This is a genomic window from Pseudomonas sp. Larv2_ips (assembly GCF_963879675.1).
GTDB lineage: Bacteria > Pseudomonadota > Gammaproteobacteria > Pseudomonadales > Pseudomonadaceae > Aquipseudomonas.
Genome location: NZ_CAWOAW010000027.1, coordinates 1,602,778 through 1,716,892 on the forward strand (window position 1 = coordinate 1,602,778; position 114,115 = coordinate 1,716,892).

The following is a 114,115-nucleotide window of genomic DNA, read 5'->3' on the forward strand; positions in this document are numbered from 1 at the left end:
TTTGCGATTGCCTGGCGCGCGCGCACCCATGCGTTCAAGCCTGGCGCGCGCGGGGCGGGCAAGCCCGCCGTGGCGGGGCATTGACTGGTTGCTGAGTGACGCTCATTAATCTTGCTGAGTAACGGGGTAAACTCCGGCCAGTCGTCACTACCGCCCAGGACCCCGCCATGCAGATCAGCCGCGCCAACCTTGCCGACTTCGTGCTCTTCCTGGCCATTGCCCGGCACCAGAGCTTCAGCCGCGCGGGCCTGGAGGTGGGCATCAGTGCGTCGGCGCTGAGCCATGCCATCAAAGGTCTGGAAACCCGCCTCGGCGTGCGCCTGTTGAACCGCACCACCCGCAGCGTCACGTTGACCGCTGCGGGCGAGGAGTTGCACAGCGTCATCAGTCAGCCCATGGATGACATCAGCCAGGCGGTCGAAGCGCTCAATCGTTTTCGTGACGAGCCCACCGGGCGCATCCGCCTGAACCTGCTCAGCGATGCCGCCGACCTGCTGCTGGGCCCGGTGTTGCCATTGTTCAACGCGCGCTATCCGGACATCCAGATCGACCTGGCCGTGACCAATCAGCTCGTCGACGTCATTGGCGCCGGGCATGATGCGGGCATCCGCTACGGCGGGACGGTGCCGGAAGACATGATCGCTCAGCGGTTGTCCGCGGATATCCGTTGGGTGGTGGCCGGTTCGGCGGATTATCTGCAGCAGTTTGGCGTGCCTCGCCATCCCCATGACTTGCTCGACCATCGCTGCCTGCGCATCCGTCTGGGCAACGGTTGCCTGTACGACTGGGAGTTCGAAAAAGACGGCGAGCACCTGGCGATTGCAGTGCCAGGCGCCATCACCCTGGATGAAACGCGCGTCGGCCTGTCGTTGATGCGCCAGGGCGCTGGCCTGATGTATGCGCCGGAACCGGCCATGGCCCCTTTGGTGGCGCGCGGGGAGGCGGTGCGGGTGCTCGACGACTGGGCCAGCATGGGCCCCGGGTTTCATATGTATTACGCCAGCCATCGGCAATTGCCGATGGGGCTGAGACTTTTGATCGACCTGATCCGGGAAGTGCAGCCGCTCGGTGATTGCTGAGCAGCGCTCATCAGTACATCCCGATTTCACCCGGTATTCATCCTCTGCTGCGTCACTTAGCGTGACGCTACGTTTGAGCGAGGAGATACCCATGAGTTTTTCATTCCAGCATCAGGTTGCGCTGGTCACCGGCGCGGCGTCCGGCATTGGTCTGGCCACCGCCAACGCATTCGCGCACGCCGGTGCAGCCGTGGCGATTGTCGACGTCAACGCGCAGGCTGCACGCGCGGCCGCCGAGGCGTTGGTGGCCGCCGGTTATCAAGCGATTGGTCTTGGCTGCGACGTCTGCGACATTGACCAGGTACAGGCCATGGTCAAGGAAACCGTCGCGACGTTTGGCCGACTTGATGCGGCATTCAATAACGCCGGCATCCAGAACGTACTGGCAGAAACCGCCGATGCGAGCGTTGAGGATTACGACCGGGTCATGTCGGTCAACCTGCGCGGCGTCTGGAGCTGCATGAAGTTCGAGCTTGAGCACATGCGTCGCCAGGGCAGCGGCACCATCGTCAACTGTTCCTCTCTGGGCGGTCTGGTCGGCGGGGCGCAGCGCGCCAATTACCACGCGGCCAAGCATGGCGTGATCGGGCTGACCAAAAGCGCGGCGCTTGAATACGCCACCCGAAACATCCGCATCAACGCGGTATGCCCCGGATTGATCTGGACGCCAATGGCTGACCAGATGGTTGCCGCCGGCCAGGGCGACGCGCTGGCGGGCATGGTCAAAAGCATACCGATGGGGCGTCACGGTCGACCGGAAGAAATCGCCGACGCCGTGCTCTGGCTCAGCAGCTCGACCTCCAGCTATGTCACAGGCCAGTCCATTTCGGTGGACGGGGGTTTTGTCATGCGCTAGCACCGGCGTCACGCCACGCAAGCCGCGCCCGACATTACCCACAAGGAGTACCGAACCGATGCCGCCATCAGCCTCTTCCAAAACAGCCGCGCTCATGCTCATCGGGCTCGGCCTCATGCTCGCGCTGGCAGGTGCGTGCCTGTTGGGCGGTGGCGGCTATCTGATCGCCCTCGGGGGTTCCTGGTACTTCGCGCTCGCGGGCCTTGGCCTGTCTGCCAGCGGGGTGTTGTTGATGCGCCGCCGCCTGCAAGGCGTGGTGATTTACCTGGGCGTATCAGCCGCCACCGTCGCGTGGTCATTGTGGGAGGTCGGCCTGGATTTCTGGCCGCTGTTTTCCCGCTTGATGGCGTTTGGGGCGCTGGCGGTGCCGGTGCTGCTTGCCACTGCGCAGCTGTGCGCCAAGGCTCGGCCGGCCGCCTACGCAGGGGCTGCGCTCGTGAGCCTCTGCCTGGCGGCCACGCTCTACCTGGCCCTGCAGCCACAGCCTATTCAAACGGCTTTGGGCGCGCCTGCGCCGGTAGCCGGTAAGGCCGTCGGCAACGTGGAGCCGGCGACCGACTGGCGCTACTTCGGCCAAAGCCCCTCGGGGACCCGACATGCGCAGCTCGAAGCAATCACCCCGCAAAATGTTGCCGGGCTGCAAGTGGCCTGGACCTACCGCACCGGCGAAATTCCCCGCGGCAGCCAGGGGCATGTGGTCACGCCGCTGCATGTGGACGGCGTGCTGTATGGCTGCACACAGTCCAGCCAATTGTTCGCGCTGGATGCCGACACCGGTCAGGAAATCTGGCACCACGACCCACACGTGCAGGCGAACAATGTCTACCCGCGCTGCCGAGGCGTGGGGTATTACGCCGCGCCTGAGGCTTCAACCTCAACGGGCCAAGCGTGCACGCGGCGGATCATTGCAACCACCGTGGACGCGCGTTTGATTGCCGTGGACGCGCACACGGGACAAGCGTGCGCAGGGTTCGGCGACGCGGGCAGCGTCAGCTTGCGCAGCGGCATGGGCAGCGCCGATCAGATGCTTTATTTTCCCACCGCCGCGCCCACCGTGGTGCGTGATCTTGTCGTCGTCGGCGGGCTGGTCTGGGACAACCAGAAGACCGGCGAGCCCTCCGGTGTGGTGCGCGCCTTCAATGTGCGTACGGGCGCACTGGTGTGGGCCTGGGACTTGGGCAACCCGGCGATTACCCGTGAGCCACCCGAGGGCCACACCTACACGGCGGGCACGCCGAACGTGTGGTCGACGCCTGCGTTCGATGAGGCACTGGGCTTGATTTATCTTCCCACGGGCAACGCCACGCCAGACTTTTGGGGCGGCCATCGCACCGACGCCGACGATCGCTATTCCTCCTCTATCGTTGCCCTCGACATTGCCACCGGCCGCGAACGCTGGCGTTTCCAGACGGTGCACCACGACGTGTGGGATTACGACGTCCCGTCGCAGCCCGCGCTGTACGACGTGCCGGATGGCAACGGCGGAACGCTCCCGGCGTTGATCCAGACCACTAAGCGCGGGCAGATCTTCATGCTTGACCGACGCACGGGTCGCCCGATTGCGCAGGTGCAGGAACAACCCGTCCCGCAAGGTGGTGTGGCTGATGACCGGACGTCGCCGACCCAGCCGTACTCGGTCGGCATGCCTTCCATTGGCACGCAGCCGTTGAGCGAAAAACGCATGTGGGGGCTCACGCCGTTGGATCAGTTGATGTGCCGCATTCAATTTCGCCGGGCGCGTTACGAGGGTGAGTTCACACCGCCCAGCGAGCGCCTGACCCTGCAATACCCGAGTTGGCTGGGCGGCATGAACTGGGGCTCTGTGTCGATTGCCGAAAACCTCGGCTACCTGATCGTCAACGACACGCGCGTGGCGACCTGGAGCCGGATGATCCCGCGTGCCGTCTACGATGAAAAAGCGCTCAGCGGCGGCGGGCACGAAGGCAATGCACCCCAGGCGGGTACGCCGTGGGGCATTGAGCAAGGACGCTTTCTGTCACCGCTGGGCATCCCATGCCAGGCGCCGCCTTACGGAACCCTCAGCGCGGTCGACCTGGCCACGCGCAAAGTGCTCTGGTCAATGCCCCTGGGCACCACCGAGCAAACCGGGCCGCTGGGGCTCGCCACCCATCTGCCCATGCCCATCGGCATGCCAACGCGCGGCGGCCCGGTGACGACCGCCACTGGCCTGGTCTTCATGGCCGGCACCCAGGACTTCTACCTGCGCGCCTTTGATGTACGCACCGGCCATGAACTGTGGAAAGGTCGTTTGCCGGTGGGCGCAGAAGCAACACCCATGACGTATAGTTCGCCGAAGACCGGCCGCCAGTTCCTGGTCATCAGCGCCGGTGGCAACTCGGCCACCACGCTCAAAGGCGACTACGTGGTGGCCTTCGCATTACCTGCACCGATGATTCAACATTGATGCGATAAAGCGCGTGAAGCGGCCGCACTAAAATGCCTTTCGAGGGTCAATAAACCCCGCAAGATCATCCACTTGGCTCCGCCAGCGGAGCCTGCCGCCTTACTCCCTTTCAAAGAAGTCATGCATGCACCTGCGCAAAATTGCAGTCGGGCTGTCAGCCCTTGTTTTGCTTTCCACCGGGGCAGATGCCCGTGGTTTGCTCGACCTTATCAAGCCACCCGCCCAGGAACACACCTCACGCGCAGGCTCGACCAGCCAGCGCGCGGCCCTCGACCTTTATTCCAGCAAGCAACAGCAGCCCTCGTTCGCCAGCTGCGCCGATCTGTTCCCTGGTGCCACACCGATCAACACCGCCACCGTGCCCAGCACCATGAAACCCATGGCGTTGTGTTCCGATAGCTTTGCGGTGCTCTACTCGCAAACGAGCAAGACGCCGCTGGTGGTGGTCGAGCGCTTGAACGCCGCCCAGCTCAAGGACGCCAAAGGCGAGGAACGCACCAACCAGTTCTACGCAGACCCGCGCATCCCCAAAGGCGCTCGCGCCGAGTTGAGCGACTACCGCAGCCAGCACCCGGCCGTGGACCGTGGTCATCAGTCTCCGGCGGCCGACGCGCCGAGCGCGAATGCCATGGCGCAATCCTTCGCGCTGTCGAATATGGTGCCGCAAGACCCCACCAACAACCGCAAGATCTGGAGCAAGGTCGAGGCGGATGTGCGCAAGTTTGCCGTGCGTGCCGGCGGCGATGTGTTTGTGTTCACCGGCCCGTTGTTCGACGCGGGCTACAGCACCATCGGCGACAACAAGGTCTGGGTGCCGACGCGCCTGTTCAAGTTGGTGTACGACGCCTCGTCGAAACGCGCCTGGGCCTATGTGCTGCCCAACGCTGAAACGCGCATCCAGAAGCCGATGGACTACGAAACGTTTGTGAAGAGTACCGGGCTGAAGCTGCTGGGCAATCTGCCGGTCACGGGGTCGGTGGGCCGGACGTGATCACCTGCGGCCGGTCCAGCTGGCGCTTGATTGTGTAGAGCGCCACGCCCACCGCCAGGATGCCTGACACCGCGCCGACCACCAGCGCCCAGCGCGGGCCCAAGTGGTCGGCGACCCAACCGACGATGGGCGCGCCAATTGGCGTGCCGCCCAAGGCAACGGCGACGCGCAGGGCGATCACCCGGCCGCGCATCGCGGGTTCGGTGGTGAGTTGCATCAAGCTGTTGGTGGTGTTGCTGAAGGTCATGGCGCCCACGCCGATGACCACCAGCGCAATCGCAAACGTCCAGTAATTGGGCGCCAGGGCTGCCAGCACGCAGCCAAATCCAAACACTGCCGCACCGGTCAGCAAAGATTTGAACCGGGGGCGTTCGCTGCCCGCGGCAATCAGCGCACCGGCGATGGTGCCGATGGCCAGGGTCGAGGTCAGCAGCCCGTAGCCGCGCGCGTCGGCGTGGAACACAGTGACGGCCATGGTCGAGATGAAAATCGGGAAGTTCATGCCGAAGGTGCCGATCAGAAACAGCATCAGCAGGATGGCTTTCAAGTCCGGCCGCGCCCACACGTAACGCATGCCTTCGGTAAGGCTGCCTTTGGTACGCAGCGCGCGCACCTTGGTGTGTTGACTTGAGACGCGCAGGAAAAACAGCGACGCCAGCACCGCAAAAAAGCTCGAGCCATTGAGCAGGAACGCCCAGCCGGTGCCCACCGACGCGATGGTCACGCCGGCCACGGCCGGGCCGATCATGCGCGCCATGTTGAACGAGGTGGAGTTGAGCGCGATGGCATTCGACAAGTCCTTCTCGCCCACCAGTTCTGCGACGAAAATCTGCCGCACCGGCGCATCGAATGCCGAGGCGCAGCCGGATAAAAACGCGAACACGTACACATGCCACAGCTGCACGAAGCCTGTGATGGTGAACACGCCCAGCGTCAGCGCCAGCAAGCCCATCACCGCCTGAGTGAAGATCAACAGCTTGCGCTGGTCGTAGTGATCGGCAGCAAACCCGGTCCACGGCAGCAACAACAACTGCGGCCCGAACTGCAGCGCCATCACGATACCCACCGCGGCGGCATTGTGCGGCTTGAGCTGAGTCAGCACCAGCCAGTCCTGGGCGGTGCGTTGCATCCAGGTGCCGACGTTGGACACCAGCGCGCCGGCGGCCCAGATGCGGTAGTTGGGGCTGCGCAGGGAACGGAACGTGCCGAGGAAACTCATGACGGCTTCAGTTCCCCCGGTTGTCGAGCAACTCGATGATGGCTTGCGCCGTGCCCGATTCGCCCAGCTTGGGGAACACGTGCTGCAGGCTGTAGGCATGGGCCTCGGGGCTGACGTCGGTCATGGCATCGATGGCCAGGGTCACGTTGAAGCCGAATTCGTACGCCTGCCGCGCGGTGGCTTCGACGCCGGTGCCGGTGACGACACCCGTGATCACCACTTGCGTGACATTGAGCGCCTTCAACTGCGCCTCAAGGTCCGTGTTGGCGAAGGCGCCCCAGCTGCGTTTGGTCACCAGAATGTCGCTGGGCTGGTGGCCGAGTTGGGCAATCAGATCAGCCCAATCGGGTGGCAGGTCAGCGCTGCGACGCGGCCGTTCGGTGCGTCCCGGCGCAAAGCCGCTGACATTCACCAGCACCACCGGCAGCCCGCGTTCGCGAAAGGCGTCGAGCAGTGCACGCGACCGCTCTATCACCTCGCCAATGGGATGGATAAAAGGGTAGCCAACGATGCCGTGTTGCAGGTCCACGATGATCAGGGCGGTTGTTGCATCCAGCGAGGTGACAGCCATGCTATTTCCTCAATCGGGTGATTCAAAAGTCGGCGAGGCGCTCCAGCAGTTTCACCGCAGCGGCGAGTTCGTGTTGTTCCTGGGGCGACAGTTGTTCCTGCAGCGCGTGCAGCAGCCAATCGTCTTTGGCGGCGCGGCTTTGGGTCAGGTGTTTGCGCAGGGCGGGCGTCAGTTCGATCAGCGTCTGCCGGCCATCGGATGGGTCCGGCTTGCCGCTGACAGCTTGCATTGCCTCAAGCCCGGCCACGGTGATGCGCATCGACTGCGGCCGCACGCTTTCAGCGCGGGCGAGGGCGGACACGGTCGTCGGGCCATCGCGGTCCAGGCGCAGCAACACCGACTTTTGCGCGGTGGTGAAATCATCGGGGTGAGTCTGTTCGCGCAGGCGGCGGATCAGCTTGCCCAGTGAGATGCGCAGTTCGGCGGCCAGGGTGGCGGCGGATGGAGTGTCGGCAGTCGGGGAGGGCTCGGTCATGCCTTAACCGTAGCGCCCTGCAGTCAAACTGTACAGTTTGGCTGTATTAATTTTTTTTCATAAATCGCGCATGGCATGCCTATGTGCACCCGTGGAGGCGACTGCTAATAACCCCGTGGCGAGCGGGCTTGCCCCGCGTTGGGCCGCGAAGCGGCCGTCAAAACCCGCAGCGCATTTCAACTAATACGTCGCACCCACCGCACTGGCCCACTTCTCAGCCCTACGCGAGGCAGACCCGCTCGCGACAGCAAACCTGCACGACTCAACCCCTCACAGATCATTTACACGACGATCCACCGACCCCCTCGGTTTATACTCACCGCACCTTGCACACCCTCAAACCGAGATACCCCATGAGCACCTCTGTTTCCCTGACGCCTGCGCGCAAGCCTATCGCGCCGCTGGTGGCTTTTATCATCCTGTTGGCGGGCGCCGTGTTTCTGCAAAGCAGTGTCGGCTCACGCCAGGTGCTGTTGCTGGTGGTCGGCGCGGCACTGGGTTTGACCCTGTATCACGCCGCCTTTGGCTTTACCTCCGCCTGGCGCGTGTTCATCAATGATCGGCGTGGCGCCGGCTTGCGAGCGCAGATGGTGATGCTGGCGGTGGCGGTCGTGCTGTTTTTCCCGGCGCTGGGGGCAGGCACGCTGTTGGGTCAGCCGGTGGTCGGGCTGGTGGCGCCGGCCGGCGTGTCGGTGGTGTTTGGCGCGTTCATCTTCGGCATCGGCATGCAGCTGGGCGGCGGTTGTGCCTCGGGCACGTTGTTCACTGTGGGCGGCGGCAATGCGCGCATGTTGGTGACGTTGTTCTTCTTCATTTGCGGTTCGTTGATCGCCACCCACCATGTCGATTGGTGGTTTGCACTGCCGGCGTTCCCGGCGGTGTCCATCGTCAAAAGCTTCGGCGTCGTACCGGCGCTGCTCTTGAGCCTGGCGGTGTTCGCGATCATTGCAGCCGTCACCGTGCGCCTGGAGAAGGGCCGTCATGGCCAACTGGAAGAGGGCGTGACCAGCGAACACACCGGCCTGCGCCGTTTCCTGCGCGGGCCGTGGCCCTTGGTATGGGGCGCGATAGGCCTGGCGCTGCTCAATTACGCCACCCTGGCGCTGGCTGGGCGGCCGTGGGGCATTACCTCGGCGTTCGCGCTATGGGGCGCCAAGGTCGCCAGCGGTTTGGGTGTGGACGTGGCCAGCTGGGCATTCTGGCAGGTGCCGGGCAATGCCAAGGCCCTGGCCGCACCGGTGTGGGAAGACATCACCAGCGTGATGGACATCGGTATTGTTCTCGGCGCTTTGTTGGCGGCCGGCCTGGCCGGGCGTTTTGCGCCCAGCCTGAAAATCCCCGCGCGCTCGCTGGTGGCGGCGGTGATCGGTGGCTTGCTGCTGGGTTACGGTTCGCGTCTGGCGTACGGTTGCAATATCGGCGCGTACTTCAGCGGCATCGCCTCGGGCAGCCTGCATGGCTGGGTATGGTTGGTGGCGGCGTTTATCGGTAACAGCGTGGGCGTGCGGTTGCGTCCCTTCTTCTTTGCGGGCGAGCGGCCGCAGGTGGCGTTAAGCGGCTGCTGAGCGAACCAGTGAGGTATGCGGCATGATTCGAGAACTGAGGACTTTCGTCAGCGCCGCGCGGCGCGGCACTTTTGCCGCTGCCGGTCAGCAGGTGGGGCTGACGCAATCGGCCGTGAGCGCGCAGATCAAGCACCTTGAAGACGCGCTGGGGGTGAAACTGTTCGACCGCACCGGCCGCTCGGCCACCCTCAACTCGGCCGGGCAGCGCGCGGTGCCGCTGGCGGAGGAAATCCTCGATATTTTCTCGCGCATGGGCACCCCCGACAGGGCCAACAACTTCCACGGTTCGTTGCGCATCGGCGCCATCGGCAGTGTGCAGACCGGCATCCTGCCCAAGGCGCTGGTGGCCCTCAAACAGCGGGCGCCGTTTATTGAAGTCAACCTGGTGCCCGGAGTTTCGCTGAACCTGCTCAGCCAGGTCGATGCCGGTGAACTGGACCTGGCGATCATGATTCACCCGCCGTTCAACCTGCCAAAGGACCTGAATGTCGAGGTCATCGCCCGCGAGCCTTTTGTGCTGATCACCGCCAAGGACGTGCCGGGCGATGACCCGCTGCAGATCCTGCGCGAGCAGCCGTTTGTGCGATACGACCGGGGCTCGTTCGGTGGCCGCCAGGTCACGCAGTTTCTCAAGGAACAAAAGATCCAGACGCAGCAGGCGCTTGAGCTTGATGAGTTGGACGCCATCGTCAAGATGGTCCGCAGCGGCCTCGGCGTGTCCCTGGTGCCACTGGCCGGCTTGTGGCTGGAACACGAAAGCGACGTGCGGGTTTTGCGATTGGACGGCCTGACCTTCCATCGCGAAATCGTCTTGCTCACCAAGTACACCCAGCGCCAACTGCCGCTCTTCGCGTTATTCAGGGCGTGCATCATGGAAGTGCTCGGTGCGCCGAAGTAGGGCGCGAGCATCGAAAAAATTGAGGCTCAGGACGAAAGATATGCGCTTTATCGCACGGTCTTTCTGGTGAAGAATCGAGTTCTGAATAACAGAACCCGCAGGTAGCCACCGTGAGCCTTTCGCCCTTTCATCTTGCTATTCCCGTCTACGACCTCGCCGCCGCCCGCCACTTCTACGGCGACGTGTTTGGCCTTCGCGAAGGTCGCTCCAGCGCGCAATGGGTCGATTTCGACTTTTACGGGCACCAGTTGGTCATCCACGAACACCCCAAGACTGAATCCCAGGCATCGGTGCACTCCAACCCTGTCGATGGTCATGACGTACCGGTCCCGCATTTCGGCATCATCCTGCACTGGGACCAATGGGAAGCCCTGGCCGATCGGCTCAGAGCGCGTGAAACCCGGTTTGTGATCGAACCCTACATCCGCTTTCAGGGCCAGGTCGGCGAGCAAGCCACCATGTTCCTGTTTGACCCGTGCGGCAACGCGCTGGAGTTCAAGGCGTTCAAGGACATGAGCCAGTTGTTCGCCAAGTAGTTGCCATCCGCGCGACCGTCGCCACCCGAGCGACGGCGTTAATAAGACGTGAAGCTGCACGCCTGCCGCATGAGAGAAGTGACGTGATGTCTGACGTTGACTGTGATTTTCGGCCTGTGCGTGCCGAACAGCGCTGGCAGTTCGAGCCGTGTGGCGACAGCTGCATCGTGGTGGTGTTTGCAACGCTGTTCAGCGCGCAGGCCAACCGCCGTGCCGTGGCGTTCAGTGCCACGCTGCATGACCTGTTGGCGCGTGGGCTGCTTGGCGGCGTGACCGATGTGATCCCGGCGATGGTGTCCGTGGGCGTGCATTATGCCCCGCCTATCATCGCCAGGCTGTACCCCGAATTGTTGCCCTACGACGCTATTGCCCAGGTGTTGGAAAACGCCCTGACTCAACAGCACAACCTGGCACGCGTCACACCCAAACGCCTGGAAATCCCGGTGTGCTACGAGGGCGACTACGCGCCGGATCTGCTGGACATCGCCAACGCCTGCGCCATCACGCCCAACGAAGTCATCGCCGCACACAGCGGGCAGTGGGTCGATGTACTGATGGTCGGTTTCGCACCGGGCCATCCCTATATCGGCATGCACGAGCCTGCGTTGAAACTGACGCGCCGCGCCGTACCGCGCACGCTGGTCACGCGCGGCAGCGTCGGCCTGGCCAATTGTCAGAGCGTGATTTACCCCACTGATTTGCCAGGTGGCTGGAACATCGTAGGCCGCACACCGTTGTCGATGTTTTCGCCGGCCAATCAGCCGCCATGCCTGTTGAGCGGTGGCGATCAGGTGCGCTTCGTGCCCATCACCGCCCGTGAATTTGAACAACTGGCCGGAGCGCAGCGATGACCATCAAAGTGATCAGGCCCGGTCTGTTTTCCACCTTTCAAGACACCGGTCGCGTGGGCTTCCAGCATTGGGGCGTGCCGGTCAACGGCGCCATGGACCAGGACGCGCATGCGCTGGCCAACCTGTTGGTGGGCAACCCGACCACCGCTGCGACCCTGGAAATCACCCTTCAAGGCCCGGTCTTGTGCTTTCAGGCACAGGCGCTGATCGCCCTGGCCGGGGCTGACCTGGGCGCGCGCCTGGACGGTGTTGCGCTGCAACCCGGGCACGCCGTGCGCATCAAACCGGGCGCGATGCTTCGCTTCGAGACGCGTGAGTACGGCGCGCGGGCCTATCTGGCCGTGGCCGGCGGTTATCTGCTCACGCCGGTGATGAACAGCGCCAGCACGTATAGCCGGGGAGGGTTTGGCGGGCTGTCGGGGCGCGCACTGCAAGCCGGCGATGTGATCCCCATTTGCTCATCGTTCGCAAACCCCGTGCGGTTGAATATTCCTGCGGGCTGGCGGCTAGGCGCGCCGACACGGCCAGCGTCCATTCGGGTGCTGCCGGGGCGCGAATGGGCCGACTTCACCGAAACGGCTCGCCATGACTTCCTGCATGAGCCCTATCAGCTGACCGCTGCCTCGGATCGCATGGGGTATCGATTGGACGGCGCCGCGCTGGACCTGACGCAGCCCCGCCAACTGCTGTCCGAAAGCGTGGCCTTCGGCACCGTGCAAGTGCCCGCCGGCGGTCAGCCGATTGTGCTGATGGCCGACCGGCAAACCACCGGTGGCTACCCGCGCATCGCCCAGGTGGCCAGTGTGGATTTACCCAGGCTGGCGCAACTGTTGCCCGGCGATGAGATTCGATTTTCGCTGATTGATTTACCCACGGCTCAAGCGTTGTTCGTGGCGCGTGCACACGCGCTGGAACGACTGGAGGCCGCCCACTGAGCAATAGCCGTCGCTACCGATAATAAAAACAGGAGCGCTAGATGATTAAGCCCACGTTCACATTTCTTACTGTCGAGCATTAAAACCCCTCGCAACCTGACGGGTTTACTTCTGGGTGGAACTGTCCACCTCAATAACTCAAATGACCAACGGTCAGAGTGGAAGGTGTTTATGTCTCGCGTGATCGCTACTCCCATCCCATCGCCGCGTTTGGGCGAATTCGACAAGACCGCTGACAGCAGCGCCACCAGGATCGCCAAGCGGGCAGCCATCGCTGCCGCGACGGGCACTGCAGTGGAGTATTACGAATTCGGTGTGTACGGCTTTATGGCGACGATTATCGCGCCGTTGTTTTTTCCCAGTGATAACGCCGCCGCCGCATTGCTGGCCACGTTGGCGGTGTTTGGCAGCGCATTCTTGATCCGGCCGTTGGGCGGCATTCTGCTCGGGCGGCTGGCGGACCGCATCGGTCGGCGCAAAGTATTGCTGAGCACCGTCATCGGAATGGGCATCGCGACCGCGATGATCGGGCTGTTGCCGACGGCCGCCCACGTGGGGATTGCCGCGCCGATCCTGCTGGTGCTGATCCGGCTGGCGCAGGGCTTTTTCGCCGGCGGCGAGGTGATTGGGGCTGCGGCTTTTCTGGCCGAGTCTTCACCCAAGGGCCGCCGTGGCTTCTACGGTGCGTTCACGCCGGTGGGTGTTGCGATTGGCGGGTCGATGGCAGCGATCATCTGCGGCATCACCACCGGCCTGGTCGATGCGCAGCAGCTGCAAGCCTGGGCCTGGCGTATCCCGTTTTTCCTGGCGATTCCGTTGGTGATCTTTTCGTGCATCATGCGCCACAACGTCGAGGAGACGCCTGAGTTCAAAGCCTTTCTTGCCGTGGAAAAGCCGCCCACCGCGCCGGTCAAGGAGGTGCTCACGCAGAACCTGCCGGCGGTGCTGCGCGTGGTGGTGTTCGCCTTTGCACAGAACGCCGGCTACTACATCGGCCTGGTGTTCATGAACATCTACTTGACCACCTACCTGCATTTCGAGAAATCCAAGATCTATTGGGTTATCGCCGGCGTCAGCCTGTGCATGGCCGCGCTGATGCCGTTCTGGGGCGGGCTGTCGGATCGCATCGGGCGCAAGAAAGCTCTGGCCATCGGCTTTGTCGGTTATGCGGTACTGGTCATTCCAATGATGGTGTTGATGCACAACAGCAGCCTGTTCATCGCGGTCCTGGCGTTTTTTGTGGCGACGCTGCCGATGCCGGTGATCCAGTCGGTGGGCTACCCGACCTATGCCGAGCAGTTTCCTACTCGGGTTCGTTACACCGGCATGGCCATCAGCATCAATCTGGGCGCCATCCTGGGCGGCGGGATCACGCCTTACATCGTCACATCACTGATCGGCTCGACCGGCAATTTACTGATCCCGGGGTTTTTCATGGCCGGCGCGGCGGTCTGTGCGTTGATTGCCTTGACCACCTTGCGTGAAACCTCCCAAGGCGCTTTGCGTCGCTGAGAATGAATGTCCGAATACGTCCGCATGTGGTCCGTCATGTGCCTGTTGCTCGCGTGCCGCACTGCCTAGTATGGCTTGCATCACTCACTGAACTGCACGCCAACAGGACACCTCATGAGCCGCAAAGCCCTTATCGTTATCGATGCCCAGCATTCGTTCCGCCATTCAAGCTACTGGTCCGAAAATGACCTGCCGGGTTACCTGGAAAAGCAACAGGCCCTTATTGATGGCTGTGTTCAACAGGGCATCCCGGTGATACAAGTCTTCCATGTGGAAGACCAGGGGCATTTTTCGCTGGCCTCGGGCAATGTTCGGGCATTGAGCGAGTTGTCGATCAACCCTGACCGGGTCATTCACAAGCGCTTTCACAGCGCGTTCGCCGGCACGCCCTTGGCGGCGCGGCTCACGGAAATGGGAGTGACCACAGTGATCATCAGCGGCATCCGCACCGAACAGTGCTGTGAAACCACCACGCGGCAGGCGTCGGACAGTGGCCTCAGTGTGGAGTTTGTCAGCGAAGCGACGTTGACCTTCCCGATGACCCACGCGCGCAGCGGCCGGGTCTATACCGCAGCCGAAATACGCGAGCGTACGGAGCTGGTGCTGGAAGGCCGCTTTGCGCGCATCGTCACGGTCGCCCAGGCATTGGAGGATTGACCCCGTGAACGTGCCGGTGCTGTTTGTACTGCTGCCCAACGTGCTGATGCTGGACCTGGCCGGTCCCGCCGAAGTGCTGCGCCTGGCCACTCAGGTCGAGGACTCGACGGCCGTTGAGTTCGACTTGCAATACGTCAGCCCGGTTGAAACGCTGCCAACGTCCATCGGCTTGCCCCTGACGGGGTTGGCGGCGCTTCCGCCCACCCTGGCGCCGGGCACGCTGGTGGTATTGGTGGGCTCCACATCGAAGGTCAGCAGGGCGGGGCAGCAGGCATTTGAAGCGGCCAGCAGCGTGCTGACCCAGTGGCTGCAGGCGGTGTTCGCGCCGTCTGGCGAGAAGCTGGTTTGCGTCTGTGCGGGCGCCTTGAGCGCTGCCCGCGCCGGGCTGCTGGACGGACGCCAATGCACCACGCACCACGCGCTGTGCGCCGCTTTGCAAACCCTGGCGCCCAAGGCTCGAGTACTGGAAAACCGCTTGTACGTCACCGATGGCAACATCAGTTGCAGCGCCGGCGTCACTGCCGGCATCGACCTAATGCTGCATTGGGTGGCCGAGCTGGCCGGGCCGCGACTGGCCTGCGCGGTTGCACGGGACATGGTGGTGTACATGCGCCGCAGCGGCGCCGATCCACAGCTGTCGGCCTGGATCGCCGGGCGCAACCACCTGCATCCGGCCGTGCATCGGGTGCAGGACGCCGTTGCCGCAGCCCCCTGTGAGCCGTGGACCGTCGCGCGTATGGCCAGCCTGGCCTGCACCAGCACCCGGCACCTGGCGCGACTGTTTCACGAACACGTCGGCATCAGTCCGCTGGATTATCTGCACACCCTGCGTTTAACCGTGGCGCGTGAATTACTGGTTGAATCGGCCCTGGACATTGAAACCGTCGCCGAGCGCGCGGGCTTTGGTTCGGCGCGGCATCTGCGGCGTATCTGGGGCAAATATGAAGCGGGGACGCCGTCAGCTGGGCGTGTCGGTGGTGGTTAACGCTTGATCGTCCTGGGCTTCGAGTTTGGCGCGGTCGGCTTTGCTGATGTATTTATCTTTGCTCTTGGGAGCCAATTTGGCGCTGGCTTTTTTCGCTTTGGCCTTGAAGAGCTGCTGCAGTTTTTTCTGGCGGTTCATGGTGTGCTACTCAGCGGGTAAGTGTTCGCATGATATCAGCTTGAGGCAGTGCGTCAGGCCTCGGCCTTGTGGAGTCAACCTATGCTCAGGTTCATCGTTGGGGTTGCCAGTCTGGTGGTGTTAGCGGTGCTACCGGCTGCGCACGCCGGCGACGCTTTCTACGTCAATCCTGAATCGACCGCTGCTCAGTGGTTAAAACACAACCCGCAGGCGCCCGATGCGGCAATCATCCGTGTGGCCATTGCGCAGGTGCCGAGTGCCCTGTGGCTGACCGGCAGCAGCCAGGGCAGCGATCAGCTTGAGGCGCGTGTGGAGCGCTACGTATCCGCCGCCGCCACGGCCCGCGCCACACCGATTCTGGTCGCCTACAACCTGCCGCACCGTGACTGCAGCGGCGGCGCCTCTGCAGGCGGCGCGGCCGATGCGACAGCGTATCGCGCCTGGATTGACCAGCTGATCAACGGCGTTGGCCGCAAACCGGCGATCATCATCCTGGAGCCCGATGCCTTGCCGGACATGCAGTGCCTCAGCCCGTCTCAGCGAGACGAGCGCCTGGCGCTGTTCAACTACACAGTCTCAGCTTTCAAGCAACGCGCGCCCCGGGCCGACGTGTACCTGGACGCCGGTAACGCGCACTGGAAACCCGCCGTGCAGATGGCCGATACTCTGCATGCGGCCGGGATAAAAAACGCACACGGTTTTGCGCTGAACGTCTCCAATTTCTACACGCTCGATCAATCCCGTGACTACGCCGACCGGATCAACGCCAGGCTCTTTGCTGATCACGCCTACACAAAGGCGGTGGTCGTCGACACCAGCCGCAACGGCAACGGCGCCGTCCCTGGCGACTGGTGCAACCCGCCTGCACGCAAGCTGGGCATGCTGCCGCGCGCCGTCACGCCCAACCTGCTGGCGCTGTGGATCAAGCTGCCGGGCAACTCGGACGGCGCCTCTTCGCCCATCGCCGACTGCCATGGTGGGCCGGCGGCCGGCACGTTCAGCGCGCCGTTGGCGCTGCGGTTGATCGAGGGCAAATAAACCTCTCTGTGTGACCCCGGTGCTGTTGGCGAACGCGCAACGGCCCTCGCCACAACGGAACGTCTTGGCATCTGGGTTGCTTTTCAGCGCCGATCTGTGCATTGAATCACCGGCTGTTTTGCCAATAATCAGGCCGGGTATTCAGCGCAAACGGAAGGCATTTGATGAGCACGCATACCCGCACCCAACGCATCACCGTCCCGCAACTGGTCGCGATGAAAGGCCAGCAGAAAATCGTCTCCCTGACGGCGTATTCCAGCGCCATCGCCACGCTGATCGACCCGTTGGTCGACTTCATTCTGGTGGGTGATTCCACGGCCATGGTCGGCTATGGCCGGCCTTCAACCTTGAGCATGCAGCTCGAAGAAATCATCGGCCACACTCGCGCAGTGGTCGACAGCACGCGCCTGGCCTGTGTCATCGCCGACATGCCGTTTGGCAGCTACCAGGAATCCCACGAGCAGGCGTTTCGCAATTGCGCCCAGGTGTTGGCGCGCACCGGGTGCGACGCCGTCAAGCTGGAAGCCAACCAGGCCTTGGCCAGCACGGTTGAGTTTCTGGTGGCGCGCGGCATTCCGGTGATGGCCCATGTGGGGCTGATGCCGCAGTTTGTGAATGTAATGGGCGGTTTCAAGGCGCAGGGCCTCACGATTCAAACCGCTGCGGTGATCGCTGAAGATGCGCGTGCCAACCTGGAGGCGGGCGCTTTCAGCCTGCTGCTGGAAGGCGTGGCCGAAGGTGTGGCCCGGCAGATTACCCAGGACGCGAAAATGCCGACGATCGGCATCGGCGCCTCGCCCGCCTGCGATGGCCAGGTGTTGGTCACCGAAGACGTGCTGGGCCTGAGCGGTGAGCACCTGCCACGTTTCGTCAAACAGTACGCCGATGTCGGCGCGGTGATTCGCGATGCCTGCGAGCGCTTTGCCGATGACGTACGCCACGGGCGTTTCCCCGAGGCGCGGCATTGCTACGGGCTTTGACGCATCGCCTGGGCCAGCAGGTTTACGGCCTGGGCGATATCCTTGCCCCAGTCGAGGGTGTAGCTCAGGCGTAGGTGATGGCGCCAGGCGCCTTGCTGACTGAACAGCTCGCCGGGCGCAATGACGATGCGCTCGGCCCGCAGACGCTCGAATACCTTGCGCATGTCGACGGCGGGCGAAGCCTCAAGCCAGAAACTCGCGCCGCCGTGGGGGCGGTGTACCTGCCACTGATCGTGTTCGCTCAGCAGCGCGTCGAGTTGGGTCATGCGTTTCAGCAACAGTGCCCGCAGCGCTTTCAAATGTGGGTCGATACGCTTGGACGTGAACAGTTTGGCGATCGCCTTCTGACGGATAGGCGACAGGCGGAACCCGCGCTTGAGAAACTCGCGCTGCAACTGCGAGCCTTGCCGGCGACTCAGTACGTACCCATAAGGCGCTTCCGCGCCGATGACTTTGTCGAAGGTCGAAAACACCAACAGCTTCTGCGGGTCGGCAAAGTCGCGATAGCGCGCAGGTCGCGGCTCGAAATACAACTCGCCGTAGGTGTCGTTTTCGAACAGCCAGATATCCCGCTCTGCCAGCCAGCGGCAAATCCGCTGTTTATCCTGCGCGGGCATCACGCCACCCTGGGGGATATTCACCGTCGACGACAGCACCGCCAATCGAATCGGCGCCCGCTTCAGTACTCCTTCCAGCGCGGCCAGGTCGAACCGCCCGTGCGCATTCAGGTGCAACTCGATCACCCGGATATTCGCTGCCTGCAGCTGACGCAGGATCGCCCACGAACACGGCGACTCCACCAACGCCACCGTGCCGGCGAGGTCCAGCGCGTTGAGCGCTGCGTCCAACACCGCGTGCAAGTCCGAGCCGATAAACACATGGTCGGCCTGCCAGTAATGGTCGGTGGATTGGGTGTAGCGCTCGGCCAATGCGGTGCGCAACTCGGGCTCGCCGAACGGCAGGTACAGCGGCGCCAGCGAGCGCGGGTGTTGGCGGGTGAGTTCGCGTTCGAGCATCAGCAGCGGGTGTTCCAGCGACAGCAGCATCGCCGGGGCATCGCTGCTCAGCGCCAGCATCCCGGGCTGGCGGGCCGTGGCAAACACCTGGTCGAGCAGGCTTGATGTGCCTTCAGTCCATAACGGCGCCGGTAGCGATCGGGTGAAGTAGCCGAACTTGGCTTTGGCGTAGATCCGCCCTTGATCTTCAAGCAGCGCGTAGGCGTACTTGGTGGTCGACACCGACACACCCAGGCGCTCGGCCAGTTGGCGCAGAGATGGCAATTTGCGTTCGCCGTCTGGCGGGCCGGCGTCGATCAACTCGACCAGGTAGCGGTACACCGCCTGATAGGCGAACGCGCTGTGTTTAGTTCTATCCATGACTATTCGCGCTACTCGACCAGGTTACACAGGGAGTACATCGGAGTTGGGGCCGGGCCAGTATTACTCAAGGCGATGTGATACGGAACTCAACGGCAGCCCTCCATCATCAAGCCGTACACCCTTAACATTCCTGACGAGCGCGCGTGCCGCTGTGCTTATCGGATTGGCAGATTTGAGCCGAAGCAGGAAATCATGGATGCTGCTGTCGATTCGTTCACGGGCCGTACGATGCGTTGGGGCCTGATACTTTCATGTCGAACAGGAAAACCACACCATGCAAACCTCGCCGCCCGATGGATTACCTGTTTACCGGCTACTGACGGGCAAGGATGACGCCGCGTTTTGTCACCGCGTCTCGGAAGCCCTTGCACTGGGTTATCAGTTATATGGCTCCCCAGCGGCCACCTTCAACGGCGAGTACGTCGTGGTGGTTCAGGCCATTGTTTGGGGGCCTGGTAAGTAGGCCCGTTTGCCTTGTCAGGTCAGCCCCTCGGCGACGTCCTTGGCCAGCGCCAAAAACGCTCGCGCCGCCGCAGGCTGATAACCCCCTTTGCGCTGCATCAACACGGCGGTGCGCTGTAACCGCTGCGGCCCCAGCTCAATGGCCACCAACTCTGGATGCGCCCGCGCAATCGCGGCGGGCAGCAGCGTCGACAGCGTAGTTCGGCGCACCACCTCAATCAGCGCGCCAATCACATTGGCCTCCATCACCACGCGTGGGCGAATGCCGTGCGTGCTGCAGTAGCGGTCAATCTGCTCGCGGGTGGCGAATTCCTTGCCCAGCAAAATCAGTGATTCACCGTCCAACGCCTCCAGCCCAATAACCCGCTCCTCAGCCCGCGGGTGCTGCTTGCCGACTACCAGTGCAAGGGTTTCGACCAGCAGGGGCGTGGCGTCGATGTCGGGCGCGTGCACCTCATCGAACGCAATCCCCACGTCCAGTTCGTCCGCCAGCAGGAGGTTTTCCATCTGTTCCTGGGCAACCTCACGCACGTTCAGCGTGATGTTTGGATAGCGGCCGTGAAAGGCCTCCACCAGCGGCCCCACCAGGTAGGTGGTGAACGTCGGCGTGACGGCAATCCGCAGCGTGCCCCGGCTCAGGTCGCCCACGTCATGAATCGCGCGCTTGCCTTGCTGCAGCTCCTGCGCCGCCCGCAGCGCATAACGCAGGTACACCTCACCGGCATCGGTCAGGCGCGTTTGGCGACCGGATCGATCAAACAACTGGGCACCGAGGCTCTCCTCCAACTGCCGCACTTGCTGGGACAGTGCCGGCTGCGAGACATGCAGGGCCGCCGCCGCTTTGGTAAAGCCTTGGTGTTCTGCAACGGCCAGGAAGTAGTGGATATGGCGTGCCAGCATGTTTGTACTCATAAGATTATCTAATGTGCTGGATCATATATGAGACTTTTACCTTATTGCACGGGCTCCGTAACCTTTGCTCCATCGCATCGCGATTCAAAGGAGTTACCCATGCAAGACATCATCGACGGTTTCCTGAAATTCCAGCGCAGTGCCTTCCCTGAGCGCGCCGGCTTGTTCAAAGACCTGGCCAACCAGCAGAGCCCACGGGCGCTGTTCATCTCCTGCTCCGACAGCCGTCTGGTGCCCGAGCTGGTCACGCAGCGTGAGCCGGGCGACCTGTTCGTCATCCGCAACGCCGGCAATATCGTGCCCTCTTACGGCCCGGAGCCGGGCGGCGTGTCGGCGTCAGTGGAATACGCCGTTGCGGCCTTGCAGGTTCGCGACATCGTGATCTGCGGGCATTCCGACTGCGGCGCCATGACCGCCATCGCCACCTGCAAATGCCTGGACCACATGCCCGCCGTGGCCAGCTGGCTGCGCTACGCCGACTCCGGCCGGGTGGTCAACGAGGCTCGCCAGCATGTCGACCAGCACGCCAAAGTCGCCTCCATGGTCCGCGAAAATGTGATCGCGCAATTGGCCAATATCCAGACGCACCCCTCGGTACGCCTGGCACTCGAAGAGAAGCGCGTGACCCTGCATGGCTGGGTCTACGACATCGAAAGCGGCTGTATCCAGGCCTTCGATAGCCGCACCGGCACCTTCGTGCCACTGGCCGATTACCCTGCCTGATGCACCGCGGTGTCTGCATCGCAGCGGTGCGGCGATCCGACAAGCCAGCTTCCACAGTTGATAGTTGGCGCGTTCCCCATCAACTGTTTTACCCATTGTTTTTACTCACGGAGATAACCCCATGATCCAGTCACACATCAGCCAGAACACTCGCCTTGCCCTGACCGACGTCATCCTGCTGGCCAAGGCCCGCAAAGACCTGTCGTTCGCCCAGATCGCCGAGGGCACTGGCCTGCACGAAGCCTTCGTCACCGCTGCGTTGCTCGGCCAACACCCGCTGCCGGCCGACGCCGCCCAAACCGTTGCCGACACCCTGGGCCTCGACGCGGACGCTGTGCTGCTGCTGCAAACCATCCCGGTGCGCGGCAGCATCGGCAACGGCATCCCGACCGACCCGACCATCTACCGTTTCTACGAAATGATTCAGGTCTACGGCACCACGCTCAAGGCGCTGGTTCACGAGAAGTTCGGCGACGGCATCATCAGCGCGATCAACTTCAAGCTCGACGTCAAGAAGGTTGAAGACCCGGACGGCGGCTCGCGCGCGGTGATCACCCTGGATGGTAAGTACTTGCCGACCAAACCGTTCTGATCACGTCCTCAAAGGGCCCGGCGCCGCCTGGTCGCCGGGCTCCACTCTCCTCACGATGTCGAAGAGGTTATCTGAGCATGAAAGCGTTACTTGCACTGGTGGTTGGGGTTTTTTGCAGCGCGGCGATGGCCGACCAGCTGCTTCCGGTTGAGCAATACAGCTACGCCCAGCACCTGGACATCGCCCACGTCATTTCCATCAGCGACATTGCAGACGTCTGCGCTGTGGTGCCTGTGCGCATGACCTATGAAGACTCGAAGGGCCAGCAGCACATTCTTGAATACCACGTGATGGGTAACGGCTGTTCCAACGGTTAAGCCACCCGTTGTTTGTGTTTTTACCGCTGCGCCCGGTGCGCCTGAGGGCAGCAACTTGAGGGCCATACCCATGGATTTAATCTTTCGCAACGTACGCGTCGACGACGCACAACCGCTGATGGACGTGGCGGTGCACGACGACAAAATCATTGAAATTGCGCCTCGCATTTCAGCGCATGCCCAGCAGGAAATTCAGGGTCACGGCAACGTGCTGATACCCGGTTTTGTCGAAGGCCACCTGCACCTGGAAAAAGCCCATGTCATGCACCGCAAGGCCAATCGCTCCGGCACGTTGAAAGAGGCGATTGCGGTGACCGCCGAACTCAAACCCAGCTTGACCCGCGACGATATTCTGGAGCGCTCCACCCAGGTCTTACGTGCGCTGGTGCAAGCCGGCACTACTCATGTGCGTGCCCACGCCGAGTTCGACCCGGTACAAGGCTTCACCGGGTTTGATGCGGTGCTGGAACTGCGGGAGAAATTTCGCGACGTCATCGATATTCAGGTGGTCGCCTTTCCTCAGGAAGGCATCCTGAAGCTGCCAGGGATGCGGGAAATGATGGTCGAGGCCATGGAAAAGGTCGCCGATGTGGTGGGCGGCATTCCCTACAACGATGACTCGGCGCATGAACATATCGACTTTGTGTTCGCCCTGGCCAAGCGCTACGGCAAGGACATCGATTTGCACCAGGACTTCGCCGACCACGCCGAACACATGACCATTGAGTACCTCGCGCGCAAGACCCTTCAGGAAGGCTATCAAGGCCGCGTGTGTGTCGGGCACCTGACAAGCCTGGGCGCCGTGCCACCGCACAAACAGCACGAGATCATTGCGCTGATCCGCGAGGCTGGCATCAGCGTCATGTGCCTGCCTGCCACCGACCTGCACCTCGGTGCGCGCGGCGACAGTCATAACGTGCGCCGCACGCTGACACCGGTGCGGGCCCTGCGTGATGGCGGCGTGAATGTGTGCCTGGCCACCAACAATATTCGCAACGCCTTTACCCCGTTTGGCACCGGCGACTTGCTCAATATTGCGCAACTGGCGATTCCTGCCTGCCACCTGGGCGGGGCGGATGACCAGGCCACGGTGTTGTCGATGCTTACCACAAGCCCGGCCAAAGCATTGGGCTTGAAGCACTACGGGTTGGCAGTGGGTAAGGCTGCTGACCTGGTGTTGTTGGATACGCGCGCAGTCAGTGATGTGATTCTCGATTTACCGACGCGGTTGATGGTGCTCAAGCGCGGGAAGATCGTGGCGACATCGGCCTGTCAGCGTTCGGTGGTTTTTTGACCCGGCGTGCTTGCCCTGGCCAGAAACCCGCTGATCAGCGCCACCACCTGCTGCTGAATCACCGCCCGTGGCCGCGCGCCTTCGCCATCCCGGCAAATCATGCCATCGCCCGGCGAGCTTTCTTCAATCAATGCCATGCCACCCGGCTTGCAGATCGGCATAAAGCTGAAGTGCGTGGCGTCGCTGATCTCCACGTACTGCGTGGAGGGTGTTGGCATGCGCTTGACCATGTCGGCGGATTCCAATTCGGGCGACATGTCCTCAGTTGGCACGCCCCCGGCGATCACCAGCGCCGGCACCGGCAGTGCGGCCAGGCTGGCGCTGGTGAAGCCCCGCGACAGGCCCAGGTCCAGTGACACAACTGCGGTGATGCGTTTGTCGCTCAAGTCAGCGGCCAACTGGGCCTTGCCGGCGGGCGTGGCGGCGGGGTTCATCTGCTGGTAGCCGATGCAGCCGCCCAACTTCGGGTGTTCGGCGCAGTCGCGGCTGAACAGGTCGGGGTCGAAGCGTGCACCGGCGATTTCCATCACGGTCCAGCCGCCGAGGGAGTGGCCCACCGCAGCAATCCGGGTAGGCGCAACCGCGCCAAATTGCTGCGGCTGAGCCAGGACCGCGTCGATAGCGCGGCTCAGGTCGGCCGGGCGCAGCCACAGTTGCGCGGCGGCTTGGGGGCTGCGGTCTTTGGTGGTGGTGCCGGGGTGATTGACCGCAGCCACGATATAACCCTGGTGCGCCAAGGCACTGGCCAGCCACACCTGTTTACCCCAATTGCCGCCGTAGCCGTGGGACAGCACCACCAACGGATGCTCGCCGGCAGCCGGTGGCGCGTCGGGCACAGCGAGAGCGCCGATGAACACCGCGTTGTCGGCGATCAGCTTGGGTTGGGCTGTGGAGGTAGCGGGGTACCAGACCACCAGTTCCAGCGGGCGCTGGTGTGTGGCATCGGGCAGCGTGGCGGTCTTGAAGCCCACCGGGGTTTCGGCAGCGAAGGCGGGCGTGGACAGGCACAGCAGCAACAGGGCGCGCAGCGCGGTTTTCATTGTTTTTATCGTCGTTGATGTGGGTGGCGCATCATTACCTGAAATGCCCTCGCAATGCATCCCCTGCCGGGTCACCTGCGACGATTGAAACGCGCTTCTACGGCGCTTCGAAACCCTCGTAATCCAGGGAGATCTCATCGTCTTTCGGGTAGCTGACGTACACCACCACCGCGTCGCTGCTGTCGACCAATGCGTAAGGCCATTTACCGTTGGCCTTACGCATGTGCTCATACAACGGCAGGAAAAAATCCTTGGTCTGACCGCGTGGGTCGTAGGGCGCTTGCACCTGGAAAATCGGGTAATGACCGCCGTTGCACAGCTGGATGCGTTCGAGCTGAAAGTTGTTCTTCTCCAGTAACGTGCGGGTGGGATGCTGCCAGGTGGCCAGGTTGACGTCCACGCAGTCGTGGGCGGTGGTGGTGTAGAGCGTGGTGTCTTTCAGGACGGGGAGGGCGTGGGCCAGGCTGGGTAGAAGCAAGAGCAGAAGGGGGAGAAGGCGCGGCATGGCGAGGTTCCGAGAAAGATGGGGTTTGGTTGGTGTGTTTTTACCAGCTTTATAGGTGTGAAGCGTTTGGTATCTGGTCGAGGTGCTTTGGCTTCACGGGGGGCTGTTGGCTTATGGTGGTATGCGCTGCGAGATAGCCGGCTTTAGACCCAATACGGTCAAATCACGAAACGCATGTTCCACCGACAAAGAATGGGATTCGCTGAATTTTCACCTCGCTCATTGTTCGCCAATCATTCAGCACAACCTCTCGCGCACAGCCCTCAATACCGCTTCTATGTGCCAGGTTTCGACACCGATGGCGACCGCTTCGCCGGCATCAAGCACTAACTCAATTTGGGTGGCTATGGCTTGTTCGAAAAGCAGTCGCTGCGCGTCTTCAAGCAGCCTGCGTTTACCTGTGAGCCAATAGCGTTGTTTGCCCGTCAGCAACGCAAGGGTTTGCGGGTAAGTGCACTGCAGCTTTCGACGCAAATTGACCAGAGCCGGTTTGTCGCCTCGGTCAATTGCCGGGGTCAGTACATACTTGTTGCCCGACGCTGCCTCCAGATCGTATTTGTCTTGCAGATATTCATCGACACTCATGCAACTGACGACCGTCTCACGCTCTCCCGTCATGACGTTGATCAAGTGCGCATTAACGCCGACGTAGCAGAACTCCGTCATGCCGTGGACGACGTAATCCTCACTATTACTGCGAATAACCCAGTAATCACCGTTGGCGGAAAGCTCACATGACTGAATGACAAAACGCTCAGGTTTGCCATCTCTCATGACGCCGTCAAACAGGCTAAGCACGATTTCGCAGGCCTGCTCTGCGGTTAGCAAGGAGTTGATCCTTGTCACGCTTTGCCAAAGCCAAGCAATGAACGCAGCCAGCCTGCCGACTTTCGTTCATAGAAGGGTGCGGTTTGTGTGAGGAAGTAATCGCTAAGGCCTGATTCCCCCGCGTGAACGCGGTAGAGGTCAACGGGTTCGCCATCCGGAGCGCTATCCCCGGCAACGTTACCGGCTTCGCGCATGACCCGTTCAATATCCCCATCCGCTTCAATACCAATGATCAGATGAGGCTTCTGATCAGACGATGCGTCATGCATCAACGCCAGAAATGCACGCTTTACGTTGCGATGTTTGGCGAGTAATTGCGTGAGCGAGTTGACCATCTTCGACGGATGGTGCGACGGCTGTCCGAGCAGCACGTTGGTGTCTTTTTCTACTGTGCGCTGCACGGGCTCCTGGCCGATCCCGTCAGAGAGCAGATGGCGCACTTCCTCCGGGAAAAACTCTTTGCTGTAAGCAGACTTTGGATTGAGGAAAAGAGGGGTGCCTAGTGTGATTTCAAACAGCGATCTGGCCGAGATCTCTATGTAGGATTCTTTGCTATCTATGGATCTTTGGAGTGTTTGCAACGAAGAAAAAAACGGGATGACTGCGCAGCCGTCAGGTTTTTGCCAGTGCGCAATGCTGATGTTGCTACCAGACTCGATGTTGACTTGACCTTCGCCAACGCCGGCAGTGCCGAGGACGTAGACGGAGGAATTCAACAAAGTCTTGAAAAAGTCTGGACGATGGGCCGGTTCATTCGCCGCCAGCCGGAGTGATTTTTCGAGGTTGTTCTCTTGCTGGGTATCCATGATGTCCATCAGCAGTTCCATCGAAACAGACAAAAAGGTGAGCGGCAAAGTGCGCGCAGTTTTTCACGCCACTGTGAAAACGGGAAGAACAGGGGGCTAATAAATTTGAAGCATACGCAGAGACACGCTGGACGGTCTTCAAGGATAGCTCCTCGAGAAAATAGGGTCAGACCACTGTTATAAAGGGTGGCCTGACCCGGTTTTTATGGCGTTATGCGCTGCGAGATAGGCTGCTCTCGACCCTAAGCTGCCCTTTACGGAGGGCAGCAATCGGCCAAAAGCGGACGGTCGGTGACCTGCAAGCACGGCTACGAATCCTGTACCGTTTTACGGCGACTCACCACTCTGGCAACTCCGTCGCCGTTCACTGGTTCAGGAACTTGATGACAGCACTGGCGAACAGTTCGGGCTGGTCGAGCATGATGAAGTGAAAACTGCCGTCAAGGCGCCTGAAGCTGATGTTTGGCGTAGAAGCATAGGCGTTACGGAACATTGCATCGACGTGGGACGCTTCTACGCCGAAAAGCGCATCGTAGGCGTAGACGACCTCAACCGGCACCTTAATGTGCCCAAGCTCAGGCCGGAGGTCTGAGACCATCAATTCATACATGGCATCGGCCATGGTCTTTCGGTCCGAGTTTAACCCCGCCGCGACCAGGCCTGGCCTGACCGCTTCAGTTTTGGCGAGGCGGGCGATGGATGCATGCTGCATGGCTTGCGCCTGCTCAGGCGTTGCCGCCAACATTGCATCACGCATTGCAGCCGCATGCGGGGCCGCCGTTTCACTGGTCGCGGAGGGATCAAAGAGCAAAGTGTAAAAGGGCATCGCATCGACAATCATCAGGCGTCCCACTTGATCAGGATGACGAGCACCTAGCATGAGTGCCACCTCGCCACCCAACGAATGCCCGATGATGACCGGCGACTCGATGCGCTGGCTGCGGATGTATTCAGCGATCGCCTCGACCGTAGACGCGACTACTCTCCCGTCCGGATTGGATACAGCAGGCGAGCCGGCAAATCCAGCTACCTGTATAAGATGGAGCCGGTGGCTGAGTCTTAATCTGGAGGCCAAATCTGCCCATACTTCGTAGGACGACGCAAATCCTGGGATCAAGATGATATCTGTGCCCGAGCCTTGTACCTGCACCGAGATACCCCCCTTGTTCACTGTGCCTGGCGGCAGGGGCGCAGACTGGGCTGGCGATGCAGACAGCAGCGCCAACAGCGTGCCGATCCCGGCAAAAATCATTCTTGCACGCATTGAACTGCCCTTTTCGCGCAGTGAGTAGTGACGTTTACACCGACAGGTAGGCCGCTTAACGGGTTCATAGCCACTCCTTTGACTGAATAAGTATTGCCACTATACGGCGCCCAAAGACATCAGAAAACTATCCCCGCCTGCAATTTATGGCGTCCGCTTCGGGTCGATAGCTGCCACTCAGTGAAGGTGGAAAAGCCTCAAGATCAAGCGTGAGGCTTTATCACCGTCGGCCTCATATAGACCGTGTAATCCGGCCTGATCGGTGAGTTTGTGTAGATTGAAGTGGTTGTAAAACGCTTGGCCCAGTCGCTGATGCTCGAAGCTTCCATGACTCCAAAGCCAGACGAACTCCTCATAAGCGGCGCGTTCGATCTGCAACGAGGGATCATGTCCCATGTCAGGTTCCTATCATTAGAGGGACTCAAGCATACTAGTTGCCTATCAGCCCTTCCAGCTCGGCCTTCCCCAAAAAAACAGGGTCAGACCACAGTTAAAGTAATTGTGGTCTGACCCCGTTTTTCTGTTTTTCTCCACAAGCGTCGTTCGGAGCGAATGCCATAGCAATAGCCCACGACTAGCATTCGGATCATCAGTTCAGGATCAATCGAAGGGCGCCCAATCGGGCTATAGAAATCGGCGAGGTAGTGGCGCAGGTCGCTCAGATTGAGACACCGATCAATGCTACGCAGGAGATGATTTTTTGGGATGTGTTCTTCAAGATTGAACGAATAAAACAGCCGATCCTGCTTACTCGATAACTGTCCCATCATGCTGCGTACTCTCCCGCTGGCCGACGGGCAGATTTTGCCTTAGACCAATCAGGAGAGCTACTTTTGCAAAAGGACAGTTCATCATCTGCTGATGTAAAAGGCAGTTCGCCGAGAGAGGTTTCGTGTGCCTTGATTCCCGAATGTAGATGAAGAAGACTCCATCCATTATCTGAGGTCGAACCAACGACCGTAGTTGTCGAAGTGGGATTACTTTTGGGCATGGGGCCGACGATGCAGGGAAAAACGTTCGAAATAGTGCGAATAGATCAAATCCACGAAATTGTTTCGCCAACCGTAGAATCACTTTTACAGCCGTTAGGGTTCGAAGTTCAGGGCCCGCTGTCCTGGCTTCGTAGCGTCAATGCTCCCATTCGCCAACTCTTTCGCCTTGAGCAGTGCAAAGGCGGCGCGCTAGCGCCGTCATGGGCTCTGTCACTGGACTTCGTTCCCCATCTTTCCGGCAATGAAATCAAATGGCACAGGACGTCAAAATCAGCACGACCTGATCTGACTTTCGATGTGCGAGATCGAGCGTTTGATATCTCATGCAGCTACGGACCTGATGTCATAGCAACCCGCGCACCCAATATCCTCCGGGCTGCAATTCCAAAAGCTGAATCGTTTTGGAACGAGGCTCGTTCGATAGCCGACCTGCCTGATGCTTTCGAGCGGGTCAAGCAGCATTTGTCGACTGGTGGCCTGGGTTTCTACAACTACATACAACATCCTCTTGCATACGCGTTTGTATTGGCCATGAACGGCAAGCCCGACACAGCCGAAGAAGAGTTTGAACGCTATTCACCGCGTCTTTCAGAGGCGGCTCGAAAAAAACTCCGCAAGCTATTCATTGATGCAGGCGGTCACCTTGGCTAAGCGAGTACGACTTTTTCAACAGAATCGGCCAAAAACAGCCCTTCAACGCGGCTACAAAACCAGCTGCGGTTTACTCACAACGCAGACGCGGCCAACCCCAACTTCAACAGTTCCTTGCGTAGTATCGCGGGCTCCAGCACCGCCATTGCGGCCTGCCATTCGATCGACAGTAAATGGCTCAACTTTTGTTGGCTGACCAAGGGCTCAGCCAGAAAGTAGCTTTTGCACTCGCGGATGCTGATGACGTTCAACAGCCAGTCTTCACCCTGCGCCGCCAGCCAGTGTCCCATCGTTGCACGATGGGTTCGGATGAGCGCACTGGCATCCCATACCGCCAGCTGCGCGAAAACCTGCGGCAGGTTGCTCTCGGCTTTCAGCCGCTTCACATCAACCGCCAACGCGCCAATCAGGTCTGATTCGACAGTGGCCTGACACTCGGAGAAATACCGCTCGGGCCAATCGGCCTCCAGTTTCGCCCGCTCTGCGAGGACTTCATACGCCCGGATATCCGCTTGGGTGGTCAATTGCCCGGTGAAATTCAGGGTATTGTCCAGAATGGCCGTGGCCAGCAACGCGGCACTTGTTTCGCTGATCAGCGGCAACAACTCTGCCGCTTCCCAGCGCTGAAAAATCAGCGTTGCCGCTGCGCCGATCGGCAGGATGTGGGCCGCAGGTCCGAGCTTCTGCGCCCAATGGTTTTCAAAGCCTGGGTGATGGTCAATGACTTCCACCACCTGTTCAAGCACCACCAGCGGGTCGAAATGGTGGTAGTCGGAGACATCCACCAACACGAACTCATCACCCGCTCTCGGCCGATAATCGTCCAGCGATGATTGCCATCCGAGCACGGTCCTGGAGATGCTGACATTGAGCGGGGCGCTACTGACGGCCCGAGCATCAACGCCCTGGTGATTCAACAGCTCGGCGTACGCAATGCAACAGGCATACGCGTCGATGTCCAGGTACGCCGAGCCTGAGGTCACCACCCTCATGACACGTGGGTCACAGCGTGAGCTGCCGGGACAGTCGAAGACAGCTTCAGCGCTTGGGCGATACCCGCCAGAATCCGCTCATACGCCAATTGACACTGTGCTTCGGCGATGGAAATGCGCACCGTGGCCCCGGCGATCCGGTCGGGATATCCCAGTTGTATAACCGTGTTGGACAGGCTCCGTTGCTTGTCCGAGCATGCCGACCCACCGGTGATGTAGATCGACTGCGTGTTCAAGGCCCACTGCAGTTTTTTTGTATTGACCCCTGGCAATGCAACAAAACTCACACAAGGCACACGCGGCGCTTGCTGACCGATCACGACCACTTCGCCCAGCATCGCTTGCAGCGTACGTTCAAACGTTTCCCGGCTCTGTTGTACCGCGACTTTGCCGATGCCGTAGGTGTGTTGTTTCTCTTGCAACGCGGTTTCAATCGAAAGAATGCCCGGATAGTTCTGAGTACCACCGCGCAACCCACCTTCCTGGCCGCCGCCAACAATCAATGGCGACAACCCGTAGCGGCTCCTGGCGTACAGAAAACCGGCACCGGGCAACGCCCCGAACTTGTGTCCTGACGCAATGGCGAAATCAACGCCGGATGCGTGCAGGTCCACAGGGATTTTGCCGATGGCCTGGGTCATGTCCGAAAACAGCCAACCACCTGCAGCCTTCACGTGTCGGGCGATGTCTTCGATCGGTTGAATCACGCCGGTTTCGTTATGCACGGCCATAACGCAAACCAACGTCGGGCGACCTACATGGGCGCGCAGCAACTGCTCCAACTGTTCGGTGTCGAGCAGTCCGTTCATTTGATGCCCGATTGCTATGGCCTGCAGGCCTTCCAGGCTGTAGCGGTTTATGTTCTGCAGGGTGCAGGCGTGTTCGATCGCTGAGTACAACACCAAGGGTTGCTCATGCTTGTAGCGTTCGAAAAAACCATGAAACACCTGGGCACAGCCTTCACTGGAGCCGCTGTTGAAAATCAGGCAGTCGGCGTCCACGTTCAAAAGGCTGGCGATGCTGCCACGCGCCCGTTCGACGCGTTCGAGCAACTGAACGCCCAGGGCGTGGTTGGCATTGGGGTTGGCGCATTGGCGGGTCGAAAACAACGCCTGAAGCATGTTGCTGACACCCATTGAAACCGGAGCCGACCCACAGACGTCGGCATAAACTGCATCCACAGCAATATCCATATCAAACACTTCCAGGTTTTCTTTGTATGTCATTCAGGATGCTGCTCGCACATGCGAACAGAGACTCACAGGTCAAATAAGCACGCGCAGCATGAGCTGGAGCGAGCACAGCAAAACGAAAGCATTCAGCGCCTGCTTCAGATGCCTCGAGTCCAGCCGATGAGAAAGCATGGCGCCGAGCAAACCCCCCACCAATATCCCCAGTACCAACTCACCGGTGTAGCCGAGAAAATCCATGGTTGAGCCCACTCTGCCGAATAACGCTCCACTTGCTCCGATGATGCCGATCAGCGCCGAGGTCGAAATGGCCTGCTCTATCTGCAGACCAAACAAGCTGATCAGTACAGGCAGGTAGATGAACCCACCGCCCTGTCCAACCAGCCCGCACAATACGCCAAGCACCAGCCCTATCAGTGGCAACGACAGCGATTGATGGTTGCACAGCAGGCCCACCGGTTTACGGAACAGGTACGTGACCAACAACGACATCAACCCCAGCAGGCCGAAGACGAACAGGATGAAGTTTTCGCTGAAGGCATCAGCATGGAGCGAGGCAAAAAAGTTGGCGACAGCCATCGGTACGGCAAAGCTTCTGATCACTCGCCAATCCGGCTGAAACTTGATGCGGTGCAACGCGAACGACACGAGGGACGAAAAGAAGCCCTGTGCAGAGGACAACCCCGTCACGACTTCAATTGGCAGTTTCTGACCGGACAATATCGGGTAAATCAGCACCAACAGGGGCGTCACGATGATGCCCCCACCGATACCGAACAGGCCTGACATGAAACCCGCCATCACGCCCACACCGACCATAACCGGGTAGATTGTCACGGCTACCATCTCAGCAGACCTTGATCTTGCCGGTCCCTTGCGTCATCCGACCGATAACAATCAGATCAGGGCAAAGCGCTTGCCACGTCCGAGGGTTCGTTTCAAACCCTTGGGCACTCACAGTGAACAGCAACCCGCCATTCGTTTGCGGGTCATGCAACAGAAACTTTCTAGCCAAGGGAATATCAGCCAGGTACTCCACGTGCTGCGCGTACTTTTTAATGTTAGAAAAAATACCGCTGTCAGCCGACGTCACCGCCACTGCCAATGACTCTGTACCGTCATAAAAAACCAGACCGCTTGTATCGAGGTCAACATCCAGTTGCCCCAGCCCGACCATCTCACTGATATGGCCGATCAGGCCGAACCCGGTGATGTCAGTCAAACTGCTGACTTCAGGGCTTTCGCTCAGCGTGCGCCCGAACGCGTTGTCGCCGGTGATCTGGGCAAGCGTCGACGCAGCAATGTCCTCTTGTTCAATCACGCCGGTCTTCAGGGCATTGGCGAGGATGCCGACACCAATCGGACGCGTCATGACCAGCCAATCACCGGCCTTGGCCGTGTTGTTTTTCTTCAAGCGGTGCTTTTCCACCTCACCAATGATCGAGAAGCCGTACAAGGGCTGGCTGTTCTTGATCGTGTGGCCACCGACGATGCTCACATTGAACTTGTTCATCACCGACTGGGCGCCCAGGATCATCTGCGTTACTTGCTCGGCCGACACCAGTTCCGGGTCGAACGCCATGATCGAGTTGGCAATCAGTGGACTTCCGCCTGAAGCAAAGATATCGCTCACAGCATTGCTGGCTGCCAATTGGCCGAAGACATAAGGGTCGTTGACTATCGGGGAGAAAAAGTCGGTGGTGAATAAAAGGTATTTTTCACCTGCGTCATAGACGGCGCAATCGTCAGAAGACTCAAAGCCCAATACCACTTTGTCATCCGAGACCGTATTGGCCGCTGCAATTTGCGACAGAATCTTCGTTAACACGCTGGATGGGATCTTGCACCCGCACCCACCACTCTCAGATTTATCCATAATCTGACAAAACATCGACATCGATTTTCCTTAAAATCCATTTTCCATAATAAAAACAGCGGTTTAGCGTGCTAAAACTGGCTGTTATGCCCTATTTCCGCCGACAAAAATCGCATGGTTTCATTGCAGAAATATGACGCCATGGCGGCATTTTTAAGCCATGCGAATATCAGCGCGCAGCGGTGTATGAACCATTGCCTCACGGCTGCGCAGCGCTGTGCGGCCATTTTGCTGGCCGGGAATTTATCAGTGAGGCGAGCGCAACCCGACGTTCACCCTTGCTATTGCCCAGCACAGCCCCATAACTATCCCAGTACTCATTCAGCACAAGGGCAGACCATGACCAACCAAACCGAAACCGCGATCCTCGCCGGCGGCTGCTTCTGGGGCATGCAGGACCTGTTGCGGCGCTACCCCGGCGTCCTCAGTACGCGAGTCGGCTATACCGGCGGCGATGTGCCGAACGCCACCTATCGCAACCACGGCAATCATGCTGAAGCGATTGAGATCGTGTTTGATCCTGCGGTGATCACGTACCGGCAGATTCTCGAGTTCTTTTTCCAGATCCACGACCCCAGCACGCCTAACCGCCAGGGCAATGACCTTGGGCCAAGCTATCGTTCAGCGATTTACTACCTGAGCGAACAGCAACGCGACATCGCCGAAGACACTGCTGCCGACGTGGATGCCTCCACGTTGTGGCCAGGCCGTGTGGTGACTGAAATAGAGCCCGCAGGGCCGTTTTGGGAAGCGGAGCCGGAGCATCAGGATTATCTGGAGCGCATACCCAATGGCTATACCTGCCACTTCATCCGGCCGAACTGGAAGTTGCCCAAGCGCGCCTGAGCCTGAGTTGCGCTCGAAAAACAACGTAGACCACGCTTCGGGAAACCTATGAACGTGGTCTTACTACTGCGCCTAAGTAGAGTGCAACGTCATGCCCATTACACGCGATCAAAACACCCCAGTGAAGTTAGTCCTCGCTCAACCCGGCGACGTGGACGATTTGGTTGCCATTCGAATCGAGGCGATGCGCGACAGTCTGGAGCGTGTCGGGCGATTTGATCCGGTGCGGGCGCGTGAGCGGTTCGTCAGCGGCTTCGAAGCCCACAGCACCCGTTACATTGAGGTCGCTGGAGACCGAGTCGGCTTTGTCGTGGTCAAGCACGAGCCCGATCAACTCGTGCTCGACCACCTGTACGTGAGGCCGAGTGCGCAAGGGGCAGGGGTAGGTGCTGCGGTGCTTGCTCAGGTTTTCAAGGAAGCGGATGCCGCTGCACTGCCGATCAAAGTAGGTGCGCTCAAAGAAAGCGCCTCGAACCGGTTTTATACCCGCCATGGTTTCCAATTCGTCGAAAGCAGTGAGTTCGACAATTATTATGTCCGTCAGCACCTTACGACGCGCGGCGTGCCTGGCCCGTCGGGTGAAATGATGTGAGCCCTATGCATTGCTTCTCGCGAATCGCCGTCTTTAGACCTTCTTTCGTTTGCGCAGACAGTCATAAACCAGACTGATCGCGGTGATTTGTGCGGCACTCATGCTGAATCAACCGATCCCCCTGGGCGGATCTCCATATTCAAGTGCTGAGTGGCCCACCAGAGTCAGTCCGCTTTAAATAGAAAAGCGCGCTACACGACTACTCCTTCATCAGCCATTCGGCCTTGTTCAGGGTTGCTTCATAGGCCTGCTTCTCGAAGGTATAGGGGCCAACGCCATCGATGATGACTGGCTCTTCATACCCGTTCTCGTAAGCAAAGGCGTGCCACGTAAAGCGGTTATCGGTTTGACTGACATGCACTGAATAGCCGCCACAACTGATGTCGCCGCACTCGGGGCACGCGTACAGGAGGACACGTCCACTTTCCGTTCCGGCGGGTTCGCGCAACAGCAGGCGAGCGCCGGACCGGCTGTTTGCCTCGCAGAAGCCTTTGACGAAACAGCTCATATAGTCTGCGTGGTCACCGCCCGCGGTGACGAGCGTATCGAGCAACGAACGCTGATTAATCAGAAAATCAATTGAACAACGCTCGGCCACCGTGCAACCTTTTAAGTCGCTTCCAGGGCGAAGCATTTGTTGGAACGTGAGGGAGCTGATGTCCATATTCGCGACCCCGTATGCCGTGCAAATACGTGAGGTTACCTAAATAGTCCGGGGATGGAAGACATCAGTGAATAGCCATTCACTTGCGGTCCAACCTCAGTGTCGGCCCGAATGGCTGAATCGCTACGCCAGTAACCGTCGAGGATGCAGGCGATGACGTCCTTCCTTTATATCCCCGCACTCATAAGGTGCCTGACACCTCAGACCATGGAAAATTTAACAACATCGCAAAATCGTAATTGAGGCCGGCTTACCCTGACCACTTGATATCCGAACAAGGAACGCTTCGATGATTCGTCACGCCTCACCCGCAGACGCCAGGGCGATTGCCCAGGTGCACATCAGCAGTTGGCAGGACGCCTATCGCGAGCTGATGCCCGCCGACTACTTGGGTGCGTTGAGCTCGACCTTGGCCAGGCGCGAGTCATTTTGGATGGCCTCGATTGAATCGGGCGAATCAAAAGTCTGGGTGGCGCAGGTGAACAAGCAGGTAGTCGGCTGGGTGTCCGTCGGCGCCAGCCGTGATGAGGATGCTGCTGCGCAGAACGTAGGTGAAGTGATGGCCATCTACGTTGTCGCCGAGCACTGGCACACGGGCGTCGGGCTGGCGTTGTGGAACGCGGGCTTACAGTATTTGGCTGAACAGGGGTTTGAACAGTTAACGCTGTGGGTGTTGGCCCGTAATGAACGAGCTATCCGCTTTTATCGCCGGGTAGGCTGTGTTGAGGAGGCGGGCAGTGAGCGCACGCTTGAAAGGGGCGGTGTGCAGCTGGTCGAGGTGAGGTATCGGTTGCCGTGTATTCGGTTGAGTTAGAGAGAGCAGGCGCCAGGCCACGCCTTTAAGGGTGGCCTGTTCCCCACTACCAATCAGTCAAGCGCCGATCCCCCTGTGGGAGCGGGCTTGCCCGCGAAAGCGGTAGATCAGTCGACCTCATAATTGCCGGCCCGACGTCTTCGCGAGTAAACCCGGTTGTTTATTCGGCTCATGCAGTTGAAAACTCAGCGACCCGCTACAGCAGCCTCTCGCTCCATCAGCCTGTCCATCAACAAAACCCCCAACTCACTCAACTGGTGAATCGCCAGCGCCACGTCGCGCTGTTTCCCGGTCAGGTCTTCCGACAGGTCAAGCAGCAAGGCGGTTACCGAAGAGAAGGTTTCGTAGCTGTTGGTGATCAGGGTTTCGTTGCTGGCGTCGGCGGCAACGCTGAACAGGCCCGGCGGCGATGGTGAGTCAGTTTCCGGGTTGAGATAGCGATCAATCGCGCGATGCGCCGCCTGGTTCAGCTTCAGGTCCGGCTCGTTCGGAGGGTTGGGTGTGACTTTGAACATGTGTGTTGTACCTGATTAGGGCCAACACCTCTTCGCTACTAAACGATGGGGTGGCAGCTGTGCGCAGGTTAGTAGACCGGGGAAACACACAAAGCCGGCGCGCCCGAGGGCGCCCTGCACACAGCCACCATCAAGCACAGACAAGAACATCTGACAGATGAGGCTCATGCACTTTATGTTATCGCTCGGGCTACTAAACCCGATCACTGAGCATTCAGCGACCGAGCAACCTTAGAGACGCCCACCCAAGCACACAAGCCGGCGGATTCTGACGCAAGCGTAGGCAACGGAGCAAGGCGCCGTCGCCTCGGACTTTGCTGTTTCAGGGCTTGGTGTAGGACATGTACTCATTCTGCAAAACAATATGGTCGGCCACGTACTTTGCGTCGTGCCAAACCCCGTAGATAAACGACGACGCGCGGTTCACCAGATTCGGCAGGCCCAGGAAGTAAATCCCGCTTTGCGCCGAGATGCCGCGCTTGTGGAATGGCTCGCCTTTTTCGTCAAACGCATCGACCTTCAACCAGCTGAAATCGAATTTAAAACCAGTCGCCCAAAGGATGGTGGTCACGCCGGCCTCGGCCAGGTCCAGGCTGAGGGTCGGGTTAACCAGGCATTCCGGGTCGGGCAGCAATTTCCAGGCGTCGGGCTCCAATGGGAACGGCAAGCCGTTGGCCTCGATGTAGGCGTCGGCGTCGCGCAGTACATCAAAGTAGGCGCGGTCACCTTCGGCCACGTTGTCGGCCAAGCCCGGTTCGAAAGTCATGACGCCCTCGTTCCACTCGCGCGTGACGCCGACCAGGTGGATGCCCTGGTGCGCCAGGCGGCGGAAGTCCACGGTCTTGCCGCCTTCATAGCCGCTGACGGCAAAGGCCACGTGCTTTTTCTTCGGCTGAATTTTGACTTCGTCCCACAGGCCCAGCGCGCCGAGCCACCAGCAGTAGTCGCGGCCGCGGTAGGCGCGGGGCGGGCGGTAGTGTTCGCCCACCGAGAGGTACACGGTTTTGCCGGCCTTTTGCAGTTCTTCGGCGATTTGCGAGCCGGACGCGCCGGCGCCTACCACCAGCACGGCGCCCTCGGGCAATTGCGCGGGGTTCTTGTAGGTGGAGGAGTGCAGTTGGTGCACGGGCGCGGTGGCCGGGACGATGGTGGGGATCGATGGGCGCTGGAACGGGCCGGTGGCCGCCACCACATTCGCGGCTTCGATGATGCCCGCGGAGGTGGTGACTTTGAAGCCGGGGCGGCCCACGTGGCGTTCCACGCGTTGGACTTCCACGCCGGTGCGCACGGGGGCCTGTAACTTCTCGACGTAGGCTTCGAAGTAGTCGGCCATGCGCTCTTTCGGCGGGAAGGCTTCGGGGGAAATGCCCTCGAATTTCAGCCCGGGAAAGCGGTCGTGCCAGGCCGGGCCGTTGGCGACCAGCGAGTCCCAGCGCTCCGAGCGCCAGCGTTCGGCGATGCGGCTGCGCTCCAGCACGAGGTGCGGCACACCCATCAGGGAAAGGTGCTCGCTCATGGCGACGCCGGCCTGGCCTGCGCCCACTACCAGGGTGTTGATTGTTTCCACTGACATGTGCGTTTCCTAAAAGTGAACGACCTCGGTCGGTTTGGGCGACGCGCAAGCATCGACAGCCTCAGTGTGATCACGCAGTGGAAGGAGCGAAATTATGCTTTTTGAAGGCAGAGGTTAGGAAAATCCAAACCCCATGGGGCAGTCGCCAGCCGCGTCATTATCGATGCATCACTGATGCACTCTAGATAAGCAAGTGTATGAGCTGACCCTGGATGACTTTCGTCATTTTGGTGCGTGGTTCTTTCCCATGGACGAGTCTGTAGAGGACGAGCTGACGGTGCGTCCACTGGTGGATAAAGAAGTGTGTTCGGACTACCCGATCATCGTAAGCACTGTTTTTTCAATGATCTTTTCGAGAAATACGCTGCCCGCGCTGGTTCATCAGGTTGAACAGTATCCCTTCGCCGCCTCGCTAAAGCTCGACAGCTCCCACCGTTGATCTGCGGTGAGGCGGCTCATTGGGTTTTCAACAGTGTGGACACCGCCGTAAGCGCCAGCTCATAACCCAGCGCCCCAAGCCCTGCGATGACGCCGGTAGCCGCCTTGGACACGTAGGAGTGATGCCGAAAGCTCTCACGCTTCCAGATGTTGCTCATGTGCGCTTCGATGATCGGGCCGTCGAAGGCCAGCAGCGCGTCGAGGATCGGTACCGAGCTGTAGGTGAGCCCGGCGGCGTTGATCACGATGGCGTCGGCGTTCGACCGCGCCTCTTGAATCCAGTCCACCAACACGCCTTCGTGGTTGCTCTGGCGAAAGTCCAGGGTCAGGCCCAGCTCAGCGGCGTGGCGTTGGCAGCGTGCTTCGATGCTGGCGAAGCTTTCGCTGCCATAGGTGCCGTCTTTGTCGAGGCCGTACAGGTTGGCGTTAGGGCCATTGAGGAAAAACACGCGGTGGGACATGGCTTGCGCTCCAGTTATTGCGCGACGGTCAGCACGACTTTGCCGACGTTGGCGTTGGCCTCCAGCAGCCGATGGGCCTCGGCGGCTTGGAGCAGGGGCAACTGCGTGTGGATTTGCGGACGCACCAGGCCGGAGGCGAGCCAAGGTAAAAAACGCGAGCGAATACACACCGCCAAACGGGCTTTTTCGGCGTGACTTTTGGGGCGCAAGGTGGAGGAGGTGAGGCTGAGGTTTTTGCGCATCAAGACCTGTAAATCCAGTTCGATTTTTGCGCCTTGCAGGAAGGACAAACTCACATGCCGCCCGCCCATTGCCATGGCGGCGAGGTTGCGTGCGACATAAGGGCCGCCGACGTTATCCAGCACCACGTCCACGCCGCGCCCTTCGGTGCAGTCGTTCACCACCTCGACGAAATCTTCAGTGTGTCTATCCACCGCGCGCCACACGCCAAGGGCGTGCAGCATCGCGACTTTCTGCGCGCCGCCGGCGGTGGCGATTACCCGCGCCCCGGTGGCGTGCGCGCACTGCACGGCGAAGCTGCCGACGCCACTGGCGGCGCCGTGGATCAGCACGCTGTCGCCGCTGCGCAGGCGGCCCAGCTCAAACAGGTTGTGCCACACGGTGAACGCCGCTTCCGGCACACCTGCGGCATCCTGAAGTGATAACCCCGCCGGCACCGGCAAGCAGTGCGCGGCCTGGGCCACGCAGTACTCGGCGTAGCCGCCGCCGTTGAGCAACGCCATCACGCGGTCGCCAGGGGCAAACTCGTCTACGCCAGGGCCTGTGGCGACCACAATGCCCGCCGCTTCCAGGCCGAGTACGTCGGTGACGCCAGGCGCAATCGGTGCGCCGCTGCGTTGCATCAAATCCGGGCGATTGACGCCTGCGGCGGCCACGCGAATCAACACCTCGCCCGCCTCGGGTGTCGGCACCGGGCGCTCCACGCCGTGCAGCACCTCAGGCCCGCCCGGCTCATGGGCAATCACCGCCTTCATACGGTCCAGTCATCCGGCACAACGGCGATCACGTCGATTTCCATCAGCCATTCCGGCTGGCCCAGGCCGGAAATCACCAGCCCGGTGGAGATCGGGAACACGCCTTTGAGCCACTTGCCCACCTCTTGATACACCGGCTCGCGGTAACGCGGGTCGGTCAGGTAAGTGGTGGTTTTCACAATGTGCGACAGGTCGGAGCCGGCCTCTTCAAGCAGTTGTTTGACGTTTTTCATCGCCTGCTCGGCTTGCGCTCGCGGGTCGCCGAGGCCGACCAGGTTGCCGTCGAAATCGGTGCCGACCTGGCCGCGCACATAGAGGGTGTTGCCGGCGCGCACGGCTTGGCACAGGTCGTTGTCCAGCGCCTGGTTGGGGTAGGTCTGCTTGGTATTGAACATGCGGATGCGGGTGTGGGTGGGCATGGCGGGCAACTCATCGGAAGCGGGATACAACAAGCTTCACATCGCCCCCGATCTCGCGAAACCAGCATTTGTGCGCGGTAGTGCTTAGGAAAAACCGAAGCCCGTGCAGGTCATCGGCTCGCGCCTGACCCGGCACGAACCCTGCAACACCTCGCGTACAGTCATTGTTGAGGGGCAGGCGTAATGCTCAGTCGTATTACTCAGCGTCAACTGGAGTATTTCGTGGCGTCGGGAGAGGCGGGCAGCATCAGTGCTGCGGCTGAACGCATTCATGTGTCGTCGCCGTCGATCTCGGCCGCCATCACCCATATGGAAGCCGAGCTGGGCATCCAGCTGTTTATCCGCCATCACGCCCAGGGCATTTCGCTCACGGCAGTGGGGCGCCAGGTGATGCAGGAAGCCAAGCTGATTCTGGAGCAGATGACCAACCTCTACACCATCGCCTCGGAGTCGTTGAACTCTGTGCGCGGGCCCCTGCGAGTGGGTTGCCTGGAGTCGCTGGCGCCGATGATCACGCCCGAACTGGTGTTTGGTTTTGGCCGCGCATTCCCCGGCGTGCGGCTGACCCAGGCCGAAGGCAACCACGAGGAATTGCTGGAAAAACTACGCAGCGGCGAGCTGGATATCGCCCTGACCTACGACCTGGTGACCAGCCCCGACATCGACTTCCAAGCCCTGGCGCACCTGCCGCCGTATGTGATGGTCGGCGAGTATCACCCGCTGGCGAGCTCTCCTGCGGTGAGCATGCAAGACCTTGAAGCCTACCCGGTGGTGCTGCTCGACACGCCCTGGAGCCGCGACTATTTCCTCAGCCTGTTCATGCAGGCGGGCACCACGCCCAACATCATCATGCGCTCCACCAACCTCGAAACGGTGCGCGCGATGGTCGGCAATGGCATTGGCTATTCCTTCGCGAATGCGCGGCCCAAATCCAATGTGTCCCAGGATGGCAAGCGCGTGATTCGCCTGCGCCTGGCGGGCTCGCACCGGCCGATGCGGCTGGGCTACGCCACGGCGAGCAACACTCAGCTGTCGCGTGTGGTGTCGGCGTTCGCCGAGCGCTGCCGCATGTTTGTGTCCGACCAGTACATCCCCGGCATGGCACCGCCGAGCTTTTTTGACCCGCATGCGGTGCGGGTCTTGAGTGGTGTGAGCTGAGATTGCACCAAAAGGTGGCGCGGGCTGCGCCACTTGCTCGGCGGTGCACCCTTTTGGCCGGAGCCAACAATCCCGGAAACACCAAAGGCCCCATGTGGGAGCGGGCTTGCTCGCGAAGGCGGTATGTCAGCTAAACATGGGTTGACTGACACACCGCCTTCGCGAGCCAGCCCGCTCCCACATTTGATCTTCATGGTTTCCCCTGGCCGGTTATCACTGCATAGGTTCTGCCTACCCAGTGGGCCGGGTTTTACGAATTGACCCTGAACCCCCGTCCCCACGACTCTCATCCCATCGATGCAGATCAATTTCTTTTCAGCAAGGCACCGCGACGATGACATTCGACTGGCACTACATGTTTGGTTTGCTCGCCGATCCCGAGTTCTGGCGGGCGACGTGGACGGTAATCAAGCTCAGCACCCTGACCTGGGTCCTGAGCATCGCCCTGGGCTTTCTGCTGGCGCTGGCCAAACAATCCAAACATGGGCTGCTCAGCGTCCCGGCCCGTGGCTATATCTGGTTGTTCCGCAGCCTGCCGCTGCTGGTGCTGCTGATCTTTATCTACAACCTGCCCCAGGCGCTGCCCGGCACCTCGGCCGTGCTGGCCGACCCGTTCTGGTCCGGCCTGCTGGCGTTGGTGATCTGCGAGACGGCGTACGTGGCCGAAATTCACCGTGGTGGTTTGCTCTCGATTCCCAAAGGCCAGGGCGAAGCGGCGCGGGCGTTGGGCTTGAGGTTCTTTGGCACCCAGTGGCGCGTGGTGATTCCCCAGGCGTTGCGCGTGGCCCTGCCGTCGCTGGCCAACGAGTACATCTCCATCGTCAAGCTCACCTCGCTGGTGTCGGTGATCTCGCTGACCGAGATTTTGATGGTTGGCCAACGCCTGTATTCGCAGAACTTCCTGGTGATCGAAACCATGGCGGCGGTGGCGTTTTTCTACGTGTTTATCGTCACCGTGTTCGACTTTCTGCTCAAACGCCTGGAGCGCTTTCTCGACGTCAACCAACGCAATGTGTCCCGCGTTCCGGACGCCGCAGTGCTGGCCCTGGCCACCCAACAACGCACGGCGCCGGCGCGCCCGGCCAACACCGGCGTCGCCGCGCTGCAAGCTGCCCGGTTGCATAAGGCTTACAACGACATTGAAGTGCTGGGCTCGGTCAACCTGCAGGTGCAGCCAGGTGAAGTGGTGTCGGTGATCGGGCCGTCCGGATCGGGTAAAACCACGCTGATCCGCCTGCTCAACGGCCTGGAGCAACTGGACAACGGCGAGATTCATATCAACGGCCTGCCGTTCATTCATTTGCATAAGGTCGGCGCGCAGAAACCTCAATTTATTGAGCACGCCGAGCACCGCCTGAACATCGGCATGGTGTTCCAGAGCTTCAACCTGTTCCCGCACTTGAGCGTGCTCGACAACCTGCTGATGGCGCCGAAATACCATCGCCTGGGGCGCACCGATGAGCTCAAGCAACAGGCTTACGCGCTGCTGCACAAGGTCGGGATGCTCGACCACGCCTGGAAGTACCCGCACCAGCTGTCCGGCGGCCAGCAGCAACGTGTGGCCATCGCCCGCGCCTTGATGATGCGCCCGCAGATCATGCTGTTCGACGAGCCCACCTCGGCGCTCGACCCCGAGAAAGTCAACGAAGTGCTGCAGGTCATCGAAGCCCTGGCCGGGGAGGGCATCACCATGGTGATCGTCACCCACGAGATGAACTTCGCCTTCAAGGTCTCCGACCGCATCGTGTTCATGGAAAAGGGCCGCGTGGTTTGCGACGACACGCCCCAGGCCCTGCGCAGCGGCCACAACCCACGCGTGGAGGCGTTCCTCAAGGACGTCTCGCTGGCGTGATCTCTTCAATGTTCAGGACTCACTAAAAATGATCGAGCAAGCTCAAATCGAACAATTCCAGCGCGACGGCTTCCTGGTGGTGGAGGGCGTGTTGTCGCTGGACGAAGTGGCCGCGTTGCAACACGACTTCGACCAGTGGGTGGAGGAGAGCCGTAGCCACGACCAGGGCTGGGGGGCCACCGTGGATGGCCGCGCGCGTTTCGACCTGGAAGGCGACCACCGCGCCGATCACCCGTCGTTGCGGCGGGTGAGTTCGCCCACCGAGATTTCCCCGGCGTATGAGCGCGTGGCGCTGCACTCGCGGATGGCGGCGATTTCCGCGCAGTTGGTGGGCGCTGGCGGCGCGCGTTTTCACCACAGCAAGATCAACTCCAAACTGCCGCACACCGCGACGCAGGTGAAGTGGCACCAGGATTTTCTGTTCACGCCGCACAGCAACGACGACATCGTCACTGCCTTGCTGATGGTCAGCGAAGTGACCCCGCAAAACGGCCCACTGAATGTGATCCCCGGCAGCCACAAAGGCCCGTTGTGGTCGCACTGGCAGGACCAGCGTTTTACCGGTTCGGTGGACGATGCCGTGGTTCAAGAACATTGCCGGCAACCGGTCGCCTGCTATGGCCCGGCCGGCTCCGTGTGCTTTATGCACACGCGCCTTTTACATGCGTCCAGCCCTAACGAGACCGAACTGCCGCGCACCCTGTTCATCAGCGTCTACGCCGCTGAAGACGCGCTGCCATTCGGCGAAAATCCGCTGCCCAGTGCACACGCCGGCCTGCTGGTAGCCGGTGAAGAAAGTGGCTTGGTGCGCTCCACCGACAACCACCTGCGCTTGCCGCAGAAACCCCGTGGCGCGTCGTTTTTTGTGCAACAGGCCGGCCAAGACTCCGCGACTGCCTAACCCCCTAAAACCCTTGCAGGTAATGACCATGACAGCGTCTCAAAAAAGTCTTCGCCCTCTTGCCGTGTGCCTGTTGGGCGCCGCGGTTGCACTGACCTCGTTGGCGGCTTCGGCGTTCCAGCAGGAAGGCAAGATCATCGCCGGTTCCGACGTGACCTTCTTCCCGTATGAGTACATGGATAACAACACGCCGGCAGGCTTTGATATCGAGTTCATGGACGGCCTGGGCAAGGTCATGGGGCGCAAGGTCGAAACCCTCGACACGCGCTTCCCCAACCTGATCACCGGCCTGCAGGCCGGGCGGTTCGATGTGACCAACTCGTCGATGTACATCACGGCAGAGCGGGTCAAAGTCATCGACATGATCCCTTACCTGAAAAGCGGCGAGTCGATCCTGACCCTCAAGGACAGTGCGTTCCAACCCAAAAAACCGGAAGAGTTCTGCGGCCACAAGATCGGCTCCATGGGCGCCACGTCCTGGCTGGCACAGATGCACAAACTGTCGGATGAGTACTGCGTGGCCAAAGGCTTGAAACCGATTGCGATCAGTGAATACAGCACCGACCCGCAAACCACCCAGGCCTTGCTGGCCCACGCCGTTGAAGCGCAGATCACCGATGCCGCTGTGGCGCGGGGTGTGGTCGACAAGCTCGGCAGCCGCGTGGTGATTTCGTCCGACTCGCTGATCTACCCGGTCCTCAACGGCTTCGGCGTGAAAAAGGGCAACGACGAGGTGAAAAAAGCCCTGCTCGACGGGTTGGACAAGTACCGCGCGACCCCGGAATACGCGGCCTTGCTCAAGAAATACAACTTTGAAGCGCCGACCGATGCCGACATCGCCGCGCTGATGCCCAAGTAAGCCTATTGCGCGACCGCAGCCCTGCGGTCGCGCCTTGCGGAGACAGATTCATGGCGTTATCCCTTGAAGAACAGGCGCGCATCGACCTGGCGGCAACCTTTCGCATCATTGCCCACTTGGGCATGCACGAGGCGGTGGCCAACCATTTCAGCGCGGCGGTATCGGCCGACGGCAAACATTTTTTGCTTAACCCGAAGTGGAAGCATTTTTCGCGCATTCGCGCCAGCGACCTGTTGCTGTTGAACGCCGACGACCCGGCCTGCGCCGACCACCCGCATGTGGACGCCACCGCCTGGTCGATCCACGGGCAGATCCACCGACTGCTGCCGCAAACCCGCGCCGTGCTGCACCTGCATCCGGTTTACACCACGGCGGTGGCGTGCCTGGCCACACCGCACATTCCGGCGATTGACCAGAACACCGCGCGCTATTTCAACCGCGTGGCCGTGGACGAACTGTACGGCGGCATGGCTGACACCGAAGCCGAAGGCGCGCGCCTGGCCGCGCTGCTCGACGGCAAGAGCCGCCTGCTGATGGGCAACCATGGCGTGATGGTCACGGCGGCGTCCATTGGTGAGGCCTTTGACGATATCTGGACCCTGGAGCGTGCCTGCCAGATCCTGGTGACGGCGTGGTCCACCGGGCAGCCGCTGCGGGTGTTGTCGGATGACGTGGCGGAGAAAACCGCACGCGGGTGGGAAGGTATCGCGGACTTTTCGCGGCAGCACTTTGAAGAAATGAAGCAGTTGATGATCGACGCCGACCCTTCGGTGCTCGACTGAGGGCTTTTTATGACGTTTTCCGTTGTCGCTCGCTGCGCCGAGACCGGCCAGCTGGGCATTGCAATCAGCTCTTCAAGCATTGCCGTTGGTGCGCGCTGCCCGTGGCTGCGCCCCGGTGTGGGCGCGGTGGCGTCGCAGAACATCACCTTGCCGAGTTTGGGGCCGCATATCCTGGACAGCTTAGGGCAGGGCTTGGCGCCGGATGAGGCGCTGGAAACGGTGCTGGCCGGGCAGGATCACAGCCAGTATCGCCAGGTGACGGTGATCGATAACCAAGGCCGCACGGCGCATTTCAGCGGCGCGCAGACCCTTGGCCTTCATGCGGCGCTCAGTGGTGAGCAATGCGTGGCGGCGGGGAATATGCTCGCCCATCCCGGCGTGATCGCGGCCATGGTGCGGGCGTTCGAAAATGCCTCCGGGCACCTGGCCGACCGATTGCTTGCCGCGATGCAGGCGGGCCAGGCTAAAGGCGGTGAAGCCGGCCCGGTGCATTCGGCCGCCCTCGTGGTGGTCGATGACCTGCTGTGGCCCATCGTCAATTTGCGCGTGGACTGGGCCGATGACGACCCGATCGGCGCCCTCGACCAATTGTGGCAGGCCTATCGCAGCCAACTGCAGGACTACATTGACCGCGCCATCAACCCTCAACATGCACCGGGCTATGCGGTACCGGGAGATGACCGATGAGCAACAGCCGCGACCTGCTGGCGCAACTGGTGCGTTTCGACACCACCAGCCGTGAATCCAACCTGGCCTTGATCGACTTTGTGCGCACGTATTTGCAAGGCCACGGCGTGGTCTGCGAGTTGGTGTTCAACGCGCAAAAAAGCAAGGCCAACCTACTGGCAACCCTTGGCCCGGCCGGCGTGCCGGGGATTGTGTTGTCCGGGCACACCGATGTGGTGCCGGTGGACGGTCAGCGCTGGACGGTGGCGCCGTTTGACCTGACAGAAAAAGACGGCAAGTTGTACGGGCGTGGCACGGCGGACATGAAGGGCTACATCGCCTGTGTGTTGGCCTGCGTGCCGGCACTGGTGCAGGCGCCGCTGCGCATGCCGGTGCATATCGCGCTGTCCTATGACGAGGAGATCGGCTGCCTGGGTGTGCGCTCGTTGATCGAAAGGTTTCACGCGCAACCGGTCAAGCCGCTGCTGTGCGTGATTGGCGAGCCCACCGAGCTCAAGCCGGTGCTGGGCCACAAGGGCAAGCTGGGCATGCGCTGCCAAATTCACGGCGCGGCGTGCCATTCGGCCTATGCGCCGTCGGGCGTAAACGCTATCGAATACGCTGCGCTGTTGATCAGTGAGCTGGTGCGGCTCGGTGAAACGCTCAAGGCTGAGCAGCACCTTGATGCGCGATTTGACCCGCCATTTTCCACCGTACAAACCGGCGTGATAAGCGGCGGGAAGGCCTTGAACATCGTGCCGCAGGATTGCAGTTTTGACTTTGAAGTGCGCGCGTTGCCGACCCAGAACCCCTGGCAGGTTGCGGACCAGTTACGCGGCTACGCCGAACACACGCTGCTGCCGGCAATGCAGGCAGTGAGCGCGCAGTGTGCGATCAGCTTCAGCGAGTTATCCAGCTACCCGGGCTTGGCGACGTCGCTGCAGAGCCAGGCGGCTGAGTGGATTGCGCAATTTTGCGGCTCACGCGACTACGGCACTGTGGCTTTCGGGACTGAGGGCGGGCTGTTTGACCAGGCAGGGATTCCCACAGTGGTCTGCGGACCGGGGAGCATGGAGCAGGGCCACAAGCCCGACGAGTTCATCAGCCTGGAACAATTGGCGGCGTGTGACCGGATGTTGGCGCGGGTGGTGGCGTTTGTGAGCCAGTAAGGCCACCCCTATCCAATGTGGGAGCGGGCTTGCCCGCGATGCAGGCGCCCCGGTCTTGCAGTTAAACCGAGGTGATGCCTTCGCAGGCAAGCCAGCTCCCACATAAGCCCGCTCCCACATTTGCTCTGTGTTGTTTGCTCAGGCGTTGGCCACGCCCACCCGCCACTGCGCCGGCGGCAGCGCACCGTTCACCAGGTAGTTGCCCACAATGCGCGACTTGTAGACCCGCGGATTATGATTGGCCAACGTGCGCGCATTGCGCCACAGCCGGTCCAGCGCTTTGTTGCTGGCCGTGGCACTGGCGCCCAGCGCGTCAAACAGTGCGGTGGTCGCCGCGAGTGTCGCGTCCACCACCGGGTTGACTGCCAGGCACACTTCCAGCTCCGCCAATGCCACGTGCGGGTCATCGTCGTGCAGCGCCTGCTTGTGGGCGATCACAGACTGCGCCGTCTGCTCCAGGCGCTGCGCCGCTTGCTGGGTGATGGCGTGCGCGGCGTAGGCCTGGCTGGCAACTTCGCCGATGACTTGCAGCAACTGCACGTCTTGCGCTGCGGTGTCGGCGTTGCCGGTGGTGAAGGTTCTGGCGCGCTGGCTGAGTTCTTGTGCACCGCTCAGCGCCGCGCGGCGAGCAATGCCGGCGAGGGTGCTGAGGTGGTAGATCTGGTAGAACGACTGGCCGTAGCCGAAGCGTTGGTGGGTAGGGCGCAGGTCGTCCTCCACCGGGGCATTGTCGAAAATACAGGTGCCGCTGGCGGTGAGGCGTTGGCCGAAGCCATTCCAGTCATCGACAATGTGCACGCCAGGGGCCTTGAGGTCGACGACGACCGAATACACCGTGCCATCCTCACCCGTGGCGACGGTGTTGATCAGGTCGCTGTAGAGCGCGCCGGTGGTGTAGAACTTTCTGCCGCTGATGCGCAGGGTGCCGTCGGCATCTCGGTGCAGACGGGTTTCGAAGTCGCCGCGGGTCTGGTTGCCGACCTCGGTGCTGCCCGGAGAGAGCAGCGCGCCCTGGCCGAGCCGGTCCAGCCATTTGGCGCGCCAGTCGAGGTCTTTGGCACAGAGGACGTCCTCGCAAAAACCAAAATGCCCACGCAGGGCCTGGGTGATGTTGGAGTCGGCGGCGGACAGTTCGGTGAGCAGCGCAAGCAGTTCGCCAAAGGTCGCGCCCTGGCCACCGTGGCTCACAGGCAAGCGCCAGCGGGGCAGTCCCAGTTCGTTGAGCTGGCGGATAACAAGTGCCAGGCTGGCGCGTGTCTGATCAGCCTCTGCGGCTTGCGCAAGGATCTGCGCAAAGAGTGGGCGAAAGGGAGCAGCCAGTTGTTCGTAACGGGAGGAGGGCGCAGCGCCCCAGATATTCAACGCGTAAATCGACATGCAATGGACCTTGCAGAAAGTGGCTCAGGTGCTGGGGTCCAGTGGTCTGGTGCCGCCACCCTAACCCACGGTTCGCAAAGTTTTTAATACGAAAAATAGCTATGGAGCTGCGCGGCGGTTCTATCGATAGTGCGCAACAGTATTAAACCCCGTGCTTTTATTGCGTTAGCTTCTACGGGCGCCGTTCTTGGCGACCTTCCAACCCCATTTCTCATCACCAGACTGCACGCCCACAGATGGTTGAGTCAGCCCTCACGTGTGTGGAATGCATTCATGATCAATCGTCGACACTTGCTTGCCCTGCTCGGCCTGGCCGCGCTTACGCTGCACGGTCCTTCGGTCGAGGCGGCAGAGCCGCTGACGCTCACCGTGGGCGATCAGTTTTTCTCCAACCGCATTGTTCTGGAGCTGTCAGGCGAGTTGAAGGACTTGCCCTACAAAATCGACTTCAAGCGCTTTAATACTGGCTCCCCTGTGGCCTCGGCGGTCGCCAGCGGCGCGCTGGACGTGGGGATTGTCGGCGACACGCCGGTGATCAGCCTGGCGGCCAATGGCGCGCCGGTGAAAGTGGTCGCCAGCACCCAGACCAGCCTTGACGGCGTCGGCATCGTGGCGCGCAAAGGCATCCAGTCGGTGGCCGATCTGAAAGGCAAAACCATCGCGATCTGGAATGGTTCGTGGAGCCAGCAACTGGCCTACAAAGCCCTCGACGAAGCCGGCGTGCCGCGCAACAGCGTGACCTTCAAATACCTGCTGCCGGCCGAGGCCAGCCTGGCGCTCACCCAGGGCGACATCGATGCGTTCGGCACCTGGGAACCCTACGTGTCGCTGCAGGAGAAAGAGGGCAGCCGCCTGATCCGCAACGCCAAGGGCTTGATGAGCGCGCCGACCTACATCGTTGCGTATGAGCCGACGCTGGCGCAGAAAGGCGCGATCATCAAAGACTTTGTCGCGCGCCTTACCCGCGCACGGGTGTGGAGCAACAGCCATATCGATGAGTACGCCGAGGCGTGGTCGAAGGCCAACCAGTCGGCGCCGGAGATTGCCAAAGTGTGGTTCAAGCGTGATGCGATCAAGGTACTGCCGATCTCGCCGACGATTGTCAGCGAAGCCCAGGCCACGGCGGATTTCCTGGTGGATGCACAGATGCTGAAGCAGCGGTATGACGTGACGCCACTGTTTGATCGGGCACTTTAAACGTAACGGAAATAAGCGCTAATGGTATCGACAAGCTGATTATGCCTGGGCTGGGCTAGGTTTTTTATTCCGGTGCGCACCGGGACAAAAAATTAACTAGCATCAGCGAGGAGTAGCCAGTAGGCTACATGTGAATCTGTGACCAACTTGATCGGCAGGACGCCGCAGTTCGATACATGGCTCGACGGCATGAAGGATGTCTGGGGAAGAACGGCTGTTCTGACGCGCCTGGACCGCGCCGAAGAACACAATTTTGGCGATTGCGAGCCAGTCGGTGAAGGCCTGAGCGAAATGCGTGTTTTCGTCGGGCCGGGCTACAGAATTTACTTTGTACGGACGGGCATTACCGCTTACCTGATGTTATGGGGCAGCGATAAAACCGACCAGAAGCGGGGAATCACACGGGCAAAAGAGATCCTCGATGCCCTCAGAGGTTAATGAAATGAGCGAATCGAAATTCAAACCCGAGGACATGCCGATCCTCGATCTTGATACGTCCGGCACCCGTGTTTATGAGGCTTCGCGCTTTCTCGACAGCCCGGAAGTTATCAGTGCCTATCTCGCGCAAAGCATGAAGGCGCAAGATCCGCAAATATTCATGAAGGCGCTTGCCGAGGTTGCCAAAGCCCAAGGCGTAAACAAAGTGGCTGAGGCGGCAGGGGTCAACCGGGAGAGTCTGTACAAAACCCTCAAAGGCGGCTCGAAGACTCGCTATGAGACGATCCAGAAGCTGATGCTGGCGTTAGGCGTTGAGCTCACTGTGCAACCGATTGCTGTCAATCAGGCGACAAGGGCTAAGCCGGTGGCAGCCGGTAAGCCCTGATACCGAATCACGACGATCAAATGTGGGAGCGGTCGAGCTTTCGTAGCCTCGCTGAAGCTCGACAGCTCCCACCTCGATCGCCGTTGTCCTTAAGTCTTAACGCACCAGGCAAGGCTGCTTGTTATTAAAGCGCCAGCCCGGAATCAAGAACTGCATCGCCACACTGTCATCCCGCGCTCCAAGGCCCATGCCTTTGTACAGCTCATGGGCCTTGGCCACTGCATCCATGTCGATCTCCACGCCCAGGCCAGGCTGGGTGGGCACTTTTACGTAGCCGCCTTCGATTTTCAGTGGCGCCTTGGTCAGGTGCTGGCCGTCCTGCCAGATCCAGTGGGTGTCGATGGCGGTGATGTCTCCCGGAGCGGCGGCGGCCACCTGGGTAAACATCGCCAGGGAAATATCGAAGTGGTTGTTGGAATGCGAACCCCAGGTCAGGCCCCATTCATTGCACATCTGCGCCACACGCACCGAGCCTTGCATCGTCCAGAAGTGTGGGTCGGCCAGCGGAATGTCGACCGATTGCAGCTGGATCGCGTGGCCCATTTCGCGCCAGTCGGTGGCGATCATGTTGGTCGCGGTTTTTAGCCCGGTGGCGCGGCGGAATTCAGCCATGACTTCGCGACCCGAGTAGCCGTTTTCTGCGCCGCAGGGGTCCTCGGCGTAGGCGAGCACGTGGTGTTGGTCGCGGCACAGGCGGATGGCTTCTTTGAGTGACCACGCACCGTTGGGGTCAAGGGTGATGCGTGCATCTGGAAAGCGTTCGGCCAGGGCAGTGACGGCTTCGATTTCTTCATCGCCACTCAGCACGCCGCCTTTGAGCTTGAAGTCGTTGAAGCCGTATTTGGCTTTGGCGGCTTCGGCCAGGCGCACCACGGATTCGGCAGTCATGGCTTGCTCATGACGCAGGCGCAACCAATCATCATCGGCGTCGGCCTCGTTGCGGTAGGCCAGAGAGGTGGCTGTGCGGTCGCCGACATAAAACAGGTAGCCGAGCATTTTTACCGCATCACGTTGCTGTCCTTCACCCAGCAGCGCCGCCACCGGCACTTCCAGGAACTGGCCCAACAGGTCGAGCAGGGCAGCTTCCATGGCGGTGACGGCGTGAATAGTGATGCGCAGGTCAAAGGTCTGCAGGCCGCGACCGGCGGCGTCGCGAGCGGCAAAGGTGCTGCGCATCTGGTTAAGGATGCGTTGGTATTGTCCTATCGGCTGGCCGACCACCAGGCTGCGCGCATCTTCAAGGGTTTCACGGATGCGCTCGCCACCGGGCACCTCGCCCACGCCCGTGTTGCCGGCGCTGTCCTTGAGAATCACGATATTGCGGGTAAAAAATGGCCCGTGGGCGCCGCTCAGATTGAGCAGCATGCTGTCGTGGCCTGCCACCGGGATGACTTGCAATTGGGTGACTACAGGAGTGTTCATGGCAATGTCCTAATTAGGCTCAAAGAGGTTTGCTGATGGCGGCGCCCGTTGGCACAGCGCTGGCAGAGGTCAATACGGCCGAGGGTGACGTCTTGGCGAAAAACACCAGGATCGCGGCAAGCACCGAGGTGCCGGCCAGGCCGTAGAGGCCGCCCTGGATCGAGCCGGTGGTTTGTTCCAGGAAGCCAAACGTGGTCGGGGCCACGAAACCGCCCAGGTTGCCGATGGAGTTGATCAACGCGATCACGGCCGCGGCGATGCGCACATCCAGATAACCTTGGGGAATGGGCCAGAACAGCGACGAGGCGGATTTGAACCCGATTGCCGCGAAGCAGATCGCCACGAAGGCGAAGATTGGCCCACCGGTGGTGGACATGAACATGCCCGCAGCGGCAATCAACAGCGCGGCGGCGACCCAGGCTTGCTGGAACTTGAACTTGCCCGACAGCGAGGCGAAGGCGTACATGGCGATGATCGAGATCAGCCACGGAATCGAGTTGAAGAACCCGACCTGAATGTCGCTCAGGTCACCCATTTTCTTGATGATGCTCGGCAGCCAGAAGGTCGCCGCGTAGATCGTCAGCTGGATGCAGAAGTACAGGGCGCAGAACAGCAGGATCTGGCGGTCCTTGAGCAGTTTGCCAATGGTCGGTTTGACCGTGGTCAGTGCTTCTCGCTCACGTTGTTCCTGGTCGATGGCGCCGACCAGTGTGTCCTGCTCTTCGCGGGTCAGCCATTTGGCGTCGTGGGGTTTGGAGTCCAGCCAGAACCACACGAAGAACCCCAGCGCCACCGAGGCCAGGCCTTCAATGGCGAACATCCATTGCCAACCGTGAAAGCCAAAGCCTTCCATTTGCAACAGTGCGCCCGACAACGGGCCGGAAATCAGCGAGGCGACCGCCGAACCGCTGAGGAAGATTGCAATGGCTTTGCCGCGCTCCACACCCGGCAACCAACGAGTGAAGTAATAGATCACCCCAGGGAAAAACCCGGCTTCGGCCACGCCCAGCAGAAAGCGCAGGATGTAGAACTGTGTTTCGTTCTGGATGAACGCCATCAGCGTGGCAACGATGCCCCAGGTGAACATGATGCGCGTCAGCCAGATCCGCGCACCGACCTTTTGCAGCAGCATGTTGGAGGGCACTTCAAACAGCGCATAGCCAATAAAGAACAACCCGGCGCCCAGGCCATAGGCGGCCGCGCCGATGCCCAGGTCATGCTCCATGTGCGTGCGCACGAAGCCGATATTGACCCGGTCGATGTAGTTGAGGATGAACATGATCACGAACAGTGGGAGCACATGGCCCTTCACTTTGCTCACGGCGCGCGTGAGTACTGAGTCGCTGGGTGAAGCGGCAGATGCATGGTTTGAATTGGTCACAATTCAAAACTCCCCTGATTTATTTTTATGCGGGTTTGCGTGTTTTGTTGATAGACATCATACAAGTGCATTTCTTTTTTTCGCAATGCGCCGTGGGGTGTATTTGTTCTTATAAGCGAGAGAATTTAATAGGTGTTTTGGTTATTTGTTCAGCGTTTATTGGGCTATTGCGCCGTTTAGGGTGTGTCGAGACGGCGTGAGCGCCACCCGGCTAACGACACCGACGCCCTTTAGGCTAAAAGCTAGAGAGCTGAGTTGTCATACAAGTTAGGGATTTCTTGAATCAACTCAGCGTTGCCGCCGAGCGGGGTGTTAAGCTCCCTCCAGCCCAACCCCGTGGACCCTAGCGATGCCCATTGAAAACGCAACCCTGGTCCGTAGACGTTCCAATAACCTGGCCCAGGGCGTGGTTGATGCGCTGACCCAGCGCATCCTGCTCGGCCAGCTCAAGCCCGGTGAAAAACTGCCGTCTGAATCCACCATCGTGCTTGAGCATGGGGTGAGTCGCACGGTGGTGCGCGAAGCCATTTCCAAGTTGCAGGCGTCAGGTCTGGTAGAAACTCGCCACGGCATCGGCACATTTGTACTCGAGCAACCTGCGCAACAGGGCTTGCGCCTGCATGTGGACACCGTCGCCAGCGTGCGCAATATGCTCGAGCTGCGCCTGGGCCTGGAGGTGCAAGCGGTGGCGCTGGCCGCTGTGCGCAGAAGTGACGAGCAACTCGTGCGCATGCGCGAAGCGCTGGATGATTACCAGGCTTCGCTGGCGAACAACGACAGTTGCGTGGAGGAGGACAAGCGCTTTCACCAACTGATCGCCGAGGCCACCGGCAATACCTTCTTCACTGAAATCATGCTGCACCTGGGCAATGCGATGATCCCGCGCACGCAGGTCAAGGGCGCCGAGCGCGGCGGCGCCGATTTTGCCAAGCTCGGTCAGTTGGCAAACCTGGAGCACGAAGCGATCTTCAATGCCATCAAGCGCCAGGACCCGGACGCCGCGCGCGCGGCCATGGTGCTGCACCTGACCAACAGCCGGGATCGGTTTTCGGGTGTGTAATGTTGTGCTGATAAGGAACAACCGTTGAACGAACACACATTGTCCATGCGCCTGGAGCGCGTGGCGGCAAACGTGCCGGCGGGTGCGCGCCTGGCCGATATCGGCTCGGACCACGGCTACCTGCCTGTAGCCTTGATGCGTCGCGGCGCGATCGCAGCGGCGGTGGCGGGTGAGGTGGCGGCCACGCCCTTTCACGCGGCCGAACGCACGGTACGCGACAACGCTCTGCAGCAGCACATCAGCGTGCGGCTGGCTGATGGCTTGGCGGCCATTGAACCGGCGGATGCAATCACCGCGATCAGCCTGTGCGGCATGGGCGGCGAAACCATCCGCGACATCCTCGACAGCGGCAGGGCGCACTTGAGCGGTCAGGAACGGCTGATCCTGCAACCCAATGGCGGCGAACAACCCTTGCGCCAATGGCTGATGGACAACGGCTACCGGATCGTGCGCGAGGAGCTGTTGCAGGAAAACCGGTTTTACTACGAAATCATCGTCGCCGAACGCGCTGAGCCGCTGGTCTACACGGCGCAACAGCTGTACTTCGGCCCGCTGCAGATGCAGGCGCGCAGCCCGCAGTTCCTGGGCAAGTGGCAACGCATGTTGCGTCAGAAACACAAGACCCTGGCCAGCTTCGAGCAGGCCCGGCAGGCGGTGCCCCAGCACAAGGTGCAGGAGATTGAACAACAGGCGCGCTGGATCACCCAGCTGCTGGCTTGAACTGGCAACAGTGAACAGGGTCACACATCCCAGACCGGCGCTTTACCCGGTCTCTTGCGCCGCCCATGATGGACGGCTTGCACCCATGGAGGACGCTGCGTATGTTTGGCTCCCTGCTCGACAAACTTTTCAATCGCCCGCTGACTGAAGATGCGTTCGCCGAGAAAGTCATCAAGGCGGCTCGCGAAGCGGGTTTCAGCGAACCTCTTGAGTACGTGCCCAAAGAGTTCCGCCTCAAGCATGGCGACGGTAGCTACTTCAATTTGCATAACGCATTCAATGACTATCAGAACGCCGAAAAAGCGCATAAATCTGACGTATTGAAAGGGTATGTATCGACACTGCTCGGCTACAAAAAGCCAGCCCCGCCAACCTTCGAAGGCGTCAGGCCGCTGTTGCGGCCGGTGATTCGTAACCTGGCGATGCTCGAAGAAGTGCGCCTTCATCACGTCCGCAGCAAGGGCTGGGATGCGCCGTACACCGCCGTCCACCAGGCGCTGGGCACCGACTGCGTGACCCTGCTGGCGGTGGACTACCCCGAGACTACGTCCACCCTGACCGAGGGGCCTGATCCACAGTGGGGCGTGAGCCTGGACGAGGCATTGGCGGTGGCGGTGAGCAATCTGCGTGAAGCGACCCAGGACGCGTTTGACGAAATCGTGCCCGGCCTCTACCTCGGCCGCTGGAATGACGGCTATGACACCAGCCGCGTGCTGCTGCCGGATGTGCTGCAGCGTGCGGCCATCAAGGGCCGCCCCGTGTTCATGATCCCGACCCGCGACATCCTGATGGTGACCGGTGACAAGGATGAAGCGGGCATTCGGCACATGGTCGAGGTCAGCTTCAAGGCCATGGAAAGCGGGCGCGCGGTGTCCAGTCAGGTCTACACCTATGACGATCAACGGATCGTGCCTTTCATCAGCCAGGATGAAGCGCTCACGGCGCGCATGGCGAGCCTCGAACACATGCTGCTGCAGGGCAACTACCACGCGCAGAAAGAGCAGCTCGACATCCTTCACGATGAGCAGAAGATCGACGTGTTTGTCGCGACCTACACGTTGTTCGAGTTAAAGGACAGTCACGGCAAGACCTTCTCGCTCTGTAGCTGGACAGAAACCGTCGACACCTTGCTGCCCAAGACCGACCGCGTGGCGCTGGTGCAGATCCAGCCCGATGGCTCCGCCCAGACCCAAGTGGTCGAATGGGCTGAGCTTGAGGCCAAGTTGGGTGACCTGCTGGCGCCGGCGAGCCTGTACCCGGCGCGCTATCGCACGCTGGGTTTTCCGACGCCTGCGCAATTGAGTCAGTTGACGCCGCTGGTTTAGCGCCGGCTTGTCACGCGTCGCCCACTTGTGCAAGGATCGCCCATGACCAAACTTTCGCAAAGCAACCGCCATCACCCCCACGGACCCTGCCCAAGGTGCCGCGGTTGCTTGCGCTCACTGATTGACCAGAACCTCTGATCACTCGATGAACCACCACCCAAGGCGCCGATGGCGCCTTTTTTATTGCTTGTAGAAAGGGAGATTCAACAGATGACAATGCTACGGGGTACCCGAATAGTGACGGGCAAAGAAGCCGCGACAATGCGAGAGATCGAGGCGCGTTTTCGGAGCTATCTTCATCGACGCGGGCGCTGAAGAAGTCATCGTGCCGGCCCTGTGGGGCCAGGACACGTTTATCGAAAAAGCCGGCGGCAGTGAAATCATCGGGCAGATGTGGGCCTTCGATGACAAGGCCGGACGTCAGTGTTGCCTGATCCCGGAAGCCACCGCGCTGTTCCAGGAGCGCAACGCGCAATTGCTTGGCGCGCGCGCGGAGGCGATGTTTTTCTACGTGGCGCGGTGTTACCGGTATGAGCGGCCGCAAGCTGGGCGCTACCGGGAGTTCACTCAGTTGGGGCTGGAAATTCTCAGCCCTGAGCCCGCGCTGGCGTTGCAGCGCAGCCAAGCGCTGTGCACCGGTTTTCTCGACACGCTGAACCTTGACTATGAGCTTAACCTGGCCGTCAAACGCGGGCTGAGTTACTACCTGCAAGGCAATGGCTTCGAGGTGCGTTGCCCCGCGTTGGGTGCTCAGCAACAAGTGGTAGGCGGCGGTGCATACCGCGAAGGCGCCGGGTTCGGCATCGGGCTTGAGCGTCTGGTGCTTGCGTTGGCGTGATGTGCAAGGACGCCTCCACCCGGAGGCGTCTCCTATCCGGCCGCCGGATATGCTCCAATAGCCGCCATCATTTGCTCATCCGGGACCCCCGCCATGGCCGACACCACCGATCAAGCCTTCTACGACCGTGCAGATGCACACATCGAACTGTCGAACGAACAACTCAAAACCTGTGAAAACCTCGGCGAGGTCAGCGCCTCGATGATGTTCGGCACCACGCGCTTCAACGCCTGGGCCAGTGCACGCAACTTCAAGTCCGGCGCCGAAATGGCCGAGGCGCGGGAAGCGATGCTGAAGTATTTCTGTGACCAGTACCGGATGATGCTCGAGGACAATCTGGATGATCACATCAATAATTTCAGTCAGTACATGTTGGTCAAATAGCTCGTCGGCACCGATTCCACTTGCTCTTGTACGTTGAGTTGTCCTTTCTTCAGCAGACGATGGATGTCCATGGCTGTTTCAGATGCCCTTGCACGCCAGGTCGGGCAGGTCAGTGCCCAGAGCCCTCCAGGGCAAGCCAGCCTGCCTGGAAAGCCGGGTTACCGTTCCACTCTGCACACTGAGTGCTTTTGCCCCATTTTCGCGCATGCCCCAGCGCCATCAACTCGCCAAGCCGCCTATTTCGCGACCCGCCACCAACGGCCCGTATCTTGCTAGTACCTTCCCAATCAATGACATGGCATTTTGCTTCTAGTCATATCCAGGTTGTTTGGGGGAGTGGGTCGGCCATGCACAGTCTTTTATCACCGGGTATCCGCCTGCTTGGCCGTTTCGGTTTTGCGCGCAAGTTCCAGATCCTGTTTTTCCTGTTCATGCTGCCCCTGGCCGGAAGCCTGTGGCTGATCGGCCAGGACTATCGCGACAAATTAGCGGTGATTTCCAGCGAGCAGTCCGGCGTGCGCCAACTGCTGGCCCTGGACACCCTGGATGGGCAGTTGACCGCACAACGCAACCTGGCTGCCCGCTGGAAAGCGCTGGATATTCTGCACACCCCAACCCCCGCCGCACAGGCCGCGATGGACAACGTCGATGCCGGCAACCCGGCCATTGTGCAAAGCCTGCAAGCCTTGGGCGATGCGCTCAAGACCCACAACGCCAGCGCCGACACCCTGGCCCGTTTTGAGGCGTTGCAGGCGACGGTCAAGGGCATGGACACCCAATCGCTGCGCACCGTGGGCTGGTGGCCGGACGGTTATGACCGCTTCACCGCCGCCCTGACTGCGATGCAAACCTTGCGCGAGCAGATCACCCTGGACGCCGGCCTGATCCTCGACCCCTGGCTGGAAACCTACTTGCTGATGCAGATTTCCACCCAGCACACGCCGGACCTGATCGAGCGTATCGGCCGCACCGCGAGCGTCGGCCAGTCCTCGATTGCCTCCGGGCAATTCACCTTGCAAAGCCGCTTGCAGATGCGCGACCTGCGCGGCCGAATCGGCGATGCACGTGACCAGTTGGTCAAGGCCGCCGCGTCACTCAAAGCCAAGCAATACGCCGGGATGCAACCGTGGACGGCGCAATACGACACCAGCCTGCAATTGCTCGATAACGAACTCAAAGGCCTGGACGATGGCGTGTTTGGCGGCACCATCAAGCTCGACACCGCAGGCTTTGATCGCAGTGTCGACAGCATCCTCGGCGCGTTGGGCGCACTGCGCAGCCAGTCGCTGCACTCGCTGGATGAACGTTTGAGTTATTACCGTGACCGCTCGCTCAGGGAGTTCATTCCGGTGGTGGCCACGTTCAGCCTGCTGGCGTTGGCGGCGTTGTACCTGTTTATTTGCCTGCAGGCTTCGATTCGTCGCAGTGCCAGTGGCATCACCACGCTCGCCGAGTCCCTGCGTGACGGCAACCTGTGCGTCGAAGTGGCGGTGGAAGGTCGCGATGAACTGGCGGCAATCAGCACCGCGCTCAACGTCGCCGTGGTGCAGCTGCGCACCAGCCTGCTGGGCGTCAACCACGAGACCCAGCAACTGGGCTCGGCAGTGCTCACCCTCAACGCGCAATCGGGCAGCACCCTGACCGAAGTCGAAGACCAGCAACACCAGATCAGCCAGATCGCCGCCGCCGCCACGCAACTGGCGGCCACCTCGATGGGCGTCGCCAAAAGCTGCGAACAGGCTTCCGGCAGCGCCCAGCAAACCCGGCGTATCGCCGAAGACAGCAGCCGCGACAGCCAGCGCACTACGGCGAGTATCCAGCAACTCAACCAGCGCCTGACCGACACGGCGAATGCCCTGGAGCAAGTGAGCCAGCAGGGCCAGCAAATTCAGTCGGTGGTCGACACCATTCGCGGCATTGCCGAACAGACCAACCTGCTCGCACTCAACGCCGCCATCGAAGCGGCCCGCGCAGGCGAGCAGGGCCGCGGGTTCGCCGTGGTGGCGGATGAGGTGCGCAGCCTGTCGCAACGCACCCAGGCTTCGACGGCGCAGATCGCCGGCACGGTGGACAGCCTGCGCGCGACGGTGAGCCAGGCGGTCACGCTGATGGGCGCCGCGTGTGACCAGGCGCTGACTGACGCCGAGTCCGTCACCGGCCTGGGCACACGCCTGGGCGAAATTGCCGGCGCGGTGCAAAACGTCACCGACACCCTGGCGCAGATTGCGGCGGCGGTGGAAGAACAGGCGACGACGGCGGATGAAGTCAGCGGCAATATCCAGCAGGTCGATCAGGCCGCAGGGCGCTTGCTCGACGGCGCGCGCGCGGTGAACCAGGCGGCCGACACCTTGAGTAAAGGCAGCCGCGCCCTGAGTGAAAACACCGCGCGCTTTCGCCTGGACTGACCATCCCCCCTGTGGCGAGCGGGCTTGCCCCGCGTCGGGCCGCGAAGCGGCCCCAAACCCAGACAACGAGGACTATCAGAAAAACCCCATCGCTCTAATTGAGCCTGCTGCGCCCCCTCAACGCGGTGCGCTCTGAATGAAAGCACCGCGCGTTAGATGAACCTTCAGCGCCAACAGGGCTCACTTATCAAGACACCCTGTTCCGTTGCCGAAAGGAATCTGCATGCCTTCAACCCCGCCATCACCCGACCTGACCGCCCCCGTGGAACGCGAACTCAGCCTGCGCGCGGTGATCACCGGGGTCGTGCTGGGCATCCTGCTCACGCCCTCGAATGTGTACGCGGGGCTCAAGATCGGCTGGTCGTTCAACATGTCGATCATCGCCTTGCTGGTTGGCTACGCCATCTGGCAGGGCCTGGCCAGGCGCAGCCCCGGGCAACTGCCGTGGACACTGCACGAAAGCAACATCAACCAGACCGTTGCCTCGGCCGCCGCCTCGATTATCTCCGGCGGGCTGGTGGCGCCGATCCCGGCCTACACCTTGTTGACCGGGCACACGCTGGACGCCTTGCCGATGATCGCCTGGGTGTTCTCGGTGAGCTTTCTCGGGATCTGGATCGCCTGGTACCTGCGGCCCTCGCTGCTCAATGACAACGCGCTGAAATTCCCCGAGAGCATGGCCACCCTGGAAACCCTGCTGCACATCTACAACCACGGCCGTGAAGCCGCCACGCGCTTGAAGGTGCTGCTCGGCGCCGCGTTGCTGTCCGGGCTGGTCAAGTGGGTGGATACGTTTATGTGGGCCTTGCCGCGCTGGTCGCCCAGCGCGGCGTTGGAGCGCCTGACGTTTACCGCCGACCCTTCGCTGCTGTTGCTGGGCTTTGGCGGCATCATCGGTATTCGCGTGGGCCTGACCCTGCTGCTTGGCGCCTTGCTCGCCTGGGGCGGGCTGGGGCCGTGGCTGTTGGCGCAAGGTCTGGTCAACCTGCCGGCAGGCAGCAGCGGCCCCCAATTTGCCGCGTTGGTGGAATGGTTGCTGTGGCCCGGCGTGAGCTTGATGGTGTGTTCGACGCTGGCCTCGCTGGCGATCCGTCTGTGGGCCTTGCACACGTCCACCAAAGCCGGCGGCGGCACGCCCTGGGCGGTGCCCAAGGCTGGGCCTGCCGCCGGTTTTGCACTGGCGATTGTGCTGGTGGTGAGCCTGCAGGCGCTGTTGTTCGGCATCAACCTGTGGATGGCCTTGCTGACCATTCCCCTGGCGATTTGCCTGGCCGCCGTGGCGGCGCGCGTGGTGGGTGCCACCGGCATTCCGCCGATTGGCGCCATCGGGCAATTGTCCCAGCTGAGCTTCGGTATCGTTGCGCCGGGGCAAGTGCCGATCAACTTGATGAGTGCCAACACCGCCGGCGGCTCGGCCGGGCAATGCACGGACTTGATGAACGATTTCAAGGTTGGCAAGGCGATTGGCGCCACGCCGCGCAAGCAAGTGATCGCGCAGATTCTGGGGATTTTTGTGGGCAGCATCGTTGGCGTATTTGCCTACCTGGCGTTGATCCCCGACCCGCAAAGCATGCTGCTCACCGAAGAGTGGCCGGCGCCTGCGGTCGCCACCTGGAAAGCCGTGGCGCAAACCCTGACCCATGGCCTGGATTCATTGTCGGTGAGCATTCGTTGGGCGATTGGCCTGGCGGGTGCGGTCGGCGTGTTGCTGGGCGTTCTCGACAGCACGTTGTCGTCCCGACGCGCCCGGTATCTGCCCAGCGCCGCGGCCTTGGGCCTGGCCTTCGTGCTGCCGGCTTCGGTGTCGCTGATGATGGCCCTCGGCGCGGTGCTGACGTGGTTGGCGAGCTGCCGCTGGCCGAGTCTCACCGAACGTTTTGCGATTACCGCGGCGGCCGGATTGATCGCCGGGGAGAGCATCACCGGGGTCGGCGCGTCGTTGTGGGCGATGGTTGCGAATTAATCCATGGCACTCCACCGCGACAGCGTAGTCTCTTACCTGGATACCCACTCTCGTTCAGCGGAGCCGTTATGATCACTGTCCACCACCTCAACAACTCGCGTTCGCAACGCATTCTGTGGCTGCTCGAAGAACTCGGCCTGCCTTACCAGATCAAGCGCTACCAGCGCGACCCGAAAACCAACCTTGCTCCGCCCGAACTCAAGGCAATCAACCCGTTGGGCAAATCCCCGGTGATCGAAGATGGCGACCTTGTGCTGATCGAGTCCGCCGCGATCATCGACTACCTGATCCGCCGTCATGGCCAAGGCCGTCTGCAGCCCGATCCGGCCACAGCCACCTACGACAAATACGTGCAATGGCTGCACTTCGCCGAAGGCTCGGCAATGCTGCCGCTGATGCTCAACCTCTACGTCGGCCGCCTGGGTGAAGCGGGCGCACCGTTGCATCCGCGCATCGAGTCGGAGTTGGCTAACTACCTGGGCTACCTGAACGACGTGCTGGCGGGTACGCCATACCTGGTGGGTGACGAGCTGAGCGGCGCGGATATCCAGATGAGCTTCATCGGCGAAATCGCCAAGGCCCAAGGCAAGTTGCAGGCCTACCCGAACCTGGCCGCGTGGGTGCAACGCTTCCAGGCGCGCCCGGCCTACCGCAAGGCAGTGGAGCAGGGCGGCGAGTACGCCTTCGCCAAATAAAAGCGCAGGCGTTACCCCTGTGACGAACGGGCCTGGTGTGGCAAACGGGCCTGGTGTGACGAGCGGGCCCGGTGTGACGAGTGGGCTTGATGTGGCGAGCGGGCTTGCCCCGCGTTGGGCTGCGAAGCAGCCCCAAACCAGCCGCCGAGTACCGCCTGATACACCGCGTTCTGCTCCATTCATTGGGGCCGCTGCGCAGCCCAACGCGGGGCAAGCCCGCTCGCCACACCAGGCCCGCTTGCCACAAGAAGCCCGTTCGCCGCAAGAGGCCCGCGCTTCACAACGCCTTAGCCCCTACAGCCCACCGAGAGCGGCTTCTCAGCTGTTCGCAAACCGCTTCAACGAAAACGACGACAAATCCAGCTCACTCGACCCCCGCATACACCACTGCGCAAACGCCTCCCCCAACGCCGCCGAATGTTTGAAGCCATGCCCCGAACACGGCGACACCACCAGTGTGTGCTGCAGCGATGGGTGCTCGTCGATGATGAAATGGTGGTCCGGCGTCACCGTGTAGGCACACACCGCTGACTTCACCACCTCGGCCGTCACCCCGGCGATACGGCCCTGCACCTGTTGCTCATACATCTCGCGCGCTTGCGCCGCCGAGACCGTGCGGTCCAGCGTCTCAGGCGTGGCAGCGGTGTGATACTGCGCCGTGGCAAGTTTCAGGCTGCCCTCGCCGGGCAATGCGGGGAAGCCATAGTGGGTTTGATCCTGGCCATGCGTGAGGATATACGTGGGCGATTTGCCGACCAGATCGGCACCCGGTTCAAGCGCGAACCAGAACAGTTGCTGGCGATAAACGCTGAGCAACCGATCAAACGGCGCCCCGAGCAAACCGCCCGCCCAATTGCCCGCGCTCACCACCAGTTTGTCGGCCTGCAACGTGCGCTTGTCGGTGGTCACCGTCACGCCGTGCGCGTCCGAGCTGATCTGGGTGACGGTCTCGCCCTTGTACAGCGTGGCGCCGTGCTGCTCGGCCAGCTTGAGCTGCACATCGATACACCGCTCCGGGCGCACAAAGCCGCCGCCGGGTTCGTAGTAGCCAATGGCGCTGTCCGCCACCTGGGAAAATTGCGCGAAGCGCTGGCGAATCTGCGTCGCATCCAGCAACTCGTGTTCGATGCCATAAGTTTGCGCAAGGCCAATGGTGCGCCGGGTGAAGTCGGTTTCATCGCTGGGGTCGAAGTCATCGCGGGAGGTCAGCACCAACAGCCCCGACTGCTCGAACAACGCCTCCCCGGACAACGCCTCCAGCTCACGCCAGATACGGTGCGAGTTGCGCACAATGGGCACGTACTGCGCGCCTTCACCCACCGACAGCCGCGTGATACGCGTATCGCCGTGGCTTGAGCCGAACGAGTGGGGCGGGTGATGGCGATCGATACCGGCAACGTTTACACCGGCTTTGGCCAGTTGGTACACCGTGGCGGCACCCATGGCGCCGAGGCCGATGACCAGCGATTCATAGCGTTCCAAGGTTGATACTCGCGTCTGAGGGCAGGGCAGTAGTTGAGGCCAAGACGGCAGAAAAAACAATGGGCATCAGGCACGGGGGCCTCGCTTGGCAGCGTTGGGCCACGCGTTCTGCATATGCCAATTACAAAGCCCTTTGCAATTTTTTATTCTTTCCTAACCTATACCGCCTTCATGCAAAGTCCGCCTTTCCAGCGATGGATCTCCATCGTTCCTCGACAGCAAGGCTGAATGGCCGTTATCCGCACGGAGCATGCAATGGGTGTTAATCAGAACCTGCATTTCGGTCTGATTGGTCAGATGTTCAAGAGCGATTACAGCTGGCTGTGCGCGCGCGTTGGCCGGGCGATGGGATGCCCGCACGGGGCGCAGGATATTGCCTCGGAAACCTTTTTGCGGGTGCTGGCGTTGCCGGACCCGGCGGCCATTCGAGAGCCACGCGCATTGTTGACCACCATTGCGCGGCGCCTGATGTATGAGGGCTGGCGCCGCCAGGACCTGGAACGTGCGTATCTGGAAGCACTGGCCCTGGCGCCGGAGTTGGTGCATCCGTCGCCTGAAGAGCGCTTGTTGCTGATCGAGACATTGCTTGAAGTCGACCGCTTGCTCAACGGCTTGTCGGCCAAGGCCAAGGCAGCGTTTTTGTATCACCAACTGGATGGGCTGACCTACGCGCAAATTGCCGAACGGCTGCAGGTGTCGGTGAGCCGGGTGCAGCAGTACATGGCCGATGCATTCAAGCGTTGCTACCTGGCGATGGAGCAGCCATGAGCACCAACCCGCCCGATGAGGCGATGATCGATGAGGCGGCGCAATGGATGGCGTTGCTGCAATCGGGGCATGCCAGTGCCCAGGAGCACCACGCGTTCCGCCGTTGGCGCGAGGGCGACCCACGGCGGGCCGAGGTCTTCAATATGATGGGCAGTGGCGTGTCGGCGCTGGGCAACGACGACCTGCGGCGCATGCCGCGCGAGAGCCTGTTGCACACCTTGAATGCGCCCTCGGGCCGTCGCCGCTTTTTGCGCAATACCCTGGCGTTGGTGGGCTTCGTTTCCTGTGCGAGCCTGGTCACGCGGCTGTCCGACACCTGGCTGCCGTCCGACGGCCTGCGCACCGGCACGGGCGAGCGCTTGAACCTGACGTTGGAAGACGGCAGCGCGTTGAGCCTGGATGCGCGCAGCAAGGTGATCACGCATTTCGACGCTCGGCAACGGCTGCTGGCGTTGCTCGACGGCAAACTGTTGGTGGACGTGGTCAAGGACCCGCTGCGCCCGTTTATTGTCGAGACCGAGCAGGGCCGCATGCGCGCTTTGGGCACGCGTTTTCAGATGCAGCAGGGCGACGGCCAGACACAAATCACCATGCTGCATTCCCAAGTGGAAATCACCACGCGCAGCGGCGCCGTGCAGGTGATCAACGCCGGCCAGAAAGCCACGTTCAACGCGCAGGGCCTGTTGAAACTCGAAGCCGCCAGCGGTGGCGAGGCCGCGTGGACGCAAGGCCTGCTGGAAGTGCGTGACCGCTCACTGGGTGAAGTGGTGGACGCATTGCGCGACTACCGGCGCGGCATTATCCGCATCAGCCCCGCGGCAGCCAGCCTGCGCTTGAGCGGGATTTTCCCGCTGGACGACAGCCAGCGTGCCCTGCAATTGCTGGCCCAGTCGTTGCCGGTGCAGGTCGACTACCACAGCCCGTACTGGGTCAGTATCGAGCGCCGATAAATCATTGCACGGCGCCCTATAAAAATCCCATGGCAGTTGCACAACCCAGTGCAGGCAGAGGTTTATCTGCCCGCGTACAGCCGTTTTCGCCGTTATAAACCCATGCCTTTTTAGCCTAACGCCCGTCTATAAAAACCGCTGATTGGTTGTTCAACCCATCAACTGCATAACACTGATGGGGACGCTCAACCATGCACTTCAAACACCGCAATCGCTCATCGCTGGCGGCGCTGTCTTTGGCCCTTGGCGTGACCCTGGCCGGGCATGGCGCCCTGGCGTTCGGCCAGTCGCCGTCGCCGGCAGCGGCTACGCACGCCCAGACCTATGACTTCGATATCGCCAGCGGTCCCCTCGACCAGGCGTTGCTGAACCTGTCGCGCAACAGCGGGCAGACCATCGCCTTCCAGCAAGACCTGGTGCAAGGCCTTACCAGTGCCGCGGTGCGGGGGCGCCTGACCACCGAGCAAGCGCTGCAACAGGCGCTGCGCGGTTCGGCCCTGGACGCGGTGCCAAGCGGCGACGGCGGCTGGGTGCTGCGCCGCGCGGCCAAGGCGCCTGCCGCCAGCATCAAGGCGGCACCTGCTGCGGCCGTCGCCCTCGCACCAGTGCCTGGCGATGTGGCCCTGGAATAAGTCGTGGTCACCGGCTCGCGCATTGCCCGCGCCCAGGTCGAAGGGCCGTCGCCGGTCACGGTAATCAGCGGCGAAGAAATCACCAGCCGTGGCTACAAGAACGTCTACTACGCCATCGCTTCGCAAACCCAGAACACCGGCATGACCCAGGGCGAAGACTACGGCAACACCTTCCAGCCCGCCGCCAGCGCCCTCAACCTGCGAGGGTTGGGGCCCAACCACACACTGGTGCTGATCAACGGCCGGCGCGTGGCCGACTACCCCACGGCGTACGACGGCGCGGTCAACTTCACTAACCTGGCGAATATCCCGGCGGTGATGATCGAGCGCATCGAAATCCTCAGCAGTGGCGCGTCGGCCGTGTACGGCTCCGACGCCATTGCCGGGGTGGTGAACATCATCCTCAAGGACAAAATCAGCGGCGTAGACGTTAACCTGCGCGGCGGTTACGCCGAGCGCGGCGGCGGCGACAACCAGCGCCTGCAGATCAGCGGCGGCGACAGTTGGGGCGATTTCGACGGTGTGTTCGGCCTTGAACTGACCAACCGCCAGCCGATCTGGAGCAACCAGCGCGGCTTCATGACCGACGGCCCGGCGGTCAACGTCGGCTACCGGCGCAACCTCGACAGCGGCGCCTACCTGGGGCCCGGCTGCGCCGCCTATGGCGGTATCTACAACGGCAAGCTGGGCAATACCGGCAACCGCTGCACCACCAACCAGTACTACAACGATTACTCGACCCTCCAGGCGGAGAAGGAGAACTACGACGGCTACACCCGTGGCACCTGGCATTTCAGCGACAGCGGCAAAGTATTTGCCGACCTGATGTTTGGCTTTGATCACACCCAGAACAACACGCGCGGCCCGAGCTTTACCTCGCCGGACTTCATCAACCAGAACACCGGCAACCTGGAGCGCTGGTCGCGTAACTTCGCCAGTGAGGAAATCGGCGGCAAGACCTCCAACAACAGCAAATGGCGCGAGCTGTCCTGGACCGGCACCCTGGGCCTGGAAGACAAGTTCGCCAACAGCGACTGGGGTTACCAGATCGCCGCCAACCGCTCCGAGTACACCAGCGACCGCAACACCCGCTACACACCGTTGAGCGGCATCCGCGATTACTACCTGGGGCCGCAACTGGGCACCCAGGACGGCCACCCGGTATTTGCCCCGGACCCGTCACGGCTGGACCAGCCGCTGACCGAAGCGCAGTGGCGGCAGTTTCGCGGCAACCTGGTGCAGAAGAGCAAGTCGGTGTCCCAGACCTTCAGCGCCAACATCAACGGTGACCTGTTCGACCTGCCGGCCGGGCCGGTGGGGTTTGCCGGCGTGACCGAGGTCGGGCGTCAGTCCTACAGCGTGCATGTCGATGACCAACTCAATGACGGCACCTTCTACAACACCACACCGGCGTCCAATTCCGGCGGCTCGCGTGACCGTTATGCCGCCGGTGGCGAGTTCAGCATTCCGCTCGCCGACACGCTGCTGGCCTCGGCGGCCGGGCGCTGGGACCAATACACATTCAGTGGCCGCTCTGAGCAACAGAAAACATACAACCTGGGGCTCGAATGGCGGCCGATCACCAGCCTGCTGTTTCGCGGCAGTTACGGCACCAGCTTTCGCGCGCCGGACCTTAATTACCTCTATCAGGCCGACAGCAAAGGCTACAAACCGGACCAGATCGACTACTACGGTTGCAGCAAAGGCCTTGAAGGCGCCTGTGATCGCGGGCGCGTTGACTACACCCAGAGCGGCACGCCGAACCTTGAGTCGGAGCGCGGTAAATCCTGGACTTATGGGGTTGTCTGGTCGCCCTCGCATCAGTTCGATGTGTCCGCTGACTTCTGGCGCGTGCAGATCAAGGACCTGCTGACCACCGTTGACATCAACCGCCTGCTGCAACAGGAAGACCAGTGCCGCAATGGCCTGCTCGACGCCGCCACCTGCGCCGATGTGCTGGCGCGTGTGCAGCGTAATGCCGGCAACGCGGCGGTCGATCCGAACAAGTTGCAACAGGTGTATGTCAATGCCATCAACGCCGCCAGCGAACGCGCCAGCGGCCTGGACCTCAAGAGCAATATCCGCTGGGGCGCAGGCGAGTACGGCGCGTTCAGCTCGGTGATCGGCTACAGCCTGGTGCTGTCCCACTACCTCAAGGAATCGGATGAGGCGCAAACCCAGAACCTGCGCAGCAGCACCAACAACTACGACTGGCGCAGCAAGGTCAACGCCAGCCTGACCTGGGATTACCAGCGCTTTACCACCACCCTGACCGGCATCCGTTACGGCAGCGTGACCAATGGCGCCGGCGACGGGCGCCTGTCGCCCTGGGCCACCTTCAACGCCAGCGCGCGTTATCAGGTCAATGACCAGGCCAGCGTTGGCCTGACCGTCAACAACCTGCTCAACACCTACAAGCATGATGATTCCGCCTGGCCGTATTACCCGGTGGGCAACTACGACCCCTATGGTCGGCAAGTCTGGCTGGACGTGAGTTACCACTTCGGTAAGTGAGGTGTCGCTAACGCATAAGGACATGCGTTAACGGTCTAAACGGCGCTCTATAAAAAGCCCGGCATCGATGCACAACCCTGCATACCCAGACAAAGGACAGGGAGCCCTCGACGCATGCTTACGCCAAACCCCACACGTTTTTTACTCAGCCTCGCCGCCACGCTGGTCGCCGGTAGCGCGACGGCCAGCCCGTTGGACATTCCCGCCGGGTCGCTCGACAAAACGCTGCTGAGTATTTCCCAGCAAAGCGGCAAGCCGATCGCGTTCGAACAACGCCTGGTCAGTGGCCTGAATGCACCGGCGATCAAGGGTGACCTCAGCGCCGGTGAAGCCCTGCAAATCGCCCTGCAGGGCACCGACCTGCAAGACAGCGAAAGCGCCAGCGGCATTGTGCTGAGCGCCGCACCGCGCGAGGCAACGATTGCGCCGGTCACCGCCGGGGTAGAAAGCCCGTCGCTGATCCCGCAATTGCAGCGCATCGAAGTCACCGGCAGCGCGATCCGCCGGGTTGATGCGGAAACCGCCGTGCCGGTGACCATCCTGCGCACCGAAGAGCTGAAAAAACAGGGCGTCACCACCACCGAGCAATTGATCAGCCGTATTTCCGCCAACCAGTCCTCGGTAGGCTCCGGCCGCTCGATCGGTTCCAGCAGCGGGGGTGCGGCCTATGCCGACTTGCGTGGCATCGGCCCGAACAAAACCCTGGTGCTGCTCAACGGCAGGCGCCTGGCCAACAACGCCACCAGTGCAATCAACGGCTCGGGAGTGGACCTTAATACCATCCCGTTTGCCGCCATCGACCGCGTGGAAGTGCTGCGCGACGGCGCGTCGGCGTTGTATGGCACGGACGCCATCGGCGGGGTGATCAACTTCATCACCAAAAAAAGCGTGACCGACGGCCAACTGACCCTGGGCGGCAGCACGCCAACCCGCTCCGGTGGCGGTGAAACCAATAACTTCAGTGGCAGCTGGGGGTTTGGCGACCTGGAAGAAGACCGCTTCAACGTGTTCGGCGTGGTCAGCCACGACAAACAGCAAAGCCTCAAGGCCAAAGACCGCGACTACACCTACAACTACCAGCCGGGCCGTGGCCTGGATTATTCATCGGGCATCGCCTCACCGGCCAACTACAGCCAGGGCGCGAACGCGAGCAACCCGTTGGCGGCGTCCGGCTGTAATGCACCGGGGCTGATTTCCCGCAGCGGCATCTGCCGCCAATCGCTGTGGAGCTACCTGGACCTGGTGCCAGAAACCGAAAAGACTTCGTTCTTCGGCAAAGCCAGCGGCAAGTTGGCGGACGAGCATACCGTCAGCCTCGAGTACTTCTGGGCACGCAACCTCAACCGTACCCAGATCGGCCCTGGCTTGCTGCAAGGGCTGCAAGTGCAACCGGGCACGCCGTTCTACCCAGGCAACGGCATCACACCGGGCCCGACCCAGTTTGCCCTCGACCCGACGCAGCCGGTCGATGTGAACTGGCGCGAAAGTGAAGTGGGCCCACGCAAGCATGAAGACGATAACGTCGGCCAGCGCCTGCTGCTGACCTTCGAAGGCACGCTGGCGGGCTGGGATTACAACGTCGGCGCGGCCTACAACCAGAACAAAGTCACCAACACGATCAAAAGCGGTTATGTAGATGACCGCGTGGTTGCCAGCGGCATCAACACCGGCGTGATCAACCCGTTCGGTCCGCAGACGGCGGCCGGCAGTGCGTTGCTCGGCGCCAGCGGGGTAGACGGCGACTACGGCTCTGCCGTCGGCCGTGTCAAAAGCATCGATGGCCGTATCAGCCGCGACATCGGCGACTGGTTCGGCGCAGGCCCGTCGGCCCTGGCGCTGGGCGGTGAGTACCGCAAGGAAGACTTCCACCAGGACTTCGCCGACTTTGCCGCCAACGTGCAAAGCCTGGGCGTCGACCCGGCCGCGACGGTGGCGGGTGATCGCACGGTGTCGGCGCAATACGCCGAGGTCAACGTGCCGGTGATCGACAGCCTCGAGCTGTCGGCAGCGCTGCGTCACGACAAATACAGTGACTTTGGCAACACGACCAACCCCAAATACTCGTTCCGCTTCCAGCCGTTCCGCGAACTGGTGGTGCGTGGCGCCTACAGCGAAGGCTTCCGTGCGCCGTCCCTGTATGAACTCTACAACCCCAACTTCACCAGCTTTACCGTGGCCAACTACAACGACCCGCGCCTGTGCGCTGGCGGCTCGCCGAGCAACGGTGGCCTGGCTAACCGCGATTGTGCGCAGCAGTTTTTCAGCCGCAGTGGCGGTAACACCAGCCTGAGCCCCGAAACCGCGCGCAACGTGACCTTGGGCTTTGTCTATCAGCCGATCACCAACTTGTCGGTGGGCCTGGATTTCTGGTGGATCAAGATCGCCAATCAGATCGCCGAGTTCCCGGAGTCGGCGGTCTTCGAACAGCCTGACCTGTACTCGGACCGCATCGTGCGCAAGGCCGATGGCTCCATCGACCACATCGTCACCGGGCTCGCCAACCTGGGCAAGGTCAAGACCAACGGCGTCGACGTCAGCCTCGACTACCGCTTTCCCGAGTCCCGGCTGGGCCAGTTCGGCACCAACCTGCAAGGCACTTACGTGGATCGCTATGTGTACCAGCAGCAGCTCAAGGGCGATTACATCGACAAGGCCGGTGACTTTCGCGGCGGCGATTTTGCCTCGGCCGGCGCCGTCGCCCGCTGGCGTCACAGCCTGACCGGCACCTGGAACAAAGGCCCGCTCGGCGCCTCGCTGACCAACCGCTACACCAGTGGCTACAACGACTACAACCGCGCCTTCCACGACAAGGTCGGCGCCTGGAGCGTGTGGGACCTGGCCGGCACCTACACCTGGCGTGACACCGCGCAGGTCACGGTGGGCGTGCAGAACGTGTTTGACCGCGAACCACCGTTCAGCAACCAGACCTCGACCTTCCAGAGTGGCTACGACCCGCGTTACTCCGACCCGTTTGGCCGCACGTTGTATAGCCGGGTTTCCTACAACTTCTGAGGATGAAGCACTGCCTCAGTAACAAAGCACATAAACGGTGGGCGCTGGCTTGCCGGCGATAGCGGTGGATCAGTCGATGAAATACTGACTGACAGGGCCTCATCGCAGGCAAGCCAGCGCCCACACGTGATCTTCAGTGTTTTCAAAAAAGGAGCCGCGTTTGTGATCCTGTGTCGTTTCATCCTGGCAGGGCTGTTGCTGGGACTTTGGGCGCCGTCACTGCTGGCGCAACCGGTGCATGCATTAACGGTTTACGGCGAAGCCCCCAAGTACCCGGCAACCTTCAAGCACCTGGACTACGTCAACCCGAACGCCCCCAAGGGCGGCAGTTTTCGCCGCTCGTCCATGGAAGGCGGCGCGTTCGATCACCTGATCCCGTATGTCGACAAAGGCACCGGCATCACGCAGATCCAGGGCTGGCTGTACAGCCCGCTGGCGTACCGCTCACAGGATGAGCCCTACACCGTGTATGGATTGGTGGCGCAGACCCTGGAGCTGGCCGACGACCATTCGTGGATACGTTTCTACCTCAACCCCAAGGCGCGTTTTGCCGATGGCACGCCCATCACCGCCCAAGACGTGGCCTACACCTTCAAGCTGTTCACCACCCAGGGCAGCCTCGCGTACCGCCAAACCTTTGCCGACGTGGATGAGGTGCAGGTGGAATCACCGACCCAAGTGCGCTTCACCTTCAAAAGCGCCGACAACCGCACCTTGCCGCTGGACATCGCCTCGTTGCCGGTGCTGCCGGAGCATTGGTGGCGCGGGCGTAACTTTGCCAACGGCGGCGGCTTTGAACCGCCGCTGGGCAGCGGCCCGTACCGCATCAGCGCAGTGGACAACGGCCGCAGCGTCACCTTCGAGCGGGTCAAGGACTGGTGGGGGCAAGACTTGCCAGTGACCCAAGGGCAGTACAACTTCGACAGCCTGCGCCTGGAATTTTTCGCCGACACCGACGTGTCGCGCCAGATCCTGCAAGCCCAGGGCTATGACTTCAACCGCGAGTTTTCTGCCACCAGTTACTCGGTGGGCTACGACGGTGAAGCCTTGCGCGACGGGCGCCTGCAACGCGAGCAGCTGGCCCCGGATGCGGTGCAGGGCACCCAGGGGTTTGTGTTCAACCTGCAAAAACCGCAGTTCCAGGACCGCCGCGTGCGTGAGGCGTTGAGCTTGCTGTGGGATTTCGACTGGAGCAACCGGCAGATCATGCACGGCATGTACCTGCGCCAGCGCAGCTTTTTTTCGCGCAGCCCGCTGGCGGCCAGTGAGCTGCCCAACGCCCAGGAGCGGGCGATCCTCGAACCCTGGCGCGGCCAGGTGCCGGATGCGGTGTTCGATCAGGTGTATCAACCGCCGCACACCGACGGCAGCGGCCGCATTCGGCCCCAGCAGGCGCAAGCCTTGAAGTTGCTCGAGGCGGCGGGCTGGACACCCAAGGGCGACCAACTGGTGAATGCCGAGGGCACGCCCTTGCAGTTCACCTTTCTCAACAGCCAGAAGGGCTTTGAACGTTTGCTGCTGCCGTACAAACGCAACCTGGCGCAGATCGGCATCGGCTTCAACATTCGCATGATCGACTCGGCCCAGTACACCAACCGCGTGCGCGCCCGGGACTACGACATGATTGTTGTGGGCTACCCGGTCAGCCCCTCGCCGGGCCGCGAATTGATCAATTATTTTGGCTCCGAAAGCGCCGACGACCCGGGCTCCAACAATTACATGGCGCTGCGCAGCCCCGCAGTAGACGCATTGATCGATGGCCTGGTGCGCGCCAACGACCGTCCGAGCATGGTGCGCTACGCCCACGCGCTCGATCGTGTTTTGCAGTGGGGCTTCTATTGGATTCCCAACTATTACCCGCCAGGCTCGTCGTCGCTGTGGTGGAACCGTTTCGGCCGCCCGCGCACGGCGCCGCTCAATGAGGTGGGCATCGACACCTGGTGGGAGCTGAGCCCGACGCCGCTGACCACTGCGCAAATGCGTGAACTGACCGAGGTGAGCCAACATGCTGGCCTATAGCGCGCGCCGTTTGTTGCTGATCGTACCGACCCTGCTGTGCATTTTGCTGGTGAATTTTTTTATCGTGCAGGCCGCACCCGGTGGTCCGGTGGAGCAAGCCATCGCGCGCCTGCAAGGCATCGGCACCCAGGCCTCCGCGGCGGGCACCCGCGTGGAAACGGGCAGCACTGAATCACGCACCACCCGTGGCCTGGACCCGGCGCTGGTAGCCGATATCGAGCGCCAATACGGCTTTGACAAACCCTTGGGCGCACGCCTGTGGCTGATGCTCAGCAGCTACGCGCGGCTGGATTTTGGCGACAGCTTCTTTCGCGGCGCCAAGGTCACCGACCTGATCCTGCAAAAACTGCCGGTGACCTTATCGCTGGGCTTTTGGGCCACGCTGATCAGTTACCTGGTGTCGATCCCGCTGGGCATTCGCAAGGCCGTGCGTCATGGCAGCCGCTTTGATGTGTGGAGCAGCGCGGCGGTGATCATCGGCCATGCCATGCCGGCGTTTCTGTTTGCGTTGCTGCTGATCGTGGTGTTCGGCGGCGGCAGCTTGTTGAACTGGTTTCCAGTGCGCGGGCTGGTCTCGGAAAACTTCGCCGAGCTGTCCTGGGCGGGCAAGGTGGTCGACTACTTCTGGCACCTGGTACTGCCGGTGTCGGCGCTGGTGATCGGCGGCTTTGCCACCCTGACCATCCTCACCAAAAACAGCTTTCTCGATGAAATCAGCCGCCAGTACGTGGTGACCGCACGGGCCAAGGGCTTCAGCGAAAAACAGGTGTTGTACAAGCACGTGTTTCGTAACGCCATGCTGTTGATCGTGGTCGGGCTGCCCCAGGCGCTTACGGCCATGCTGTTTGGCGGCTCGCTGCTGATTGAAGTGATTTTTTCCCTCGACGGCCTCGGCCGCCTGAGCTACGAAGCGGCGGTGGCGCGGGATTATCCCGTGGTGTTCGGCACGCTGTTTATCTTCACCTTGGTGGGGCTGGTGATCAAATTGCTCGGTGATGTGTGTTACCGGCTGCTGGACCCGCGTCTGGATTTTTCTGCGAGGGCGCATTGATGCAGGCTTTTTCCCCGACCACACGCCGCCGCTGGTTGCACTTCAAACGTAATCGCCGGGGCTGGTGGTCGCTGTGGCTGTTTGTGGCGTTGTTTGTTGCCTGCCTGGGCGGTGAGCTGTTGGCCAACGACAAACCCTTGCTGGTGGCCTACCAGGGCGCGTTGTATTTTCCGGCATTGGAGCGCTATACCGAGCAGGACTTCGGCGGCACGCTGCCGTTTCAACCGGACTACCGCGACCCTTACGTGCGCGAGCTGATCGAAGGGCAGGGCGGCTGGATGCTGTTCGCGCCGGTGCCGTTCAGCTACGACACGGTCAATTACGACCTCACCGCGCCATCGCCCACGCCGCCCAGCGCGCAGAACTGGCTGGGCACCGACGACCAGGCGCGGGACGTGCTGGCGCGGGTGATTTTCGGCACGCGGGTGTCGCTGTTGTTTGCGTTGGCGTTGACCGTGGTGAGCGCCTTGATCGGTGTCGCCGCCGGCGCGCTGCAAGGCTATTACGCCGGCTGGGTCGACCTGTTGGGGCAGCGCTTGATCGAGATTTGGTCCGGGCTGCCGGTGCTGTATTTGCTGATTATCCTGTCCGGTTTTGTCGAGCCGAGCTTCTGGTGGTTGCTGGGGATCATGGCACTGTTTTCCTGGCTGACCCTGGTAGACGTGGTGCGCGCCGAGTTCCTGCGCGGGCGCAACCTGGAGTACGTGAAGGCCGCCCGCGCCCTCGGTGTGGGCGATTTTGCGGTGATGCTGCGGCACATCCTGCCCAATGCCGTGACGGCGACTTTGACCTACCTGCCGTTCATCCTCACCGGCGCGATATCCACGCTCACCGCGCTGGATTTTCTCGGCTTCGGCATGCCCACCGGCAGCGCCTCGCTGGGTGAGTTGATCGGGCAGGGAAAAAATAACCTGCAAGCCCCATGGCTGGCGCTGACGGCGTTTTTTGCGCTGGCGGTGATCCTGTCTCTGTTGGTGTTTATCGGCGAAGCCTGCCGCGATGCCTTTGACCCTCGATCCTGATAAGCGAGCCGTGCCGTGACTGATGCGTTGATTGAAATCCGAAACCTGCAGGTGGCGTTCGAGGGGCACAAGGCGGTGCGTGGTATTGACCTGGATATTCGCGCCGGCGAATGCCTGGCGCTGGTGGGCGAGTCGGGCTCCGGCAAGTCGGTGACCGCGCATTCGATCCTGCAGTTGCTGCCGGCGCACACCACGCGCACCCAGGGCAGCATTCGCTACCTGGGCGAAGAACTGCTCGGCGCGCCGCCTGCGCGCCTGCGCCAGATTCGTGGCGACCGCATCGCCATGATCTTTCAAGAGCCGATGACCTCGCTCAACCCGCTGTACAGCATCGAGCGCCAACTGTCCGAAACCCTGCTGCTGCACAAAGGCCTGGGCGGTGCGGCCGCACGCGCGCGCGTCCTGGAATTGCTCGAACTGGTGGGCATCCAGCAGCCGCGCCAGCGCCTGAATGCCTACCCGCATCAACTCTCCGGCGGGCAACGCCAGCGGGTAATGATCGCCATGGCGTTGGCTTGCGAGCCGCTGTTGTTGATTGCCGATGAACCTACTACCGCGCTGGACGTGACCGTGCAGCGGCGCATTCTCACGCTGCTTAAAGACCTGCAACACCGCCTGGGCATGGCGCTGTTGCTGATCAGTCACGACCTCAACGTGGTGCGCAGCATTGCCCAGCGCGTGGCGGTAATGCGCGCGGGGCAGATCGTCGAACAGGCCGAGTGCCAGACCCTGTTTGCTGCGCCGCAGCACGCCTACACTCGCCAGTTGCTGCAAGCCGAGCCGGACGGGCGTGCGCTTGAACGTGCGCCGGCCGGCAACCTGCTGGAAGTGGACGGCCTGAGAGTCTGGTTCGCCCAAGGCGGCCTGCTGCGGCGTAAGCCGCCGATCAAGGCGGTGGACGGCATCGACCTGCGTTTGCAGCGCGGCAAAACCCTGGGCATTGTCGGCGAGTCCGGCTCGGGCAAGTCCACGCTGGGCCAGGCGATCCTGCGCCTGGTGGACGCCCAGGGCAGTATCCGCTTTGAGGGCCAGGCCCTCGACGCCCTTAAAGGCAAGGCGCTGCGCCCATGGCGGCGCAAGCTGCAAGTGGTGTTCCAGGACCCGTTCGGCAGCCTCAGCCCACGCATGAGCGTGCAGCAAATCATTGAAGAAGGCCTGCGCGTGCACACCGACCTCACTGCCGCCCAGCGTGAAGCCGACGTCATCAGCGCACTGCGCGACGTCGGCCTCGACCCCGACACCCGCCACCGTTTCCCCCACGAGTTTTCCGGCGGGCAACGCCAACGCATCGCCATCGCTCGCGCGCTGGTGATCAAACCCGATCTGATCCTGCTCGACGAACCCACCTCGGCGCTGGACCGCACCGTACAAAAACAAGTGGTGAGCCTGTTGCGTCGGTTGCAGGAGGAGCACGGCCTGACCTACCTGTTTATCAGCCATGACCTGGCTGTGGTACGCGCGTTGGCGCACGACTTGATGGTGGTCAAGGACGGCGTGGTGGTGGAGGCGGGGAGTACGCAGCAGCTGTTTGAGGCGCCGCAGCATGCCTATACGCGGGATTTGCTGGTGGCCTCGGCATTGCGGCCACTGGAATAATCAGTTCCCACAGCGCTCGGCAGGCAACAAAGATCAACTGTGGGAGCTGGCTTGCCTGCAGCACGAAGTCTGTGGCGGGTGGACTGTTGTGACGAGCAGGCTTGTCCTGCGTTGGGCTGCGAAGCGGCCCCAGTAAAGGCACTGCAATTTTCCTGAAAGAACTCAGCGTCTGGGTTTGGGGCTGCTTCGCAGCCCAACGCAGGACAAGCCTGCTCGCCACAGGAGAAATTGGCTGCCTTCAAAAGTTGTGTAGATACCCATAGCTATCGCAGGCAAGCCAGCTCCCACAATCACTGTGGGAGCTGGCTTGCCTGCGAAGGCATCAACACGGGCGACCTGCCGAGCCGAAAGACCTGAATCGCCGCAGTATCAGGCCAGGCGTGCCCGCCAATCACCGCCATGCTGGAGGTTGCAGGCTTCTTCGCAATCAAAGCGCACGCAGCGCTCGATTTTCACGGGGGCCACTTCGGCGTCGTGCAACGCAGCAGCCGTCAGTTCGCGCATACGTTGGCCCGCGCCGTTTGCCAGGGCCAGCTCCTTATTGGCCCGCGTATCGAACACCCAAATCACCCGCAGGCTTTGGGGGAACGCGGCGTAATCAACCGTGTGAGTCAGCCACTCGAAGCCCGGGATATCAGCCTTGGCGGTTTCGCAGGCTTCGGTCAGCGTGGCGACCAGGCGGCGTTCGAGGCGGGCGGTGTCGCGTTTGGTTGGCGGCATCAAAGGTCCTGAGATTCAATAAAAGTCATCACATCATCCGGCCCGTATTCACGGATTAGCCAGTGGTTCCCATCGGTTCGAAGTGAAACGCCTTAGACCTGAATGTCACACCACGCCTCAACGGCGTGCAGCCGCAAGGTCAGACCCGATGCGAAGCACACCACCACGTGATGGTCGGCGGGGAAGGTATCGCAGAGGTAGAACGTTTCTGTCGCGGCGTCGGCTGCCACAATGCCGATGGCGTGAAGCACCGTGTCATCCTCAATCGGGCTGTCATGGCGCCCTTCGGCCGAAAAATAACTCACGCCATGGAAGGTGACGGTGATCTCCCGTGGCTCTTCGGGCGGCACCCAGTCCTCGGTCCGTCGTGTAAACCTGAGCGACAGCGTGCGCTCAGACAGCGCGTAATGGATGTCGCTGGCGACATAGAAATTGTGCAGGTCACAGGCGCGTCCTTCGACCTCAACCTCTATATGCCCGAGTACAAAACCGTGAAATTTCATCGCGCCTGCCTATCGCTGCTGAAAGGCCACCTTGAGCCCCAGCCCCATAAACAGCGTGCCGATGATTTTGCCTTCCCAGCGACGCAGCTTTGACAGCCCCTTGATCCCGCGACTCAACGGGCGAATCGAGATCGCCAGCAAACTCGTATAAACCGCGCTGAGCCCCGAAAAAATCAAACCCAGCACCGCAAATTGCACCAGCGACGAGCCGGATTCGGGATGAACAAATTGCGGCAAAAAGGCCAGAAAAAAGATCGCGGTTTTCGGGTTCAACACCTCGGCCCCGATCGCCTGGAAAAACGCCTGACGCGGCGTCACCGCCGGTAACTCAAGGCGCGCGTGCGTACCGGTTTTGGCCATGAAGGCCCGCACGCCCAGGTAGATCAGATACGCCGCACCGGCCCACTTCACCGCGTTGAACGCCGCCGCCGAGGTCATCAAAATCGCTGACAGGCCCAGTGCCGCGCACAGGGTGTGAATCAAGTCGCCGCAAGCCACCCCCAGCCCGGTGGCGATGCCCACCTTGCGCCCGCCTTGAATCGTGCGCGTGAGCACCAACAGCACCGAAGGGCCGGGGATCAGGAAAAGACCGATCACCACGGCGACGTAGGTGACGAGGGAGGCGAGTTCAAACATGGCGGCGATCTCTGAGTCAGGCACGGCCTACAGTAATCCTCATGTAAAGGGGTAATGCAACGCCGCTCAAGCAAACGCCGCGAGCATATAGGCCTGCAAGCCTTTTTCTTCCAGAATCTCGATGGAGAAATGCCCAAAGCGCTTGGGCAACCAAATGATGCGCGTGCCGGATGGCGACTGCAGATCCTCCAGGGCCAATGGCCGGCCGTTCTCATCCTCCGGTTGCACGCCCTTGGCGACCAACTCGGCATAGGCCACCTCGATGTCCGGCGTGGTGTAGCAGTGCCGGTAAATCATCCCTTCGCCGTGTGCGTCCAACAGCTCGCGCAAGTTACCCGCCAGCGGCTGCACCAGCATGAAACGCTCCTGGCCCATCAGCACAACCGCATATCGCACATGAAAGCCGCCGCGATTCCAGACTTGAGTGGTGGAGATGTTGGCGTTGAAAATATTGGCGTAGTACGCGCACGCCTGTTCGAGGTCCTCGACCAATACATCGACGTGGCTGAATGTCAGCTCCATTGCATGCCCTCTGGCGGATGTGGGTTCAGGCGACACTATCCGATTTACAACTGTTTACGTATTCAAAGAAACCTTCGATATAGGCTTTGAACAGCCCCGACCCACTGTTCGCTGAGCCAGCCGCCATGAAACTGCCTGCTATCGCTGTCGCGTTTTTTGCCCTCGCCACCTTGCAATCGCCATGGACGCAAGGCGCGACGCCCATCACCCATGTCGCCATCTACCGTGGCCCGGCGGGGTGTGACGACTGTTCCGAGAACGTCAAAAACGCCTTGCTTCGGCTCAGCCCGAACTACCAGATCGACTTTATCGGCGCGGACGAAGCCATCGACATCACCCCGCAAAACCTCGCGCGCTATGACCTCTATGTTCAGCCGGGCGGCGGGCAAGATATTCCCGCTGCACTCGACAGCTTCGGTGATGCACGCGTGGACGCCATTCGTGAATACGTGGCCAAGGGCGGGCGCTACCTGGGGTTATGCATGGGCGCTTATCTGGCGGACAACAGCAACTTTGGGTTGATACCCCAGGACCTCGACTCCGAAGCCGGGCGGCCGGGGTTTGAAGTGGCGGGCATTGAGGATGCGGCGGTGCGGGTGGTGTGGGATGGCAAGCCAGACAGCGTGTTCTATCAAGATGGACCGTATTTTCCCAAGGTTGATGGGCACGCGCCGTATACGGTGATTGCGACTTATCGCAATGGGGATGTGGCAGCGGCGCGGTATCGGTATGAGAAGGGCGTGGTGGTGCTGAGCGGGCCGCATCCGGAGGCGGGGAAGGCGTGGTTTGAGAATGCGGGGATTGCGGTGGGTGAGATGCCGCGGGGGGAGTTGTTTGGGGTGTTGGTGGGGAGGGTGGGGAAATAACAGATGTATCTATGTTTGTTTGGTAGCGGGTTGTCGAGAAGGGCTGCTTTCGGCCAGAAGCGGACGCTTATGATCCAGGGTCGCAAAACTCCCTTTCGTGGTGCCTGCTCTGAGCACCAATGCGCTCGCCGGTGAATATATACGCCCTGATATGTTCGCGAGGAATAGCTCATCATTGCTGCACAGGCGAGATAGCGTTCCTGCCAACCTACCGCTGGAATCTAACAATGCAATTGCAACCATCGACTCACGAGCGGTCTATCTTGGGTCTATGTGGCAGGCTGAGGTGCGCTCAAAGCTGACAGATGAATCCTAACGATTCATTCAAGCCGATGCCGCGTCGCTACGCAGTGTGATTCAAACAGTGTCCATTTACGCGGAAAGGGGTGCAGCTTCATTAACCTAATTGTAAACGCCCGCTTTCGGCTGTTTCAGAGCTTAACAGCCTTGTGTTAGCGATCTTGCGGGAGCGGGATGGCAGTGCGCTATCATATTCAAAAAAATGCCACTAGAATCTCGTCACTGTTCAAGTATCGAACCTGGAGATTCTATGGATTTTGAATTCAAAACTTTTTCCCCTCGCTCCTTTGAGCGCTTTTCGCAATCTATGGCGCTGCATGCACTCGGCAACGGAGTCATGGTCTTCGGGGACGGTCCGGACGGTGGACGAGAAGCCTCATATGACGGCACCTTGAACTACCCGTCAGGTGGGGAAAATTGGGTAGGTTATACGATCATGCAGGCGAAATTCCTTCAAGTATCGGGTAGCCCACACGAAGATGCTGATTGGTTAGTGACCCAGCTTAGGGCAGAGCTTCTAAAGTTTACAAAACCTGACTCGAAGTTAAGAAAACCTGACTACTATATATTAGTTAGTAATGCCCGATTATCACCAATGCCCGAAAGCGAGCGAGCTAAAGGTGGCATAGCTAAGATTGATGAAGTATTCGCCGAATTTAAGGATGCATTGCAATTAAAAGATTATCGCGTTTGGCACCTTGATCAGCTTTGTACAATGCTTATGAATGCAGACGCGATTAGACGATCTTATGCAGCTTGGCTTTCTACTAGCGATGTAATAGCTGACATTCTGGCCGAAGTCAATTCCAAAACATCTGCCATAAAAGAAGGCATGTATAGGTATCTAGCCAGAGAACTTCGCTCACATCAGCCTATTCGGTTGCAGCAAGCGGGGCATTCTGGCAATTCGCAAACCATGATTGAAGATGTTTTTTGTAGATCTTCCATTTCGAACTGATAGGCAGCAAGGACGGGAAGGCCCCAAAAAGCTTTTGCTCGCCACCCTTTTAGATCGTTCCCGAGATTGCCTTGATGGGGCGAGCGTGACTGCCCAACAAGAGCAGGTATTTGGGAGGCCTGAACGAATACTGATTTTAGGTGGTCCTGGGCAAGGAAAATCTACTCTCTCTCAGTTTTTAGCTCAAATATTTCGCGCGAACATACTCAAGTCAAATAACAGGGGGAAGAACCCTGCTGAAATTTCAGCGATAATAAAAAAAACACTGAGTTATGCTGAAGAATTAGAGTTGTCGACAGAGATACCTCTAAGATTTCCAATTCGAATTGACCTACCTATATTCGCAGATTGGTTGTCTAAGCGAGAGTCAAACCAGTCTGCATCGCTATTAGATCACGTGACAGGGCACATCTCGCATATATCCAGTACGGAAATTGGGGTCTCCGATCTTAGGCAATGGCTAAACAATCACCCCACAGTAATCATCCTCGATGGGCTTGACGAAGTTCCGTCAAGTGCAAATAGAGGAGCGGTTCTGCGTGCAATAAATGAATTTTGGGATGAGGCAAGTCAAGCTGATTTATTAATGGTAGTAACAACACGCCCCCAAGGTTACAACAATGATTTGGATCCCGCCCTATATTCAACACTCGAGCTAATTTCATTAGCTCCTGAGCAAGCCATTTCTTATGCAAAGAAACTAGCAGGTGCATTATTAGCTGATACTATTCAACGAGAACGAGTGCTTGAAAGAGTTTCTGAGGCAGCAGAAAGTAAAACTACTGCTCGCTTGTTAGTAAGTCCGCTTCAAGTAGCTATTCTATTGTCATTGATTGATCAACGAGGTGATGCGCCAACGGATCGCTGGAGCCTATTCGATAAATATTTTGGAGTTATGCTTCAGCGCGAGCAGGGGAAGCCAGGTCGAGTAGGCGAAGTAATGCGGCATTGGAGTCGTCAAATTTCAGCAATTCATTATCGAGCAGGTTTTCTCTTGCATGTCGAGGCAGAGACTCTCGGTCACTCTGAACCCCAACTGACGTCCAATGACCTAGAAACCCTAGTGAGAGGTCAGCTTGAAGACGAAGGTTATGAGGGTGACGAACTAGAGGAGAGTATCCGAGCTCTGATCGAAGTATCGACTGAGAGGATGGTTCTGCTAGTTCAAAATACTCAAGATCGGTATACCTTTGAAGTTAGATCCCTTCAAGAATTCATGGCGGCCGCCTATGTTATGTCCGGACGGGAGTCAACCGTCCAAAAACGCTTGAAGACAATAGCAAATAAAACTCACTGGCTGCACGTCTTTCAAATCGCTGCGAGCAAATGCTTTGCAGAAAACGACTCCGTACAGTACAGAGATACAATTGTAACAATTTGCCGCGACATCAATGAAAATGGGGAGGAGGCGGATAGATTGCTAAGGACCGGTTCAAGTCTCGCACTAGCATTACTTGACGATGGGATCGCTTACGATCAGCCTAAATACAGGAGAATGTTGCTAGCTACTGCATTCGAGATTTTATATGCTGGCCCTAGCCTACTGCCGGACACACTTAGAGATCATTGTGATCGTGAGCCCATAAGGACGATTGAACTCCTTCGGAAATACATTGGAAACTTCGTTAGTGACACTATAGACGCGGCGTGGCGCCTTTTATTTAGCTGTTATATAACAGAGCAAAAATGGACTGAAGACTTTATTGATGAAGTATGGTCGGACGAGACAGGGCATTTGGCCAAGCTACTCCTGATCCCAGTATCTCTGCCGCCCAGCTCTATGCTACTTTGTAGATTGCGTGAAAAACTGCTTATAGTTCCATTCTCTTTAATTAAATCTGTATACGAATCAAAATTTCGTGAGACCTCGACAATGCAGCAAACCATATTCGCAAACTACCCATGTCTGCGGATATTGAACAATCCGATGAAGAAGAAAGAAATAAAGCTCACTATTGGTGGGCGTGAATCAAGATACCAATTGCAGTATTGCCCTTTAGAACTGAGCAAGCACACGCAAACCATCTACGAGAACCTACCGAGCACCATCGGATGGGAGCCATTGCAAGCTCTTAAAACATTCCATGAAAAACCTAGTGCATTCGCATTGGCAAATCTCCTCCAGTTAATTGAGTCTAAAGGCTGGGAAGAAATTTTTGTGGACCTTATTCACAATTTGCCATGGCCATTAGGTACTGCTGTGTACATCGCCGCAATAGAAAGAGACTTCTCGAGCATCTCCGCTGAAATCATGGGTGGAGGCTTTGGTGACACGCAGGACTGGCAGCAGGCTGAGGAACGGTGGACTGGCAAAGGAGTAGATAGTCAAGATCTTGAACTCTCTCAGCAAGGGCGATTCTTCAATAAAACCATATCGACAAATGGCTGGCCAGTTTCACAATGCTCACTTAGAGACTTTCAAAATTCTTCATTTTTAGTCGAACTAATTGAGATTGCATCCTCGGCTACGGGCAGTCCAAAGTCTCAGATTATAGATTACTTAGAAGTGTCTATTGCAAGTGAAGGCGACAAAATTCAACTTTCACTTGAAACTTTACGCCTGTTATTCAGTAAGGCGTATCCTGGCGAACCTGGCAGAGCATGGATAAATCCTACTATGCTCAGCAAGTTAGGCCGTGAGAGTTTTGGGGACGAAGCGTTTCTAGAGTTTTTGAGTATTTCTTGTACTCAAGGTTGGGTGTGGATTCCCTCACATTCAAATAATCCAAAGCAGACCTATGAGTTCTTGATATCCAACGTAAGCAAATATCCTGGTCTATTAGTGGCGCTCATAAATCTTGTAGTAGGCGATAGATCACCACAACGGTACGAGATTGACGAACGATTAAAAAATCTATCATTCAAGACAGATAACAATCCATTGGTAACAGACTGTCTCAATGTTGTAAATTTTGTCTATAGCGTCAACCACGTGGAGAAAATCTCTACCGCCCTACAGAAGGCCACAATTGGTGATCAATATCTTCCGAGTTGGCTGCTTAAAAGCTATCTAGAGAATGATCGACTTAAACCTGATCACACTTTAAAAATAATAGAATTGATAGCTGGTGAACTGAATCGCAACCCTAAGCTTCCGAGGATATTCTTTATGACTGATATACATAAGATATTGCGAAGCCGCAGGGCTGAATTGCACCTGCCGGAATGCTGGATTGATCTAGAGTTTTGTAAAGCCCTTCAGAGTTTGAGTGCCATGCGACGAGCTAAAGCACTTAATATGACCGAAGCATAAAGACATGATTTGATCAGCTAAGGATGCGTAAACAATTAGCTTTTTAGTGTCCCCGCTGCGTTGTTGTTAATCGGCGATTCAGCGGGCAATCGCTTGCTTACATAAATAGTTATTAAAGAAGTTGCAGAGCAATGGATATGGGGCTAGAAGTGTCGCAACGGTAGTCGCAGCACCTTTTCAACGCTTGTCACTGCGTTCTGCAAGTCTAGATCGTCCCCAGCATTTTTCGCGCAAAGATAACACTTTTGAGTACGACATTCGTTCGAATTTTAAGTCGTGCTTTATATCGCTAGATGATCGCTTTTGGCCGATAACTGACTTTCTGGTTGGAAAGGCCGAGCTGGAATGGCTGATAGGCAGCTAGTACGCTTGAGTCCCTCTAATGATAGCCATGGCGTTTTCATCGTACTGATAGTCGCCGTAATTACACTCCAAGATCTGCCCTATCTTGGGTTCAAAGTTAATAGCCATCAATCGTCCTTAGAGCTGCATTGCTGCCAGAACTCATGATGCTACAGCGCCACGCATTCCGCGCGAAGGAGTGCTGGGCATATCCATGCGATGGGTTGCTGCGAAGGTTGCGTGAGCGAGTGACGCCCGATTAGCGCCCCATGAGTGGGTAGTGCTCGATGCGACACGGATGCGGGTGGCCGTCGCCCTTGCAAATCCCATCCAGATACCGGTAGTCAATCTGCACCGACTGGCCTTTTCGAGGCCATTGCCGACGCGGGAGGGTATTCTGGTAATCGGTGGTTTCTGGGGTGAAGGTGACCGTCGAGCCTTGCTGGGGACATTGCGTGGTAGGGGAGATCGGGGCGACCTTGAGGATCCGCCCCTGCAGCTGTGGGTACGGTTGTTTCAAGACGTTGACGATCTGTACGTCCAGCCGGCAAATCTGCCAGCTCGCCGCGTGGACGGGGCTGCACAGGGTGGTGAGTGCAAGGGCCAGCGCTGCGTATGTTTTCATGGGCTAAATGTCCAGATCCTTGGAACAAGCAACCTGGCAAGGCCCTGAACTTCCGTCAGCTTCTGGCTGACTTAGTCCTTGGCGCCGGGTCAGTTGGGGAGTGGTAGCACTATGCCAATTACCCAGCGGCCAATACAAGTCTTATGAATTTGAGAGGGGGCCTATAGGGATATAGGTGTAAGCAATAAGCCAGAATGACTTTAGACATGCAGTCGCATGCTGTGAGCCTTGACTATCGGGCTGAACCAGAACCGCGCCGGCGGTCCGCTTTTGGCCGATTCCTGCCTCTCACGACGGAAAGCAAACGGACCAGCGAATCCGCACTAACGCGACATCGAAATGCCTTTGCCATCAGGCCTGAATGAGTCGTCGCATAGCTCAGGAGTAAGACGACAGCTAAGGCTTGGCGCGACGTGTGGGCTGGGCCCAAAGCAGACGGTGGGCAGTCTGCTAATGCATCAGCAATGAGGTACCCATCACTGTCGCGCTTACAAAATCACCTTTTATGATGATCAAGAGGTTATGTATGGCGATGGAAAGTTATACAACATACACTCAGTGAATCTCGAAAGAACCTTCGCCTAATAAATATCCAGGAGCAATTATGAAACTTTTCGCGGCATTCACAATTTTGTTATTTGCATTAGTAGGATGCGCTACAACTGGGAGCCAATCGCCACAGCAAGCCGCACAATCTGCGGCAATTTTATTTGAGCAACAAAAATTTAATTTAGTTTGGGTTCCCGCAGCGAATAACGGCATTTCCGGAGCTATGGCATCCGCGCTTATCGGAAGTGCAGGTTTAGAATCTCCAATTGTTTCAAGCATCCACCAAATAATTGCCCCTGCAAGCAAAGCTGATGTTCGTGTCGCCATCTCAGGAACCAATAGTTCTTTTGCAGCCAACTCAGCTATTACAGCCTTAAGTAACACATCAAGCATGCTCCCTAAGTTGCAACTTGCATTTATCGGCTCGACATCAGATGCCGCGGCAGTTCGCTCGGCAGTTGAAGCTAAAGGCGGTAAATTCTTACACGCCACACCAAATGGCTCCTAACTAGCGGTTAGCGACGGTCTGACTTCGACCGTCGCTATGCATGATCAAACCTCAGTCTGTTCCGCCATCTCCAGGGCGTCATCGACCTCAATCCCCAGATATCGAACAGTGCTCTCCAGCTTCGTATGGCCGAGCAGCAACTGAAGCGCCCGTAGGTTCTTCGTTCTGCGATAGATTAGTGATGCCTTCGTACGTCTCATTGTGTGAGTGCCATACATGGCTGGATCAAGGCCTACGGCTTTCACCCAGCCTTTGACGATACGAGCGTATTGACGAGTGGATAGATGGTCTGAGGTATGTAGCCGACTAGGAAAAAGGCAGTCCTCGCTGCGTAGTTGTGCCTGATGTATCCAGGCCACGAGAGCTGACCGTGTTTGCTCAGTGATCTCAAACTGCACTGGTCGCTGCGTTTTTTGCTGCATCACCATGGCTCGGGATGATACGTGCTCGCCATGGGCGACATCGCGCACGCGGAGCTTGGTTAAGTCGCAGGCTCGAAGCTTACTGTCGATGGCCAGATCGAAGAGAGCCAGATCCCGGGTTCTTTCCGCAATTTGAAGCCTTACTCGGATGGCCCAGATATCTCTCAGTCGGAGTGGGGCTTTCTGCCCGACTAGTTTTCCTTTGTTTCAGGGCTGACGGCCGCAGGTAGCGATGGTGTTCATAACAAGTCCTCCACGTGTGGAAAGACAAGGATGGCTAATCAGAGCGACGGTCGCTCACCGGCCAAGGGTAGTCTCTTGGAGGGGTCTAAGAAGCCGGGGGGAAAATAAGTGTAGGAAATTTCTCACGCGCCCTTGAACTTTAATGAGCAACAGTTGTTCATAGGGGAGTTGCCTGTCAGAGGCAATTCTTGCAGATCACGTGCCGTTCTGGTGCATGCTGCACCCGCAGGAAGATTTCACAGGGATGCGAAATGAAAGTATGTTTCCGGCCTAGGGAGTACCTGGCCCGTTTCGGTACGTTGTACTTGCCTGTTAGAAAACTGCCACCGTCCCTTCATTCGGTGGCAGTATTGTTGTTCGGTTTGATCAGCAGTCTCGGCGTGCAGGCCGCTGACCCTCCCGCACCTGCCCAACAGTTGCTATTGCAGCAGGACCGCGAGCGAGCGTTGCGCGAGCAACTTGAGCCGTCGCCGGATGTGCGCCTTGAGGCGCAGCCCTCATCCTCCGCCGGGGTTTTGCTCGAGAAGCGCGAATCCCCCTGTTTCCTGATTCGTCAGGTCGTCTTGAACGGCGAGTTGGCTGAAGATTTTCAATGGGCACTGCGCAGCGCCGATCCCAAAAATGACCCGGCCACCGGTCAATGTCTAGGTGCCCAAGGCATCAACCTGACGATGAAGCGAATCCAGAATGCAATCATCGAGCGCGGGTTTGTCACGACACGCGTGCTTGCACCGCCTCAGGATTTAAACAGCGGTGTGCTGCAACTGACCCTGATTCCGGGGCGCATTCATTCCATCCGCTTCGCCGAAGGCACCTCTACCCGAGCCAATGCCTGGAACGCGGTGCCTGCCAAAACAGGTGACCTGCTGAACCTGCGTGATCTTGAGCAAGCGTTGGAAAACTTCAAACGCGTGCCCACGGCTGAGGCGGATATCCAAATCGCCGCGGCCCAGGGGATGGACGCAAAGCCGGGCGACAGTGACTTGGTTATCGCGTGGAAACAGGCACTTCCCGTGCGTTTGAGCGTGTCGGTAGATGATTCGGGAACCGATGCCACAGGTAAATACCTGGGTTCGGCTTCGGTGTCGTTGGACAACCTGCTGAGCCTGAACGATTTGTTCTACGCCAGCTTCAACCACGACTTGGGCGGGGGGGACGCGGGTAATCGTGGTTCCAAGGGCCATACCTTGCACTACTCTGTCCCCTACGGTTATTGGCTGTTTGGCGTCACGTCCAGCGAGTATGACTATCACCAGACGGTCGCTGGGGCCAACCAGACTTACAAGTACACCGGAGAAAGCAAAAACAACGAGATCAGCGCGTCTCGCTTGCTGTATCGCGATGCCGTGCGCAAAACCACGCTCAAGCTCAGTGGCTGGACGCGCACTTCGCAAAACTATATCGACGATACCGAGATCGAAATTCAGCGCCGACGCATGGCAGGCTGGGCGCTGGGGCTGAGTCATCGGGAGTTCATCGGTACCGCCACGCTCGATCTGGGCACCAGCTATCGCCGGGGCACAGGTGCGCGCAACGCAATCGCTGCGCCTGAGGAGGCGTTTGACGAAGGGACCTCGCGTTCGCAGATCATCAACGCCGACGCGCAATTTTCCGTACCGTTTGGCCTTGCCACGCAGCGCTTGCGTTACACCGCGGCCTGGCGTGCGCAGTGGAACCGCACGGCGTTGGTGCCGCAGGATCGTTTCTCGATCGGCGGGCGCTACAGCGTGCGCGGGTTTGACGGTGAAAACATTTTGTCGGCCGACCGTGGTTGGCTGGTGCGTAACGACCTCGGCCTGGCGCTGGGCAACTCCGGGCAGGAGACCTACCTGGGTGTTGACTACGGCAAGGTGGGCGGCCCTTCAAGCCAATACCTCATTGGTGATCATCTGGCCGGGTACGTGGTGGGGTTGCGCGGTGGCTACCGGCAAGTGTCTTACGACGTGTTTGTCGGTCAACCGATCAGCAAACCCAAGGGCTTCGAGACTGCCAGTACCACGGCAGGTTTCAGCCTGACGTGGTCGATGTGAGGGTTTGCCATGCAACTCGATAACCTTGAGCTGATCGCCCCGGCGTTCAGCGAAAAGCCATGGAACGAGGCCCAGGCGCTGGGTGCCGCCGTATGGCTGTGGATGCACTCGGCGAGCCATCGCGATGTGCCGCTGCACACCCTGAACGCGCTGCTGTTGCCAGCTATTGCCAACCGCCAGTTCATCATCGGCTACGAATCGGGGCGCCCGGTGTTTTACGCCGCCTGGTGTTGGTTCAGCGTCGAGGCCGAGCAGCGCTATGTGCAAAATCCTGCCATCAGCCTGCCTGCGCACGACTGGAACAGCGGCGAGCGACTGTGGTTCCTGGACTGGGTGACGCCTTTTGGTCACAGCGCCCGCCTTGCACGCTTAGTGCAGCGCCATTTGTTTGCCGACAGCCGGTTCAGCGCTCTGTATCACCGGGGCAACGAGCGCGGGTTACGGATCAAGCGGTTTCAAGGTGCTGCTCTGGCGCGCTTGAAGTGGCCGATCGCGGCCGTTGCCCGCCAATCGTAGTACTTGTCGCATTTTAGAGCTTTCAAGACACAGGGATCGTCATGAACAAACACCTCTACAGGATCGTTTTCAACAAAGCCCGTGGCCTGCTGATGGTAGTGGCCGAAAACGTGCTGGGCAGCAAAAAAGCCTCAGGCACCGGGATCGGTGTCGCCCCTGTCGTCTTGAATACTGTGCTGACACTGCTTCCCCTGCGGTTCTCATTGATGGCGGCGTTGGGCTTGATCACATTGGCCTCGCCGCTGGCCTGGGGCGATATTGTGGCTGACCGTGGCGCTGCGCCCGGCCAGCAACCGGTGATTATCAACGCCGCAAACGGTGTGCCCCAAGTCAACATTCAGGCCCCGAGTGCGGCAGGGGTGTCACGTAACACCTACAGCCAGTTCGACGTTAATGCCCAAGGCGCGATCCTCAACAATGCGCGCACCAATACCCAAACTCAGCTGGGTGGCTGGATCGAGGGCAATGCGCATTTGGCCGGCGGTACGGCGCGGGTGATCCTTAACGAGGTCAACAGCAGCAACCCCAGCCAATTGCGTGGTTACATCGAAGTCGCCGGTGACCGAGCCCAGGTGGTGATCGCCAACCCGTCGGGCATCGCCTGTGACGGCTGTGGTTTTATCAACGCCAACCGTGCCACCTTGACCAGCGGCAGTGCGCAGATGCAGGACGGCCAATTGCAAGGCTACCGCGTTGAAAGCGGCAAGGTGGTTATCTCCGGCAAGGGCCTGGACGCATCGCAGACCGACTTTACCGATGTCATCGCACGCTCGGTCGAGGTCAATGCCGGTATCTGGGCCAAAGACCTGCGGGTGACCAGTGGCGCCAACCAGGTCAATGCCGACAATACCCAGGAGACGGTCATCAACGGTTCCGGCGATAAGCCCCAGGTCGCCATTGACGTGGCGCAGCTGGGTGGCATGTATGCCGGCAAAATCAAGTTGGTGGGTACCGAAGCCGGCCTGGGCGTGCGCAATGCCGGGCAAATAGGTTCGAGTGCCGGCGATGTGGTCATCAGCGCCGACGGGCGCCTGGGCAACAGCGGGCAAATCAGCAGCAGTCAGAACCTGCAGGTGGACAGCCAGCTGGGCATCGATAACAGCGGTTCGCTGTACAGCAAGGGCGCCGCGACGCTGTCCAGTCGTGGCGATATCAACAACCAAGGGGTGGTGGCTGCGCAGCAGGACTTGACCCTGACCGCCCAAACCATCGACAACGCCAGCAAGTCGATATTGGGCGCAGGTGTGGCAGCTGACGGCGCGGTCAGTGGCAATGGCGCACTGCGCGTCAGCGCCAGCCAGACGCTCAAGCACCAAGGCTCGGCGATTGCTGCCGGGGATCTGCAGTTGAGCGCCGAGAACCTTGACCTCAATGCGAGTAAGACCGCTGCGCACAATGTCATGCTCACTGCTCGCACGGGCGGCGCTGACTTAAGCGGTGCAGCGTTGGACGCGACAGGGACGTTGAGCACAGCGGTGCGACAAACCCTGACCACCGACAGTGCCAAAATCAACACCGAAGGTGTGCAATTGGCCGCCGGCAGCCTGTCCAACCGCCAAGGTGAAATCGTCCAGGTCGGCAAGGGCGCCACGGTGATTGCTGTGTCCGACCGCCTGGATAACACCGAAGGACGCATCGCCAGCAATGCGACCGACGTACGCCTTTCGGCGGCGCGCCTGTCCAATGCCAAGGGCAGGATCGAGCATGCCGGCACGGGCAGCATGACCCTTCAGGGCCAGGCGCTGACAGGTGCCCAAGGCAGCCTGCAGAGCAATGGTCTACTGCAAGTCACCGTTGCCGACGCGGTACTGGACGGCGCCACCACCGTAGCCCGGCAGATTCAAATCGACGCCAACCAACTGTCCAATCGGCAGGGGAACATCCTGCAGACCGGCGCCGGCACGATGCGCATCAACACCCTGGGCCTGCTGGACAACACGGGCGCCACGGTGGCCAGTGACAGTGATATCAGCCTGACGGCTGATCGCTTGCTCAATCAGGGCGGCACGGTTCAGGCGGCAGTGGCCGGCAACCTCAAGGTCACCGCGCATACGCTGTTGGACAACCGTGCAGGCACCCTGGCCGCAGCCAAGGGCGCGCAGTTGAGTAGCGGGCAGTTGCTCAACGCGCAAGGCAAGATCACAGCAGGCGACAGCCTCACGCTGTCCGGCGGGCAGGTGAGCAATGACCACGGCACGCTGGCGGCCATCGGCGCACTCAGTGTCAGCGCCGACGCACTGAGTAACCGCCAGGGCACCGTGGGTTCGGTCGGTGGGCCGCTGGTGCTGGCGGTGAGCCAGGGCGCGTTCGATAACAGCGGCGGTGTGGTGCAGGCCCAGCAAGGCGTGACGATTACCAGCCTGGGTCTGAATAACGACGATGGGTTGATCAGTGGCGCGGCCTTGTTGCTCGACAGTGCCGGGCAAGGCCTGTCAAACCAGCGCGGCGCCATAATCGGCAGCGGCACCGTGGACCTGCGCAGTGGTGAGCTGAAGAACCAGGCCGGGCTTATCCAGGGTAGCGGTGCGATCACACTCGACACCCATGGGCAAACGTTGACCAACACTGATTCGGGCAGCGCCAATGGCATCCTCGGGCAGGCCGGTATCACGCTGCGCACCGGCAACCTGAACAACAGCGCCGGCTTTATCGGCAGCAAAGGCGACGTGGCGATCCATGCCGCGCAGGTCGATAACCTCAACGCCGGTATACTCAGCAGTGAAAAGAGCCTGCTGCTGACGGCTGATGGCCTGAGCAATCGCGGTGGCCAGTTGCAGAGCCTGGGTAACGCGCGGCTGGACATCGGCAGCGGTCGCCTCGATAACGTCGGCGGTCTGCTGCGTGCCGGGGGCACCTTGACGGTCGATGCAGGACAGTTGGATAACCAGCAGACCCAAGGGAGCAACCAGGGTGTGGAGGGGCAGTCGTTGGCCCTGAACCTGGCGCAGTTGCTTAACCGCTCGGGTGCCCTGCGTGCCGACCAGTTGCTGACCGTCAACAGTGCCGGGCAGTTGGATAACAGCGCGGGCCTGATCTCGTCGAGCAAGCAAGTGTCAATCCGCGCCGACCAAGCGCTGCTCAACAGTGCCGGTACCGTGATCGCCGGAGAACGGCTCGGCCTGACCAGCGCGAGCCTCAGCGGCGATGGACGCGTGTTGAGCCTGGGCGATATCAGCCTCAACCTGGCTTCGGGGTTGGTCAATACCGGCAAACTGCAAGCCAACGGTAATCTTGAGCTGACCCTGCAAGGCATGCTCGATAACCAGGGTGGCGTTCAGGCCGGCAAGCAATTGCGGGTCTTGAGCGATAGCGTTGAAAACCGCGCCAACGGCGAGATCAGTGCCGCGCAAGTGACCCTCGATGTGGCGGATACCCTGAACAACCGTGGCTTGATCGATGCCCAGATCACCCGGATCAATACCCAGGTGCTCAACAACCTGGGCAGCGGCCGTATTTATGGTGATCACTTATCCATTGCGGCGGGGCAACTGACCAATGATGTGGAAGATGCCCGCGCGGCTGTGATCGCCGCGCGCGAGCGCCTCGACATTGGCGTCGGGACGCTGGTCAACCGTGAGCACGCCATGCTTTTCAGTGCCGGTGATCTGTTGATCGGCGGCGCGCTGGATGCCCAGGGCCAGGCCACCGGCCAGGCCGGGCTGGTGCGTAACGCCAGCGCAAGCATCGAAGCCCTCGGCGGGCTGAGCCTTAACAGTGCCGAGTTGCGCAATACCAACGAACACTTCAGCACCCAAGTGGTTGAGGTCAGCCGCGAAGGCGTCCAGGAGTTCCAGCACACTGGCTCTGCCAATCGTTATCGCCCTGACCAGATCTCACTCTACAACGACGAAGTCAGCCACTTGGTCAGCCCCGAGGGCGTGGCCGATAACTACAACCGCTACGACTACACCCGCACTATCACCCAGACGCAGATCCTCACCTCGGACCCGGGTGAAATCCTTTCCGGCGGCTCAATGCTGCTGACCGCCAATTCGGTGTTGAACGACAAGAGCCGGATCATCGCCGGCGGCACCTTGGTGGGCACTATCGGACAGCTCAACAACACCGAAGTCCCCGGGCAGCAGACTGTGACGGACAGCGGCACATTCAGTCATCTGTATCGCATCCATCGCAAAGGGCGCGACCGCCAGGGCAACTCCACAGCCGCCTACAACCCGGCAGCCAGTGTCACAGATATCTTCCTGCAGCCCACCCAGTACCTGGAAAATACCGCCCAAACCGGCAGTGGCCTGCAAGTCGGTGCACGCCTGACCAGCAGTGTCGACCAGGCCGCCGTCGGTGCCGGCGCTGCCACCGTGAACGTGGGCAATGGCCGTGCGTCGGCCCCGGTCCTGGAGGTGCCGGCCTTGCAAGCTACTGCGGCGGGCGGCGTCGGCGAGTCGATACGCACTGGCGGTGTCAGTGTGCAGGTGCCGGACAATAGCCTGTTCCACCTCAACCCTCAGGCAAACCCGAACTACCTGGTGGAAAGCGACCCGCGTTTCACCAGTTACCGCTCTTGGTTGTCGTCCAATTACATGCTCGATCGGCTCCAACTCGACCCCGGCCTGACCCTGACGCGCCTGGGCGATGGTTTCTATGAGCAGAAGCTGATCCGTGAGCAGATCGCCCAACTGACCGGGCGGCGCTTTCTGGATGGCTACGCCAACGACGAGACCCAGTACCGGGCGCTGCTGGACAGCGCGCTGACCTACGCCGGAAAGTGGAGCCTGGTGCCCGGTGTGGCACTCAGTCCTGAACAAATGGCGCAATTGACCAGTGACATCGTGTGGTTGGTCAAAAAAGACGTGACCCTCGCCGATGGCAGCGTGACCCAGGCATTGGTGCCGCAGGTGTATGTAAGGGTGCGCGACGGTGACCTGGACGGTTCCGGCGCGCTGATGGCGGGTAACGTGGTGGACCTCAATCTGCAAGGCGACCTGGTCAACAGCGGCACGATTGCCGGGCGCAGCGTACTGGCGATTTCCGCCGACAGCATCCAGAACCTGGGCGGGCGTCTGTCCGGCGCCGAGGTAGAAGTGAAGGCTCGCACTGACTTGAACAACCTCGGTGGCTTGATCGATGCCGGCACGCGCCTGAACGCAGTCGCCGGTCGCGACATCAACCTGGTTTCCAGCACGCGCGACACCCAAAGTGCCCAGGGCACCGCGACCGGGATATCACGGGTTGCCGGACTTTTTGTGTCCGATGCCAAGGGTGAACTGGTAGCGAATGCCGCGCGCGACATCAACCTCAGTGCGGCGCAGATCGTCAGCTCGGGCAAAGACGGCAAGACCACGGTGGTTGCAGGCCACGATATCAACTTGGGCACGGTGACCCAGAGCCGCGAGCAGAGTGTGCAATGGAATTCCAGCAACTGGCGCAAGGACGCCAGCCGCACCGATACCGGCAGCGTGATCCAGGGTGAAGGCGAGGTCCGCCTGGTCGCAGACAACGACCTCAATGCCCGTGGCGCGAAAGTCACCAGCGAGCAGGGTGGGGTCACCGTTGCCACAGGGCGTGACGTCAATCTCGGCACCAGCCAGAGCTACAACTTTGTCGATGAAGCCCACAAAGTCACCGGCAGTAATAGCCTGTTCTCCAGCAAGACCACCACCACCCGTGACACGGTCAGTGAGACCCGCGCCCAGGCCACCACCCTCAGTGGCGAGACGACGTGGGTCAAGGCCGGCAACGACGTGAATGTGCGCGGCAGCAACGTGGTCTCTACCAGCGGTACGACCTTGTTGGCCGGGCACGATGTGAATGTACTGGCCGCCACCGATCAGCTCAGCGAGCAGCATTTCAAGGACGTCAAGCAAAGCGGGTTGTTCAGCGGCGGCGCAATCGCGGTGACCATCGGCAGCCAGCAACGCAGTGACAAAAACCGCACCGACAGTGAAACGGCGGCCGCCAGCACCATCGGCGCCACCGACGGCAGCGTGAACATTTTGGCCGGCAATACGTATCGCCAGGTCGGCAGCCAATTGACGGCGCCCAAGGGCGATGTGGACATTGCGGCGCAGCACGTCAATATCCTTGAGGCTCGCAACCAGCAACACATCAGTCAGGAGACCAAATTCAAGCAAGGCGGCCTCACGATTACCGTGACTAACCCGGTGATCGAAGCCGTGCAGACCGCTCAGCGGATGAAAACCGCTTCCGACCGTACCGACGATGGCCGGCTAAAAACCCTGGCGCTGGTCAATACCCTGATGGGAGCCGGCAACGGCTATATCCAGTACGACAAAGACCCGGCCATGGCGGGGGGCATCAATATCAGCATTTCGGCAGGCACCAGTAAGAAGGAGAGTAAAAGCGAGCAGACCTCCAACTCGGCGGCCGGCTCGTCGGTATTGGCCGGTGGCGATGTCAACATCACTGCTGCAGGCGCCGGCAAGAACAGTAACCTCACGGTGCAAGGCAGTCAGATCACCGCCAGGCATGATGTAAATCTCAAGGCCGACGGCACAATCGCCTTGCTCGCCGCGCAAAATACAGTGGAGCAGCGCAGTACCGAGAAGGGCAGTAATGCCAGCCTGGGGATCGGTATTGCTATCGGCAGTTCGACCAACGGTATCAGTTTCAACGCAGGTGCTTCCCAGAACCGCGGCAAGGCCGACGGCAATGACGTGGTCTGGAGCAACACCCACGTGGATGCGGGTAATAAAGTCTCGCTCGACTCTGCAGGCGATACCCGGCTCAAGGGAGCGGTGGTCACCGGCAAGCAAGTCACTGCCGATGTGGGCGGTGATTTCAGCGTCGAAAGCCTGCAGGACACCAGTACCTACAAGGCCAAGCAAACCAGCCTCGGCGTGGGCGTGAGCATCTGCGTGCCGCCGTTCTGCATCGGTTCATCGAGCTTCACGCTGAGTCAGAACAAAGGCATCCAGAAATCCAACTTTGAAAGCGTCACCGAGCAGAGCGGCATTCGGGCTGGCGACGATGGCTTTGATATCCGCGTCAAAGGCAATACCGACTTGGTGGGCGGCGTGATTGCCAGCAATGACAAGGCGATCGCCGAGGGCAAAAACAGCCTGAGCACTGGCTCATTGACCACCTCCAACCTGCACAACAGCGCCAAGGCGAGTGCGGACAGCAGCGGGTTCACCCTCAGCAGCGACTTTGTCGGCCAGGGCATGTACGGCGCTAGTAAGGCTTTGTTCAGCAATTACCTGGATGCGGGAAAAGCCTCGGATTCATCCCAGGGCAATACCCTGAGCGCGGTGAGTGCGGGCAATATTCTGATTACCGATGCCTATCGCCAGCAACAGCTGACCGGGCGTGATGCCAACCAAACAGTGGCCGGGCTCAACCGTGATACCGCCCATTCCCATGTTGGCGCCGGGCGCCAGGATCTGGACAAACTGCAACGCACCGCCGAGGCGGAGCAGTCGATCAAGAATGAAGCCTATCGCCAGGGGGTGCAGTTTACCGATGAGGCGTACCGTACGATGTTCAAGACGGCGCCCCAGATGTATGCCGTGGATATGGATGATCAGGGCAATGTCGACAGAGGTGCGGACACGAAACCGCAGTTCCGGGAGGTTGAGGGTGAGGAGCGGGATAACCTGCAACCCGACGCTAACAACGTGGTCAACGTGGCCCTCAACGGGATTTTCAACGACGCGCAGGCAGCGGCGAAATACGCCGCTCAGCATCGCGACCCAGATGCTACAGGGCCACAATATTTCCTATGGTTTCCGACAGCGGGTAATCGAATGTCAGAGCTGCTGGTTGCCGGCTATCAGAAGGCAATGGACAACGACTTCTGGGGCTTGACCAACTACACCGAAGCCGCTCGGGAAATCCAGCTCAAGTACGGTGCCACCGGTTTGCATTTGACTGAGCACAGCCGCGGCACCATGACCGGCGGCAACTCGCGAGACTCCATTGCTAATTTGCCTAATGCTGCGGGTCTGCTCAGCAAGACCACGGTGTATAACTTTGGCGGAGCGTTCAATGTCTATCGCGCCGATGAACAGCTGGCCTATCTGCAAAACCGCAACGCCGTCACCGACCCTGTCGAACGGGCGAACATGGTCCTCAAATATGAGGTCCACAACTACGATCCGGTTGGCCGGTTGTTCTTCATGGGCAACAACCCGGGCACCGGCGGGGTGATCCCTGAAGGCAGTACCTATCTCAAGGAACTAATCAACGTCTTCAACGGTGCCACTACGATGCACAGTTGTTATGGCAGTGGTGAGTCTGCCTGCACGAGGTATTGGCCTGACATGAAAGAAATGAAGCCGGTGCTGGTGCCTGTCAGCCCTAGAAAATAAGGAAACCTAGAATGTGGCTTAAACCAGTTGCACTTGCAGTCATGCTGCTACCGCTCGTCACGGCCTGTTTTGCCACGCCGTTTCAGCCACCCACTGATGAAGTGGAGCTATGGAAGAAACCGGGTGCGAACAGCCAGGAGGTGTTCGCTTCGATGTTGGCGTGCGGTTCAAAAAACCGATCAGGCATTGATCCCAAGGCCACGCTCCAGCAGAAAGCAGAACGCTTCGAGTGTATGAAGCGTGCAGGCTACACCCGCAGTGACGGTTTTGATCTCTGTGCGCTGGACACCCGGCATGAGCTCAAGGCCTGTGCGTCCGCACGTTGAAGGCACAAAAAATAGGATTTTCCATGAGAGCGTTTCTGATAGCGGGTCTGGCTTTTGCCGTGAGCGGCTGCGGCAATATTGCCAATATCCGGGCTTACTCCACGGCCTATGTCGAACCCGCCTCAGGTGATACCGCGCGTTTGCGCGTAATCACCAATGGCATGGCGCGCGGCGTGCCGGGCCGCGATTGCATCGACTGGCGTGTCCCCGGCGCCGGGGTGATGGCCGTGTCCGAATCCGGCTTTGCGGACAAGAATAATGGTCGCAGCCTGGGCATGCCCGAGAGCAACCGCCGGGTGGAAGGACAAGATCTGGCGCGTACCGAACTCAAAGTGCCGGCGGGCAAGCCTTTCGCCATGAACTTCCAGAGTGAAGGCCACGTTTCCGCCGGATATTCCTATAGTTGCCGGCAAACCTTTCGTTTCACCCCAAAGGCGGGTCAGGACTATGAGCTGGTCCTGTTGGACGGTGGCCAGTGCCTGGTCGCGTTGCAGCGCTTAAACCCAGCTGGAAAACCTGAAAGTGAGCCTGTTGAGAAGGCAGGGCTGTGTAGAGCACTGGATGCCTTTTAGCTCAGCGTATTCAGAATTCCAGCGACAGGTGGCTATCCGGATATTGCGGATAGTTCAAACCTAAGCGTGAGCCGAATCAATGCGCATCGGGGGCGTGGCCTTTAGCCGACTTGACATACCAGGCGTATCCAAGAGGCAGAGAAGTGAGCCAGCTTGCACTTGCGGAGGAGGCAAGCTGGGCGAAACCAGAACCGAGTTGGTCGTCCGCTTTTGGCCGGTTGATTTCTGTCACGAGGGGCTGCTACCGACCTGAAGAGGTTTCAACGAAGTTTCGCCGACGTACTACGGTGTCCTTTTAGATGGCAATTCAGGTGTAATCGGCAAGCCCGCTCTGAGGATTTAAGCCCCATGACTGACCGCTTGGTGTCAAGCTATCCTGACGTACACCGTACTTTCGATGCTCTAGAACCGGCCGAGAAAACGCGGGTGGCTACTCGTATCGTTCTCTGGGCGGTTGATGAGGTAGGGGGTGACTCTAACGAGGTCGCTGAACTGTTGTCGTGTGGAGGTCGGGCTCGACTTGAGACTATATGCGCTCAAATGGAGGAACAATATTTCTATCTGCTGGAGCGCGACGACGACGGATCTTTTGCTTGGTTTTGCAAGGCCCGCGCATATAGTGCTAGCGTGTTCCTTGCCCGTGACGAACTTGACGACGCGGTCTATGAATCGATTTTCGCGACTGATAAACCGTTCCAGGTCAGTGATTTCTTGTGAAAGCGTTGTGCAGTGTGAGCAACGAAAATCTGTCGATGACCACTTTCGACCCATTGCGAGCATTCGAAGGAGCCAACAGAATCGGGGGGCCTCTTGTTGTGAGGTGACGCATGGTGAGGATTGAAGTATCTGAAGAAGCCGACTGGACGCTTTGACGTCCCTCAACTAAGCGCTAAGCAAGGTAGGTTTCGCGATGAAAAGCTGGATAGCTAATACGAAAGTTAATGCACTGTAAGGGGCTAGCTCTCAAAAATTTGATGGCGTGATGCTTAGGCGGGCCCTTATAGAATACTGCGACAGATATCAAAAAATTTACCCTTTGAAATTCTGGAAGATCCACTTGAGTTTCTGAAAAACAACGTAAATTCAGATGATGAATATAGGGAAATGCGAGCGCTTCTCAGGATTGCAGCTGAAGAATACTGCGTTAGTTTAAACGAGATAGCCGATGCTCTTCTTGACCTGATAGATACGCGCATCCTTTCCACGGACCAAGCAAAGAAAATCATCAGCCACGTTTTCGAAGCATTTTCCTGCAATGAAAGCCCCGAAGATTTCATTCCAAGAGAGGATGCCTACTTGTGCAAAAACCTATTTGCGATTACCTCCAGTTAGCAAATGGTTGAAACCTCTAGCCTGGCTCACAATGACTGGCGCCGATTGGCGCAACTAGATACTCACCTCGGGACACTTTTGGGCCTTGATGACCGGCTGCTTCTGGCCGAAAGCAGCCCCTTTCCACGCTAACCGGTCTACCATGGCATCCCCCGGCAGTGGCCCATGCGCTTCCGATCATTTTTTTATCAAGGTATCGCCATGTCCATCGACCAAATCTCCCTCCCTAAAGGCGTAGGCCCTCACGCCATCAAGCTGCTCGACGCCATCACCGGCGCTTCCACCCACGAAGAACTCAACCGCGCTGGCGGCAAGGCTGAAGGGTTTGTGTTGGGGCTGGAAGCCACCAAAGCCATCAAAAGCCAGATCGCCGAGTCGTTGTATGTGGCTTATGACGATGCGGCGAGTAACCGCGCGGGTGAGTTGAAGGGTTAAGAACCGGCAATGCAGGACGTTGCGCGCGCAGGTCGGTAAACTGGGCGCCTTTTTATTTCTCAGGATGAGGCTGTCATGTTCAAAGTTGCTCTTGCGTCACTGCTGCTGGCGTGTGCCTTCGGCGCTCAAGCGGATACGACTGTTGATGTGTCAAAGATTTACGGCAACATCAAGTTTGTCAGTAGCTTCCCGGACTATAAGGTCAAGGTGGTAAACAGTTTCCCTGACCTTAAGGTAAAACAGGTGAGCAGTTTTCCCGATTCGGCCGGGAAGTGGAAAACAGTCGAGAGCTTCCCCGACTACAAGATCCAGATTGTTGACTCCTTTCCAGACTTCACCATTCAGTACGTTGATTCGTTCCCTGGGGTTAATTGAAGGCAGCGCCCTCAGCGGCGCTGCGGTGGGCTGTTGGTCAGCCAGTGCAAGGCGCTTCACGGTCGAGCAATTTGGCCGTGAGCAGCACGCCCAGTTCGCTCAGTTGGTGAATGGCCAGGGCGATGTCGCGGTGTTTGCCGCACAGGTCTTCGGACAGGTCGAGCAGCAGGGTGCTGACGCTGGTGAAGGTTTCGTAGCTGTTGGTGATGAGGGTTTCGGTGCTGGCGTCGGGGACGACGGTGAAGAGGGTGGTTGAGTCTGTTGTGACATTAGCCATTGTTAAGTTCCTTGCTTGGGCTACAACCTCATCGCTACTAAACGAAAAGGCGGTGGCTGTACGCAGGTTAGTAGACCGGTGGAACCTAACAAAACCGGCGCACCCGAGGGTGCCCTACGCACAGCCACCATCAAGCACAGACGAGAACGCCTGACAGATGAAGCTTGTGCACTTGTTAGGTTAAACCGTGGGCTACTAAACCCGATCACTGAACATTCAGCGACCGAGCCACCTTAGAGACGGCCACCCCAGCGCACAAGCCGGCGGATTCTGACGCACGCGTAGGCAATGGGGCAAGGTGCTGCGGGCCGTTCGCAACTCCCCAGGCTGAGGAAACTGCTTTGTGGCGAGCAGGCTTGCCCTGCGTTGGGGTGCGAAGCGGCCCCTCCAAACAGGCGACCGAGTTTTACTGTTGGACCAGCGGCGGCTGGGTTGGGAGCGCTGCGCACTCCAACGCAGGGCAAGCCTGCTCGCCACAGGAAGTCTTCAAGCCACAAGAAGTCTTCAAGACACAACAGGTCTTCAAGCCACAACAGGCCTTCAGCCACAGCAAGTCTTCAATCCACAACAGGCTTTCAAGCCACAACAAGTCTTCAAGCCACAACAGGCCTTCAGCCACCGCAAGTCTTCAATCCACAACAGGCCTTCAAGCCACAACTAGCCTTCAAGCCACAAAAGGCCTTCAAGTCACAACTAGCTTTCAAGCCACAGCAGGCCTTCAACCCACAACAAGCCTGCTTGCCACCACCGCGCCGGGTTAGAACGCCTGGTTCACCCCAACACCACGCATGATCGAAAACCGTGGGTCGATCAGCTTCAGCGTTTGCTCGCCCTTCAAGCGCCCGACTACCACGTGGTAGGTCTTTGGCGCTTCGGAGAGGTTTTCCGGGTTGCGGGCCAGTTTTTCAATCGCCGGGGTGTTGGCCCAGTCGGCGATGGTTTTCTGGCGAATGTCGACGGTCACCACCCAGGATTTGTCCACGGCGGCGCCCATGGGGTTGGTGTTGGCGGCAATGTTCTGGACCTTGGCGATTTCATAGCCCTGGGCGTAGCAGAACCCGGATTCCTGCTGCACGTAGGCGGCGCGGCCGGCGTCGGTGAGGGTGTAGGTTTTGTCGCTTTTGGCCAGCAGGCCGGCGTTGGTCAGCGCATCGAAGGCCGGCTGGTTGGCGCTGGAGGTACCGCTCATGACGCTGTCACTCAAGGTCACCGGGAAGCTGTTGAACATCGCCGCCTTTACGCAGGAAGCCCCTTCCAGCCTGGGTTGCAGCGCGGCTTGAATGTCGGCGTCCGATGGGCTGTCGCTGCACGCGGTGAGCAGCAACGCGGCGGCGGTGATGAGGGCCATTTCTCTGATTCGCATCGTTTTATCCTTGACGATTGGTAGCGGGCGGGCAAAGTGTATAGAAATATTGCTGTCACGAAACCCTCCCGCCAGTCGTGTAGGGTCGGTGGCTTGAGCCGCACTGAACAGCCAAGGATTAACCATGACATTGACCGTCAATACCCTGCTCGAACTGGCCATGGCCAACCCCATCAACGCCCAGATCACCGCGCGCCTGCCCGACCTCGGTGTGGAGCAGTGCATGCTCACGGCGGGCTGCCTGTTCCAGGCCGTATGGAACCATCAGTCAAACTTGCCTGCGGCTCAGGGCGTAAAGGACTACGACGTCTTTTACTTCGACACGGATCTGTCCTACGAAGCTGAGGACAAAGTGATCCGCGCCGCCGAACGTTTATTTGAGGATTTGGGCGTTAACGTCGAGGTCAAGAACCAGGCGCGGGTGCACCTGTGGTACGGCGAGCGCTTTGGTCGGCCTTACCCACAGCTGCACTCGGCTAAACAGGGCGTGGACCGCTACCTGGTGGCCGGTACGTGCATCGGGCTGGAGATCGACACGGGCGAAGTGTATGCGCCCTATGGCTTAGCGGATGTGGAGCAGGGCGTATTGCGGATTAACCCGCTGCACCGCGAGCCTGAATTGTTCGCCGCCAAGGCCCGCAGTTATCAGGCGCGCTGGCCTTGGCTGAAGATCGTTGCGCCGGATGATTTGTGAACTTTTACCGACTCCCCATACGTCCTATCTTCAAATGAACCCTGAGAGTGGATAGCCCATGATCTTCCTGATTTTCCTCATCGCCTGCGGCGCGGCCGCCAGTACCGGTGTTATTTTCAAGCCCGGCCAGTGGTACGAAAGCCTGGTAAAACCCAGCTTCACCCCACCCAACTGGCTGTTTCCGGTGGCCTGGACGGTCATCTATCTGCTGCTCGCCTGGGCGGGCTATCGCCTGACGATGATCCCCGGCAGCCAATTGGCCCTGGGCTTGTGGGCGGCGCAGATTGCGCTGAACACGCTGTGGACGCCGGTGTTTTTCGGCGCGCATAACCTCTTCGCCGGGATGGTGGTGATTGTGCTGCTGTGGCTGGTGGTGGCGGCGTTGGTGGTGATGGCGTTGCGGTTGGACTTGATCACCGGGTTGATTCTGTTCCCCTACCTGGCGTGGCTGAGCGTGGCGGCGGCGTTGAATTTCTCGATTTTGCGGAACAATCGCTGATGGCCTACACACCGTGGCCTGCCAGCGAGCCTGAGCTGGCGCAGATGCGCGACTTCAACAAGAAGCTTGCCTGGATGCCGCGCTTTAAAATCCGCAACCGCGTCACGCCGCGTGTGATTCAGGCGCTGTTGCGGGTCAGCCAAACGCTCAAGAAAGCGCCGCCGGCAGAAACCCGCATGGTGGGCGCAGTGCCCGTGCGTATTCTGCGGCCGGCAGGCAAAGCCAAAGGCGTGTTACTGGATATCCACGGCGGCGGCTGGGTGATCGGCAATGCGCAGATGGACGACGACCTGAACCTGGGCATGGTGCAGGCGTGTGGCGTGGCAGTGGTGTCGGTGGATTATCGGCTGGCGATCGACACGCCGGTTGAGGGGCTGATGGAGGACTGCCTGAATGCTGCGCGCTGGCTGCTCAGCAGTGACGAGTTTGCCGACTTGCCGGTGTTTGTCGTGGGTGAGTCAGCCGGTGGGCATCTGGCGGCGGCAACCTTGCTGGCGCTTAAGCAATGGCCGGATCTGCTCAAACGTGTGCGCGGTGCGGTGTTGTACTACGGCGTATACGACTTGACCGGCACACCGAGCGTGCGCACGGCGGGGCCGCAGACATTGTTGCTGGACGGGCCGGGAATGGTCGAAGCGCTGCGCATGCTCACGCCGGGATTGAATGATGAGGAGCGTCGGCAGCCACCCTTGTCACCGCTGTATGGCGACCTTACGGGGTTACCGCCAGCGTTGATGTTTGTCGGCGAACTCGACCCGTTGCTGGACGACACGCTGCAGATGGCTGAACGCTGGGGCGCGGCTGCGCAGGTTGAGGCACACCTGTTGCCGGAATCAGCCCACGGGTTTATTCATTTTCCGGTGGCGATGGCAGATGGCGTACTTGCTTACAGTCGGGGGTGGATATCGGCGAGGATCCAGGCGGTATTGGATTACAGCCATTAGCCATTCGAGCCACACGGCGCTCGCTTTATCTTCCGACGTCAACATCTGGATCTGCGGTCATGAACACTCGTCTTCACTCACGACGCCTTCCAGCGTGAAGTCCTGAAAAGTGAAGACAGAGTGGGTGATATCTTTCCGATTCTCCTACAGGCCGCGTAACCTCTGACACCCCGATTTTCAGACTCTCGCAAGGACGCACACGTGACCATTTCCCATCCAGTCGTAGGGCTATCGGCATTTTTGCTGGTGGCGGGTGTTCAAGCCGCCGAATACAACTTCTCGTTTGATGTGCCCTACGGGCAGTACGAGCGGCAATTCAAAATGAAGACCCCAGGTGACGGCACGTTGAACTGCACGGTGTTCATCGAAAAAGAATACCGGGGCGAGAAGTGGGTGCCGGCAGTGATTCTGGCGGCTGCCGAAGACGATGCCGAGGACGACACGCTGTTTCTGTCCAGTTCTACCGAGCCAAACGGCGGGCCTCGCACGTTCCACCTGCGCACGTTCAATCAGGCGAAGCCGGTCATCGACAAGACGCTGTGGCAGGCCCCCGATGAGAAGGGCGTGTATAAGCTCGCCGTGTCGTGGTATGCCAATGGCGCCATCGGTTATCAGTACGGCGTCTATGCGAGTTGGCAAGAGAAGCAGTTCGTCGAGAAGCCAGGTTTTTCCACTCGCCATGTCAGCGTCCATGCGTCGGGCGTGAAGGGCTCTGCTTTGTGCTACGTGCAGACTAAATGACACTGAGCATGTGGGTTGGGAACTTAAAAGCTGATCGATAAGTCAGGTTAATCAGTTGCTCCTTTCCCTCATCAGGACCTCACCATGCGCGAATACACCCTGAACTACCTGTTCAACGACGAGCCCCGCACCCACGTGTTTGAACTCAAACAGCCTGAACTGCCCCTGCACGAGGCGGCGATGCATTTACTGCAATTGCATTTTGGCGATGCGGAGAATGGGTTGATCCTGCCGCCTGCGGATGCGACGCCTGAGGAGATTCTGGAGCAGGCGCAGGTGGTAGGGATCAGTCAGATCAGGGTTGTATGAACGAGCGACCGGTCATTCAGGATGTGACCTGCGACGACATTCCAGCAGTGCTGGACTTTGTCCTTGAGGCTCGCAGCGAGCTTTTCCCCAAGCTCAGCGCAGCCGGCATGCCGGATGATCTGGCGCGATTTGAAGCGGTGTATGTTCATGGCGACGGCCAGTTTTTGATCGCCCGCGTCGATGGCCAGATTGTTGCGGCCATCGGCTATGTGCCCTACGACGGGCGCTTCTCCCAGTTGAATTACCAGGGCCTCAAGACGGTGGAGGTGGTGCGCCTGTTTGTGGCGCCGGCGTCGCGCCGATTCGGGTTGGCGGGTGAGTTGTACGGCGCGCTGGAGGCGAAGGCGCGGGGGGAGGGGGCGGAGATGGTTTACCTGCATACTCATCCGTTTCTTGCTGGGGCGATTGATTTTTGGCTTCGGCAGGGGTTTGAGATTGTTGATGTCGAGGCGGATCCGGTTTGGCGGACGACGCATATGCAGCGGTCGCTGTAGCGCTGGCGGCTGGGGTTTTTTGGGGGGGGGTGAGTGGATATCCGTGATTGGGGGGTGGCTGAGAGGGGTTCCGCCCTTACGGCGGGTCACTTTGGAAAAGCCCCAAAGTAACCAAAGGGCTCTTGCCCCACCACTCGGCACCTCGCTTAGGCTCGGTGTGCCCTCACGCAGGCTTTGGAGCGTGGGCCGCCGCGATGGGCCATCCATGGCCCAACACGGCTAAACCGGCGTCCTGCCGGTTTACCCACGCTCCTAAACCTGCGTTCGGCCAGCGTGGTTTAACGGGGCGCCTAAGATCAAAATCAAAAGCAGATCAAGATCAAAAGCAGAGCACGGCGGCCTAGTAGCCGACCTGAGTGGTTAGATCAAAAGCGCAAGCGAGGCGGCCTGACAGCCGACCTGATGTTGGATGCTGAACTCAATCAAGGGTGGGAGCTGGCTTGCCTGCGATGGCATCAACCCGGTGTACCTGACACACCGAGGTGCCTGCATCGCAGGCAAGCCAGCTCCCACAGAAAAGCAAAGCAGTGCTGCACTGGCAGATGAACGCGGTCAAACTGTGGGAGCGGGCTTGCCCGCGAAGGCGGCAGGTCAGCCGACTGACATGTCACTGACACACCGCCATCGCAGGCAAGCCAGCTCGCACAGAAAAGCAGATGTGCTTGTGCTCTGCTGCTTCGAGGACGCCTGACAGCCGACCTGATCTTGAAGGCTGAACTCAATCAAAGGTGGGAGCTGGCTTGCCTGCGATGGCATCAACCCGGTGTACCTGACACACCCAGGCGCCTGCATCGCAGGCAAGCCAGCTCCCACAGAAAGGCAAAGCAGTGCGGCACTGGCAGATGAACGCGGTCAAAGCCAGCTCCCACAGAAAAGCAAAAGCAGTGCGGTGGTGGCGGTCTGTACTCGGTCAAACTGTGGGAGCGGGCTTGCCCGCGAAGGCGGCAGGTCAGCCGACTGACATGCCTCTGACACACCGCCCTCGCAGGCAAGCCAGCTCCCACAGTTGATTGGTGGTGTTGTTAAGGGCCGCGGTCAGCTCATCAGTTCGAGCGCAACCGCAGGATCTGCGCGCCGTCAAACGGGTCTGTCAGGTAGTGCGCCTGTACCCCGAATGTCTCTTGCAATCGCTGCGGCGTCAGCACCTCCAGTGGCGGGCCCAGCGCCACCAGCCGCCCGCGGTCCAGCACGGCCAGGCGATCGCAGGTCAGTGCCTGGTTGAGGTCATGCAGCGCAATCAAGGTGGTCACCGGCAGGGCCTGCACGCCCTTCAAGATCGCCAGTTGATGCTGGATATCCAGGTGATTGGTCGGCTCATCCAGCAACAGAATCTGCGGCCGTTGCGCCAGGGCGCGGGCGATGTGCACGCGTTGGCGTTCGCCGCCGGAAAGGCTGCGCCACGCGCGTTTGCTCAGGTGGGTGGCGTCTACGTCGTGCAGCGCCTGACCCACAATGGCGTCGTCTTCGTCAGACCACGGGCTCAGCGCCGACAGCCAGGGCGTGCGGCCCAGCGCTACGGCGTCGAACACGCGGATGGCATCGTCGGTATCAGCCTGCTGCTCCACCACGGCCAGTTGCTGCGCGATGGCGCGCCGGGATAGGCGGCCCAAGTGCTGGCCGCCCAACAGCACTTCACCGGACGCCGGTGCACGCAAACCGGCCAGCAGTTTGAGCAGGGTGGACTTGCCGGAACCGTTCGGCCCGACAATGCCCAAGGTTTCACCTTGCTGAACGTCCAAGTGGATATCGCGCAGCAACTCGGCATCGCGCACTTTGAACCCCAGGCCCGTGCAACTGAGCACCGTCATCGCGCATTCCTTCGGCCGATCAGGATCAGCGCAAACACCGGCGCGCCGACCAGCGCGGTGACCACGCCGACCGGAATCACCTGGCCCTTGATCAGCGTGCGCGAGAGTACGTCGGCGGCGATCAAAAACAGCGCACCGCCCAAGGCGCTGGCCGGCAGCAGCCGTGAATGCCCGGTACCGACCAGCAGGCGCACGGCATGCGGAATCACCAGCCCGACAAAGCCAATGGAGCCGACAATCGACACCATCACCGCCGTCACCAGCGCCGCGCAGCCCACCAGCACAAACTGCACCCGGCGCACTGGAATGCCCAGCGAGGCCGCCGAGTCGGTGCCGAAGGTGAACGCGTCCAGCGCGCGGCGGTGCCACAGGCACACCGCCAGGCCTGCGACGGTCACCGGCACCGCCAGCCACACCGACGGCCAGCGCACCCCGCTGAGGTTGCCCAGCAGCCAGAACATGATGCCGCGTGCCTGCTCGGAGCTGGCGGACTTGGTGATCAGGAACGCGGTGAGGGCGTTGAACAGCTGTGACCCGGCGATGCCGGCGAGGATGATCTGGCCGGTGCCGCTCGCCGAGCCGCTGGCGCGCGCCAGCAGAATCACCAGCGCAAAGGCCGCCATGGCGCCGACAAACGCGCCTGCCGACAGCGAAACCAGCCCGCCGCCGACGCCGATCAGTGCCACCAATACCGCGCCGGTCGAGGCGCCGGCGCTGATGCCCAGCAGATAAGGATCGGCCAACGGGTTACGCAACAACGACTGCAAGATCACCCCGCACGTGGCCAACCCGGCACCGCACGCGGCGGCGACCAGGGCGCGGGTCAGGCGGTAGTTCCACACCACGCCTTCGTCGATCGGGTCGAGCACGTAACCGGCTGCCCACAGTTTGTTGGCAAGCACCTGCAACACCACCTGCGGCGCGATGGCGGTTTCGCCGATGGCCACGCCGGCGAGCACGGCGAGCAACAGCAGCGCCAGGGCGAGAAGGGTACGCATCATTTGCGCAGGTCGTAGCCGTCGATGGCGCCGGCCAGCTGTTCCAGGCCATCGAACGTGCGCACGCTGGCCTGCAATGCCAGGGCGTCGAGGATGATGATGCGGTTGTTTTTCACTGCGTCCATGTTGCGCGTCACCGGGTCACTGCGCAGGAACGCGAGTTTCTTTTCATGGTCGTCGGCGGGGTAGCGGCGCCGGTCCATGCGCGCGATCACCAGGAAGGTCGGATTGGCCTTGGCGATGGTCTCCCAGCCGACGGCGGGCCACTCTTCATCGGACTGCACCACGTTGTGCAGGCCCAGGGTTTGGAGCATGAATTCGGGCACGCCCTTGTGGCCGGCCACGTACGGGTCGCTGGCCATTTCCGAGCTGGAGAACCACACCAATGCGCTGGCCTGCTTGAGGCCTTTGCTGTGGGCGGTGGCGATGGATTTGGCCAAGCGCGCCTTGAGTTCGTCGTTCAATTGTTGGCCGCGCGCCTGTACGTCGAAAATCTCGGCCAGTTGGCTGATGCTTTTATAGACGGTCTCGACGCGAAACGGCTCCAGCCGCGTGCCGTCGGCGCCCACCAGGTTGTCCTTGGCTTCGCAGTCGGAGGGCAGCAGGTAGGTGGGGATTTTCAGCTCGTGAAACTGCTCGCGGGTGCCGACCACACCTTGCGGGCCCACCACCCATTCCAGCTCGGCGGCCACCAGCTGCGGGCGCTTGGCGATCACCGCTTCGAAGCTGGGTTCGTTGTTGGCCAGGCGCTCAATGGCGTCGTTCTGCGCCTTGTATTGTGGCAATACGTTGTTGAACCACAGCGAGGTGCCGACCACTTTGTCGCCGACGCCCAGGGCGTAGAGCATTTCGGTGGCGGCCTGGCCGATGGTCACCGTGCGCGCAGGCGCCTGCTCAAAGGTCAAGGTGCTGCCGCAGTTCTGCACCGTCAGCGGGTAGTGAGTGGGCGCCGCTTGGGCCAGGGCACAAAAGCCCAAGGCGGTGATCAGGGCAGTAACGCGTGGCAGCATCGGGCAATCTCCGGGTAAACCGTACGTGGAACTGGGGAGGTACGGCTCGGAAATACACCCTGTAGCGCTGCGGGCATCGCAGGGCGCGGAGGTACTTCCCGGACACCCCGCCGGTTAGTGATTTTGCTGGGCCGGCAGGTCTCCTGACTGATGCGTCGTCGCCACGCTCCGGCCTTCCCGGGCAATGTCCAGTGGCGATGTGGAGCAGGCTCAGCACCTACAGTTGCGGGGGCAGTTCCGATTGGCGCAATGAACGCGCTTCGGATTCCCTATTAGTCCCGTGTGGGAACCGGCGCGTTATGGTAGTCGATCATGCCCGCAAGGGGGAGCCTGTCCATGCGCAATTGGCAGGCCGCCGGGGTCTCTATCTCCGGATATAGGGTGTACCATCGGTCTCTGTTCATCAGATATTAGTCAGACATGCCCACGCTTAGCGAAGAGAGCCGCCGGATCGTAGCTTCTCTGGCGCACCGTGTTGGTCCGCAGGCTGACACTGCAAGCATCGCCGCGGCAGTTGTTTCGATTTTGCAGGATGTGGGCGCAGCACTGGCGCCCATCATCGGCCAGCAAGGCGTTGCCGCGCTGTACCGTCGCAGCTTCCATCTGTGCGTCTCGACCCATCCACGCCTGGCCGCCACCTATGACAGGGTGCCGGCCGCGATGGACTTGATTGCCCTCAAATCCGTACTCGTCGAGCAGAACGAAACCGATGCGCTGTTTTTCGGTGAGGTGTTGCTGACTACCCTCTACGAGCTTCTGACCACGCTGATCGGGCCTTCACTCACCGCACGTCTGCTGGTTGGCGTGTGGCAGCCCTCTTCGAGCGACACCTCTTCGCAGGAAATTTCGCCATGAGCACCAAAGTGACTATCAACCGTCTGGCCACGGGTGTGCCAGGATTGGACGAGGTCCTGGGCGGTGGCCTGCCGGAGTTTTCGTTCAACCTGATCGCCGGCCCGCCAGGCTGCGGCAAAACCACCCTCGCGCACCAGATGATGTTCGCCCTGGCCACGCCGGAGCGCCCGGCCCTGTTCTTTACCGTGCTCGGTGAGCCGCCGCTGAAGATGCTGCGCTACCAGCAGCAATTCGATTTTTTCGACGACGCCGCCATTAACCGGTCGATTCGTTATATCAACCTCGCCGACGACACCCTGGCGGGCGACCTGGACGAGGTATTGCGGCGCATTGTCAGCGAGGTCGAGGCGCATTCGCCGTCGCTGGTGTTTGTCGATTCGTTCCGCTCCGTGGTGCTGGCCAGCCAGACGCAGCACAACCCGAACAACAACCTGCCGCAGTTCATCCAGCAGTTGGGCATGTTGATGACCACGTGGCAGGCGACCACCTTCCTGATCGGCGAATACTTCACCGAGACCGACACCAATCCGATTTTCACCGTGGCCGATGGCCTGATCTGGCTACGCCAGAGCGTTGAGCGCAATTCGATGGTGCGCAAGATGGAAATCATGAAGATGCGCGGCCAACCGACGTTGCCGGGGCTGCACACCTTTCGTATTGCCACCTCGGGGGTCAAGGTGTTCCCGCCGGCCGCCGTCAACCGCCTGGTTGAAGCGCCGTCGACGTTCCCGATCACCCGTCTGAAAATGGGCGTGCCAGCGCTCGATGAGATGCTCGGCGGCGGCCTGCCTCGGGGTTATTCGCTATTGGTGGCCGGCCCGTCCGGCTCGGGCAAGAGCATCCTGGCGGCGACCTTCCTCGCTGAAGGCGCGCGCAACGGCGAAACCGGGGTGATTGCGGCGTTCGAGCAACGGCCCAACCATTCGCAGAA

Annotated in this window: 105 protein-coding genes, 4 pseudogenes and 1 riboswitch (2 of these 110 running past the window's edge); of the genes and pseudogenes, 71 read left to right on the top strand and 38 right to left on the bottom strand. The window is 60.2% G+C overall.

The window, feature by feature from the left end:
• The 5 genes from AACV02_RS24150 to AACV02_RS24170 form a co-directional block, all read left to right on the top strand.
• A protein-coding gene (locus tag AACV02_RS24150) for an MFS transporter (RefSeq protein WP_119742424.1) crosses the window boundary here: on the top strand, positions 1-84 show its 3' portion. It extends 1,134 nt beyond the left edge of the window; the window shows 84 of its 1,218 coding nt (coding positions 1,135-1,218); its start codon lies beyond the left edge, outside the window; the stop codon is at positions 82-84.
• A gap of 83 nt (positions 85-167) precedes the next feature.
• Positions 168-1,079, top strand: coding sequence for a LysR family transcriptional regulator (locus AACV02_RS24155; RefSeq protein WP_119742426.1), 912 nt, complete (start codon positions 168-170; stop codon positions 1,077-1,079).
• 91 nt (positions 1,080-1,170) lie between these two features.
• Positions 1,171-1,935 carry an SDR family NAD(P)-dependent oxidoreductase gene (locus AACV02_RS24160; RefSeq protein WP_106576573.1) on the top strand — a complete coding sequence of 255 codons (765 nt, stop codon included), beginning with the start codon at positions 1,171-1,173 and terminating at the stop codon, positions 1,933-1,935.
• A 58-nt stretch (positions 1,936-1,993) separates the two neighbouring features.
• Complete coding sequence (locus tag AACV02_RS24165; RefSeq protein ID WP_218568304.1) at positions 1,994-4,360, top strand: membrane-bound PQQ-dependent dehydrogenase, glucose/quinate/shikimate family; 2,367 nt, start codon at positions 1,994-1,996, stop codon at positions 4,358-4,360.
• Between the two features lie 124 nt (positions 4,361-4,484).
• Positions 4,485-5,351 carry a DNA/RNA non-specific endonuclease gene (locus AACV02_RS24170; RefSeq protein ID WP_106576574.1) on the top strand — a complete coding sequence of 289 codons (867 nt, stop codon included), beginning with the start codon at positions 4,485-4,487 and terminating at the stop codon, positions 5,349-5,351.
• Here the strand turns inward: AACV02_RS24170 and AACV02_RS24175 are convergent.
• From AACV02_RS24175 to AACV02_RS24185, 3 genes are read right to left on the bottom strand one after another with little or no spacing between them, the layout of a single operon-like run.
• Positions 5,326-6,570 carry an MFS transporter gene (locus AACV02_RS24175; protein WP_119742428.1) on the bottom strand — a complete coding sequence of 415 codons (1,245 nt, stop codon included), beginning with the start codon at positions 6,568-6,570 and terminating at the stop codon, positions 5,326-5,328. The two genes, AACV02_RS24170 and AACV02_RS24175, sit on opposite strands and share 26 nt — an antisense overlap.
• 7 nt (positions 6,571-6,577) lie before the next feature.
• The gene (locus tag AACV02_RS24180) at positions 6,578-7,141 is read right to left on the bottom strand and encodes an isochorismatase family protein (RefSeq protein WP_119742430.1); all 564 of its coding nucleotides are present in this window, start codon (positions 7,139-7,141) and stop codon (positions 6,578-6,580) included.
• Between the two features lie 22 nt (positions 7,142-7,163).
• Positions 7,164-7,616: a MarR family winged helix-turn-helix transcriptional regulator gene (locus AACV02_RS24185; RefSeq protein ID WP_119742432.1), complete on the bottom strand. Its 453-nt coding sequence runs from the start codon at positions 7,614-7,616 to the stop codon at positions 7,164-7,166.
• 353 nt (positions 7,617-7,969) lie between these two features.
• Between AACV02_RS24185 and AACV02_RS24190 the strand changes: the two genes are divergently transcribed.
• The 8 genes from AACV02_RS24190 to AACV02_RS24225 all read left to right on the top strand — a co-directional run bounded on the left by AACV02_RS24190 (position 7,970) and on the right by AACV02_RS24225 (position 15,555).
• On the top strand, positions 7,970-9,181 hold the full coding sequence (locus AACV02_RS24190; RefSeq protein ID WP_119742434.1) for a YeeE/YedE family protein: 1,212 nt from the start codon (positions 7,970-7,972) through the stop codon (positions 9,179-9,181).
• 22 nt (positions 9,182-9,203) lie between these two features.
• Positions 9,204-10,079 (top strand): LysR family transcriptional regulator, encoded by an 876-nt coding sequence (locus tag AACV02_RS24195; protein WP_119742436.1) that lies wholly within the window; start codon positions 9,204-9,206, stop codon positions 10,077-10,079.
• 110 nt (positions 10,080-10,189) lie between these two features.
• The gene (locus AACV02_RS24200) at positions 10,190-10,615 is read left to right on the top strand and encodes a VOC family protein (RefSeq protein ID WP_119742438.1); all 426 of its coding nucleotides are present in this window, start codon (positions 10,190-10,192) and stop codon (positions 10,613-10,615) included.
• Positions 10,616-10,701: 86 nt separating this feature from the next.
• Positions 10,702-11,466 (top strand): 5-oxoprolinase subunit PxpB, encoded by a 765-nt coding sequence (gene pxpB / locus AACV02_RS24205; protein ID WP_119742440.1) that lies wholly within the window; start codon positions 10,702-10,704, stop codon positions 11,464-11,466.
• Positions 11,463-12,401 (top strand): 5-oxoprolinase subunit C family protein, encoded by a 939-nt coding sequence (locus tag AACV02_RS24210; RefSeq protein WP_119742442.1) that lies wholly within the window; start codon positions 11,463-11,465, stop codon positions 12,399-12,401. The genes pxpB and AACV02_RS24210 overlap by 4 nt, the downstream gene beginning before the upstream one ends.
• A 171-nt stretch (positions 12,402-12,572) precedes the next feature.
• On the top strand, positions 12,573-13,913 hold the full coding sequence (locus AACV02_RS24215) for an MFS transporter (RefSeq protein ID WP_119742444.1): 1,341 nt from the start codon (positions 12,573-12,575) through the stop codon (positions 13,911-13,913).
• Between the two features lie 114 nt (positions 13,914-14,027).
• Entirely contained in the window at positions 14,028-14,570 is a 543-nt protein-coding gene (locus AACV02_RS24220) for a cysteine hydrolase family protein (protein WP_119742446.1), read from the top strand.
• Positions 14,571-14,574: 4 nt separating this feature from the next.
• The gene (locus AACV02_RS24225; protein ID WP_119742448.1) at positions 14,575-15,555 is read left to right on the top strand and encodes a GlxA family transcriptional regulator; all 981 of its coding nucleotides are present in this window, start codon (positions 14,575-14,577) and stop codon (positions 15,553-15,555) included.
• Here AACV02_RS24225 and AACV02_RS24230 read toward each other — a convergent pair.
• Entirely contained in the window at positions 15,529-15,693 is a 165-nt protein-coding gene (locus tag AACV02_RS24230; RefSeq protein WP_119742450.1) for a DUF2986 domain-containing protein, read from the bottom strand. The genes AACV02_RS24225 and AACV02_RS24230 overlap by 27 nt on opposite strands.
• A gap of 81 nt (positions 15,694-15,774) precedes the next feature.
• Between AACV02_RS24230 and AACV02_RS24235 the strand changes: the two genes are divergently transcribed.
• Positions 15,775-16,731, top strand: a complete 957-nt coding sequence (locus tag AACV02_RS24235) for a glycoside hydrolase family 6 protein (RefSeq protein WP_119742452.1) — start codon at positions 15,775-15,777, stop codon at positions 16,729-16,731.
• Positions 16,732-16,895: 164 nt separating this feature from the next.
• Positions 16,896-17,711 (top strand): 3-methyl-2-oxobutanoate hydroxymethyltransferase, encoded by an 816-nt coding sequence (gene panB / locus AACV02_RS24240; protein ID WP_106576588.1) that lies wholly within the window; start codon positions 16,896-16,898, stop codon positions 17,709-17,711.
• Here the strand turns inward: panB and AACV02_RS24245 are convergent.
• On the bottom strand, positions 17,699-19,087 hold the full coding sequence (locus AACV02_RS24245) for an aminotransferase-like domain-containing protein (RefSeq protein ID WP_119742454.1): 1,389 nt from the start codon (positions 19,085-19,087) through the stop codon (positions 17,699-17,701). The two genes, panB and AACV02_RS24245, sit on opposite strands and share 13 nt — an antisense overlap.
• Before the next feature lie 277 nt (positions 19,088-19,364).
• Here AACV02_RS24245 and AACV02_RS24250 point away from each other — a divergent pair, with 277 nt between their 5' ends.
• Positions 19,365-19,553 (top strand): DUF1737 domain-containing protein, encoded by a 189-nt coding sequence (locus AACV02_RS24250; RefSeq protein ID WP_119742456.1) that lies wholly within the window; start codon positions 19,365-19,367, stop codon positions 19,551-19,553.
• 14 nt (positions 19,554-19,567) lie between these two features.
• Here the strand turns inward: AACV02_RS24250 and cynR are convergent, their stop codons facing one another.
• Complete coding sequence (cynR, locus tag AACV02_RS24255; protein WP_106576591.1) at positions 19,568-20,452, bottom strand: transcriptional regulator CynR; 885 nt, start codon at positions 20,450-20,452, stop codon at positions 19,568-19,570.
• Positions 20,453-20,563: 111 nt separating this feature from the next.
• Here cynR and AACV02_RS24260 point away from each other — a divergent pair, with 111 nt between their 5' ends.
• The 4 genes from AACV02_RS24260 (at position 20,564) to AACV02_RS24275 (ending at position 23,390) form a co-directional block, all read left to right on the top strand.
• Positions 20,564-21,187, top strand: coding sequence for a carbonic anhydrase (locus AACV02_RS24260; protein ID WP_119742458.1), 624 nt, complete (start codon positions 20,564-20,566; stop codon positions 21,185-21,187).
• 121 nt (positions 21,188-21,308) lie between these two features.
• Positions 21,309-21,779: a cyanase gene (gene cynS, locus AACV02_RS24265; protein ID WP_119742460.1), complete on the top strand. Its 471-nt coding sequence runs from the start codon at positions 21,309-21,311 to the stop codon at positions 21,777-21,779.
• Between the two features lie 77 nt (positions 21,780-21,856).
• The gene (locus AACV02_RS24270; protein WP_106576594.1) at positions 21,857-22,096 is read left to right on the top strand and encodes a DUF2790 domain-containing protein; all 240 of its coding nucleotides are present in this window, start codon (positions 21,857-21,859) and stop codon (positions 22,094-22,096) included.
• Between the two features lie 70 nt (positions 22,097-22,166).
• A complete protein-coding gene (locus AACV02_RS24275) occupies positions 22,167-23,390 on the top strand; it encodes an amidohydrolase family protein (protein WP_119742462.1) in 1,224 nt (407 codons plus the stop codon).
• On the opposite strand, the gene AACV02_RS24280 is transcribed toward AACV02_RS24275, so the two are convergent.
• The 7 genes and pseudogenes from AACV02_RS24280 to AACV02_RS24310 all read right to left on the bottom strand — a co-directional run.
• Complete coding sequence (locus AACV02_RS24280) at positions 23,369-24,430, bottom strand: alpha/beta hydrolase family protein (RefSeq protein WP_119742465.1); 1,062 nt, start codon at positions 24,428-24,430, stop codon at positions 23,369-23,371. The two genes, AACV02_RS24275 and AACV02_RS24280, sit on opposite strands and share 22 nt — an antisense overlap.
• A gap of 97 nt (positions 24,431-24,527) precedes the next feature.
• Positions 24,528-24,935, bottom strand: coding sequence for a hypothetical protein (locus AACV02_RS24285; RefSeq protein WP_119742467.1), 408 nt, complete (start codon positions 24,933-24,935; stop codon positions 24,528-24,530).
• Positions 24,936-25,172: 237 nt separating this feature from the next.
• On the bottom strand, positions 25,173-25,763 hold the full coding sequence (locus AACV02_RS24290) for a hypothetical protein (protein ID WP_256680550.1): 591 nt from the start codon (positions 25,761-25,763) through the stop codon (positions 25,173-25,175).
• A gap of 14 nt (positions 25,764-25,777) precedes the next feature.
• Positions 25,778-26,578, bottom strand: coding sequence for an enhanced serine sensitivity protein SseB (sseB, locus tag AACV02_RS24295; RefSeq protein WP_119742471.1), 801 nt, complete (start codon positions 26,576-26,578; stop codon positions 25,778-25,780).
• A gap of 355 nt (positions 26,579-26,933) precedes the next feature.
• Positions 26,934-27,833 carry an alpha/beta fold hydrolase gene (locus AACV02_RS24300; RefSeq protein WP_119742473.1) on the bottom strand — a complete coding sequence of 300 codons (900 nt, stop codon included), beginning with the start codon at positions 27,831-27,833 and terminating at the stop codon, positions 26,934-26,936.
• A gap of 177 nt (positions 27,834-28,010) precedes the next feature.
• Entirely contained in the window at positions 28,011-28,229 is a 219-nt protein-coding gene (locus tag AACV02_RS24305) for a hypothetical protein (RefSeq protein WP_119742475.1), read from the bottom strand.
• A gap of 137 nt (positions 28,230-28,366) precedes the next feature.
• A pseudogene (locus tag AACV02_RS24310) lies at positions 28,367-28,603 on the bottom strand (transposase); the annotation flags it as partial.
• 231 nt (positions 28,604-28,834) lie between these two features.
• Here AACV02_RS24310 and AACV02_RS24315 point away from each other — a divergent pair.
• On the top strand, positions 28,835-29,476 hold the full coding sequence (locus AACV02_RS24315; RefSeq protein ID WP_237266747.1) for a hypothetical protein: 642 nt from the start codon (positions 28,835-28,837) through the stop codon (positions 29,474-29,476).
• A gap of 74 nt (positions 29,477-29,550) precedes the next feature.
• On the opposite strand, the gene AACV02_RS24320 is transcribed toward AACV02_RS24315, so the two are convergent.
• Genes AACV02_RS24320 through selD form a run of 4 tightly spaced genes read right to left on the bottom strand, consistent with a single transcriptional unit; the run spans position 29,551 to position 33,555 of the window.
• Complete coding sequence (locus tag AACV02_RS24320; protein ID WP_119742479.1) at positions 29,551-30,468, bottom strand: DHH family phosphoesterase; 918 nt, start codon at positions 30,466-30,468, stop codon at positions 29,551-29,553.
• Positions 30,465-31,694, bottom strand: coding sequence for a cysteine desulfurase family protein (locus AACV02_RS24325; RefSeq protein ID WP_256680551.1), 1,230 nt, complete (start codon positions 31,692-31,694; stop codon positions 30,465-30,467). Before AACV02_RS24325 ends, AACV02_RS24320 begins: the two co-directional genes overlap by 4 nt.
• Before the next feature lie 39 nt (positions 31,695-31,733).
• On the bottom strand, positions 31,734-32,504 hold the full coding sequence (locus tag AACV02_RS24330) for a sulfite exporter TauE/SafE family protein (protein ID WP_119742481.1): 771 nt from the start codon (positions 32,502-32,504) through the stop codon (positions 31,734-31,736).
• Position 32,505: 1 nt separating this feature from the next.
• On the bottom strand, positions 32,506-33,555 hold the full coding sequence (gene selD / locus AACV02_RS24335) for a selenide, water dikinase SelD (protein ID WP_119742483.1): 1,050 nt from the start codon (positions 33,553-33,555) through the stop codon (positions 32,506-32,508).
• Positions 33,556-33,873: 318 nt separating this feature from the next.
• On the opposite strand from selD, the gene msrA reads away from it, so the two are divergent.
• The gene (gene msrA / locus AACV02_RS24340) at positions 33,874-34,380 is read left to right on the top strand and encodes a peptide-methionine (S)-S-oxide reductase MsrA (protein WP_119742485.1); all 507 of its coding nucleotides are present in this window, start codon (positions 33,874-33,876) and stop codon (positions 34,378-34,380) included.
• Positions 34,381-34,471: 91 nt separating this feature from the next.
• The gene (locus tag AACV02_RS24345) at positions 34,472-34,972 is read left to right on the top strand and encodes a GNAT family N-acetyltransferase (RefSeq protein WP_119742487.1); all 501 of its coding nucleotides are present in this window, start codon (positions 34,472-34,474) and stop codon (positions 34,970-34,972) included.
• A gap of 199 nt (positions 34,973-35,171) precedes the next feature.
• On the opposite strand, the gene AACV02_RS24350 is transcribed toward AACV02_RS24345, so the two are convergent.
• Positions 35,172-35,636 (bottom strand): hypothetical protein, encoded by a 465-nt coding sequence (locus AACV02_RS24350; RefSeq protein ID WP_119742489.1) that lies wholly within the window; start codon positions 35,634-35,636, stop codon positions 35,172-35,174.
• Between the two features lie 289 nt (positions 35,637-35,925).
• Between AACV02_RS24350 and AACV02_RS24355 the strand changes: the two genes are divergently transcribed.
• Positions 35,926-36,450, top strand: coding sequence for a GNAT family N-acetyltransferase (locus AACV02_RS24355; RefSeq protein WP_119742492.1), 525 nt, complete (start codon positions 35,926-35,928; stop codon positions 36,448-36,450).
• Between the two features lie 185 nt (positions 36,451-36,635).
• Here AACV02_RS24355 and AACV02_RS24360 read toward each other — a convergent pair whose 3' ends face one another.
• Together AACV02_RS24360 and AACV02_RS24365 are read right to left on the bottom strand one after the other, a co-directional pair.
• Positions 36,636-36,965: a DUF6124 family protein gene (locus AACV02_RS24360; protein ID WP_119742494.1), complete on the bottom strand. Its 330-nt coding sequence runs from the start codon at positions 36,963-36,965 to the stop codon at positions 36,636-36,638.
• A gap of 322 nt (positions 36,966-37,287) precedes the next feature.
• Positions 37,288-38,538 carry a flavin-containing monooxygenase gene (locus tag AACV02_RS24365; RefSeq protein WP_119742496.1) on the bottom strand — a complete coding sequence of 417 codons (1,251 nt, stop codon included), beginning with the start codon at positions 38,536-38,538 and terminating at the stop codon, positions 37,288-37,290.
• 193 nt (positions 38,539-38,731) lie between these two features.
• Here AACV02_RS24365 and AACV02_RS24370 point away from each other — a divergent pair, with 193 nt between their 5' ends.
• Positions 38,732-38,977 carry a hypothetical protein gene (locus tag AACV02_RS24370; RefSeq protein ID WP_119742498.1) on the top strand — a complete coding sequence of 82 codons (246 nt, stop codon included), beginning with the start codon at positions 38,732-38,734 and terminating at the stop codon, positions 38,975-38,977.
• A 16-nt stretch (positions 38,978-38,993) separates the two neighbouring features.
• On the opposite strand, the gene AACV02_RS24375 is transcribed toward AACV02_RS24370, so the two are convergent.
• The 3 genes from AACV02_RS24375 to AACV02_RS24385 are packed head-to-tail and all read right to left on the bottom strand — an operon-like array spanning position 38,994 to position 40,851.
• Positions 38,994-39,437: a type II 3-dehydroquinate dehydratase gene (locus tag AACV02_RS24375; RefSeq protein ID WP_119742500.1), complete on the bottom strand. Its 444-nt coding sequence runs from the start codon at positions 39,435-39,437 to the stop codon at positions 38,994-38,996.
• 14 nt (positions 39,438-39,451) lie between these two features.
• Positions 39,452-40,432 carry an NAD(P)H-quinone oxidoreductase gene (locus AACV02_RS24380; RefSeq protein WP_119742502.1) on the bottom strand — a complete coding sequence of 327 codons (981 nt, stop codon included), beginning with the start codon at positions 40,430-40,432 and terminating at the stop codon, positions 39,452-39,454.
• On the bottom strand, positions 40,429-40,851 hold the full coding sequence (locus AACV02_RS24385; RefSeq protein ID WP_119742504.1) for a RidA family protein: 423 nt from the start codon (positions 40,849-40,851) through the stop codon (positions 40,429-40,431). Before AACV02_RS24385 ends, AACV02_RS24380 begins: the two co-directional genes overlap by 4 nt.
• Positions 40,852-41,034: 183 nt before the next feature.
• Here AACV02_RS24385 and AACV02_RS24390 point away from each other — a divergent pair, with 183 nt between their 5' ends.
• The 7 genes from AACV02_RS24390 to argE all read left to right on the top strand — a co-directional run bounded on the left by AACV02_RS24390 (position 41,035) and on the right by argE (position 48,238).
• The gene (locus AACV02_RS24390) at positions 41,035-42,009 is read left to right on the top strand and encodes a LysR family transcriptional regulator (protein WP_119742506.1); all 975 of its coding nucleotides are present in this window, start codon (positions 41,035-41,037) and stop codon (positions 42,007-42,009) included.
• A gap of 334 nt (positions 42,010-42,343) precedes the next feature.
• The gene (locus AACV02_RS24395; protein WP_106576616.1) at positions 42,344-43,861 is read left to right on the top strand and encodes an amino acid ABC transporter permease/ATP-binding protein; all 1,518 of its coding nucleotides are present in this window, start codon (positions 42,344-42,346) and stop codon (positions 43,859-43,861) included.
• Positions 43,862-43,889: 28 nt separating this feature from the next.
• Positions 43,890-44,762 carry a phytanoyl-CoA dioxygenase family protein gene (locus AACV02_RS24400; RefSeq protein WP_106576617.1) on the top strand — a complete coding sequence of 291 codons (873 nt, stop codon included), beginning with the start codon at positions 43,890-43,892 and terminating at the stop codon, positions 44,760-44,762.
• Positions 44,763-44,790: 28 nt separating this feature from the next.
• Positions 44,791-45,621, top strand: coding sequence for an ABC transporter substrate-binding protein (locus AACV02_RS24405; RefSeq protein WP_119742508.1), 831 nt, complete (start codon positions 44,791-44,793; stop codon positions 45,619-45,621).
• A 50-nt stretch (positions 45,622-45,671) separates the two neighbouring features.
• Positions 45,672-46,403 (top strand): class II aldolase and adducin N-terminal domain-containing protein, encoded by a 732-nt coding sequence (locus AACV02_RS24410; RefSeq protein ID WP_119742510.1) that lies wholly within the window; start codon positions 45,672-45,674, stop codon positions 46,401-46,403.
• 9 nt (positions 46,404-46,412) lie between these two features.
• Positions 46,413-47,090: a DUF1028 domain-containing protein gene (locus tag AACV02_RS24415; protein WP_119742512.1), complete on the top strand. Its 678-nt coding sequence runs from the start codon at positions 46,413-46,415 to the stop codon at positions 47,088-47,090.
• A complete protein-coding gene (gene argE, locus AACV02_RS24420; RefSeq protein ID WP_119742514.1) occupies positions 47,087-48,238 on the top strand; it encodes an acetylornithine deacetylase in 1,152 nt (383 codons plus the stop codon). The genes AACV02_RS24415 and argE overlap by 4 nt, the downstream gene beginning before the upstream one ends.
• Before the next feature lie 138 nt (positions 48,239-48,376).
• Here the strand turns inward: argE and AACV02_RS24425 are convergent, their stop codons facing one another.
• On the bottom strand, positions 48,377-49,615 hold the full coding sequence (locus AACV02_RS24425) for an acyl-CoA dehydrogenase family protein (protein ID WP_119742516.1): 1,239 nt from the start codon (positions 49,613-49,615) through the stop codon (positions 48,377-48,379).
• Positions 49,616-49,888: 273 nt separating this feature from the next.
• Between AACV02_RS24425 and AACV02_RS24430 the strand changes: the two genes are divergently transcribed.
• From AACV02_RS24430 to AACV02_RS24440, 3 genes are all read left to right on the top strand, one after another.
• Positions 49,889-50,812, top strand: a complete 924-nt coding sequence (locus AACV02_RS24430) for an ABC transporter substrate-binding protein (RefSeq protein WP_119742518.1) — start codon at positions 49,889-49,891, stop codon at positions 50,810-50,812.
• Between the two features lie 138 nt (positions 50,813-50,950).
• Positions 50,951-51,250, top strand: coding sequence for a type II toxin-antitoxin system RelE/ParE family toxin (locus tag AACV02_RS24435; RefSeq protein WP_106576624.1), 300 nt, complete (start codon positions 50,951-50,953; stop codon positions 51,248-51,250).
• 4 nt (positions 51,251-51,254) lie between these two features.
• A complete protein-coding gene (locus tag AACV02_RS24440; protein ID WP_106576718.1) occupies positions 51,255-51,635 on the top strand; it encodes an addiction module antidote protein in 381 nt (126 codons plus the stop codon).
• A 96-nt stretch (positions 51,636-51,731) separates the two neighbouring features.
• Here the strand turns inward: AACV02_RS24440 and gudD are convergent, their stop codons facing one another.
• Positions 51,732-53,057 (bottom strand): glucarate dehydratase, encoded by a 1,326-nt coding sequence (gene gudD, locus AACV02_RS24445; protein WP_119742520.1) that lies wholly within the window; start codon positions 53,055-53,057, stop codon positions 51,732-51,734.
• A 19-nt stretch (positions 53,058-53,076) separates the two neighbouring features.
• Positions 53,077-54,438: an MFS transporter gene (locus AACV02_RS24450; RefSeq protein WP_119742522.1), complete on the bottom strand. Its 1,362-nt coding sequence runs from the start codon at positions 54,436-54,438 to the stop codon at positions 53,077-53,079.
• Between the two features lie 349 nt (positions 54,439-54,787).
• Here AACV02_RS24450 and AACV02_RS24455 point away from each other — a divergent pair, with 349 nt between their 5' ends.
• The 8 genes and pseudogenes from AACV02_RS24455 (at position 54,788) to AACV02_RS24490 (ending at position 63,828) form a co-directional block, all read left to right on the top strand.
• Entirely contained in the window at positions 54,788-55,498 is a 711-nt protein-coding gene (locus AACV02_RS24455; protein ID WP_106576627.1) for a FadR/GntR family transcriptional regulator, read from the top strand.
• Between the two features lie 24 nt (positions 55,499-55,522).
• Complete coding sequence (locus tag AACV02_RS24460) at positions 55,523-56,218, top strand: tRNA (adenine(22)-N(1))-methyltransferase (protein ID WP_119742524.1); 696 nt, start codon at positions 55,523-55,525, stop codon at positions 56,216-56,218.
• Between the two features lie 101 nt (positions 56,219-56,319).
• Positions 56,320-57,543 carry a DUF1444 family protein gene (locus AACV02_RS24465; protein WP_119742526.1) on the top strand — a complete coding sequence of 408 codons (1,224 nt, stop codon included), beginning with the start codon at positions 56,320-56,322 and terminating at the stop codon, positions 57,541-57,543.
• Between the two features lie 268 nt (positions 57,544-57,811).
• A pseudogene (locus tag AACV02_RS24470) lies at positions 57,812-58,381 on the top strand (ATP phosphoribosyltransferase regulatory subunit); the annotation flags it as partial.
• Positions 58,382-58,474: 93 nt separating this feature from the next.
• On the top strand, positions 58,475-58,765 hold the full coding sequence (locus AACV02_RS24475; protein WP_119742530.1) for a DUF3144 domain-containing protein: 291 nt from the start codon (positions 58,475-58,477) through the stop codon (positions 58,763-58,765).
• Between the two features lie 347 nt (positions 58,766-59,112).
• Complete coding sequence (locus AACV02_RS24480) at positions 59,113-61,170, top strand: methyl-accepting chemotaxis protein (RefSeq protein ID WP_119742532.1); 2,058 nt, start codon at positions 59,113-59,115, stop codon at positions 61,168-61,170.
• A gap of 223 nt (positions 61,171-61,393) precedes the next feature.
• A complete protein-coding gene (locus AACV02_RS24485) occupies positions 61,394-63,133 on the top strand; it encodes an OPT family oligopeptide transporter (protein WP_119742534.1) in 1,740 nt (579 codons plus the stop codon).
• 68 nt (positions 63,134-63,201) lie between these two features.
• Complete coding sequence (locus AACV02_RS24490) at positions 63,202-63,828, top strand: glutathione S-transferase family protein (RefSeq protein ID WP_119742536.1); 627 nt, start codon at positions 63,202-63,204, stop codon at positions 63,826-63,828.
• Positions 63,829-64,146: 318 nt separating this feature from the next.
• Here the strand turns inward: AACV02_RS24490 and solA are convergent, their stop codons facing one another.
• Positions 64,147-65,310, bottom strand: coding sequence for an N-methyl-L-tryptophan oxidase (solA, locus tag AACV02_RS24495; protein ID WP_119742540.1), 1,164 nt, complete (start codon positions 65,308-65,310; stop codon positions 64,147-64,149).
• Between the two features lie 255 nt (positions 65,311-65,565).
• On the opposite strand from solA, the gene AACV02_RS24500 reads away from it, so the two are divergent.
• From AACV02_RS24500 to AACV02_RS24535, 8 genes and pseudogenes are all read left to right on the top strand, one after another.
• Positions 65,566-66,078, top strand: coding sequence for a sigma-70 family RNA polymerase sigma factor (locus tag AACV02_RS24500; RefSeq protein ID WP_119742542.1), 513 nt, complete (start codon positions 65,566-65,568; stop codon positions 66,076-66,078).
• Complete coding sequence (locus AACV02_RS24505) at positions 66,075-67,028, top strand: FecR domain-containing protein (protein ID WP_119742544.1); 954 nt, start codon at positions 66,075-66,077, stop codon at positions 67,026-67,028. Before AACV02_RS24500 ends, AACV02_RS24505 begins: the two co-directional genes overlap by 4 nt.
• A gap of 191 nt (positions 67,029-67,219) precedes the next feature.
• Positions 67,220-70,174, top strand: a pseudogene (locus AACV02_RS24510) (TonB-dependent receptor).
• A 114-nt stretch (positions 70,175-70,288) separates the two neighbouring features.
• Complete coding sequence (locus AACV02_RS24515) at positions 70,289-73,186, top strand: TonB-dependent receptor (RefSeq protein ID WP_237266745.1); 2,898 nt, start codon at positions 70,289-70,291, stop codon at positions 73,184-73,186.
• Between the two features lie 165 nt (positions 73,187-73,351).
• Positions 73,352-75,205 carry an extracellular solute-binding protein gene (locus AACV02_RS24520; protein ID WP_372239740.1) on the top strand — a complete coding sequence of 618 codons (1,854 nt, stop codon included), beginning with the start codon at positions 73,352-73,354 and terminating at the stop codon, positions 75,203-75,205.
• Complete coding sequence (locus AACV02_RS24525) at positions 75,192-76,256, top strand: microcin C ABC transporter permease YejB (protein WP_106576640.1); 1,065 nt, start codon at positions 75,192-75,194, stop codon at positions 76,254-76,256. Before AACV02_RS24520 ends, AACV02_RS24525 begins: the two co-directional genes overlap by 14 nt.
• Positions 76,256-77,278, top strand: a complete 1,023-nt coding sequence (locus AACV02_RS24530; protein WP_177413709.1) for an ABC transporter permease — start codon at positions 76,256-76,258, stop codon at positions 77,276-77,278. Before AACV02_RS24525 ends, AACV02_RS24530 begins: the two co-directional genes overlap by 1 nt.
• A 15-nt stretch (positions 77,279-77,293) precedes the next feature.
• Positions 77,294-78,874: an ABC transporter ATP-binding protein gene (locus AACV02_RS24535; RefSeq protein WP_119742550.1), complete on the top strand. Its 1,581-nt coding sequence runs from the start codon at positions 77,294-77,296 to the stop codon at positions 78,872-78,874.
• A gap of 369 nt (positions 78,875-79,243) precedes the next feature.
• Here AACV02_RS24535 and AACV02_RS24540 read toward each other — a convergent pair whose 3' ends face one another.
• From AACV02_RS24540 to AACV02_RS24555, 4 genes are all read right to left on the bottom strand, one after another.
• Positions 79,244-79,594 (bottom strand): hypothetical protein, encoded by a 351-nt coding sequence (locus AACV02_RS24540; protein WP_119742552.1) that lies wholly within the window; start codon positions 79,592-79,594, stop codon positions 79,244-79,246.
• 92 nt (positions 79,595-79,686) lie between these two features.
• Positions 79,687-80,097, bottom strand: a complete 411-nt coding sequence (locus tag AACV02_RS24545) for a hypothetical protein (protein ID WP_119742554.1) — start codon at positions 80,095-80,097, stop codon at positions 79,687-79,689.
• Between the two features lie 9 nt (positions 80,098-80,106).
• Complete coding sequence (locus AACV02_RS24550) at positions 80,107-80,733, bottom strand: LysE family translocator (protein ID WP_119742556.1); 627 nt, start codon at positions 80,731-80,733, stop codon at positions 80,107-80,109.
• 66 nt (positions 80,734-80,799) lie between these two features.
• Positions 80,800-81,255, bottom strand: coding sequence for a VOC family protein (locus AACV02_RS24555; protein ID WP_119742558.1), 456 nt, complete (start codon positions 81,253-81,255; stop codon positions 80,800-80,802).
• Between the two features lie 125 nt (positions 81,256-81,380).
• On the opposite strand from AACV02_RS24555, the gene AACV02_RS24560 reads away from it, so the two are divergent.
• The 3 genes from AACV02_RS24560 (at position 81,381) to AACV02_RS24570 (ending at position 86,632) form a co-directional block, all read left to right on the top strand.
• Positions 81,381-82,121: a BPL-N domain-containing protein gene (locus AACV02_RS24560; RefSeq protein WP_119742560.1), complete on the top strand. Its 741-nt coding sequence runs from the start codon at positions 81,381-81,383 to the stop codon at positions 82,119-82,121.
• 550 nt (positions 82,122-82,671) lie between these two features.
• A complete protein-coding gene (locus tag AACV02_RS24565) occupies positions 82,672-83,379 on the top strand; it encodes a hypothetical protein (RefSeq protein ID WP_157986858.1) in 708 nt (235 codons plus the stop codon).
• Positions 83,348-86,632, top strand: a complete 3,285-nt coding sequence (locus AACV02_RS24570; protein ID WP_157986859.1) for an NACHT domain-containing protein — start codon at positions 83,348-83,350, stop codon at positions 86,630-86,632. The genes AACV02_RS24565 and AACV02_RS24570 overlap by 32 nt, the downstream gene beginning before the upstream one ends.
• A 601-nt stretch (positions 86,633-87,233) precedes the next feature.
• On the opposite strand, the gene AACV02_RS24575 is transcribed toward AACV02_RS24570, so the two are convergent.
• Positions 87,234-87,599, bottom strand: coding sequence for a hypothetical protein (locus tag AACV02_RS24575; protein ID WP_119742564.1), 366 nt, complete (start codon positions 87,597-87,599; stop codon positions 87,234-87,236).
• A gap of 604 nt (positions 87,600-88,203) precedes the next feature.
• Here AACV02_RS24575 and AACV02_RS24580 point away from each other — a divergent pair.
• Positions 88,204-88,656 (top strand): hypothetical protein, encoded by a 453-nt coding sequence (locus tag AACV02_RS24580; RefSeq protein ID WP_157986860.1) that lies wholly within the window; start codon positions 88,204-88,206, stop codon positions 88,654-88,656.
• A 44-nt stretch (positions 88,657-88,700) separates the two neighbouring features.
• Here AACV02_RS24580 and AACV02_RS24585 read toward each other — a convergent pair.
• Positions 88,701-89,321 (bottom strand): annotated as a pseudogene (locus AACV02_RS24585) (tyrosine-type recombinase/integrase).
• 251 nt (positions 89,322-89,572) lie between these two features.
• Between AACV02_RS24585 and AACV02_RS24590 the strand changes: the two are divergent.
• From AACV02_RS24590 to AACV02_RS24625, 8 genes are all read left to right on the top strand, one after another.
• The gene (locus AACV02_RS24590) at positions 89,573-91,351 is read left to right on the top strand and encodes a ShlB/FhaC/HecB family hemolysin secretion/activation protein (protein ID WP_242195283.1); all 1,779 of its coding nucleotides are present in this window, start codon (positions 89,573-89,575) and stop codon (positions 91,349-91,351) included.
• Positions 91,352-91,360: 9 nt separating this feature from the next.
• Entirely contained in the window at positions 91,361-91,867 is a 507-nt protein-coding gene (locus AACV02_RS24595) for a toxin-activating lysine-acyltransferase (protein WP_078827813.1), read from the top strand.
• Between the two features lie 41 nt (positions 91,868-91,908).
• Positions 91,909-100,152: a two-partner secretion domain-containing protein gene (locus AACV02_RS24600; protein WP_119742566.1), complete on the top strand. Its 8,244-nt coding sequence runs from the start codon at positions 91,909-91,911 to the stop codon at positions 100,150-100,152.
• An 11-nt stretch (positions 100,153-100,163) separates the two neighbouring features.
• On the top strand, positions 100,164-100,478 hold the full coding sequence (locus AACV02_RS24605; RefSeq protein ID WP_119742569.1) for a hypothetical protein: 315 nt from the start codon (positions 100,164-100,166) through the stop codon (positions 100,476-100,478).
• Positions 100,479-100,501: 23 nt separating this feature from the next.
• On the top strand, positions 100,502-101,050 hold the full coding sequence (locus AACV02_RS24610) for a hypothetical protein (RefSeq protein WP_119742571.1): 549 nt from the start codon (positions 100,502-100,504) through the stop codon (positions 101,048-101,050).
• Between the two features lie 348 nt (positions 101,051-101,398).
• Positions 101,399-101,767, top strand: coding sequence for a hypothetical protein (locus tag AACV02_RS24615; RefSeq protein ID WP_119742573.1), 369 nt, complete (start codon positions 101,399-101,401; stop codon positions 101,765-101,767).
• A gap of 816 nt (positions 101,768-102,583) precedes the next feature.
• Positions 102,584-102,817: a hypothetical protein gene (locus tag AACV02_RS24620; RefSeq protein WP_106576648.1), complete on the top strand. Its 234-nt coding sequence runs from the start codon at positions 102,584-102,586 to the stop codon at positions 102,815-102,817.
• A 75-nt stretch (positions 102,818-102,892) separates the two neighbouring features.
• Positions 102,893-103,192, top strand: coding sequence for a hypothetical protein (locus AACV02_RS24625; RefSeq protein WP_017136894.1), 300 nt, complete (start codon positions 102,893-102,895; stop codon positions 103,190-103,192).
• Positions 103,193-103,229: 37 nt separating this feature from the next.
• On the opposite strand, the gene AACV02_RS24630 is transcribed toward AACV02_RS24625, so the two are convergent.
• Both AACV02_RS24630 and AACV02_RS24635 read right to left on the bottom strand, forming a co-directional pair.
• Entirely contained in the window at positions 103,230-103,469 is a 240-nt protein-coding gene (locus AACV02_RS24630; RefSeq protein ID WP_157986861.1) for a DUF6124 family protein, read from the bottom strand.
• 757 nt (positions 103,470-104,226) lie between these two features.
• On the bottom strand, positions 104,227-104,832 hold the full coding sequence (locus tag AACV02_RS24635; RefSeq protein ID WP_177413710.1) for a hypothetical protein: 606 nt from the start codon (positions 104,830-104,832) through the stop codon (positions 104,227-104,229).
• Positions 104,833-104,956: 124 nt separating this feature from the next.
• On the opposite strand from AACV02_RS24635, the gene AACV02_RS24640 reads away from it, so the two are divergent.
• The 6 genes from AACV02_RS24640 to AACV02_RS24665 all read left to right on the top strand — a co-directional run bounded on the left by AACV02_RS24640 (position 104,957) and on the right by AACV02_RS24665 (position 108,513).
• Positions 104,957-105,526: a nucleotidyltransferase family protein gene (locus AACV02_RS24640; RefSeq protein ID WP_119742581.1), complete on the top strand. Its 570-nt coding sequence runs from the start codon at positions 104,957-104,959 to the stop codon at positions 105,524-105,526.
• Between the two features lie 58 nt (positions 105,527-105,584).
• A complete protein-coding gene (tspO, locus tag AACV02_RS24645) occupies positions 105,585-106,025 on the top strand; it encodes a tryptophan-rich sensory protein TspO (protein ID WP_106576651.1) in 441 nt (146 codons plus the stop codon).
• A complete protein-coding gene (locus tag AACV02_RS24650; protein WP_119742583.1) occupies positions 106,025-106,969 on the top strand; it encodes an alpha/beta hydrolase in 945 nt (314 codons plus the stop codon). The genes tspO and AACV02_RS24650 overlap by 1 nt, the downstream gene beginning before the upstream one ends.
• A 201-nt stretch (positions 106,970-107,170) precedes the next feature.
• Entirely contained in the window at positions 107,171-107,710 is a 540-nt protein-coding gene (locus tag AACV02_RS24655) for a hypothetical protein (protein ID WP_119742585.1), read from the top strand.
• Between the two features lie 84 nt (positions 107,711-107,794).
• A complete protein-coding gene (locus AACV02_RS24660; RefSeq protein ID WP_106576654.1) occupies positions 107,795-108,019 on the top strand; it encodes a hypothetical protein in 225 nt (74 codons plus the stop codon).
• Positions 108,016-108,513, top strand: coding sequence for a GNAT family N-acetyltransferase (locus AACV02_RS24665; RefSeq protein ID WP_119742587.1), 498 nt, complete (start codon positions 108,016-108,018; stop codon positions 108,511-108,513). The genes AACV02_RS24660 and AACV02_RS24665 overlap by 4 nt, the downstream gene beginning before the upstream one ends.
• A 1,043-nt stretch (positions 108,514-109,556) precedes the next feature.
• Here AACV02_RS24665 and AACV02_RS24670 read toward each other — a convergent pair.
• The 3 genes from AACV02_RS24670 to AACV02_RS24680 are packed head-to-tail and all read right to left on the bottom strand — an operon-like array spanning position 109,557 to position 112,329.
• A complete protein-coding gene (locus tag AACV02_RS24670) occupies positions 109,557-110,321 on the bottom strand; it encodes an ABC transporter ATP-binding protein (protein ID WP_119742589.1) in 765 nt (254 codons plus the stop codon).
• Complete coding sequence (locus AACV02_RS24675; protein ID WP_119742591.1) at positions 110,318-111,322, bottom strand: FecCD family ABC transporter permease; 1,005 nt, start codon at positions 111,320-111,322, stop codon at positions 110,318-110,320. The genes AACV02_RS24670 and AACV02_RS24675 overlap by 4 nt, the downstream gene beginning before the upstream one ends.
• Positions 111,319-112,329, bottom strand: coding sequence for an ABC transporter substrate-binding protein (locus AACV02_RS24680; protein WP_119742593.1), 1,011 nt, complete (start codon positions 112,327-112,329; stop codon positions 111,319-111,321). The genes AACV02_RS24675 and AACV02_RS24680 overlap by 4 nt, the downstream gene beginning before the upstream one ends.
• Before the next feature lie 116 nt (positions 112,330-112,445).
• Positions 112,446-112,638: riboswitch (cobalamin riboswitch) on the bottom strand.
• A gap of 111 nt (positions 112,639-112,749) precedes the next feature.
• Between AACV02_RS24680 and AACV02_RS24685 the strand changes: the two genes are divergently transcribed.
• Positions 112,750-113,184, top strand: coding sequence for a hypothetical protein (locus AACV02_RS24685; protein WP_218911082.1), 435 nt, complete (start codon positions 112,750-112,752; stop codon positions 113,182-113,184).
• Positions 113,181-114,115, top strand: the 5' portion of a protein-coding gene (locus AACV02_RS24690; RefSeq protein ID WP_119742595.1) for an ATPase domain-containing protein. 532 nt of this gene lie beyond the right edge of the window; only the first 935 of its 1,467 coding nucleotides appear in the window; the start codon lies at positions 113,181-113,183; its stop codon lies beyond the right edge, outside the window. Before AACV02_RS24685 ends, AACV02_RS24690 begins: the two co-directional genes overlap by 4 nt.

Excerpts from the sequence above, each read along its gene's own strand:
- AACV02_RS24550 (WP_119742556.1), bottom strand. The coding sequence starts at position 80,733 with ATGTTTGAACTCGCCTCCCTCGTCACCTACGTCGCCGTGGTGATCGGT.
- AACV02_RS24195 (WP_119742436.1), top strand. The coding sequence starts at position 9,204 with ATGATTCGAGAACTGAGGACTTTCGTCAGCGCCGCGCGGCGCGGCACT.
- cynR (WP_106576591.1), bottom strand. The coding sequence starts at position 20,452 with ATGCTGGCACGCCATATCCACTACTTCCTGGCCGTTGCAGAACACCAA.
- panB (WP_106576588.1), top strand. The coding sequence starts at position 16,896 with ATGAGCACGCATACCCGCACCCAACGCATCACCGTCCCGCAACTGGTC.
- gudD (WP_119742520.1), bottom strand. The coding sequence starts at position 53,057 with ATGAACACTCCTGTAGTCACCCAATTGCAAGTCATCCCGGTGGCAGGC.
- AACV02_RS24465 (WP_119742526.1), top strand. The coding sequence starts at position 56,320 with ATGTTTGGCTCCCTGCTCGACAAACTTTTCAATCGCCCGCTGACTGAA.
- AACV02_RS24155 (WP_119742426.1), top strand. The coding sequence starts at position 168 with ATGCAGATCAGCCGCGCCAACCTTGCCGACTTCGTGCTCTTCCTGGCC.
- AACV02_RS24595 (WP_078827813.1), top strand. The coding sequence starts at position 91,361 with ATGCAACTCGATAACCTTGAGCTGATCGCCCCGGCGTTCAGCGAAAAG.
- AACV02_RS24455 (WP_106576627.1), top strand. The coding sequence starts at position 54,788 with ATGCCCATTGAAAACGCAACCCTGGTCCGTAGACGTTCCAATAACCTG.
- AACV02_RS24570 (WP_157986859.1), top strand. The coding sequence starts at position 83,348 with ATGTTTTTTGTAGATCTTCCATTTCGAACTGATAGGCAGCAAGGACGG.
- AACV02_RS24325 (WP_256680551.1), bottom strand. The coding sequence starts at position 31,694 with ATGACATACAAAGAAAACCTGGAAGTGTTTGATATGGATATTGCTGTG.
- AACV02_RS24485 (WP_119742534.1), top strand. The coding sequence starts at position 61,394 with ATGCCTTCAACCCCGCCATCACCCGACCTGACCGCCCCCGTGGAACGC.
- AACV02_RS24405 (WP_119742508.1), top strand. The coding sequence starts at position 44,791 with ATGACAGCGTCTCAAAAAAGTCTTCGCCCTCTTGCCGTGTGCCTGTTG.
- AACV02_RS24590 (WP_242195283.1), top strand. The coding sequence starts at position 89,573 with ATGAAAGTATGTTTCCGGCCTAGGGAGTACCTGGCCCGTTTCGGTACG.
- AACV02_RS24395 (WP_106576616.1), top strand. The coding sequence starts at position 42,344 with ATGACATTCGACTGGCACTACATGTTTGGTTTGCTCGCCGATCCCGAG.
- AACV02_RS24390 (WP_119742506.1), top strand. The coding sequence starts at position 41,035 with ATGCTCAGTCGTATTACTCAGCGTCAACTGGAGTATTTCGTGGCGTCG.
- AACV02_RS24555 (WP_119742558.1), bottom strand. The coding sequence starts at position 81,255 with ATGGAGCTGACATTCAGCCACGTCGATGTATTGGTCGAGGACCTCGAA.
- AACV02_RS24165 (WP_218568304.1), top strand. The coding sequence starts at position 1,994 with ATGCCGCCATCAGCCTCTTCCAAAACAGCCGCGCTCATGCTCATCGGG.
- AACV02_RS24560 (WP_119742560.1), top strand. The coding sequence starts at position 81,381 with ATGAAACTGCCTGCTATCGCTGTCGCGTTTTTTGCCCTCGCCACCTTG.
- AACV02_RS24230 (WP_119742450.1), bottom strand. The coding sequence starts at position 15,693 with ATGAACCGCCAGAAAAAACTGCAGCAGCTCTTCAAGGCCAAAGCGAAA.
- AACV02_RS24505 (WP_119742544.1), top strand. The coding sequence starts at position 66,075 with ATGAGCACCAACCCGCCCGATGAGGCGATGATCGATGAGGCGGCGCAA.
- AACV02_RS24440 (WP_106576718.1), top strand. The coding sequence starts at position 51,255 with ATGAGCGAATCGAAATTCAAACCCGAGGACATGCCGATCCTCGATCTT.
- AACV02_RS24275 (WP_119742462.1), top strand. The coding sequence starts at position 22,167 with ATGGATTTAATCTTTCGCAACGTACGCGTCGACGACGCACAACCGCTG.
- AACV02_RS24425 (WP_119742516.1), bottom strand. The coding sequence starts at position 49,615 with ATGTCGATTTACGCGTTGAATATCTGGGGCGCTGCGCCCTCCTCCCGT.
- AACV02_RS24670 (WP_119742589.1), bottom strand. The coding sequence starts at position 110,321 with ATGACGGTGCTCAGTTGCACGGGCCTGGGGTTCAAAGTGCGCGATGCC.
- AACV02_RS24675 (WP_119742591.1), bottom strand. The coding sequence starts at position 111,322 with ATGATGCGTACCCTTCTCGCCCTGGCGCTGCTGTTGCTCGCCGTGCTC.
- AACV02_RS24490 (WP_119742536.1), top strand. The coding sequence starts at position 63,202 with ATGATCACTGTCCACCACCTCAACAACTCGCGTTCGCAACGCATTCTG.
- AACV02_RS24640 (WP_119742581.1), top strand. The coding sequence starts at position 104,957 with ATGACATTGACCGTCAATACCCTGCTCGAACTGGCCATGGCCAACCCC.
- argE (WP_119742514.1), top strand. The coding sequence starts at position 47,087 with ATGAGCAACAGCCGCGACCTGCTGGCGCAACTGGTGCGTTTCGACACC.
- AACV02_RS24285 (WP_119742467.1), bottom strand. The coding sequence starts at position 24,935 with ATGCCGCGCCTTCTCCCCCTTCTGCTCTTGCTTCTACCCAGCCTGGCC.
- AACV02_RS24330 (WP_119742481.1), bottom strand. The coding sequence starts at position 32,504 with ATGGTAGCCGTGACAATCTACCCGGTTATGGTCGGTGTGGGCGTGATG.
- AACV02_RS24375 (WP_119742500.1), bottom strand. The coding sequence starts at position 39,437 with ATGTCCCACCGCGTGTTTTTCCTCAATGGCCCTAACGCCAACCTGTAC.
- AACV02_RS24415 (WP_119742512.1), top strand. The coding sequence starts at position 46,413 with ATGACGTTTTCCGTTGTCGCTCGCTGCGCCGAGACCGGCCAGCTGGGC.
- AACV02_RS24630 (WP_157986861.1), bottom strand. The coding sequence starts at position 103,469 with ATGGCTAATGTCACAACAGACTCAACCACCCTCTTCACCGTCGTCCCC.
- AACV02_RS24245 (WP_119742454.1), bottom strand. The coding sequence starts at position 19,087 with ATGGATAGAACTAAACACAGCGCGTTCGCCTATCAGGCGGTGTACCGC.
- AACV02_RS24430 (WP_119742518.1), top strand. The coding sequence starts at position 49,889 with ATGATCAATCGTCGACACTTGCTTGCCCTGCTCGGCCTGGCCGCGCTT.
- AACV02_RS24400 (WP_106576617.1), top strand. The coding sequence starts at position 43,890 with ATGATCGAGCAAGCTCAAATCGAACAATTCCAGCGCGACGGCTTCCTG.
- AACV02_RS24500 (WP_119742542.1), top strand. The coding sequence starts at position 65,566 with ATGGGTGTTAATCAGAACCTGCATTTCGGTCTGATTGGTCAGATGTTC.
- AACV02_RS24175 (WP_119742428.1), bottom strand. The coding sequence starts at position 6,570 with ATGAGTTTCCTCGGCACGTTCCGTTCCCTGCGCAGCCCCAACTACCGC.
- AACV02_RS24210 (WP_119742442.1), top strand. The coding sequence starts at position 11,463 with ATGACCATCAAAGTGATCAGGCCCGGTCTGTTTTCCACCTTTCAAGAC.
- AACV02_RS24410 (WP_119742510.1), top strand. The coding sequence starts at position 45,672 with ATGGCGTTATCCCTTGAAGAACAGGCGCGCATCGACCTGGCGGCAACC.
- AACV02_RS24650 (WP_119742583.1), top strand. The coding sequence starts at position 106,025 with ATGGCCTACACACCGTGGCCTGCCAGCGAGCCTGAGCTGGCGCAGATG.
- AACV02_RS24270 (WP_106576594.1), top strand. The coding sequence starts at position 21,857 with ATGAAAGCGTTACTTGCACTGGTGGTTGGGGTTTTTTGCAGCGCGGCG.
- AACV02_RS24235 (WP_119742452.1), top strand. The coding sequence starts at position 15,775 with ATGCTCAGGTTCATCGTTGGGGTTGCCAGTCTGGTGGTGTTAGCGGTG.
- AACV02_RS24170 (WP_106576574.1), top strand. The coding sequence starts at position 4,485 with ATGCACCTGCGCAAAATTGCAGTCGGGCTGTCAGCCCTTGTTTTGCTT.
- AACV02_RS24540 (WP_119742552.1), bottom strand. The coding sequence starts at position 79,594 with ATGCCGCCAACCAAACGCGACACCGCCCGCCTCGAACGCCGCCTGGTC.
- AACV02_RS24475 (WP_119742530.1), top strand. The coding sequence starts at position 58,475 with ATGGCCGACACCACCGATCAAGCCTTCTACGACCGTGCAGATGCACAC.
- AACV02_RS24160 (WP_106576573.1), top strand. The coding sequence starts at position 1,171 with ATGAGTTTTTCATTCCAGCATCAGGTTGCGCTGGTCACCGGCGCGGCG.
- tspO (WP_106576651.1), top strand. The coding sequence starts at position 105,585 with ATGATCTTCCTGATTTTCCTCATCGCCTGCGGCGCGGCCGCCAGTACC.
- selD (WP_119742483.1), bottom strand. The coding sequence starts at position 33,555 with ATGTCGATGTTTTGTCAGATTATGGATAAATCTGAGAGTGGTGGGTGC.
- AACV02_RS24685 (WP_218911082.1), top strand. The coding sequence starts at position 112,750 with ATGCCCACGCTTAGCGAAGAGAGCCGCCGGATCGTAGCTTCTCTGGCG.
- AACV02_RS24260 (WP_119742458.1), top strand. The coding sequence starts at position 20,564 with ATGCAAGACATCATCGACGGTTTCCTGAAATTCCAGCGCAGTGCCTTC.
- AACV02_RS24180 (WP_119742430.1), bottom strand. The coding sequence starts at position 7,141 with ATGGCTGTCACCTCGCTGGATGCAACAACCGCCCTGATCATCGTGGAC.
- AACV02_RS24525 (WP_106576640.1), top strand. The coding sequence starts at position 75,192 with ATGCTGGCCTATAGCGCGCGCCGTTTGTTGCTGATCGTACCGACCCTG.
- AACV02_RS24665 (WP_119742587.1), top strand. The coding sequence starts at position 108,016 with ATGAACGAGCGACCGGTCATTCAGGATGTGACCTGCGACGACATTCCA.
- AACV02_RS24610 (WP_119742571.1), top strand. The coding sequence starts at position 100,502 with ATGAGAGCGTTTCTGATAGCGGGTCTGGCTTTTGCCGTGAGCGGCTGC.
- AACV02_RS24600 (WP_119742566.1), top strand. The coding sequence starts at position 91,909 with ATGAACAAACACCTCTACAGGATCGTTTTCAACAAAGCCCGTGGCCTG.
- AACV02_RS24345 (WP_119742487.1), top strand. The coding sequence starts at position 34,472 with ATGCCCATTACACGCGATCAAAACACCCCAGTGAAGTTAGTCCTCGCT.
- AACV02_RS24220 (WP_119742446.1), top strand. The coding sequence starts at position 14,028 with ATGAGCCGCAAAGCCCTTATCGTTATCGATGCCCAGCATTCGTTCCGC.
- AACV02_RS24315 (WP_237266747.1), top strand. The coding sequence starts at position 28,835 with ATGCAGGGAAAAACGTTCGAAATAGTGCGAATAGATCAAATCCACGAA.
- AACV02_RS24250 (WP_119742456.1), top strand. The coding sequence starts at position 19,365 with ATGCAAACCTCGCCGCCCGATGGATTACCTGTTTACCGGCTACTGACG.
- msrA (WP_119742485.1), top strand. The coding sequence starts at position 33,874 with ATGACCAACCAAACCGAAACCGCGATCCTCGCCGGCGGCTGCTTCTGG.
- AACV02_RS24680 (WP_119742593.1), bottom strand. The coding sequence starts at position 112,329 with ATGCTGCCACGCGTTACTGCCCTGATCACCGCCTTGGGCTTTTGTGCC.
- AACV02_RS24215 (WP_119742444.1), top strand. The coding sequence starts at position 12,573 with ATGTCTCGCGTGATCGCTACTCCCATCCCATCGCCGCGTTTGGGCGAA.
- AACV02_RS24320 (WP_119742479.1), bottom strand. The coding sequence starts at position 30,468 with ATGAGGGTGGTGACCTCAGGCTCGGCGTACCTGGACATCGACGCGTAT.
- AACV02_RS24545 (WP_119742554.1), bottom strand. The coding sequence starts at position 80,097 with ATGAAATTTCACGGTTTTGTACTCGGGCATATAGAGGTTGAGGTCGAA.
- AACV02_RS24385 (WP_119742504.1), bottom strand. The coding sequence starts at position 40,851 with ATGCCCACCCACACCCGCATCCGCATGTTCAATACCAAGCAGACCTAC.
- AACV02_RS24635 (WP_177413710.1), bottom strand. The coding sequence starts at position 104,832 with ATGCGAATCAGAGAAATGGCCCTCATCACCGCCGCCGCGTTGCTGCTC.
- AACV02_RS24365 (WP_119742496.1), bottom strand. The coding sequence starts at position 38,538 with ATGTCAGTGGAAACAATCAACACCCTGGTAGTGGGCGCAGGCCAGGCC.
- AACV02_RS24575 (WP_119742564.1), bottom strand. The coding sequence starts at position 87,599 with ATGAAAACATACGCAGCGCTGGCCCTTGCACTCACCACCCTGTGCAGC.
- AACV02_RS24190 (WP_119742434.1), top strand. The coding sequence starts at position 7,970 with ATGAGCACCTCTGTTTCCCTGACGCCTGCGCGCAAGCCTATCGCGCCG.
- AACV02_RS24625 (WP_017136894.1), top strand. The coding sequence starts at position 102,893 with ATGTTCAAAGTTGCTCTTGCGTCACTGCTGCTGGCGTGTGCCTTCGGC.
- AACV02_RS24660 (WP_106576654.1), top strand. The coding sequence starts at position 107,795 with ATGCGCGAATACACCCTGAACTACCTGTTCAACGACGAGCCCCGCACC.
- AACV02_RS24185 (WP_119742432.1), bottom strand. The coding sequence starts at position 7,616 with ATGACCGAGCCCTCCCCGACTGCCGACACTCCATCCGCCGCCACCCTG.
- AACV02_RS24515 (WP_237266745.1), top strand. The coding sequence starts at position 70,289 with ATGCTTACGCCAAACCCCACACGTTTTTTACTCAGCCTCGCCGCCACG.
- AACV02_RS24565 (WP_157986858.1), top strand. The coding sequence starts at position 82,672 with ATGGATTTTGAATTCAAAACTTTTTCCCCTCGCTCCTTTGAGCGCTTT.
- AACV02_RS24360 (WP_119742494.1), bottom strand. The coding sequence starts at position 36,965 with ATGTTCAAAGTCACACCCAACCCTCCGAACGAGCCGGACCTGAAGCTG.
- AACV02_RS24620 (WP_106576648.1), top strand. The coding sequence starts at position 102,584 with ATGTCCATCGACCAAATCTCCCTCCCTAAAGGCGTAGGCCCTCACGCC.
- AACV02_RS24350 (WP_119742489.1), bottom strand. The coding sequence starts at position 35,636 with ATGGACATCAGCTCCCTCACGTTCCAACAAATGCTTCGCCCTGGAAGC.
- pxpB (WP_119742440.1), top strand. The coding sequence starts at position 10,702 with ATGTCTGACGTTGACTGTGATTTTCGGCCTGTGCGTGCCGAACAGCGC.
- AACV02_RS24355 (WP_119742492.1), top strand. The coding sequence starts at position 35,926 with ATGATTCGTCACGCCTCACCCGCAGACGCCAGGGCGATTGCCCAGGTG.
- sseB (WP_119742471.1), bottom strand. The coding sequence starts at position 26,578 with ATGGACATCATGGATACCCAGCAAGAGAACAACCTCGAAAAATCACTC.
- cynS (WP_119742460.1), top strand. The coding sequence starts at position 21,309 with ATGATCCAGTCACACATCAGCCAGAACACTCGCCTTGCCCTGACCGAC.
- AACV02_RS24380 (WP_119742502.1), bottom strand. The coding sequence starts at position 40,432 with ATGAAGGCGGTGATTGCCCATGAGCCGGGCGGGCCTGAGGTGCTGCAC.
- AACV02_RS24300 (WP_119742473.1), bottom strand. The coding sequence starts at position 27,833 with ATGCGTGCAAGAATGATTTTTGCCGGGATCGGCACGCTGTTGGCGCTG.
- AACV02_RS24580 (WP_157986860.1), top strand. The coding sequence starts at position 88,204 with ATGAAACTTTTCGCGGCATTCACAATTTTGTTATTTGCATTAGTAGGA.
- AACV02_RS24280 (WP_119742465.1), bottom strand. The coding sequence starts at position 24,430 with ATGAAAACCGCGCTGCGCGCCCTGTTGCTGCTGTGCCTGTCCACGCCC.
- AACV02_RS24480 (WP_119742532.1), top strand. The coding sequence starts at position 59,113 with ATGCACAGTCTTTTATCACCGGGTATCCGCCTGCTTGGCCGTTTCGGT.
- AACV02_RS24305 (WP_119742475.1), bottom strand. The coding sequence starts at position 28,229 with ATGGGACATGATCCCTCGTTGCAGATCGAACGCGCCGCTTATGAGGAG.
- AACV02_RS24615 (WP_119742573.1), top strand. The coding sequence starts at position 101,399 with ATGACTGACCGCTTGGTGTCAAGCTATCCTGACGTACACCGTACTTTC.
- AACV02_RS24605 (WP_119742569.1), top strand. The coding sequence starts at position 100,164 with ATGTGGCTTAAACCAGTTGCACTTGCAGTCATGCTGCTACCGCTCGTC.
- AACV02_RS24530 (WP_177413709.1), top strand. The coding sequence starts at position 76,256 with ATGCAGGCTTTTTCCCCGACCACACGCCGCCGCTGGTTGCACTTCAAA.